General features: G+C 36.0%; 81 protein-coding genes and 1 riboswitch. Of the genes, 39 read left to right on the top strand and 42 right to left on the bottom strand.

The annotated features are described in order from the left end of the window. The first annotated feature begins 303 nt into the window (after nucleotides 1-303). Nucleotides 304-1,149 (top strand): DUF2911 domain-containing protein, encoded by an 846-nt coding sequence (locus ABD792_RS18005; RefSeq protein WP_345007762.1) that lies wholly within the window; start codon nucleotides 304-306, stop codon nucleotides 1,147-1,149. A gap of 386 nt (nucleotides 1,150-1,535) precedes the next feature. Here the strand turns inward: ABD792_RS18005 and ABD792_RS18000 are convergent, their stop codons facing one another. From ABD792_RS18000 to ABD792_RS17955, 10 genes are all read right to left on the bottom strand, one after another. Further along, the gene (locus tag ABD792_RS18000) at nucleotides 1,536-3,299 is read right to left on the bottom strand and encodes a sodium:solute symporter family protein (RefSeq protein WP_345007761.1); all 1,764 of its coding nucleotides are present in this window, start codon (nucleotides 3,297-3,299) and stop codon (nucleotides 1,536-1,538) included. A 116-nt stretch (nucleotides 3,300-3,415) separates the two neighbouring features. Beyond that, on the bottom strand, nucleotides 3,416-5,941 hold the full coding sequence (locus ABD792_RS17995; RefSeq protein ID WP_345007760.1) for a PIG-L family deacetylase: 2,526 nt from the start codon (nucleotides 5,939-5,941) through the stop codon (nucleotides 3,416-3,418). A 94-nt stretch (nucleotides 5,942-6,035) separates the two neighbouring features. Next, nucleotides 6,036-7,103, bottom strand: coding sequence for a magnesium/cobalt transporter CorA (gene corA / locus ABD792_RS17990; protein WP_345007759.1), 1,068 nt, complete (start codon nucleotides 7,101-7,103; stop codon nucleotides 6,036-6,038). 126 nt (nucleotides 7,104-7,229) lie between these two features. Continuing rightward, nucleotides 7,230-7,766, bottom strand: coding sequence for a mechanosensitive ion channel domain-containing protein (locus tag ABD792_RS17985; protein ID WP_345007758.1), 537 nt, complete (start codon nucleotides 7,764-7,766; stop codon nucleotides 7,230-7,232). A gap of 123 nt (nucleotides 7,767-7,889) precedes the next feature. Beyond that, the gene (locus ABD792_RS17980; RefSeq protein ID WP_345007757.1) at nucleotides 7,890-8,828 is read right to left on the bottom strand and encodes a septum formation inhibitor Maf; all 939 of its coding nucleotides are present in this window, start codon (nucleotides 8,826-8,828) and stop codon (nucleotides 7,890-7,892) included. 36 nt (nucleotides 8,829-8,864) lie between these two features. After that, nucleotides 8,865-9,470, bottom strand: coding sequence for a Maf-like protein (locus tag ABD792_RS17975; RefSeq protein ID WP_345007756.1), 606 nt, complete (start codon nucleotides 9,468-9,470; stop codon nucleotides 8,865-8,867). Then, on the bottom strand, nucleotides 9,470-10,387 hold the full coding sequence (locus tag ABD792_RS17970) for a geranylgeranylglycerol-phosphate geranylgeranyltransferase (protein ID WP_345007755.1): 918 nt from the start codon (nucleotides 10,385-10,387) through the stop codon (nucleotides 9,470-9,472). The genes ABD792_RS17975 and ABD792_RS17970 overlap by 1 nt, the downstream gene beginning before the upstream one ends. 53 nt (nucleotides 10,388-10,440) lie before the next feature. Beyond that, entirely contained in the window at nucleotides 10,441-10,971 is a 531-nt protein-coding gene (locus ABD792_RS17965; protein WP_345007754.1) for a KdsC family phosphatase, read from the bottom strand. Further along, nucleotides 10,952-11,719, bottom strand: coding sequence for a Rossmann-like and DUF2520 domain-containing protein (locus ABD792_RS17960; protein WP_345007753.1), 768 nt, complete (start codon nucleotides 11,717-11,719; stop codon nucleotides 10,952-10,954). The genes ABD792_RS17965 and ABD792_RS17960 overlap by 20 nt, the downstream gene beginning before the upstream one ends. Nucleotides 11,720-11,774: 55 nt before the next feature. Further along, nucleotides 11,775-12,155 (bottom strand): hypothetical protein, encoded by a 381-nt coding sequence (locus ABD792_RS17955; protein ID WP_345007752.1) that lies wholly within the window; start codon nucleotides 12,153-12,155, stop codon nucleotides 11,775-11,777. A 116-nt stretch (nucleotides 12,156-12,271) separates the two neighbouring features. Here ABD792_RS17955 and ABD792_RS17950 point away from each other — a divergent pair, with 116 nt between their 5' ends. Together ABD792_RS17950 and ABD792_RS17945 are read left to right on the top strand one after the other, a co-directional pair. Next, entirely contained in the window at nucleotides 12,272-12,667 is a 396-nt protein-coding gene (locus ABD792_RS17950; RefSeq protein ID WP_345007766.1) for a group III truncated hemoglobin, read from the top strand. A gap of 185 nt (nucleotides 12,668-12,852) precedes the next feature. Next, nucleotides 12,853-16,035: a cytochrome c biogenesis protein CcsA gene (locus tag ABD792_RS17945; protein ID WP_345007751.1), complete on the top strand. Its 3,183-nt coding sequence runs from the start codon at nucleotides 12,853-12,855 to the stop codon at nucleotides 16,033-16,035. Between the two features lie 138 nt (nucleotides 16,036-16,173). Here the strand turns inward: ABD792_RS17945 and ABD792_RS17940 are convergent, their stop codons facing one another. The 7 genes from ABD792_RS17940 to ABD792_RS17910 form a co-directional block, all read right to left on the bottom strand. Continuing rightward, the gene (locus ABD792_RS17940; protein ID WP_345007750.1) at nucleotides 16,174-16,716 is read right to left on the bottom strand and encodes a YceI family protein; all 543 of its coding nucleotides are present in this window, start codon (nucleotides 16,714-16,716) and stop codon (nucleotides 16,174-16,176) included. A 71-nt stretch (nucleotides 16,717-16,787) separates the two neighbouring features. Next, complete coding sequence (locus tag ABD792_RS17935) at nucleotides 16,788-17,156, bottom strand: hypothetical protein (protein ID WP_345007749.1); 369 nt, start codon at nucleotides 17,154-17,156, stop codon at nucleotides 16,788-16,790. A gap of 23 nt (nucleotides 17,157-17,179) precedes the next feature. After that, complete coding sequence (locus ABD792_RS17930; RefSeq protein WP_345007748.1) at nucleotides 17,180-17,542, bottom strand: hypothetical protein; 363 nt, start codon at nucleotides 17,540-17,542, stop codon at nucleotides 17,180-17,182. Nucleotides 17,543-17,568: 26 nt separating this feature from the next. After that, entirely contained in the window at nucleotides 17,569-18,417 is an 849-nt protein-coding gene (locus tag ABD792_RS17925) for a DUF5777 family beta-barrel protein (protein WP_345007747.1), read from the bottom strand. Nucleotides 18,418-18,446: 29 nt separating this feature from the next. After that, a complete protein-coding gene (locus tag ABD792_RS17920; protein WP_345007746.1) occupies nucleotides 18,447-19,364 on the bottom strand; it encodes a DNRLRE domain-containing protein in 918 nt (305 codons plus the stop codon). Nucleotides 19,365-19,379: 15 nt separating this feature from the next. Continuing rightward, the gene (locus ABD792_RS17915) at nucleotides 19,380-19,763 is read right to left on the bottom strand and encodes an OB-fold protein (RefSeq protein ID WP_345007745.1); all 384 of its coding nucleotides are present in this window, start codon (nucleotides 19,761-19,763) and stop codon (nucleotides 19,380-19,382) included. 138 nt (nucleotides 19,764-19,901) lie between these two features. Beyond that, complete coding sequence (locus tag ABD792_RS17910) at nucleotides 19,902-20,969, bottom strand: hypothetical protein (protein ID WP_345007744.1); 1,068 nt, start codon at nucleotides 20,967-20,969, stop codon at nucleotides 19,902-19,904. Nucleotides 20,970-21,053: 84 nt separating this feature from the next. Here ABD792_RS17910 and ABD792_RS17905 point away from each other — a divergent pair, with 84 nt between their 5' ends. The 3 genes from ABD792_RS17905 to ABD792_RS17895 are packed head-to-tail and all read left to right on the top strand — an operon-like array spanning nucleotide 21,054 to nucleotide 25,023. Next, nucleotides 21,054-21,578, top strand: coding sequence for an RNA polymerase sigma factor (locus ABD792_RS17905; RefSeq protein ID WP_345007743.1), 525 nt, complete (start codon nucleotides 21,054-21,056; stop codon nucleotides 21,576-21,578). A 45-nt stretch (nucleotides 21,579-21,623) separates the two neighbouring features. Then, nucleotides 21,624-22,535, top strand: coding sequence for a FecR family protein (locus ABD792_RS17900; RefSeq protein ID WP_345007742.1), 912 nt, complete (start codon nucleotides 21,624-21,626; stop codon nucleotides 22,533-22,535). Continuing rightward, nucleotides 22,519-25,023, top strand: coding sequence for a TonB-dependent receptor (locus ABD792_RS17895; protein WP_345007741.1), 2,505 nt, complete (start codon nucleotides 22,519-22,521; stop codon nucleotides 25,021-25,023). Before ABD792_RS17900 ends, ABD792_RS17895 begins: the two co-directional genes overlap by 17 nt. Nucleotides 25,024-25,028: 5 nt before the next feature. Here the strand turns inward: ABD792_RS17895 and ABD792_RS17890 are convergent, their stop codons facing one another. The 4 genes from ABD792_RS17890 to ABD792_RS17875 form a co-directional block, all read right to left on the bottom strand. Further along, on the bottom strand, nucleotides 25,029-25,565 hold the full coding sequence (locus tag ABD792_RS17890; protein WP_345007740.1) for an acyl-CoA thioesterase: 537 nt from the start codon (nucleotides 25,563-25,565) through the stop codon (nucleotides 25,029-25,031). Next, nucleotides 25,558-26,268 carry a DUF3307 domain-containing protein gene (locus ABD792_RS17885; RefSeq protein WP_345007739.1) on the bottom strand — a complete coding sequence of 237 codons (711 nt, stop codon included), beginning with the start codon at nucleotides 26,266-26,268 and terminating at the stop codon, nucleotides 25,558-25,560. Before ABD792_RS17885 ends, ABD792_RS17890 begins: the two co-directional genes overlap by 8 nt. Further along, nucleotides 26,265-26,879, bottom strand: a complete 615-nt coding sequence (locus ABD792_RS17880; RefSeq protein WP_345007738.1) for a transcriptional regulator — start codon at nucleotides 26,877-26,879, stop codon at nucleotides 26,265-26,267. The genes ABD792_RS17885 and ABD792_RS17880 overlap by 4 nt, the downstream gene beginning before the upstream one ends. Nucleotides 26,880-27,055: 176 nt before the next feature. Further along, on the bottom strand, nucleotides 27,056-28,375 hold the full coding sequence (locus ABD792_RS17875; RefSeq protein ID WP_345007737.1) for a DNA recombination protein RmuC: 1,320 nt from the start codon (nucleotides 28,373-28,375) through the stop codon (nucleotides 27,056-27,058). 278 nt (nucleotides 28,376-28,653) lie between these two features. On the opposite strand from ABD792_RS17875, the gene ABD792_RS17870 reads away from it, so the two are divergent. Next, on the top strand, nucleotides 28,654-31,035 hold the full coding sequence (locus ABD792_RS17870; protein WP_345007736.1) for a LamG-like jellyroll fold domain-containing protein: 2,382 nt from the start codon (nucleotides 28,654-28,656) through the stop codon (nucleotides 31,033-31,035). 118 nt (nucleotides 31,036-31,153) lie between these two features. Next, a complete protein-coding gene (locus ABD792_RS17865; RefSeq protein ID WP_345007735.1) occupies nucleotides 31,154-32,551 on the top strand; it encodes a Gfo/Idh/MocA family protein in 1,398 nt (465 codons plus the stop codon). An 84-nt stretch (nucleotides 32,552-32,635) separates the two neighbouring features. Here the strand turns inward: ABD792_RS17865 and ABD792_RS17860 are convergent, their stop codons facing one another. The 3 genes from ABD792_RS17860 to ABD792_RS17850 are packed head-to-tail and all read right to left on the bottom strand — an operon-like array spanning nucleotide 32,636 to nucleotide 35,624. Continuing rightward, nucleotides 32,636-33,430 carry an ABC transporter ATP-binding protein gene (locus ABD792_RS17860; protein ID WP_345007734.1) on the bottom strand — a complete coding sequence of 265 codons (795 nt, stop codon included), beginning with the start codon at nucleotides 33,428-33,430 and terminating at the stop codon, nucleotides 32,636-32,638. A 22-nt stretch (nucleotides 33,431-33,452) separates the two neighbouring features. Then, nucleotides 33,453-34,481, bottom strand: a complete 1,029-nt coding sequence (locus ABD792_RS17855) for a FecCD family ABC transporter permease (RefSeq protein WP_345007733.1) — start codon at nucleotides 34,479-34,481, stop codon at nucleotides 33,453-33,455. Further along, nucleotides 34,482-35,624 carry an ABC transporter substrate-binding protein gene (locus ABD792_RS17850; protein WP_345007732.1) on the bottom strand — a complete coding sequence of 381 codons (1,143 nt, stop codon included), beginning with the start codon at nucleotides 35,622-35,624 and terminating at the stop codon, nucleotides 34,482-34,484. Between the two features lie 84 nt (nucleotides 35,625-35,708). On the opposite strand from ABD792_RS17850, the gene ABD792_RS17845 reads away from it, so the two are divergent. After that, nucleotides 35,709-36,359 carry a Dph6-related ATP pyrophosphatase gene (locus ABD792_RS17845; protein WP_345007731.1) on the top strand — a complete coding sequence of 217 codons (651 nt, stop codon included), beginning with the start codon at nucleotides 35,709-35,711 and terminating at the stop codon, nucleotides 36,357-36,359. Here the strand turns inward: ABD792_RS17845 and cobC are convergent. From cobC to ABD792_RS17825, 4 genes are read right to left on the bottom strand one after another with little or no spacing between them, the layout of a single operon-like run. Further along, the gene (gene cobC, locus ABD792_RS17840; protein WP_345007730.1) at nucleotides 36,342-36,914 is read right to left on the bottom strand and encodes an alpha-ribazole phosphatase; all 573 of its coding nucleotides are present in this window, start codon (nucleotides 36,912-36,914) and stop codon (nucleotides 36,342-36,344) included. The genes ABD792_RS17845 and cobC overlap by 18 nt on opposite strands. After that, the gene (locus tag ABD792_RS17835; protein ID WP_345007729.1) at nucleotides 36,899-37,660 is read right to left on the bottom strand and encodes an adenosylcobinamide-GDP ribazoletransferase; all 762 of its coding nucleotides are present in this window, start codon (nucleotides 37,658-37,660) and stop codon (nucleotides 36,899-36,901) included. The genes cobC and ABD792_RS17835 overlap by 16 nt, the downstream gene beginning before the upstream one ends. Before the next feature lie 31 nt (nucleotides 37,661-37,691). Continuing rightward, complete coding sequence (gene cobT, locus ABD792_RS17830) at nucleotides 37,692-38,726, bottom strand: nicotinate-nucleotide--dimethylbenzimidazole phosphoribosyltransferase (protein WP_345007728.1); 1,035 nt, start codon at nucleotides 38,724-38,726, stop codon at nucleotides 37,692-37,694. 14 nt (nucleotides 38,727-38,740) lie between these two features. After that, a complete protein-coding gene (locus tag ABD792_RS17825) occupies nucleotides 38,741-39,244 on the bottom strand; it encodes a bifunctional adenosylcobinamide kinase/adenosylcobinamide-phosphate guanylyltransferase (protein WP_345007727.1) in 504 nt (167 codons plus the stop codon). Between the two features lie 92 nt (nucleotides 39,245-39,336). Then, nucleotides 39,337-39,636: riboswitch (cobalamin riboswitch) on the top strand. 66 nt (nucleotides 39,637-39,702) lie between these two features. Between ABD792_RS17825 and ABD792_RS17820 the strand changes: the two genes are divergently transcribed. Continuing rightward, on the top strand, nucleotides 39,703-41,583 hold the full coding sequence (locus ABD792_RS17820; protein WP_345007726.1) for a TonB-dependent receptor plug domain-containing protein: 1,881 nt from the start codon (nucleotides 39,703-39,705) through the stop codon (nucleotides 41,581-41,583). A gap of 61 nt (nucleotides 41,584-41,644) precedes the next feature. Here the strand turns inward: ABD792_RS17820 and ABD792_RS17815 are convergent, their stop codons facing one another. The 3 genes from ABD792_RS17815 to ABD792_RS17805 form a co-directional block, all read right to left on the bottom strand. Then, complete coding sequence (locus tag ABD792_RS17815) at nucleotides 41,645-42,364, bottom strand: Dph6-related ATP pyrophosphatase (protein ID WP_345007725.1); 720 nt, start codon at nucleotides 42,362-42,364, stop codon at nucleotides 41,645-41,647. Between the two features lie 108 nt (nucleotides 42,365-42,472). Further along, nucleotides 42,473-43,828, bottom strand: a complete 1,356-nt coding sequence (locus ABD792_RS17810; protein ID WP_345007724.1) for a hypothetical protein — start codon at nucleotides 43,826-43,828, stop codon at nucleotides 42,473-42,475. A 117-nt stretch (nucleotides 43,829-43,945) separates the two neighbouring features. Beyond that, nucleotides 43,946-45,412: a S41 family peptidase gene (locus ABD792_RS17805; protein WP_345007723.1), complete on the bottom strand. Its 1,467-nt coding sequence runs from the start codon at nucleotides 45,410-45,412 to the stop codon at nucleotides 43,946-43,948. 209 nt (nucleotides 45,413-45,621) lie between these two features. On the opposite strand from ABD792_RS17805, the gene ABD792_RS17800 reads away from it, so the two are divergent. The 4 genes from ABD792_RS17800 to ABD792_RS17785 are packed head-to-tail and all read left to right on the top strand — an operon-like array spanning nucleotide 45,622 to nucleotide 47,756. Next, nucleotides 45,622-46,131, top strand: a complete 510-nt coding sequence (locus ABD792_RS17800; RefSeq protein WP_345007722.1) for an RNA polymerase sigma factor — start codon at nucleotides 45,622-45,624, stop codon at nucleotides 46,129-46,131. After that, nucleotides 46,118-46,594 carry a hypothetical protein gene (locus tag ABD792_RS17795; protein WP_345007721.1) on the top strand — a complete coding sequence of 159 codons (477 nt, stop codon included), beginning with the start codon at nucleotides 46,118-46,120 and terminating at the stop codon, nucleotides 46,592-46,594. The genes ABD792_RS17800 and ABD792_RS17795 overlap by 14 nt, the downstream gene beginning before the upstream one ends. A gap of 11 nt (nucleotides 46,595-46,605) precedes the next feature. After that, the gene (locus tag ABD792_RS17790) at nucleotides 46,606-47,199 is read left to right on the top strand and encodes a DUF4252 domain-containing protein (RefSeq protein WP_345007720.1); all 594 of its coding nucleotides are present in this window, start codon (nucleotides 46,606-46,608) and stop codon (nucleotides 47,197-47,199) included. 14 nt (nucleotides 47,200-47,213) lie between these two features. Beyond that, nucleotides 47,214-47,756: a DUF4252 domain-containing protein gene (locus ABD792_RS17785; protein ID WP_345007719.1), complete on the top strand. Its 543-nt coding sequence runs from the start codon at nucleotides 47,214-47,216 to the stop codon at nucleotides 47,754-47,756. A 275-nt stretch (nucleotides 47,757-48,031) separates the two neighbouring features. On the opposite strand, the gene purB is transcribed toward ABD792_RS17785, so the two are convergent. Continuing rightward, a complete protein-coding gene (purB, locus tag ABD792_RS17780; RefSeq protein ID WP_345007718.1) occupies nucleotides 48,032-49,375 on the bottom strand; it encodes an adenylosuccinate lyase in 1,344 nt (447 codons plus the stop codon). Nucleotides 49,376-49,513: 138 nt separating this feature from the next. Then, nucleotides 49,514-50,080 (bottom strand): adenylosuccinate lyase, encoded by a 567-nt coding sequence (locus tag ABD792_RS17775; protein WP_345007717.1) that lies wholly within the window; start codon nucleotides 50,078-50,080, stop codon nucleotides 49,514-49,516. 70 nt (nucleotides 50,081-50,150) lie between these two features. Here ABD792_RS17775 and ABD792_RS17770 point away from each other — a divergent pair, with 70 nt between their 5' ends. From ABD792_RS17770 to hpf, 3 genes are all read left to right on the top strand, one after another. Continuing rightward, on the top strand, nucleotides 50,151-50,624 hold the full coding sequence (locus tag ABD792_RS17770) for a heme-binding domain-containing protein (RefSeq protein ID WP_345007716.1): 474 nt from the start codon (nucleotides 50,151-50,153) through the stop codon (nucleotides 50,622-50,624). Between the two features lie 38 nt (nucleotides 50,625-50,662). Next, a complete protein-coding gene (locus tag ABD792_RS17765) occupies nucleotides 50,663-51,922 on the top strand; it encodes a glycosyltransferase (protein WP_345007715.1) in 1,260 nt (419 codons plus the stop codon). 93 nt (nucleotides 51,923-52,015) lie between these two features. Next, a complete protein-coding gene (gene hpf, locus ABD792_RS17760) occupies nucleotides 52,016-52,315 on the top strand; it encodes a ribosome hibernation-promoting factor, HPF/YfiA family (protein ID WP_345007714.1) in 300 nt (99 codons plus the stop codon). A gap of 2 nt (nucleotides 52,316-52,317) precedes the next feature. Here hpf and rlmH read toward each other — a convergent pair whose 3' ends face one another. After that, nucleotides 52,318-52,791, bottom strand: coding sequence for a 23S rRNA (pseudouridine(1915)-N(3))-methyltransferase RlmH (gene rlmH, locus ABD792_RS17755; protein WP_345007713.1), 474 nt, complete (start codon nucleotides 52,789-52,791; stop codon nucleotides 52,318-52,320). A 128-nt stretch (nucleotides 52,792-52,919) separates the two neighbouring features. Between rlmH and nadC the strand changes: the two genes are divergently transcribed. Genes nadC through priA form a run of 3 tightly spaced genes read left to right on the top strand, consistent with a single transcriptional unit; the run spans nucleotide 52,920 to nucleotide 57,233 of the window. Beyond that, the gene (nadC, locus tag ABD792_RS17750) at nucleotides 52,920-53,780 is read left to right on the top strand and encodes a carboxylating nicotinate-nucleotide diphosphorylase (protein WP_345007712.1); all 861 of its coding nucleotides are present in this window, start codon (nucleotides 52,920-52,922) and stop codon (nucleotides 53,778-53,780) included. A 54-nt stretch (nucleotides 53,781-53,834) separates the two neighbouring features. After that, a complete protein-coding gene (locus tag ABD792_RS17745) occupies nucleotides 53,835-54,776 on the top strand; it encodes a YihY/virulence factor BrkB family protein (protein WP_345007711.1) in 942 nt (313 codons plus the stop codon). A gap of 3 nt (nucleotides 54,777-54,779) precedes the next feature. Then, on the top strand, nucleotides 54,780-57,233 hold the full coding sequence (gene priA, locus ABD792_RS17740) for a replication restart helicase PriA (RefSeq protein ID WP_345007710.1): 2,454 nt from the start codon (nucleotides 54,780-54,782) through the stop codon (nucleotides 57,231-57,233). Between the two features lie 5 nt (nucleotides 57,234-57,238). On the opposite strand, the gene ABD792_RS17735 is transcribed toward priA, so the two are convergent. Beyond that, nucleotides 57,239-57,934, bottom strand: coding sequence for a LytR/AlgR family response regulator transcription factor (locus ABD792_RS17735; RefSeq protein ID WP_199113332.1), 696 nt, complete (start codon nucleotides 57,932-57,934; stop codon nucleotides 57,239-57,241). Nucleotides 57,935-58,134: 200 nt separating this feature from the next. Here ABD792_RS17735 and rpsF point away from each other — a divergent pair, with 200 nt between their 5' ends. From rpsF to hisS, 5 genes are all read left to right on the top strand, one after another. Further along, nucleotides 58,135-58,473, top strand: coding sequence for a 30S ribosomal protein S6 (gene rpsF, locus ABD792_RS17730; protein WP_345007765.1), 339 nt, complete (start codon nucleotides 58,135-58,137; stop codon nucleotides 58,471-58,473). Between the two features lie 2 nt (nucleotides 58,474-58,475). Then, nucleotides 58,476-58,772: a 30S ribosomal protein S18 gene (gene rpsR / locus ABD792_RS17725; protein ID WP_188650437.1), complete on the top strand. Its 297-nt coding sequence runs from the start codon at nucleotides 58,476-58,478 to the stop codon at nucleotides 58,770-58,772. Between the two features lie 13 nt (nucleotides 58,773-58,785). Then, entirely contained in the window at nucleotides 58,786-59,238 is a 453-nt protein-coding gene (rplI, locus tag ABD792_RS17720; RefSeq protein WP_199113336.1) for a 50S ribosomal protein L9, read from the top strand. Nucleotides 59,239-59,343: 105 nt separating this feature from the next. Next, nucleotides 59,344-59,811: a DUF6495 family protein gene (locus ABD792_RS17715; RefSeq protein ID WP_345007709.1), complete on the top strand. Its 468-nt coding sequence runs from the start codon at nucleotides 59,344-59,346 to the stop codon at nucleotides 59,809-59,811. Nucleotides 59,812-59,975: 164 nt separating this feature from the next. Then, nucleotides 59,976-61,352 (top strand): histidine--tRNA ligase, encoded by a 1,377-nt coding sequence (gene hisS, locus ABD792_RS17710; RefSeq protein WP_345007764.1) that lies wholly within the window; start codon nucleotides 59,976-59,978, stop codon nucleotides 61,350-61,352. 121 nt (nucleotides 61,353-61,473) lie between these two features. On the opposite strand, the gene ABD792_RS17705 is transcribed toward hisS, so the two are convergent. The 3 genes from ABD792_RS17705 to ABD792_RS17695 form a co-directional block, all read right to left on the bottom strand. Next, entirely contained in the window at nucleotides 61,474-62,283 is an 810-nt protein-coding gene (locus ABD792_RS17705) for a T9SS type A sorting domain-containing protein (RefSeq protein ID WP_345007708.1), read from the bottom strand. Nucleotides 62,284-62,461: 178 nt separating this feature from the next. After that, the gene (locus ABD792_RS17700; RefSeq protein ID WP_345007707.1) at nucleotides 62,462-69,772 is read right to left on the bottom strand and encodes a LamG-like jellyroll fold domain-containing protein; all 7,311 of its coding nucleotides are present in this window, start codon (nucleotides 69,770-69,772) and stop codon (nucleotides 62,462-62,464) included. A gap of 621 nt (nucleotides 69,773-70,393) precedes the next feature. Continuing rightward, nucleotides 70,394-71,281 (bottom strand): AraC family transcriptional regulator, encoded by an 888-nt coding sequence (locus ABD792_RS17695; protein ID WP_345007706.1) that lies wholly within the window; start codon nucleotides 71,279-71,281, stop codon nucleotides 70,394-70,396. 371 nt (nucleotides 71,282-71,652) lie between these two features. Here ABD792_RS17695 and ABD792_RS17690 point away from each other — a divergent pair, with 371 nt between their 5' ends. The 6 genes from ABD792_RS17690 (at nucleotide 71,653) to ABD792_RS17665 (ending at nucleotide 84,737) form a co-directional block, all read left to right on the top strand. Then, the gene (locus ABD792_RS17690; protein ID WP_345007705.1) at nucleotides 71,653-73,113 is read left to right on the top strand and encodes a sugar porter family MFS transporter; all 1,461 of its coding nucleotides are present in this window, start codon (nucleotides 71,653-71,655) and stop codon (nucleotides 73,111-73,113) included. Between the two features lie 8 nt (nucleotides 73,114-73,121). Next, nucleotides 73,122-74,564 (top strand): sulfatase family protein, encoded by a 1,443-nt coding sequence (locus ABD792_RS17685; protein ID WP_345007704.1) that lies wholly within the window; start codon nucleotides 73,122-73,124, stop codon nucleotides 74,562-74,564. A 197-nt stretch (nucleotides 74,565-74,761) separates the two neighbouring features. After that, a complete protein-coding gene (locus tag ABD792_RS17680) occupies nucleotides 74,762-78,088 on the top strand; it encodes a DUF5107 domain-containing protein (protein WP_345007703.1) in 3,327 nt (1,108 codons plus the stop codon). Nucleotides 78,089-78,098: 10 nt separating this feature from the next. Continuing rightward, on the top strand, nucleotides 78,099-81,332 hold the full coding sequence (locus ABD792_RS17675) for a glycoside hydrolase family 2 TIM barrel-domain containing protein (protein ID WP_345007702.1): 3,234 nt from the start codon (nucleotides 78,099-78,101) through the stop codon (nucleotides 81,330-81,332). A 188-nt stretch (nucleotides 81,333-81,520) separates the two neighbouring features. Next, nucleotides 81,521-82,168, top strand: coding sequence for a carbohydrate-binding family 9-like protein (locus tag ABD792_RS17670; RefSeq protein ID WP_345007701.1), 648 nt, complete (start codon nucleotides 81,521-81,523; stop codon nucleotides 82,166-82,168). A 448-nt stretch (nucleotides 82,169-82,616) separates the two neighbouring features. Further along, the gene (locus ABD792_RS17665) at nucleotides 82,617-84,737 is read left to right on the top strand and encodes an amino acid permease (RefSeq protein WP_345007700.1); all 2,121 of its coding nucleotides are present in this window, start codon (nucleotides 82,617-82,619) and stop codon (nucleotides 84,735-84,737) included. Nucleotides 84,738-84,808: 71 nt separating this feature from the next. Here the strand turns inward: ABD792_RS17665 and ABD792_RS17660 are convergent, their stop codons facing one another. After that, nucleotides 84,809-85,879, bottom strand: a complete 1,071-nt coding sequence (locus ABD792_RS17660) for a LacI family DNA-binding transcriptional regulator (protein WP_345007699.1) — start codon at nucleotides 85,877-85,879, stop codon at nucleotides 84,809-84,811. 199 nt (nucleotides 85,880-86,078) lie between these two features. On the opposite strand from ABD792_RS17660, the gene ABD792_RS17655 reads away from it, so the two are divergent. From ABD792_RS17655 to acs, 6 genes are all read left to right on the top strand, one after another. Beyond that, nucleotides 86,079-86,987, top strand: a complete 909-nt coding sequence (locus ABD792_RS17655) for a nucleotidyltransferase family protein (protein WP_345007698.1) — start codon at nucleotides 86,079-86,081, stop codon at nucleotides 86,985-86,987. Between the two features lies 1 nt (nucleotide 86,988). Beyond that, the gene (locus ABD792_RS17650; RefSeq protein WP_345007697.1) at nucleotides 86,989-88,059 is read left to right on the top strand and encodes a phosphotransferase enzyme family protein; all 1,071 of its coding nucleotides are present in this window, start codon (nucleotides 86,989-86,991) and stop codon (nucleotides 88,057-88,059) included. Nucleotides 88,060-88,183: 124 nt separating this feature from the next. After that, the gene (locus ABD792_RS17645) at nucleotides 88,184-89,500 is read left to right on the top strand and encodes a sugar MFS transporter (protein WP_345007696.1); all 1,317 of its coding nucleotides are present in this window, start codon (nucleotides 88,184-88,186) and stop codon (nucleotides 89,498-89,500) included. An 82-nt stretch (nucleotides 89,501-89,582) separates the two neighbouring features. Next, nucleotides 89,583-91,511: a glucosamine-6-phosphate deaminase gene (gene nagB, locus ABD792_RS17640; RefSeq protein ID WP_345007695.1), complete on the top strand. Its 1,929-nt coding sequence runs from the start codon at nucleotides 89,583-89,585 to the stop codon at nucleotides 91,509-91,511. A gap of 25 nt (nucleotides 91,512-91,536) precedes the next feature. Next, entirely contained in the window at nucleotides 91,537-92,919 is a 1,383-nt protein-coding gene (gene glmM / locus ABD792_RS17635) for a phosphoglucosamine mutase (protein ID WP_345007694.1), read from the top strand. A gap of 57 nt (nucleotides 92,920-92,976) precedes the next feature. Next, on the top strand, nucleotides 92,977-94,887 hold the full coding sequence (acs, locus tag ABD792_RS17630) for an acetate--CoA ligase (RefSeq protein ID WP_345007693.1): 1,911 nt from the start codon (nucleotides 92,977-92,979) through the stop codon (nucleotides 94,885-94,887). Between the two features lie 39 nt (nucleotides 94,888-94,926). On the opposite strand, the gene ABD792_RS17625 is transcribed toward acs, so the two are convergent. Genes ABD792_RS17625 through ABD792_RS17615 form a run of 3 tightly spaced genes read right to left on the bottom strand, consistent with a single transcriptional unit; the run spans nucleotide 94,927 to nucleotide 98,419 of the window. Continuing rightward, nucleotides 94,927-95,589, bottom strand: a complete 663-nt coding sequence (locus tag ABD792_RS17625; protein WP_345007692.1) for a 3'-5' exonuclease — start codon at nucleotides 95,587-95,589, stop codon at nucleotides 94,927-94,929. Then, complete coding sequence (locus ABD792_RS17620; RefSeq protein WP_345007691.1) at nucleotides 95,590-97,509, bottom strand: DUF294 nucleotidyltransferase-like domain-containing protein; 1,920 nt, start codon at nucleotides 97,507-97,509, stop codon at nucleotides 95,590-95,592. A 31-nt stretch (nucleotides 97,510-97,540) separates the two neighbouring features. Further along, nucleotides 97,541-98,419, bottom strand: coding sequence for a PPK2 family polyphosphate kinase (locus ABD792_RS17615; RefSeq protein ID WP_345007690.1), 879 nt, complete (start codon nucleotides 98,417-98,419; stop codon nucleotides 97,541-97,543). Nucleotides 98,420-98,542: 123 nt separating this feature from the next. On the opposite strand from ABD792_RS17615, the gene ABD792_RS17610 reads away from it, so the two are divergent. Both ABD792_RS17610 and ABD792_RS17605 read left to right on the top strand, forming a co-directional pair. Further along, complete coding sequence (locus tag ABD792_RS17610; protein WP_345007689.1) at nucleotides 98,543-99,307, top strand: hypothetical protein; 765 nt, start codon at nucleotides 98,543-98,545, stop codon at nucleotides 99,305-99,307. A 119-nt stretch (nucleotides 99,308-99,426) separates the two neighbouring features. After that, complete coding sequence (locus ABD792_RS17605) at nucleotides 99,427-100,803, top strand: M20/M25/M40 family metallo-hydrolase (protein ID WP_345007763.1); 1,377 nt, start codon at nucleotides 99,427-99,429, stop codon at nucleotides 100,801-100,803. Nucleotides 100,804-100,878: the final 75 nt, after the last annotated feature.

Here is a 100,878-nt window from a genome sequence, read left to right as displayed (position 1 = left end):
AACAAATAGACGGGTTTTTTCTTTACTTATTCATACCCTTTTGTGACGGATTCCTTTAAAATTATTTTGCAGCGTAATGAGGGTTTCATTCGTTTAAAATTTGGCAGTAATTTGATATTAAATTAATTACGAGTTTTGAACGGATGTAAACGCTCGTTATACTCGTTCTCACATTTAAATTATTAAGGTTTTTATTCCTTTGACAAATATACAATCTCTTAATTTAAGCTTTTGTTAACAATTTAGAATTTAGGAATACGTATTTTTATATCAATCATTAACGTTAACTAATTCAAATCAAATATGAAGAAACTATTATTAAGTGTCATGGCATTTGCTTTAATGTATTCGGTAAATGCTCAAATAGACACGCCGGCACCAAGTCCATCTGCTAAAATAGAGCAAAAAGTAGGGCTTACGGATGTTGTTCTGGAATACTCAAGACCTTCTATGCGAGGACGTACTATTTTTGGAAATTTAGTACCCTATGATAAACTTTGGCGTACGGGAGCTAACAAAAATACAATGATTACATTTGGCGAAGATGTGAAAATTGCAGGGAAGACAGTTAAAGCAGGCTCTTACGCTATCTTTACAAAACCAAGAAAAACATCATGGGATGTTATCTTTTACAGCGATACAAATAACTGGGGAACACCTCAAAAATGGGATGAATCGAAAGTTGCGGCAAAGGCAACAGCCCAAATTTATGAGATGCCCATGAAAGTTGAGACGTTTACTATGACATTCGATGATTTAAGTAGTGGTTCTGCTGTTTTAGGGATGTTATGGGAAAATGTATATGTTGGTGTACCTTTTGAAGTACCAACAGACAAAACTGTAACGGCTTCAATAAACAAGGTAATGAATGGACCTTCTGCAAATGATTATTATGCTGCAGCAGTATATTATTCAAGAGAAGGTAAGGATATCAATCAGGCTAAAGAATGGATGGAAAAAGCCATATCCATGACTAAAAAGCCAGCCTTTTGGCAATTAAGGCAACAATCACTAATCTATGCAAAAGCAGGCGATAAGAAAGCAGCGATTGCTACAGCTAAAAAATCTTTAGCTGGTGCTGAGGAAGCAGGTAATGACGATTATGTAAAAATGAATAAAGATTCCCTTAAGGAATGGGGGGCTTTATAAAGATTCAATAAAAACATAGTTGCAACCCCCGTTAGGTCAAAGCTTAGCGGGGGTTATTTTTTAAGAATAAAGGATTATAAAAGTAATGAAGCTAATCTTTTTTCAGTTTAGTAATTAAGCCGATGCTGTTCTTACATGGTACCAAGGAGATTGATGAGTTCTTTACTAAAATTAAACGTCAATTCGTTATTTTACCTTGACAAAGAATGTGTTGATATGTTGTATTCATACCTAGGGACTTTGCAATTTCTTAAACTCAGGAAGCTATAGCTAAGGCGCATAATTTAATACAGGTGAACACTTAACAGATCTTGAGCAAATTTATTTGCAATTTTGCCTTATCTGATGACTCTGCAGTTTATAGTTTTGTTTTTAACGTTTTGTATTTAGTTATAAATGATATAACCAAAATAGGCTAGGATAAAAGTAATTAGTACCTGAATGATTTTATCCCTGTTGCCTAAAGTTTTAAATGAAGCCAATAAAGATAAAGCAATAACAATAGCACAGCCTACAAAGTTTAACCATAAGAAAGGCAGGTTTATATAGTCGTATTCGTTAAGGAAGAATAGAATAATAATGATAGACTGCGTTATTAGAGCACTAAAAAACACAGCGTTAGCTCGAACAGATTTAAAGAAAAAAGCAATTAAAAATATGCCTAAAACATTGCCATAAAAAATGGAACCTATAATGTTAACTAACTGAATTAGGTTTTCGGCTAAATTTGCAATGCAAGCAACGCCAATGGCAATGATTCCCCATCCAAATGTAAACCACTTAGAGGCACGAACCATTTCTGTCTCCGTTTTTTCACTGGTATTTCGTTTGTACAGATCTATGGTTGTGGTCGACCCTAAAGCGTTCAGTTCACTGGATGTGCTGGACATGGCTGCACTTAAAATAACAGCCAACAAAAGCCCAATGAGACCACGAGGCAGATTATTTAAAATAAAATGAATGAAGACATAATCTTTATCGTTACTTTCAACCTTTATTTGTTGGTTTTCGGAAGCCTTTTCGATTAGTAATTTGGCTTTGTCCCTAATCTTATTTTGGGTTTTGTTGGCTTCAGAAATTTGAGCTTGGGTACTATTATCTTTCGAAATAGCAAACGATTTTATAAGGTCTTGTTTGGTATTGAAAAGTTGTTCTTGTTCTTGTTGAAGAATTTTGTAGTCTTCGGCGAATTCTGAATTTAAAACCAGTTCAGATGCTGTTGGGTTAAAATTAACAGGTGCCTTGTTAAATTGATAGAATACAAAAACCATAACCCCGACCAATAAAATAAAGAATTGCATCGGGACTTTAAGAAGTCCGTTAAAAATTAAGCCCAATTGCATTTCTTTAACTGATTTTCCAGATAAGTAACGTTGTACCTGACTTTGATCGGTGCCGAAATATGAGAGCATTAAAAAGGTTCCACCAATAATACCGCTCCAGAATGTATAGCGGTTATTTAAATCGAACGAGAAATCCAGAATATTCATTTTGTCACTGGCTCCGGCAATGTGCAAGGCTTTACTAAATGTTATGTCTTGGGGTAGTTTACTAACAATAATAAAGAAAGCTACGAGCATGCCTATAAAGATAACGACCATTTGATGCTTTTGGGTTACGTTTACAGCTCTCGTACCGCCCGAAACGGTATATATAATTACCAAAACCCCTATTATGATATTAAGGGTTAGTAAGTCCCATCCTAATACAACCGATAAGATTATGGCCGGGGCAAATATGGTAATTCCGGCAGCCAATCCGCGTTGAATCAAAAAAAGAATAGCTGCGAGCGTACGTGTTTTTAAATCGAAGCGATTTTCCAAAAATTCATAGGCAGTATACACTTTAAGCCGATGGTAAAGCGGTATGAATACCATACAAATAATAACCATGGCAAAAGGGAGACCGAAGTAGAACTGAACAAAACCCATACCGTCATTAAAGGCCTGACCTGGTGTTGATAAAAATGTAATGGCACTGGCCTGTGTTGCCATAACAGATAAGCCAATGGTCCACCATTTAGAGGTGTTGCCTCCTTTTAAGTAGTCCTGTACATTTTTACTGCCTCGGGTTTGCCATGTGCCGTAAATAACAATAACTAAAAGGGTTACAATTAAGACAGTCCAATCTATCCAATTTAAATTTTGCATGGTCTAAAAAGATTTCATGATGAGGTAAAAGACAATAAAATAGATAGCATTGGCTATTAGTACAAGGGAATACAATTTAAGCCAAGGTTGTTTAGGAGATTGTTTTTCAGTCATTTTTAATCGTTTAATGTGGCCTTTAATTTCAAATCTTCTTTTCCAATGGAAAGCATATTGGCAAATAAGCGATACGCTCCAGAAACGCCTTCAGGAAATTCCCTAAAAAAGCTTAATCCTGTATATATGTAATAGCCATTGCCATATTTGGCAACAAGCAAACTACCTTTTTTTGAAGGTTCATTTTTATCATTCATAGATAGAATAGGAGTAAAGGCATCGTCCCATTCATCAGGAAAGTACAGTCCACGTTCTTGTGTCCAACCTTCAAAGTCTAGTTGCGTTATTTTGTTTGGGTGATTTAATAAAGGGTGCTCAGGGTGCAAAAAGTGTACTTTGGCATGCTCGTTCGTAACACGGTCTCTTGACAATTTTAAGTCGAATGGAGCCAGTTTGTCCACCTTAAGGCCTCGATTTGTATTATACTGTACGATCATATTGCCTCCTTGCGAGACATAGTTGAATAATATCTCCTGTTTAAATTTTAAGGCTTCAACTGTATTATAGGCACGAATACCAACAACAATAGCATCAAACTTGCGTAATGTTTCAGAGGTTATGCTTTCTGGTGCAATGGTTTCAACTTGGTACCCAATATGTTCTAAACTTTCGGGAACAACATCACCAGCGCCTTGAATATAGCCAATATATTCTCCTTTCTTTTTTATGTTTAAACGCACTACTTTACTTTCACTAGGTAAAAGGACGGTTTGAAATGGGATGTGTTCGTATGCAATCTCAATAAGCTCTTTAGTGTATGCTTTTCCATTAATGTCTACTAAAGGGCTTATATAACCTTCATCTTGATTTTTGGGAGGTGTTACTGTAAATTCGAAGGTTTGTTCTTCTCCTTTAAGGTTCATATCTACCGTTTGTGTCTTAGGGGATACATGCCAAGTACTAGGAGTACATAGTTCTACAGTTCCACGTATCCGATCTCGACCAGCTTTAACTGTTACTGAAATTTTTTTGGGAGTGTCGTTTTCAAAGATGATTACTTTTTCTTTGATTTTTGCAGATACTTCTGGAATGATTTCAAACGGTCTGTACAGTTCTCCCTTATCTGGTTTTGAATAGCGTTGTATAACAGCTTTAGTAAAGGTAATGGGAATATTGTTAATTTTTAAATTAAAGTTTACGGCTACATTTCTTGGTGTTTCAGGAAGGCCTATAAGTCCTTTGTTTTCCACTTTGTACATGCCCAAAGAACCTTTTTTACTTAGCCAATAGGGGGTGCTGTAATTTTCTTCAGTAGATAAGTAGTAATCTTGCTTGAATTTTTCTGAAGTATTGTTTTGTAAGTTTAAGTTTTTTGTGATGTGCTCTCCATTCCAAAGGTCTATGCTTTCAAGAACAATGGAAGTATTACTTCTGTTAAGGGCTTCAATATTTAAATCAACCGTTTCGTTTTGGGTAGCCCAATTGGTGTTTGCGGATGCTTCTAAATACAGCCCGGCACACATTTCTATAATAGACTTAAGCTCCTTGGTTTTTATAGTTTTCCAATGTTCGTCCTTAATATTTTGAAGTAGTTTGTATGCTTCTAGTAGTTGAGGGATGTGTTTAGAAGGATCTTTGAAATTAAATTCGTTTTCAATTTTATAAAGGATTGAACCAATGGCCTTGCCTCCTTTAATACGTTCCCAACTAGTATCAATTCCAGAGAAAACATCTTCATTGTTCTCTATGGGAATACCCTTTAAAAACTCAATGTATTCTTTTTGGGAACCACGCTGAGATAGGCGGCCAAATCCTTGGCATAAATGCTGGCTACTTGCTAGTGCCGCAATTTCGTTATTAGAAACTCCTTTTAGCGGGTAAAACACACCAATGTCGAAGCTCAACATATTTTCTTTATTGGCTTTTTCAAACTTTTCCTGGCTGCCATAAAACCACCAACTAGTATTAAAGAATAGGCGTTTGGGCTGCCAAGTACTGGTTTGATTAATTTGTTCTGGAAATTGTGTGTTGTCGTTAGCAATGTCGAAGGCTTCCATACTTAACATGGCAGATGCTGTATGATGCCCATGGGTACTACCTGGCGATCGGTGGTCGAAACGGTTAATGATAATGTCGGGTTTAAATTTACGTATTGCTAATACAACGTCGCTTAACACTTCATCTTTGTTCCAAATAGACAAGGTTTCGTCTGGATGTTTTGAGTATCCAAAATCGTTGGCTCGTGTAAAAAGCTGCTCACCTCCATCAACCCGTCTGGCAGCAAGAAGTTCTTGGGTTCTAATGACTCCAAGTAATTCCCTTATTTCTGGACCAATAAGATTTTGACCTCCATCACCACGGGTTAAGGATAAGTAACCTGTTCTTGCTTTTGCCTTATTGGACATGTAAGAAATTAGTCGTGTGTTTTCATCATCTGGATGTGCAGCAATATATAGTACGGAACCTAAAAAATTAAGTTTTTGTAAGGATTCATATATCTTAGAAGCAGTGGGTTGAGTAGGTTTTTGTGCTTGCAAAAAGGATACTGTTAATAGAAATATGAATGAAATGCGTATATATCTAGGCATAATAAGCAGTTTAGTAGCTAGACACCAAATATATAAAAGTAAACCTGTGTTGTTTGGGGTTTTAATGTTTCTTTAACGTTATAAAACATACGACTTAAAGCCATTTTTTTCGTTTGAAAAACCATAGTAAGGCTACAAAAATGACAATTAAGACGCCCCATAGAATAAAGTAAGCATATTTATAGCGTAATTCAGGAATATAATCGAAGTTCATCCCATAGATTCCAGCAATGAAAGTTAAAGGAATAAAGATGGAAGCCATAATGGTGAGTACTTTCATTACTTCATTCATTTTATTACTAATGGAGGTCATGTACATATCCATTAAACTCCATATCATTTCACGATATATATCGATGTTTTCTGCTACTTGAATCAAGTGGTCGTAAATGTCTCTATAATAGGCGATCGTTTTTTTGTTGATTAATGGACTTTCATGTTTTTCAATACGACTAATTACTTCTCGAATTGGAAAAATAGCCCGGCGTACCCTAAGAATTTCCCGTTTTAGATCTTGAATATCTTTGTTGAAATGCTCATGTACATTACCTGAAAAAATATCGGTTTCAAAATCTTCAATTTTGTCACTTAAAATTTCTATGATATTAAAATAATGATCTACAACAGCATCCATTAAGGCATATAGTAAGTAATCTGCCTGTTGTGTTCGTATTCTTCCTTGCGCATTTCTAATTCTATCACGTAGACTATCAAATACGTCACCTTCGGCTTCTTGAAAAGAAAGTACATAGTTTTCTCCCAAGACTAGGCTTACTTGTTCTGAAATTATTTTTTCATTCGTATCATAGTAGAGCATTTTAACTACGACAAAGAGATAATCATCATAAATGTCTATTTTGGGACGTTGTGAAATATTAACAATATCCTCTAAAACTAGTGGGTGTATGCTAAAGTGTTCTCCGATTTTTTCAATTTGGCTTACATGGTTCAAACCATTTAAGTTTATCCATGTAACCGTATTTGATTGCCTGAAATCAAAACATTCGTCAACGTTTGAAAAATTTTTCTCAATGTAATTGTCTTTATCGTAATTAAATACTTCAATGAAAAGGTCTCGCGTTGATTTTTCCCCAGTATAGATAACGGTTCCTGGGACTTGACCTATTTTTTTTTGAAACTTCTTGCTTCGTTTTTTTGCCATAAGCGAAATTTTTGCCAGATAATCAGGATTTTAATGCTCCATAGTATACCTCGAAATCAACATGGGTTTTCAATAAGCGTCTCGTGGTCTTGCCCCGAGGATGCTAACTATAAATATAGAGAATATTTAAATAGTATCAATACCATCGTCTATAGCATCTTTTTCAACAAGTGTAACAGCCTTTTGTAGCATTAGGTTGTTGGGATAAGTAACCAAATCGCCATTTTCAAGGCGTAAATGCAATTGAAAAGCTCTAATATCTTCAATAATAGCTTTTATAGGAAAGTCTTTATCGTGAATTTCTATCTTGTCACCAACCTTATAAGGAAAATTAAAAAACATAATAATACCAGATGTGACATTGCTTAAAATGGACCAAATTGCAAATAAGCCTATTCCTATAACGGCAAAAATGGAAGAAAATATTAAAGCAAGATCTTCTAGTTCGGTTCCAAATACAAAAGCTTCTATTAATAAAGTAATTAAAAATAGCGTTACAGTTACATAACGGCGCATCAACCTAATACGGGCTTCATTAATACCATTTTTTCTAGCTACCTTAGTAATGGTGAAATTAATTATATATCTTATAATAAGAAGTGAAAAAAGAACAACTCCAGATATAATAAGTTTGTCTTGGTTGATTGTAAAAAACGATGCCATACCTATAAAAGTTTACAGCAAATATACGTTCAAAAAGAAAATAATTTAAGCCATAGTTGAGATTTAAATGAGCCAGGTTTAGCCTTTAAACTAAAATCTTTTCTGTTAACACCTTGGATAAATTTACTTTAGATGTAGCATTTTTCTTAATGTACTGTCTTTATTACGGTTTTTGTTCCAGTAAGGTGATTTTATGGATTTTATTTTGGTAGCTTTTGTGGTAAGTTCTTTGCTATTGGAGCCAAAACCACTTTTAAAGGTTTCTTCCCATCCTGTAATGTCGTAAGGGAAAAGAGGATTGAATCGAATGACTAATTTTCTGTTTAATTCTGGGTACGATAAAGTGTAGCTGTCTTTTGCTAGAAGAGCCGTGGCACTATAGGCCTTAATTGGCGTGTGGGTTAACCTAGTGTACTCTAGGCTAGGAATGATAAGTAAATTGCCTGTTGGTAGTGATTTTGGGTTTATACGTAACTGTGTCCATAATTCATTTTCTATAATTGCTTTTTCAAGTTTAAAACTGTTATCGGCTTCACCTTCAAAATACGAATGGGATACAATATTGAATGATTCCCGATTATTTAGTTGAGTGTACACGTGGCCACACCATTCTTGTACAGAACAAGATACTTTAATGGCATGTTGGTTATTTGTTACGGGGTAGAAGGTACTTTGCATTATGGAATAGGGATATATTCCAGTGTTAAATTTTTTGGTAGCATTTAATTTGAGAACAGAAATGCTGTTGGAAGTTTTCTTTTCTGCTTTCACTTGAGAGCTTGGAAGGAAATCTTCGGTTACATAAATTAAAAAGGCATGCCCGTTTCTTAATTCACTATAACGCGCTTGTTCTAGTTTGTAGGCACTTACTTCGGCATTTCCAGAATACCAATAGTTTTTAAACTCTTGAGAAAGTTTTTGGGGTTTGGTGCTTTGGGAGTGGGGAGAGGTCGTTACGTTGTTATAAGCTATTGAGTCGGATCTTAATTCGTTTTTACAAGAGTAAATAGCAGAAACAATAATAACAAATATCCATATCTTTATTTTGATATTTTTTTGCATGATAATGAACGGTTTAGATACTATAAAGTTACGAATTTATAGGGCGTCTATCGTATCATCTGCTATTTTGTTTAATGTTTTGTATACAAGGTGGGTGGGTAGTCCCATAACATTAAAATAGGAGCCTTCTATTTTTGTCACTCCTATTTGTCCTATCCATTCTTGAATGCCATAAGCACCAGCTTTGTCAAATGGCTTGTAGGTCTTTATGTAATATAGAATCTCTTCATCGGTTAAGTCTTTAAAGGTTACTTTGGTATTGCCATAAAGTGTTTTTTGATAGGCTTTGGTAGTAAAACATACCGATGTTATCACTTCGTGTGTTGTATTGCTTATTAATTTTATAATGTTGAAGGCGTCGGTTTCATCGAGGGGCTTTCCCAAGGCTTTGTTATTGTGCCATACAATTGTATCACTGGTTATTAAAATATCATTTGGCTTTAATTCAGATTTAAAGGGTAATGCTTTGAGTTGAGCGAGGTAATTGCTAATCTCAAAATGTGTTAAACGGGGAGGGTACTCCTCTTTTACTGGTTTTAACCGAATCTCGAAATCCAACCCTAGGGTTTTAAAAAAATCCTGTCGCCTAGGAGAACCTGAGGCTAATATAATATGGTGTTGCTTTAGTTTTTCGCTTAACATTAGGCTAATAAAATATACTTGTATAAAAGTAAAGAAAGCATTCCAAATACCATAATCAACTTAAGTATGTTACTTATGTGGTGATAATCTTTATTATTTTTTGCATTGAATATTTTTATGGTTGTATATAGCAAGGGGGCTATGATACATATTAAAAAGTACAATACTGCATATTGATTTTTATATAATGTATTTATGGTGTAAAAAGTGGTTCCAAATAGAGGGACAAAGCTTAAAATAAATAGTACGATCCTGGCCCGTTCTCTGCCAATGGCTATTGGTAATGTGTACATCCCAGCTTTATGGTCACCGTTAATATCTTCGATGTCTTTTGTTAGTTCTCGAATGAAGTTAATTATAAAGGCAAAGATAGCATAGTCCCATATGATTTTGAAAAAGATCCACTGCGTATTACGATTCAGGGGGGTAATGTTTGGGAGTAAGTCGAAAACGCCAACTATAACAATACTCAGCGCTACAAGCAAAGCCACTATAATGTTACCGATAATGAGCTGTTGTTTTAAATAAGTAGCATATAGGTAAAGTAGTATAGAGATTATAACGAATAGGGAAAAGAACGCATGTTTCCCTATTAAATAGGATAAATAAAAACCCAATCCAACACCTACCAAGTTAAAGAAGAAAAACAGGTTATAGCCATGCTTTTCGGAAATGAACTTACCAATAATTAACTTATCGGGTTTATTGATACGATCTGTTTCTACGTCGTTAATATCGTTAACAATATTGCCGGCAGCTGCAATACAGACCGTTGCAATAATTAAAAGTGTAATACCAAAACCATCCAATGCCAAAGATGCCCCAAAAGGCTCTAGTAGAGCGTACTTAACCAGTAATTGTACCATGGCAAGCATTAGCAGGTTTTTCCAGCGTATGAGGTTTAAAATGCTAGGCATTTAGTATTGGTTTAACGTTTAAAAGTTAACATGTTAAAACAAAGTTTTTACAGCTAGTCATATTTGGCATCAAAATTACCAAGCCATTTACCCTGTACTTTCATAACTTGTTCGATGACATCGCGCACAGCACCTTTACCTCCTTTTTTATGTGAAATGTATTTAGAAATAGCCTTTATTTCGGGAACGGCATCTTGTGGACAGCAAGGCAGCCCAACACGTTTCATAACGGTGTAATCTGGAATATCATCTCCCATGAACAACACATTTTCAGATTTTATATTATTGGCCTTAAAGTAGTTTTCCAATTGTTCTACTTTATTGTGCACCCCTAGATAAACATCAGAAATCCCGAGACCATTTAAACGCAACCTTACACCTTCGTTAGATCCACCTGAAATAATACAGATATTAAAATTGTTGTCTATGGCTGTTTTAAGGGCGTAACCATCTTTAATATTCATGTTTCTAAGCATTTCGCCACTAGTAGTGATGGAAATAGTCCCATCGGTAAGCACACCGTCTACATCAAAAATAAATGTGGTTATGTGTTCTAAATATTCCTTATAACTTTTTTCTTCCATGGGTACGTTGAATAGCTTGTGTTAATAGATTATATATGTCTTTATGATGGTTGTTTTCTAAAAGGCTTAAATGATTTTTTATAGTTTTTTGGTCATTCCTTTTGGCAGGTCCGGTTTGTGCCATATATGGAGACATGGTCTGTACTTTTTTAGCAGTTTCTATAATGAGGGGTTTTAAAAGGTCGAATTCGGCGCCTTCCGATTCTGTAATTTCGTGACCAATTCGATAGAGCTGATTTGTAAAATTATTAACAAATACAGCAGCTAAGTGCAATACCTTTCGTTGATTGGTATTGATACGTTTTGTTGGGCTACCTATACTTACGGCCAGATGCTTTAAAAGGTGATAGTCCTTTTTGTCGAGGGTTTCAATGCAAATAGGAACATTTGAAAAATCGATGGTAGCCGCTTTGCTAAAGGTTTGTAATGGATAAAGTACACCGCGTCTGTTCTTTTTATCCATATCGTGAATATTTACACAGCCAGAAGTATGCACTATAAGCCTATTCTCAAATGGTAATTGAGAAGAAATACCTGCAATAGCATCGTCGCTAACAGCTAATATATAGACGTCGGCATCTTTTAATGCTTCTAATTTATCTGTGATAGAAACACTATTTTTGTACTGGTCTATAGGTTTTAAGTTTCTATTAAACCATTGCCTTACTGTGATGTTTTCTGTTTTGTTAAAAACTTTAAATAAATGTGTGGCAACATTACCAGCCCCTAAAATAACTACTGAAATCATACTGCGAAAATACACATATATTTTCTCAACAGTTCCAAATTAGCTTAAAACTTAATCAAGCACATCTAATGGTTACACTATGGGTATGTCCATCTCCACTGGTAGACGTAACGCTAACCTGCTGATTGTTTTTTAATGTTGTAAAGTTACCTGAGGTGACTGTAACGCTATGCGAGTGACCAGAGGATCCAGTAATATCATAGGTTTTTTCTACACCTGCACTTACATCTTCTTTAGAAACAGTTAGACTATGGCCGTGGTTGGATGTTATAGAACTAGAAGTCCCATTTTGTAAACAGTTTCCTTGACTGTCCCCTCCGTTACCTCCTCCATTTTCGGAATCATTAGAAGAACTCGAACAACTTATAGCAGCGTATGCAGGTAGTGCTACAAGTAAGGCTCCCAGGGCTTTTTGAATAAATGTTTTTCTGTTCATAGCTGAGTTTTTATGATTATAAAAAACTACTTTTGAAATAGTAGTTTTTTGTAATTAACCCTTACAGGAATAGCGTTTTATTTTAATTGCTATAAAATTGAATTTTGAAAAAGGAAATGCACTTAAAAAAAGATATTAAAACCAGGGAGGATGTGTTTTTACTGGTTTCATCATTTTATTCAAAAATTAGGGAAGATGAGGTTCTGGGGCCTTTTTTTAATGATATTATTGTTGATTGGGATGCCCATTTGGAGCGGTTAACCGACTTTTGGGAAGCCAGTTTGTTCTTAAAAACAAAATACCTTGGTAATCCTTTAGAAGCCCATATTCAAGTTGATAAAAAGAACAATAATTCAATCACGGAGAAGCATTTCGGACTGTGGCTTAATCTTTGGCTACAAACCATAGATGAATTATTTGCTGGCGATTATGCCGAGAATGCTAAGAGCCGTGCAAGGAAAATGGCAACATTTCTATATTTAAAGATTTTTGAAGCAAGACAAAGTAAGTGAATAGTGAACAGTGAATGGTTAAGAGTTTAAAGTTTAAAGTTAGAAGTGTTTGTGCATATTACTTACGTATTCAATATGCAATTACGTGTTTTATACGACTTCAGAATCTTATATTTTGAATACTTTAACATTTCAAAATGAACTAAAATACTTAAATTTGCACGACCTTAAAAAGGGTTCATGTTATGCAAAATAAACTCACCAGAATTCTATTCTCCACACGACTTACTGCTATTTTGTTTCTTGTTTTTGCCGCTGCTATGGCAACAGGTACTTTTTTAGATGCCGGACAAGAGACCTCGCCAACGCCTTATACCCGTAACTTGATATACAATGCTTGGTGGTTTGAGGCCATCATGCTGTTTTTTGTTATCAATTTTTCGGGTAACATATTTAGATTCAGATTGTATAAGAAAGAAAAATGGGCGACCTTTATATTGCATGGAGCCTTTATTTTTATTCTGCTAGGGGCATTTATTACCAGATATGTTAGTTTTGAAGGGATGATGGCCATTCGTGAAGGCGCCACAGAGAATACGTTCTTGTCACAAAAAACATATATTACTACTTATATAGATGGAGATTATGAAATTGATGGTGTAGCACAACGCTTGCCTGTTGAAAGGGAAGTTGATTTTTCTGGGCGATTGGATAATGATTTTAAGATTGATACAAAATACAATCAACAACCCGTATCAATAGAACTTGAAAAATTCATTGTAGGAGCAGAAGAGGATGTTATTCCCAGTGAAGAAGGCGAATCATACTTGAAAGTAGTGGAAGCAGCTGCTTCCGGGCCACATAATCACTTCTTAAAAGTAGGGCAGGTACAAAGTATTCATAACGTACTATTTGCGCTTAACAAGCCAACACCGGGAGCTATTAATATTACATATGAAGGTGATTCGTTGACTATTAATTCTCCTTTTGAAGGTGAGTATATGACCATGGCAACAATGGCACAAGGAAAATTAATAAAAGATAGTGTGCAACCTTTAATATTGCGGTCGCGATATGTAATTGGTAACATGCAAATGGTATTTCCTAAGCCCGTTGTTAAAGGGGAGTTTGATATCGTTCAAAAATCACAAATATTGAAGAATGATCAGGATGGTGTTGTACTCAAGGTAAGCTCCAATGGTGAAACTAAAAAAGTAGGTCTTCTTGGAGGAAAAGGATATAGCGGGAAGTTTAAGCAAGTAAGTGTAGGCGGTTTGGATTTTGCCTTTAAGTATGGCTCCAAAATTTTGGAATTACCGTTTTCAATTAAGCTAAATGATTTTGAGGCCGAACGTTATCCTGGAACGGAAAAAGGCTATTCCGCTTATTCCAGTCAGGTGACTATTTTAGATGAGCAAGAAGGCGATTTTGATTATAAAATCTATATGAACAATATTCTAGATCATAGGGGGTATCGCTTTTTTCAATCTGGGTTTGATCCCGACGAAGGAGGTACGCATCTGTCTGTGAACCATGATTATTGGGGGACATTGCTAACCTATATTGGCTATTTCTTGCTATATTTTGGATTGTTGGCCATTCTATTCTCTAAATATTCACGTTTTGGTCATTTAAAAGAACAACTTAAAGACGTTAAAATAAAAAAGGCCAAACTAGTATCTATCGTATTATTGTTTGTCGGACTTAACGGATTTGCACAGGAGCATGGCCAAGAAGGGCATGCTTACGTGAAACCAACAAAGGTACAAATAGACTCTGTGCTGAGAGCCAACATAACGCCAAAGGAACACGCCGATATTTTTGGGCATTTGGTAATACAGGATCTTAACGGCCGTATGATGCCGGTTAATACCTATGCGTCTGAGATGCTTCGTAAGATAAGTAAAAGTGACACTTATGAGGAATTTGATGCCAATCAAGTGTTCTTGTCAATTCAGGAGAGTCCTATGTTGTGGTATAATGTACCAGTAATGTTTTTAAAGCTGAAAAAGGATGATTCCATTCGTAAAATCATTGGGATTAAAAAAGAAGAAAAATATGCAACACTGGCTGATTTTTTTACGGAGCGCGGAGAATATAAGCTGGAACCCTATTTAGAAGAGGCATATTCAACATTAACGCCTAATGCATTTCAAAAGGAATTTAGAGAAGTACATCAACATGTAGATTTGTTTTATAATACTATAGAAGGAGCATCTCTTAAAATATTTCCGATTCCCAATGATGAAAATAACAAGTGGATTTCGGCTTATGATTATAAGCATGGGAATTATAAAATCCAGGATTCGCTCTATAGTAATTTTGTAAATAATGGATTTAGAGCTTATCTGTATACGCTTAACAATGCCAAACAAACGGGGGATTTTTCGGAGGCCTCGAAGCTGTTGGCTGCCTTTAAAAAAACACAGCATCAGTATGGTGCAGATGTGATGATTTCGGACAGTAAGGTAAAAACCGAAATTCTATATAATAAATATGATATTTTTAAGAAGTTGTTTAGCTGGTATATGTATGCTGGTGCACTATTGTTTGTTGTACTTATTGTTCAAATTTTTAAGGACAGGAGTAAGGCTATCAACATTTCGGTAAATGTCTTTAAAGCTATTATCCTTGGATTGTTTGTATTGCATACCTCGGGACTTATAGCCAGGTGGTATGTTTCTGGCCATGCACCTTGGAGCGATGCTTACGAGTCGATGATATATGTAGCTTGGGCAACCATGTTGTTTGGTTTGGTTTTTGGAAGAAAAAGTGACTTGACTATTGCGGCAACCGCCTTTGTAACGTCCATGATATTAATGATAGCGCATTGGAACTGGATGGATCCTGCCATTGCAAATTTGCAGCCAGTGCTTAACAGTTATTGGCTAATGATTCATGTATCTATTATCGTAGGAAGTTATGGGCCTTTTACTTTAGGTATGATATTAGGGGTAGTAGCTTTATTACTAATGATCTTTACAACTAAGGGCAACAAGGAAAAAATGGCGCTTAATATTAAGGAGTTAACCATAATAAACGAAATGTCACTTACTGTTGGATTGGTAATGTTAACAATAGGAAACTTTTTAGGAGGTATGTGGGCCAATGAGAGTTGGGGACGCTATTGGGGTTGGGATCCAAAAGAAACATGGGCTCTCATAAGTATTATGATATATGCATTTGTGATCCATATGCGATTTGTGCCAAAACTTCGTAGTCGTTGGTTTTTTAATTTAATGTCTATTGTGGCCTTTTCTAGTATTATGATGACCTATTTTGGTGTTAATTTTTATTTGGCCGGCTTGCATTCTTATGCCAGCGGCGATCAAATAGTCAGTCTTAAATTTATAGGGATAGCCTGCGGTATAGTTGCTCTGTTGGGAGCTTTTGCTTATAGGGGTTATATAAAGTATTATAAAAAGTAGATAGTTAAACTAGTAAAGAGTGTTTTTACACTAAAAACTATTGTAATAAAAAAACAAGTCCGGTGTTTCTAATGAAATTCCGGACTTGTTTTTTAGTCACCAAGCGAGATCTAAATTGTTTTAAGGGAACTAGTCAGTTTACTTTTTTTGTAATTCGAAATGGAATGTTACATCTACGGTTTCAGCAATTTTGTTACTTACTATTTTGGGTATTTTTATATCAAAATATGAGGGGGAAGTAACAAAATTACCTGTTATGGTAATGGTATTGTTGTTTGTTGTTATCGTTAGAGGAATATCTTCCAGCTTTTGGGATTTACCATGAAACGTAAGTTCACCATCAATTTTAAAAGCAGTTGAGGTTTTTAATTGTCCTGCTTCATAATCTTTCAGTTTGCCTTTAAAAGTAACTTTAGGGTATGTGTCAGACTCGGCGTAGTTTTCATTAAAGTGCTCTTCCATAAGAGCATTTTTAAAGCGAAACCCCTTAACCAAGATCAAAGCAGCAAATTCACCATTTTCGGTGTTAAGAATTGCTGTGGCGGCATTGGTTTTGGCAGCTACTTCTTCAAAAGAAGGCACAGACGCTTCAAAGCTAACGGTGCCGGATTTTGTTAAAAACTTTGACTGAGATAAACAGTTAAGACTTATGAAAGCAAAGATATATAGTAGTTTTTTCATTTTTACTTATTTTATTTGGCAGTAATATTTTGGTTATAACTAAATGTAACCAAAAATACTGCCAAAACTATTTAATTTTCCAAAAGCCCATCAGCCTTCCATTGATCTATCAAATCTTTTTCAGATGCAGACAGTGCGTTACTGGATGATGGTGGCATAGGGTTTGATGTACTGTTTACTCTAGTAATTATCTTATCTACGTTAGCCTTAACCTGCGCATAGGTTACTAAAGACATGGGAGCATTTTGTGTTGGTGTACTGCCATGACACGAGGTACAATTACCTGTCATAATGCTTTTTATGTCTGCATCGTAGGTTACTTTTTCTGAGGGATCGGGATCAGGATCAGGGGTCGGTTCTGTGGTATCGTCTCCACTGCTGGAACAGTTTAACAATAATGGTAAGAACAAAAAAGCGGAAATAAAATTTTTAAAATTCATAGCATATAAAATTTAAAGGGTTATTAATTTTCTAAAAAGCCATCGTCTTCCCATTTTTCAATGATATCGATCGATGTTTGCGGTAGTTTTTGGCCATTCAAGGGCATTTGAGCTCCCGGTCCATTACCGTTAATTTTACTTATTAAGTTATTGTTTTGAACTGCATTTTTTACATCGTTATAAGTCAGTAATGATACATTGGCTCCATTTACTGCAGGGCTTTTATGACAACCAATGCAGTTATTGTCTATAATAACCTTAACATGATCGTTGTAGGTAATGGTTGTAGCAATTGGGGTTGAATCTGTTAAATCATCTTCGCTGGCATTGGTACATGCATATAATGTGATTAGAAGTAAACAAGTTGTTAATAGTATGTTTTTCATTTTTATAAAGTATTTGTTGGGGTTATTTAAAATACGCGGCTTAGGTTAAAACCAAAATAGAAATTGCCATCACTCCAATCGCCAGCGCCTTGACCTAAAAAGCCATTGGTGTTCATGGATTGGGCGTTTGTAAAATGCATTTGGAAAACATGGCCTCCAGTTTCCAGATCGAAACCAATCGATAATGGATTTTTGAAAGGAGAGTTATCAGCCCTATTTAAGTGCCAGCCATAATCGGCGTTTATAGACCATCGTTTACTTAGTTTATAACGTCCGCCAATACCCAAAGCATATTGTGAGTTGTCTTGCTCGTTGACGACTACATAATTATCATGGAAAAAAGTAGGGGCTAACTCCAGAGATAAATTAGTGTTTACTTTTCTGGATATTAATAGTTGCGCGGTATAGCCCAATCGATGCTTAAATTCCAAAAGCGGTAAATTATCTTTGTCTAGAGCAGTATTTATTAAAAAGGCATTAAAACCAACAATGGTAAAAGGAAAACCATTTTCTTCTTGCCTTAAAAGCCTGTATTTAATCGAGGTTTCATAGATTTTTTGAAAGGAGCTTCTGGAAACACCAATATTAAAGCCGTCGGAAACCCCAAAAACAAAGTTTAAGCGCGTTACGGCATCATCAAGTCCGAAAAAGTTATCAAAGCCATCTTTAACGCTCCCAAAGCGGTGGGATACAATAAATGTAAACTCGTTTTTTGCCACCAATTTGGTAGATTCAAAATTAACTATTTTAAGTCCTTTAAAGGTCGCTGTGGTCGGTGTGTCCCAGATAGAGTCTGTATCTATTTCGTCTAACAGATCATTTTGGGAATAGTTTAAAATGGGTATAAACACTAAAAGCAATAGTAGGTTCTTCATATTTTAAAAGGTTTTATTTAGTTTTTAATTTAAAGTTTTACGAAACGTTTGGTTTTTGTTTTTCCTAACGATGTTACCCGAACAAGATAGATGCCGCTACTCCAATCGGAAACATTTATTGGTTTACTATAGGTTCCAGTTTTATATATTTCTTTTCCTAAGCTATCGAATATTTTAACGGAAGCTTTTGAAATTGCCGATGGGAAGTGTAGTTTAATTTCATATTTATTGGGATTGGGATACATACTAAAATTGTTTAATACAAATTCATCATTACTTAATGCTGGTTCCCAGGTAACAGAAAGTTTAGGAGCTACACCAGAGTCTTTACTTCCTAAACGTCTAGCTGTACCAGATTTTGATTCGTCTCCAATTAGAATTATTCCATGATTAGAGCTTGGTGCATCCAACCAGCTTTGAACCAGGGTTACCAGATTTGAAGTAGATGAAAATGTAAAATTCCCAGTTCCAGAAAAGTCTAAAGAAGCTAATGAAGTACCTGAATAATCCCCACCTGGACTATTCCAGCTAGAGGTGACAAGCATGGCATCGTTCCATGTTGCATCTGGTGCAATAGCAGGAGCTCCAGTGCCACCACCTGAAGAAGAACCTTCTCCCCAATCTTTAGTAAGACCGTATAAATTGTAGGTTTCACTCCCAGCAGCAGGCGCATCCTTATTAACATTTAGTGTTAACGTTACTTCTGTTATCATTGAACTACTAGGTATGGACGATATATCAAATTGAATTAAAGCCCTTCTGTTGTTGTTGCCATTATTGGAGTCGGTTTTTCCCGAAAACAGCATGCCCAGTCCATTAGAATTATTGCTTTCACTATAGATAGTGTTATCTTTAGTAGGACTGAAATCATTTGTTGTTTGACCTAATGCAACAATAGATAAGCTCAAAATTATTGCAAATAGGCATTTTCGTAATACACTTTTCATCGTTCTAAATTAAAATTAGTTAGTAAGTATACTGCACTGGTCTAATTTGATTTGCTCAAGCAGATCATCATAGCCTATAACACGTCCTTTAATTTTAATTTGGGAGCCTATTTGTATGGTTGCTTTGTCAACTGGCGTATTGAATAAGCAAAAGATACCGTCACTTATGGTTAGATCATTAGAATTTATTTCACTAACATTTCCTGAAACTTCTACAGTTTTATTAAGATATTTCTTTTCAGAATCTATTGAGTTGTCAACAAATTCGTTTATCAGTGTTGCAGAGGATATTACATAGGCTGGTACTTCGGCCTTTATGTCCCGATGGTCTTGATAAACATAGTTATAGCCTATAACAGCAACAATAATGATTATGAAAAGAATAATCCATTTTCGCATAGTTTTTCATTTTTTATTTAAAACTGCTCCAACATTTAGTTGAAGCAGTTTTGTTAAACATTAAAAGATGTAAATAAAAGCATCAGTGTATTGATGCGAAGGAATTTTTCTTTTTCATTTAATGTTTAAATCAATATTTTAATTACAGTTGTTATTATATCGCATTCTATCGCCATCCCCAACCCTAAAATCAATTCGGGTTTCTGTATATTCAGATATTTCATGCAAAATCCAATCGTTATTGCAATATGGTAATTCGGGGATGTCGATTATTACAGTCAGGTTGTTTCCGGTACCACTAGCTGTCCATGTGCCTTCTTCGGTATTATTAGCGTAATACACGGTGATGGTACCATCCGTATGAAAGTTAAAAGTGTAATCGTTGTACGCATCATCGTAATTGTAATTATATCTTTTTAGTTTGTCTACTGTCCAACCATTGCAGTTGGTAAGAACGGCCGTTAAGTCTTTAATATTACAGTCATCACAATCATCATCATTATAATCGAAATCGTCATCTTCGTCACAATCGTTCTTATGGGTGTTAATTGCATCTTCAAGTTCATTTAAGTTGTTAACGCTTAAAAGGGCATCGTCTGTGAGTACCACATTTACAGGAAAGTTGATGCTAACCAGATCATCTTTGTTTAAAAGCGTTATAAAATGATTTAGCTCCTTATCTGTGTTTAACGTAACGGTTTGGATTATTTCATTATTCTTATTGAATACAGATGCGGAAATAGGGTATAAAAAGTCAAGGCATTCAATGTCGTCATCTGTTTCGTTTTCGCCTTTGCAGGTATTCGAATGACTGTAAAATTTGGAAGAAGAATTAACCTCTATTTCAGTAAAGTCTTCCAAAACAATGGTAATGGGGTACGTAATGTTTAAAATGTCTATATCATCATCAGAATCATCAAAAATGTATTCAATTATATCATAATCATTTTGCGTATTTACAGTTAGATCTATGTTGTTTGCGGTGACATCTATAGGAAGTTTAATGTTAAAACAGTTAGATTTATCAATAATATTGTCGTTAGACCCATCGTTTGTAGACATTTTTTGCATTAACTTAGCAATAGAAGAGTTGGCAATTAATGTTTGGTCGGTAGGAGCCTGAATGAATTCCATTTCTTCTTTTCTGCAGGAAGCGACTATTAATAAGGCTGTTAAGCAGATGAAAAAGGTTGTTTTGAATTTCATTTTAGATTCATTTATATAACTATAACAACTTAAAGTTAGAATCTCCTGAGAATTTTTAAATAAATTTAAAAGTGCATATAAAAATTGAGAAAAGAATTGCATACTAAAATTTGTGAAGAGAAGGTTTTTGAAAGTATTTACAATACCTATTCCAAGGATTTGACAGATTATTTATATTATCGGTATGGTGAGGCACTCAATCCAAAGGATAAAGCTCAGGAGGCCTTTGTGAAATTGTGGAATAATTGTAAAAAGGTAAGTGTTGACAAGGCCAAATCCTACTTATTCACTGTAGCTAATAACATGATGTTAAATGCGATTAAGCACCAAAAAGTTGTTTTGAAATACCAAACGGATAAGCCCAATATTTACCATAGTGAATCGCCTGAATTTATTCTGGAAAAAAAACAGTATTTTGAGAAGTATAAAGCTGTTTTAGCCAGTTTAAATGATGAACAACGCGTAGCTTTTTTACTGAATAAGGTAGAAGGTAAAAAGCATGGTGAGATAGCTGAGATATTAGGAGTAACGCAAAAGGTGGTTGAATACAGGATTTACAGTGCTTTTAATATTTTGAAGAAAGAATTGGAAGGATTTAAAATAAAATAATCAGGAGTTTTTGAGCTTTAATTGTTATATATAAAAGTAAAGTGTATGAATTCGAAGTCATTAATAGAAAAATGGTTGAACAATGATCTTACGGCTGAAGAAGAACAGCAGTTTGATGCATTGGATGACGCACAATTCAATAAAGAGATTATTGAAAACGCTCAATATTTCAAAGCATCACATTTTGTTAAAGCATCACATTTTGATACTTTTAAAGCGCAATCTTTTAAGAACGAAGCTCCAGTTAAAAAGTTATATAATTTTAGATCGTATCTAAAGGTTGCATGTGTTTTTATTGTGGCTCTTGGTATTTACTACACACTCTTTTATAATCATTACACACAAGTGAAGACCCTAGCCAGTGAAACGCAAATGATAGAGTTGCCAGATCATTCGGTTGTGACCTTAAACGCATTGAGCGACATAGCATACCATAAAAGAAATTGGCAAGATAATCGCGAGTTAACACTCCATGGAGAGGCTTATTTTAAAGTTGAGAAAGGAAATACTTTTAAGGTTGTAACCAATCAAGGTACAGTAACTGTTATAGGAACTCAGTTCAATATTAAGGACAGGGATCATCTTTATGAAGTTAAGTGTTTTGAGGGAGTGGTTGAGGTTTATGCTGATACAATAAAGCGAACATTACATGCAGGAGATACCTATCGGATACTTAACGGTAAATTCACTCAGGGAAAAACCATCACGAATGTCCCCAGATGGACAGAAAATATGAGTATTTTTGAAGCAGTCACGGTTAAAGAGGTTTTTGCTGAATTAGAACGGCAATACGGTGTTGAGGTAGTCTTTAAAGATTTTAATCCCCAGAGGTTGTTTACTGGAGGGTTTGTTCATGATAGTTTAGAAGATGCATTGAGAGCAATTACGCAACCTATGAATTTAACCTATGAGATGAAAGCTTCAAACCTGGTAGTTATTCATGAGAAAAAGAATTAAGCAATTTTTATTAATACTATTTTTCACGTGTTCAATCAGTGATTTGTATTCACAAAATGAGGAAAAACCGCTTGCCGAGGTTATTTCTTTTTTAGAAGTTAAATACAAAGTTCAATTTAATTATGCAGAGGACACAGTTAAAGGCCTTACAGTTAAGTGGAATACAGATTTAAAGTCACTTGATGACTCTCTTGCGTATCTTCAAAATGCTACCAGCCTTTTATTTACAAGAATTGGAGCTCATGTTATTTCCATAAAACATAATCCTGTTAAAATTTTGTGTGGAACCATAAGGGATATGGAAACACGAGCGCTTTTATCTGTCGCTACCATTCAAATGGGGGACGAGGCCACTACAAGTGATGAAAAAGGTGTGTTTGAGTTGCAGGTAAAAGATACTTCTAAACCAATTGTAATCCGTTATTTGGGGTATAAAACAACATATGTAACTTACAATGCCCTAAAAGATAGAGACTGCCCAGACATTTTTTTAATGCCAAATTTTCAAAGGCTTACAGAAGTGTTAATTTCTAACTATATCGTTAATGGAATTAACAAAATAAATAATGGTTCTTTTGATATCGATTTTTCAAAATTCGATATTTTACCAGGACTTATAGAAGCCGATGTTTTGCAATCTGTACAAAACTTTCCTGGTGTGCAAAGTAGTAACGAAACGGTTTCTAATATTAATATAAGAGGCGGTACGCACGATCAAAACTTAATACTTTGGGATGGTATAAAAATGTACCAATCGGGCCATTTTTTTGGTTTGATTTCCATGTATAACCCATTAATAACACAATATGTTTCTTTGCGTAAAAATGGTAGTAGTGCTGTTTTTTCCGATGGTGTTTCGGGTACTATAGATATGCAAAGTAGCAAGCGGGTTAATTCAAAGTTTAAAGGAATGCTTGGTGCCAATTTAACCAATGTTAATGGATATATTGACACACCCGTTGGTAAAACCTCTTCCATTCAAATAGCAGCTAGAAAGTCAATTGGCGACTTTGTTGAGACGCCTACATATAAGGCATTTTTCGACAGAATTTCTCAAAACACCGAAGTGGCCAATAATCAAATGAACATAACCAATTCCGATAAGTCGTTCGATTTTCACGATATGTCTTTGCGTTGGCTATATCGGATAACTGAAAAGGATAAGCTAAGGCTTAATTTTATTAATGTGCACAACCGGCTTATTTTTAACGAAAATGCCAACCTTAATAATAATGAAGAATCCCGTAAAAGTAGTTTGTCCCAACAAAGTATAGCCGGGGCTATTAATTATGAACGTGATTGGACACGACGTTTGCAAACCGTTTTGGAAATCTACGAGACAGATTATAAGCTGCAATCGATTAATGCGAATATTTTGGATGCCCAACGGTTTCTTCAGGAGAATATAGTGTCTGAAACCAGCACTAAGTTAAAAATGAATTATGCCATTAATGAGCGTTTTCAGTTTTTAAATGGTTATCATTTTATAGAAACTAAGGTGACCAATTTAGACGATGTTGATAGTCCGTTGTTCAGGTCGTTGGTTTCAGAAGTTTTAAGGGCACATGCGGTCTTTTCAGAGATAGGGTATAGGTCGTTAAGTGGAAAAACCAATTTAAATTTAGGGATCAGATACAATTATTTATCAAAGTTCCATAAGCAGTTATTGGAACCCCGATTTAGTTTTAGCCATAAGTTTTTAAACTATTTTACCTGGGAGGTTCTGGGAGAGTTCAAACACCAGAATACCTCACAGGTGATTAACTTTCAGAGTGATTTTTTGGGAATTGAAAAACGAAGATGGCAATTATCGAACAACAATGACGTACCCGTTATTCAGGGTAAACAAGTTTCTACCGGAATCAGTTACAACAAAAAAGGATGGTTGCTAAATGTAGATGCATACTATAAAAAGGTTACCGGAATAACATCACAGAGTCAGGGATTTCAAAATCAATTCGAATTTGTTAAGTCTACTGGGAGTTACGAAGTAAAAGGAGGGGAGCTATTGTTAAGGAAAGCGATACATAGTTTTAATTCATGGCTGAGTTATTCTTATATGGACAACTCTTATTTTTTTAAAGACCTTTCGGTTACAAGGTTTCCAAGTAATTATGATATTACACATATGGTAACGTTCGGAACAGCATATTCCCTAAATAAACTAAAAGTTTCTGCAGGATTTAATTGGTATACAGGAAAGCCGACAACAAGACCGCTCATTGATAATAGCTTTCAGGATAATGTTATTAATTATGGTGCACCTAATTCCGATCGCTTAAGGGATTATATGAGATTGGATTTTTCGGCAATGTACGATTTTAAAATATGGAATAATGGAGCAGTTTTAGGTGTGTCTGTTTGGAATGTACTTGACCAGGAAAATGAGATCAACAATTTTTACAGGCTAAGAAATAATACTGTTAATAAAGTTGAGCAGTATTCACTGGGAATAACCCCTAATATGGTTTTTAGGCTAGCATTTTAATTGCACTAAATCGCTATTTGTGCATTGTGGTTTTTAAGTAGTTCCAGATGGTCATCCATTTTAAATTCTGTCGATTTAAAGGTTGTGGACCTGTTTTTAGCCTGTTCCTGTCTGGCAATGCTCCTTGAAAACCTACGAATACTCTGTTCAGAATCCAATATAAGCCCTGGTACCTTTACATTTTTACCTTGGTCGTCTTTGGCGACCATAGTGAAATAGGACGAATTACAGTGCTTTTTTTCACCCGTTTGTATGTTTTCGGCTTCAACACGTACACCAATGACCATAGAGGTGCGTCCCGTATAGTTTACAGATGCTTTTAGGGTAACAAGTTCTCCAACTTCTATAGGATTTAAGAAATCTACCCGGTTTACTGATGCCGTTACACAGTAATGCCTTGAGTGTTTAGAGGCGCAGGCAAAGGCAATTTGATCCATTAAATTTAAAATATAGCCCCCGTGAATTTTACCACTAAAATTGGAGTGTGCAGGAAGCATTAATTCTGTGATAGTTACTTGTGAATCCGTAATATTTTTAAACATGGTTAATTACAACATTATAAATGATACCTGTTATTATGGCTATGCTAAAACTAATGAGTGTGCCTATTAAAATGTACTCTGTAAGCTGCCTGTGTTTAGATTTTTTTAAATCGCCAAACCGAAAAACCGATTTAGCAGTTATGAGAAATCCAACGGCTTCCCAATGGTTAAAGATGATAAAAATAAAAACTAAACAGCGTTCTAATATACCGATATATTTTCCAGCATCTTCAAGGGACTTATTATTTTTAGTAAGTTCTGAAATATTCCACTTTATAAAAATAGTTTTCATAATTATTGAGGCCGGTGTTGTTAAAAATATAAAGCAGAGTATTAACAACAGACTGTTTTCAGTTATTACCTTTTTAATATGCAAGATATTATCGGTAAAGAAAAAATAACAAAGAACGATAATGGCAATGTGAAATAACTGATCTAAGAAGAAGAGTTGGCGTTTTGTTTTTTTCTTTTGGATTAAAAGTTTTGTTGCATCAATAATAAAATGGGAAATGCCTATAGCTATTACAATGGGTATTAGTGTTAGGTCCCATAATATTAGTGCAGTAAGGGCAACATGGATCAGTACATGAAAATATAGTTCGCGTGATCTTAGTTTTTTCTTTTCTTTACTCTTAACCCAGCTTTTGGGCTGTAAAAAGAAATCACCAATAAGGTGGGCTATTAAAAGTTTAATTAAAATCATGATAGGATCGTTATTTTATGTCTGTACATGCGGTTTAATTCAAGAATTTCACTAAGATAGGCTCGCCGTTGTCTTTTGCTTATGGCGTTTTGGTTAATGCCTATCATTTTGCCCAATTCGCTTTGGAGCGTGTTGGGGTTTTCAAGACTGAGCTTTACAATTTCTGCGGAATTTGCGGTCCAGTTATCCATAGCAATCGAGGACAGTTTAAAATAAAGATTTAGCTCATTATCCAGTTTTGTATTATTCGTTTTGATAAGTAAGTTCTGTTTTTCTCTCTTTAGGGTCTCTAGAGTTTCGCCTGAATACACAAAAGCTTCACCGTTTGATTCGCTTACTTTTTTACCCTGGTAGGTTTTATTTCCAATACCTATGGCCAATCGAACATCCAAACCTTTTATAGATTTAATACATGCTTTTATATAAACGGCTTTTTCAAAACTCGAAAGGTAGTCCGGTATTTCTATTTGAAAACTATCACCTCGATATATTTCCCAATGGCTTTTGTTTGAGCTTAGTGTAGACATTGCCAATTCAAGTTCTTTTAGCCATATTTCGGGATTACTGTGGTTTCTGGATTTTATAATATCACCAGTAATTACGCTAGTCATAATAAGCTAATTTTTTACATTCCTTGATTACAGAATAATAAATTAAATTCCTTAAATAAGGAATAATTAAATATATTCCTTTATTGAGGAATATTCAAATATATCACGTTTTTGGTTGATAAACAAATATTTACTCGATAATCGAGATTTATGCTCCAAGGCTTGCTTTGAGGAGCTTACTCTTCTTCTTGAGCACGTTTAATAATAGCTTCTGGTAATGCTTTCTTGGCTTTTGCTCCCATCTTTTTAAGTTTTTCAACACTAGTAATAAGATTGCCTCTGCCCTCTACCAGTTTGTTCATTGCGGCTGAGTAATCCATTTTTGCTGCGTCAATTTTTTTGCCCACACCAGTTAAATCTTTTACAAGGCCTTCAAATTTATCGTATAGAGCACCCGCTTGTCTGGCAATTTCAATGGCGTTTTGCTGTTGTTTTTCGTTATTCCACATACTGTCAATAGTTCGCAGAGTTGCCAATAGGGTAGATGGTGTTACAATAACAATGTTTTTTTCAAAAGCTTTATTATAAATGCTATTGTCTTCATGTACTACAACAGCAAAAGCAGGTTCAATTGGAATGAACATTAATACAAAATCGGGAGACTCTATGTCATATAGGTCCTGATAGTTTTTTGCAGATAGTTGATCGACATGCTTTCTAATGGAGTTTACATGTGCCTTTAAAAAAGGTGGCTTATCGTCTTCATCAGCATTAGCATAACGTTCGTAGTCGGTAAGAGACACTTTAGAATCAATAATCATTTTTTTATTGTCTGGCAGGTGTAGTACCACATCAGGCATAACTCTGGAGCCGTCTTCACGCGCAAAACTTTGTTGTACAAAATACTCCCTGTCTTTTTCCAATCCAGATTTTTCCAATACGCGCTCCAGCACCAATTCACCCCAGTTTCCTTGCATTTTACTGTCCCCTTTTAAAGCGCGGGTTAAATTGGTGGCCTCTTTGGTCATTTGTTGGTTTAAGTCTTTTAAGCCTAGTAATTGCTCCTTTAAGGCCGAATGCATACTGATGCTTTCTTTTTGGGAGGAGTCGACCTTTTCTTCAAAATGTTTTATTTTTTCTTGAAGTGGATTTAAAATGCTTTTTATGTTTTCTTGGTTTTGGAGTGTAAATTTTTTTGATTTTTCGTCTAATATTCTGTTTGCTAACAATTCGAAGTCTTTGCGCAGCTGTTCTTGGCGCTCTTCAAGTTCCTTGTCTCGTTTTAAAGTTTGTTGCTGCAAATTTTCGTACTCGGTATTTTTTCGGATTAATTCAGCATTTAAAAATTCTTTTTCTCTTCTTATTTCCTCACGCTCACCTTCAATTTTGTCTAAGTTTTGCTTTAAGCTCTCTATGTGAAGTTGTAATTGGTTTTGGCGTTCTTCAAGCGTACTTTTTTCACTTTTACTTTTAAGTTTTGTAAAAAGTAACCCTATATAATAACCGATGGCAGCAGAAATAAGTATGGAAAGAATAAGAATAATATTGTCGTTCATGGTACTTTATTGGATTAAGGTAAATTGCCTCGGGGCAAGCCTCGGAACATTTAAAACTCGATTATCAAGTAAAAGTAATAAATTCTATTATTTGAGATTTTCTTTTAAGCGCCTTTCTTTTTCACTTTTACTATTTTTATATAATTTTGGTTGTAAGTCGGTAATTAAGGTCAATTTTGCTTATAAATTTTGAGATTAATTGTATTTTGGGCTACCTAAAACAAAAACTTCATTCATTAAAAAAAAAGAGCAGGTTAATGCTAATAGATAGGTTTCTTATGCTAACAAAAAATTATCTATTGTTATTGATGCTTTTTCCCTTTTTATACCTGCCGAAAGGCTATTCGCAGAATGATTTAACGGTAGACGACTATGTTTTTGTAAGTGGGGCTTCGGCCGATTCCATTACATTTAAACTTCATCAAGGTGTTCGTGCTTTTATTTTTGATGTTGAAAAGAATGGAGCAAAGTATGTCGTTAAGAGTGCGATAAATGAGGTTCCTTTAAAAACAATTTTGTTGGAAGTAGACCAATTTTTAACTGAAGATACAGAGGCCGTAATTTCGTTTGTTTTTAGAGGGGTATATAACAAGGAAGATCTAAGTAATTTTCTGGAATTGTATTTTCCTGAAAAAATCTTTTTTAAAACGGAAGACGATTGGCCCAAAGTTGATGTATTGAAAGAGCAAGGGGTGAGGGTTCTTTCTGTTTTTCAACAGGATTTGGCCGAAACTTCCATAGGACGTGTTAGAAATGAAAGTAAATATGTAAATAGGTTTACTGCAGATCCCTTAAACAAACTTGTGCTTTTTAGTACGCATACAAAAACAGATACAACCCTTTTTAAACATGTTTTTGAGTTTTGGAAAACAACGGGTAAGGCACCTAATTTTATTGATGCTCCATACTTGGATGCTTTGACTGTCACGCATGTAGCTGATTCTTTAAATCGTACCAGGCGTTTTCGAGGCGTATTAGAATATAATGGAGCATTATTAAGTGAAATATCTTGGATTAATTCACCCAAAGTGATTACACCTGCTAAATTTTCCTTTCCCTTAACCGAAAAGGAACAAGTGCTGTCCCCTTATAAAAATGGGTACCGTATAACTCCTGCCGAAGTGATTCATCACGTAGCTCAAACGGATGCTCCACGTTTATTTACAGCGTACGATGTAGTTTTAGAAGATGCTTTAGAATATGATTTTACTTTTGATAAAACTGTTGTAAACCGAGCAGATAATGAGTGGGACAGGGTTATAACAAAGGATATTACTTTTGCTGATGACTTAGAGCGAGGCACGGTATTGTATTTAAATGCACAGGACGCTTTTATTGATTACTCCAAGGAAAATACGCTTAATTTCGAAACGCCTATAAGTGTTTCTGTTTGGTTAAAACCAGAAGCGCTTCCTGAATTTATGGGGATTGTAGGTTTTGGTCTGGCGTTTTCCGTTAAATTAAATAAAGGAAGTCCCGACTTTACAGCGGCTACCATAAAAGACCATGTTGTAGAACGTCCTTTTAAAATAGGGACGTGGCAGCACTTAGTGGTAGTGTATAACCCTAGGACAACGGTAGATTTTTATCTAGATGGCGAAAAAATAGGCGATATTGATACGTCCGAAATTATTCCGTCCGATCAGTCATTGGTTATAGGGAACAATATCTGGGGGGAGCAATTTTATGGCGCTATAGATGACTTGAAAATTTGGGATAGGGGACTTTCACAAAGGGAGGTTACCATGTTGTTTGAGGGAGCAGATAAGCGCTCAGAAAGTAATAGAAACTATGTGCTTTTGGCTTTGGTTGTCATTTTTGTTTGTATTGTAGGGATAGTGATGATAACATATAAAAGAAAAAAGGCTAAAAAAGCAAAACCTAAGACCTCTATTCCTTATGTAATACGCCAAAACAAGGCTGAGGTTGAAAAAGACATGTTAAGCCTTTTTGGGAGTTTTCAGTTGTATAAGACGAAGGGGCAGAGTCCTTCATTTTCTCCACTTCACAAACAATTAGTGTCCTATTTAATTTTATCGGCTATAGATGAGAAGGATGGTGTTACAACCAATAAACTTACAGAAACGTTTTGGCCAGGTGTGTCCAAAGTAAAGGCAAAAGAAAATCGAAGTGGGAACATTCGGAAGTTGCGTATGGTATTATCGCAAGTCGAGGGGTTGCAGGTTGTTTTTGAAGACAAGAAATGGCGTATTGTTAATGCCGATACTTTGGAGGTAGATGTCTACGAATACATGCGTCTAAAAGAGCAGATAGAATCAGATATGGCTAATGAAACTATTGCTTTGAGTGATTTGGAGACCCTTCTTGAGTTACTAAAGAAAGGGAATGTTTTACAAAGCACTCAAACCGAGTGGGCCGATTATTTTAAGGCTAAATTATCAAATGAGGTAGAGCATCTGTTGTCTGGTATATACAATTATCATCATCATAATTTACCCGGACAGGTATGTGTTAAAATGGCTAAAACAATTCTTTTGTTCGACAGTTTGAATGAAAATGCCCTTCAAATTTTAATTATCGAATTGGTTGCTTTAGGAAAACATGGACTTGCTCAGAACGCTTATGTTACGTTTTCAAAGAATTACCAAGCTCTTTATGCCGAGCCTTATGGAGTTAATTATCAGGACTTGCTAAAGTGAAAGAAACGTTAAAAAAATGTTTTTTTCTTAAAAAAATAATGCGTTCACCCATTTGTTCACCTAGTTATACGACTTCTGGATGTATATTTAGACCACAAAATTTAAAACAGTTGTATTTATGAATTCTAATAGAAGGGATTTTTTAAGAAAATCATCAATGGCAGGTGTAGGTTTAGCTTTCTTGCCAAATTTTTTGAATGCCGATAGCTATGAGGCATCAAATGCATACAAGGAAAATTATATGGGGGATTTTGCAGCTCCTAAACTGGATACAGTACGATGTGCTTTTATTGGTGTTGGTGCAAGAGGTTCGGGTCATGCAAGACAGATCGCTACTATTGAAGGAACAGAGGTAGTTGCTATAAGTGATTTGTATGAAGATTTAGCCAAAAAGTCGGCCGATAAGTGTAAAGAGATTGGTGCTGGACAACGTCATAAAGATATTAAGACTTACTACGGAGGGCCAGATGAGTGGAAAAAGATGTTGAATACTGTTAAGCCAGACATGGTTGTTATAGCAACACCTTGGAGTTTGCATGCGCCAATGGCTATCACAGCAATGGAGGCCGGAGCACATGCCTTTGTAGAAGTGCCTATTGCAGTGACCATAAAAGAAATGTGGGACATAGTGAAGACATCAGAGAAAACACAGAAGCACTGTATGATGATGGAGAACGTTAATTATGGACGTGAGGAGTTGTTGTATCTTAATATGTGTAGACAAGGTGTAATAGGGGAATTACTTCATGGTGAAGCTGCTTATATTCATGAACTACGTGGACAAATGCATCAGGTAGAACGTGGAACAGGATCGTGGAGAAGTTATGAGTATGCCAATAGAGACGGTAATCTATATCCTACACATGGATTAGGTCCAGTAGCACAATACATGAATTTAGCAAGAGGAGAAGATAACTTTGAACGCATCAATTCATTTTCTTCACCTGGACGTGGACGTAATATATATGCCAAAAAGAATTTTGATAAAGACCATAAGTGGAATCAAATGGACTTTAAGGGAGGTGATATAAATACATCTATAATAAAAACAACTTTAGGTCGTACGGTTATGGTTCAATGGGACGAAACAAGTCCAAGACCATATTCCAGACATAATCTAATTCAGGGAACTAACGGAACTTTAACAGGTTTCCCTACGCGTATTGCCTTAGAAGGAGGTGTTGAAGGGGCAACTAAAAACCATCATAGTTGGGCACAAGGAGAGGCATTAGAAGCTATTTACGAAAAGTACGAACACCCATTGTATAAACGTTTAGGGGAAGTTTCCAAGAAAATGGGAGGCCATGGCGGTATGGATTTCATGATGCTTTACCGTATTGTTGAATGTTTGCGTAAGGGACAACCTTTAGATCAAAATGTTTATGAAGGTTGTTTCTGGAGTGCTGTAGGACCATTAAGCGAGGCTTCGGTTAAAGCACACGGTGATTCTCAAAAATTCCCTGATTTTACAAGGGGAGCTTGGAGAACTACAAAGCCTTTGGATATCATTAAGTAATAATTTTTGAGTTAGTTAATAAGATTTTAGTATTAAAATCACTTTTTGAATTCTGTAGCCGTATCCCTAAAGGATGCGGCTACATTATTTTTTAACTCTAAAGCTTCCTGTATTCGAATCGAAATCGATGAGATCTTTGGGGAACAAAGATTGAAAAACGCCTTTAGTAATTAAATTGCAAGGTTGATCGGCTTCTACGTTGTCTTTAACCATAACAACCATTTTGTCACATAATTGAATGGCCAAATCGATTTCATGAGAAGAAAACAAAATGGTCTTGTTGGTTTCTTTAACAAGCTTTTGGAGTAACTTTAAAATATACGCTTTATGATACATGTCTAGGTGCGTGGTGGGCTCGTCCAGAATAATTAAATCCGTGTCTTGAGCTAGGGCTCTTGCTATCATTACTTTTTGTAATTGACCATCACTTAGTTCAAAACACTTTTTATACCTAATGTCGTAAATGTTGGCTAATTTCAAGGCTTGATTAACCATAGAAATGTCTTCGGCCTGCATATTACCAATCCAGTTGGTGTAGGGCTGTCTCCCTAAAGCTATCAACTCAAAAACAGATAAATTTTTTGAAACAATTTGTTCTGTTAGGACTAAACTCATGGTTTTAGCCAGTTCAATAGCACTGTAATTTGAAAGTGTTTTATTGTTTAGTTTTATGCTCCCGCCCAACGGGTTTTGAAGGGTTGTTAGTGTTCTTAAAAGTGTTGACTTTCCAATGCCATTTGCGCCAACCAACCCAACCAATTCACCACGGTGGAGCTCTATGTTAATATTAGAAGCAACAATACTTTTAGACTTTTTTGAAGTATAACCTATTGCTAAATCTGTAGTATTTAAAATAATATGTTTGGGTTTAGTTGTCACCAATTTCTGTGTTTTAACTATTTTAAAAAACCATTTTTCGTTTTCTAACCAACAACCATATAACTACGGGGGCTCCAATTAACGATGTAATAACGTTAATAGGAAGTGTATAATCACTTGTAGGGAGCTGAGCTATACTATCACATATAAGCATAATGATGGCACCAAAAATAAATACGGCAGGTAGTAATAATTTATGGTTAGATGTGTTAAAAATCTGTCTGGTCATATGTGGAATGGCTAACCCAATAAATGCTATTGGTCCTGTAAAAGCTGTTATGGTGCCAGCTAACAAACTGGTAGCTACTATAATTACTAATCTACTGCGCTTAATGTGCAGCCCTAGACTCCTGGCATAGTTTTCTCCCAGTAATAATGTATTTAAGGCTTTTATTGAGCTTAAGCTTAAAAGAATTCCAAAAAAGTAAATGATAAATAAAATAAACACTTCTTCCCATGATAGGTTTCCTAAGCTACCAAATCCCCAAAAAATGTATTGTTGTAGTTCTTCGGCAGAACTAAAAAAGGAAAGTACACTAACAATAGCGGTTGTAATACTTCCAAACATAAGGCCAATAATGAGAATGGCCATAGTATCCCTAACACGGGACGATACAACCAAAACAGACAGTAAAACTAAAAAGCTTCCTAAACTGGCAGCTATAACAATGCCCCATTTGGTAACCAAACTCCCTACCAATATACCCCCAAAAGCAGCAGATCCCATGATTATTAAGGCAACTCCAAGACTGGCACCAGAAGTTATACCTAGCACAAAGGGGCCTGCTAGTGGATTCCTAAATAAGGTTTGCATCATAAGACCCGATACTCCCAAACCAGAACCTACAATAATGGCAGTGAACGCTTTTGGTAGCCGATAATTAAATACGATTTGATGTAAGGAATTGTTTTTGGAAGTCCCCAGGAGTATGTTTAATAATTCAGAATTAGAAATAGATACCGAGCCTAAACTAATATTAGCGAAAAAACAGAATAATAAAAGTATGATTAGTACTGTAAAGGCAAGTTTATATGTGCTTTTGTTAGGCAATTATTCTAAGCGTTTAAAAAAGTAAAGTTCGTGATTTTTGAGTAAATCTGGATGTGCAATGGCAATAATATCCTTTAATATGATATCTGGACGTAGGGAACCCAATTCGTAATATAATAAGCCCCCTTTAGTGCCAACCTTATTTGTATAGGTATAAATAGTGTTGTTTTTAAATGCATCAAAAAAGGAATAGCCTTTACTACTAGATATCATTTGTGCTTTATTGTTGAAATTTCCAGCACCTATCCATAATTCGGCCTGTTGTGCTTTTTGAAGTACATTTTCAAAATTTAATTGGAGGCTTCCTGTATTATTGTTGTCATGCCATAAATAGTTAGTGTTAGCATCTCTAAAATATTTGGCTATAAAGCTATTGCCGCCAGGGATGTTCCAAACGTCCTTGAACATAGATCCCGAAAGTACCGTTGGTTTTTTCTCAACATTTAAAGCCATTTTTTTTGCATTTAAATAAGATGTTTCAATTTCACCAAAGATAGAATCTGCTTTTTCTTCTTTATTAAAAAAAGCGGCTATAAATTTTATCCATTCAGCTCTTCCAAGCGGATGTTCTTCTGTCCATGCGCCATCAAATACAACAGGAATGTTGAATTTTTCTATTTGATTAAGAGTTTTGTCATTACCGTTAACAGAAAACCCAATAACCAATTCGGGTGCCAAATCCAGAAGAAGCTCCATGTTAATATCCAGATCGTTATTAAGATCTTTAACTTCACCGGAATCTATTCTTTTTCTAGTACTCTTTGATGAAATATATTCGGTGTTGGGAAAGCCAACCAAACACTTGTCAACATCTAAATATTCCAATGTAGGAATGTTGGTAGTAGACATTACGACCACTTTAGATACAGGAGTTTTTATAACCACCGCTTTGTTGTCATGGAAAGGTATTTCGTGATCTTTTTCTACCAGTAGGTACTTAAAAGTTTGTTTGCTTTTTGGCCAGGCAGATGTAACGGTAATTTCTTTATGCGTGTCAAAATATTTTATTGAAAAGCCTTTTGCGTACTTGATGCTTTTTGTAACAAATTTAATTTGCTGATCTGGAGTAGTTATAGTTTTTTCATTTTTTTTACAGCCAGTTACTATAATTAAAATGCTTATTAAAAGAGTTATAAAACGCATTGCTCTAAATTAGAGATCAAAGGTCTTTAATTTTTTTGTAATTACCTTGCCTATGGCTACTTTTGAAGCATTAAATTTTGACGTGTGAATTTTTTATGCTCATGGAGTGGTGGTAAGGATAGCTGCTATGCCTTTTATAAAGCGATACAGCTAAATTATAGACCAACTGTACTTTTAAACGTTATGAACGAGTATGGTGATCGATCACGATCACATGGTATTCCAAAAGAGGTTTTAGAGGCACAGGCCAAGGCATTGGAACTGCCTATTCATTTTTTTAATAGTACATGGGAAGCTTATGAAGCCAATTATATTAAAAATTTAAAACAGTTATCCCAGACTTTCAGTTTGTCGCATGCAGTTTTTGGTGATATTGATATCGATTCCCATAGGATTTGGGAAGAGAAAGTGTCTCATGCTGCTAACTTGGAAGCTGTATTGCCTCTATGGCAGGGAAACAGACGTCAGTTGGTTTTGGACATGATTGAGGTGGGGCTAGAGGCAGTCATTGTTTCTTGCAACCAACAAATGGGACCAGCATTTTTGGGTAAAACTATAAATGGAGCACTCATTGAAACCTTAGAAGCCATGGGAGTTGATGCTTGTGGTGAAAATGGAGAGTTCCATACTTTGGTTGTGAATGCTCCTTTTTTTAAAAATAGAATTGATATAGCCATTGAAGGAGCTTCTGTTTCTAGCAATTATAACTTTGCCAATTTAACTCTTAAGGTTTAAAGGTGTTATTAGGTTTAATACACCGTTTTCTTTTTTAAGCTGAAAAACAGCTCCATAATCCATTTTTATTTTAAACGATTGTTCTAATTCAATCGCCAAAAGCTTAGCTAGGAAAGCTCTAATGGCACCAGCATGTGTTACAATTATAATATTCTTTGTTGCTTGGACTTGCTTTAATTCTTCAAAAAAAGTATTTACTCGGGAGGCTAATTCTAAATAGGATTCACCATTGGGTGGAGAAATATTAACAAAATCTTGCATCCAGGGATTGAGTTCTTCTTCTGCAATATCATGCCAAGCTTTTAATTCCCAATCACCAAAATGAAGTTCTTTTAGTCTATCATCGAATATGGGAGAGTTGCTTAAATGGTAGGCTAATAAGGCGCAACGTTTTAAAGGGCTAGAAAAAACTTGATAATCTTTGTTTTGTGGAATCTGTTGGATAATGTTTTTGAATTCTTTGTAATGGTCATTGTCTAGATCTAAGTCGCTCTGTCCATAACAGATGCCTTTTCCTATAAGGGGTGTGGTATGTCTAACTAGATAAATTTCCAAAGCGCTATAATACTTAAATAAAAAACAACTTCCGATAATTGCTGAACGGCACCTGCACAATCACCCGTATGGCCTCCAAGCCATTTTTTGAATTTAATACCTAGGTATATTTTTGAAAAATAAGCAGGGATTAATGCTATAAAAATAATAGGGGATTTAAACAGAAATAATGGCGCTATGCCAAAAATTGCACTTACCATTAGTATTTGGGGAGTAATGTTTTTAGCTGCAGGTTTGGCTTTACTATCTCCTGTATCTCTAACATATGGATGGGTATAGATAAGTGTGGTTGCTATAAATCGACTTATGCTATGGCCTGCAATAATAACTAGCGGAATGTAGTTGGAAGGAACTTCCCTTAATGCAGCAAATTTAATGGCAAGTATAAGGACGATACCAATAGCTCCATAAGTGCCCAATCGGGAATCTTTCATGATTAAGAGTATTTTTTCTTTGGTCCATCCGCCCCCTAAGCCATCACATACATCGGCTAAACCGTCTTCATGAAATGCACCGGTAATATAAATTGTAGTGACCATACTAAGTATTAAAGCTACTTCAGTTGAAAAAATAAAAGATGCCAGATAAAAAATCAAAGCACCCAAGCTTCCAACAATGACGCCAACCAGTGAAAAGTATCTGGCACTTTTCTCTAAATATGTCTTATCATGGTTCACCCATTTGGGACACGGAATTCTGGTAAAGAACATGATGGCAGTTAAAAATATTTGAAGCTCTTTTTTCATCGTATGATGGTATTTTAAAGATAGAATGTGTTTAGGATTTATCAATTTCGGTACTCACGCCTGCATCTTCAAAGCTAGCCATATCATTTAAAAAATTAACGGCAGCTTGTACCAGAGGAATGGCAAGTGCTGAACCAGTACCTTCACCTAACCTTAAATTTAAGGATAGTAGGGGGGTAACGTTTAAGAAATCCAACATCTTGGTGTGCCCTTGTTCACTGGAACTATGCGCAAAGATACAATGGTCTAAAATGTTTGGATTAATCGCTTGGGCCGATAATAAAGCTGCAGTTACAATAAACCCATCAATAAGGATTGTCATCCGCAGTTCGGCCGCTTTTAAAATAGCTCCACAAAGCATTGCAATTTCAAAGCCTCCATAAGTTGCCAAGGCTTCTAATGGCGTTTTTGGGTTATATTTATTATAAACTTCCGAAAGTATTTGTTTTTTTCTTGCTATGCCTTCAGTATTTAGTCCTGTTCCAGAACCAATGCAATTGCTAATAGGAATATGGGTAAAATAACTCATAAGTAATGCTGCTGAAGAGGTGTTACCAATACCCATTTCTCCAAAACCTATGGTGTTACATGTGTTGCCGTGTATTTCAGAAACAATATCGCCAGCCTTATCAATGGCCTTTTGGCATTGCTCTAATGTCATTGCTGGTTGGTCTTGGTAGTTTTTGGTACCTGAAGCTATTTTGGCATTTATAATATTTAGGGTTTTTGGAAAGGCATGATTTACCCCTGCATCTACAATTTTTAGGTCAATAGCATTGGTGTTGCTAAATACATTAATGGCAGCACCTCCATTTACAAAATTGTATACCATTTGTGCGGTTACTTCTTGCGGGAATGGGTTAACCTCTCCCTTTACGGCTATACCATGATCTCCAGCAAAAACGACTATAGTGGGCTTGGAAATTTTAGGTGTTTCCGTATTTTGTATCAGTCCTATTTTTAAAGCAAGTGCTTCTAATGTTCCAAGCGCTCCTATAGGTTTTGTTTTAAGGTCAATCTTTTTTTGGATACTGTTTTTTAGTGTTAGGTTAGAGGTTGTATTCATGGTTTTGGGACTTGTTATTTTAAAGAAAGGGGAATGCCAGATACCATCAAGGTAGCTTTATTGGCATGCTTGGCAATGTGTTGATTCATCCAACCTTGTAATTCTGTAAATTTTCTGCCTATTTCTGTTTGTGCGTGCACACCCATACCGATCTCGTTTGAAATAATGATGATGGTAGCATCGATATCCAATAATTTATTGAATTCGGTTTTTGCCAATTCCAGGCATTTTTCAATATTATTCTTGGTGTCTACAAAGTAGTTTGTTAACCATAAGGTTACACAATCTATAACAACAGTGTCTTTGGGTTTTATTACTGAAGAAATCGCTTTTTCCTCTTCTATAGATGTCCATCGTTTGTCACGGTCTGCAATATGTCTGTCAATTCTTTTTCTATGGTTTTCGTCCCATATGCGGGAGGTTGCTATGTATTTTGGAGACTTGGAAAATGATAAAGCTAAGTTTTGGGCATAACTGCTTTTTCCAGAACGTTCGCCACCAGTTATATAATAGATCATTGCATTTGTTAATAGAAATTGTAAGCTACAAAGATTACTTTTTTTTGATAAATAACATCATAAAATTGTTTTTGATATTAAAAATAGATGGTACATTTGCAGCGAATTTTGGTTCTGTTCAAAATTAATTGAACGGATTAAAAGGGAATCTGGTGCAACGATTTACGATTTCAAAATTCAGAAATACTATTTGGCTGTTTTTATCAAATAGGCATAATTTTTATTTCGTAATTCGTTAATTCCAGAACTGTTCCCGCAACTGTAAGTTTATGCTGGGTTTATTTCAGCACTTCGTAAAGAAGATGTTATTAACTTCAAAACCACTGGCTAATGCTGGGAAGGTATAATAACATAAAATAAGTCAGGAGACCTGCCAAATTCAAACAATGAAGTCAAACTTTCGGGATAAAAGTTTACGTATGATAGTCCATGCGATTCTCGAACAATTAGTTAATTAAATGAACAAAAAAACAAATGTTTTTGGTGTACTGTGTTTTGGTATATCATTATTTGGGTTTGCGCAACAGCAAGCTAATTCAACTAGTGTAGAGCAACTCGATGAAGTTGTTATCACAGATTCACGATTTGAGTTAAAGCGTGAAAATTCAGGAAAAACAATCATTAAAATTTCTAAACAGGAAATTGAAAGAAACCAAGGTCGAACCATTTCAGAGTTAATCAGTACTATGTCAGGTATTGAAATTAACGGTAGCCGGAGCAACGCTGGGCAAAATTTAGGGGTATATGTTCGTGGAGGAAACAATAGACAGGTGTTAGTGCTTATTGACGGCGTACAAGTAGGTGATCCGTCACAAATTTATGCCGATTACGATTTTAGGCTATTAAATTTAAATCAAATTGAATCTATTGAAATCATTAAAGGTGCTGCTAGTACTTTATATGGTAGTGGAGCGGCAACGGCGGTAATTAATATTACCACAAAAAAAGCAGCAAACGAAAAAATTAAGGGCGTATTTGCTTCTAGTTTTGGAACCAATCAGTCTAAGGCCGACCAAAACTATAATATTGCTGATTTTAATAATAGCGTGGCAATTGGTGGAACGTTGAACAAATTTACGTATCGTACGTCATTTAACCAGCAATATACAGATGGGTTGTCGGCAGCAATCACTGATCAAGATGAGAAAGATCCATATTCGAAATATGGAGTAGATATAAATTTGGGTTATCGTTTTAGTAAAGCATTTTCATTGAATGTTTTTGGAAATTATACGGATATTAATTCTAATTACGATAACGGTGCTTTTACTGAAGGTAATAATGTGTTTAAAAGCGAGCAAGCACGTGTAGGGTTAACCTCTGTATTAAAACATGCTAACGGGAGTGTGCACTTGAACGCCGCTTTTAGTGAATATGACAGGGCTTTTATTTCTGCTTTTGGTGAATTCAATTCAGAAGCTAAGAATTACACCTTAGATGTTTACAATAAATATGTTATCAATAAAGTGTTTTATACAATAGTAGGTTTAAACGTTATTGATAATAGGGCACTATATTTTGAAGAAGAAAAATTCACCAATACCGATCCGTATGTAAATGCTGTTTATGTATCCGATTTTGGTTTGAACTTAAATGTTGGAGCCAGACTTAACAATCATAGTGAATATGGGACACATCTGGTTTATAGTGCTAATCCATCATTTGTATTTAAGTTGGATGAGGGAAACTATGTTAAGTTATTGGGAGCCTACGCAACATCGTTTATAACGCCAACATTATATCAATTATTTGGCGGAGGAATAGCAGCTAACCCAGATTTAAAACCAGAGGAAAATAGAACTATTGAAGGAGGGGTTGAATTTAAATTACTTAACAAAACTACCATTTCTGGTCTTTATTTTAACAGGAAAGAGAAAAATACGATAACTTATTTTGATGCCGATGGTGATTTTAATACTTGGGATGATGCTCAATACATTAATGGAAGTTTAAAAAGAAAAGTTCAAGGTGTAGAAGTTGAATTAAAGACCGAGTTAATAGATGGGGTACTGTTTAATTCCAACTATACGTTTACTGAAGATAAAGATGGTTTGTTAAACAGAGTAGCTAAACATAAGGCGAATGCGGGCATAGCATGTACTATAACTAACTCTACCGATGCATCACTTACGTATCAATACAGCTCTAAGCGGTATAATTTTGGAATTCCAATGGATGCTTTTTCTGTATTTAATCTATATGTGGGGCATAAAGCTTTAAAGAATAAAGTGAAATTCTTTGGAGGGATAGACAATATTTTAAACGAAGATTACGAAGATGTACCTGGTTACGTTACCAAAGGACGTAATGTTAGATTAGGATTTCAACTGACTTTATAGAAAGTCGGTTTTCTGCCACTTAAACTACTTTATTAAATGCCACTATTTTTAGTGGCATTTTTTATGGGGTTAAATCGCAATACCACACGCCATACTTGTCACTTTTACATATCGAATTATCGGTTTTTGGGTTGTTGTATTCGCGGTATACTTTTTCTCCGATACTAAAAGGGATTGGATTCTTAAAAATTGGCCCATCAAAGCAAAAGGTGTGAAATTCACCATTTTCGCCACAGGGGTCTACACCTTTCGGGAGCTTGTTAATAAAGTCTTTATCTATAACAGTACCTACAAAATCTTCGTTGAAGTATTTTGAATTGGCACATACAATAATGGTTTTAAATCCTAAATCTAAAAACTCGTGGATCAGTTCTTTGGTGTCTCGTTTCCAAATGGGAAAAACGGCTTTAAAACCTTGTTGAGCCAATTGTTTTTCGCGATAGATTCTTAGGTCTTCAAGGAAAATATCACCAAAGGCACTATGGGTAAAATCCTCGCTTTTTAGTCGAGCTACCATTTCTCCCATTTTTTGTTCATATACTTCCATACTGGGTTGTTCTGGTAGTTCGATAAAACTAGATTTTATATTTAAGGCCTCGGTTTGGGCAACTAGTAACTGCCTTCTAAGTCCATGCATGGAAACACGATCGTAATGACTGTTAACCGTGGTGATTAATTCCTCAACAGCGTAATTAGGATTCTGTAATAGGTGGTATAATGCTAAAGCAGAGTCCTTGCCAGTACTCCAGTTAAAGTAGGTTTTGTTTTTAGATATAAGCATATGAGAATTTAAATAACTACAAATATATGAGTTGTAGTCAAAAAGTAAGCCAATATTATGAGTTTATAATAATATTGGCCTATGTAATATCCAAAGGAAGTTCTTTTTTTATGGTTCGTCAGGGTAACGTATAATATTTGGATCTGAATCTTTTGTGATACCAATCTTTTTTATGTATTTATCGTTAACATATATGGCATATAATCCAGAAGGGTAAGAAGAAATGTTTACTTCGGTAGAGGGGCCATAAATGTTTGAATTATGTCTTAAATTATAGTTTGAATCACGTATTTTTAGATTATTGGTGTGGTTGGAGTACTCATAGTTAACATCAATTTTGCTTCCACTTGTATTTATTTTTAAAGCGATTTTTCCTGTAATAGATTTTTTATATTTAAATTGTATTACACTAACGTTATCATTTATATTCTCATTCGATTCATCAACATTGTCATTTGGGTCAATATCAATAAACATATAATAGGTTTTATCGTTTTCTAAATTTAAAGATGAAATATTGGAATAGATGAATTCTGAAAAAGAATCCGATTCCTCAGAATTTCCATCAATGCCACCAACATTTCTAGATTGATATTCATACACTGGTTTTGAACCAATAGCTGGATATTTATTTTCTTCAGAAACCAATATCTTATAGTTTGAAGATGACGCATTGCCATTATCGTCATTTTTTATGGTAATATTAAAAGTGTGATTTTCGCCATATTTAAATATTGGAATGTTATTTGTTGAGGCTGTTGTGTCATAAGTGGTTGACCCTATCTTAACGGTAAATTTAGACAGTGTGAGGTTGGGTTGTGAATTTGGGTCAGTATCATTACTTCCACTATTATCATCAACACTATCATTTCCGCCTAAACAGTCGGGAATTGTAAGCCCACCAACAAAATTAGTTGCACAAGCTACTCCTCCACAAATAGGCTGAGGATATATGTCTTTTTGTTCCCAATGAGCCTCTGGATAAAAAATAAGATAGCCGGGATCATTATTTGTTATTATCTTTGTAATTTTTATTTTTGTATAATATGAGATATATGGTAAGTCACCAACAAAAAATGGGGTTTCCGCACCTTTATTTAAAAAATAAGTATAACCATACTCAGATGTATTAGGGTATCCATTATAATCATTTCGATACCTAGTTTTTGTTTTTACTAAGGTTTCATTGCCTACACTATCTATTCCATAGATATAGAAAGTTAGTTCATATTTATAATATCCAAATGAAGAAGTCGGGCCTGGATGATTCTCAGGTAAAGGAGAAACAAAAGAAACTTCTGCATTGATATAATTATAACAATCTCCACTACCTTGTTTAGATGTATAAATATATTTTAAAGTTGATTCGAAATTGGTAGCATCGTGAACAGGTGCGTTAGAACCTAATTGGGCAATTGATAATTGAGAAGCAATTAATATAATAGCAAGTAGCAGTTTTTTCATAATAAGTATGATTTTAAGTTAAAAACAAAATTAAAAAAACACCTACATTCAAAAAAAAATATTCCTACTTTTTTGTAGTGTAAAACATGTTTATTACGTGAGACGAATAGTTTTTAGTTATCGATTTATGACATTCATAACTTCTTTAGGGACTGTATCAATATACATGTTATCCCGAATTAAAGTATGCAGTTTGGATGAAGTAATCGGTTTAAAGCGCATTTCTTCTTGCTTTAGGTCTGTCATTTTTCCATTACCTGAAATATGTTGCAAAGCTTTAGATAATAGGGGTTCATCAGTTTCTCCTAAAACCCCTAAATTAAGTATGTTCTCTTCAAGTACAAGATTTTGTTCTGGGGAGAGACCATTGGTGTATTGGTAAAATCCATCAGCATTTGCATTTCTACCTATTAAGGGTTGAATCCCCCAAGTATGATTCGGATTAGGCTCCTCGTCACAACCATTGCCTAATAAATAACCACAAGAAGGAACGTCTAATATTGTTCTTGAAAATTCATTTTTACCTCTTGTTGTGTCTCCAATATGTATAACATCAATATAAGGGTTAAGACAGTTTATAACCAGCTCACTTGCCGATGCAGAAGAGCCTTGGGCCAATATGTAAACCTTGTTAAGATTAAGGCTGTTTATTGGAGTATTTCCAGAAATTGTAGTAGGAAAATAAACACTTACGTCTTCTTCAGATACTACAGATTGTATTTTGTCATTATATACTTGTGTTAAGAAAAGGTCTCCTGCAAATTGTCCAGTAATCATAGTTGATAAATGTATAGCTGATGAAACGTGACCTCCTGGGTTGTATCTTAAGTCAACAACCAATTCATCAATACTTTCTGATTTAAAGTTCCCAATAGCATTATTTAATTGTTCGTCAAAATTGTTAATGAATTGAGTATACATTAGGTAACCAATTTTTTTGCCAGAATAGTCGAAAGTTTTAGCTATTAAAATTGGGTTTTCCGTATAAGCCTGTTTATTGAGAGTGATATCTATGCCGTTGGATTCTAATGTGTTGCCATTATATTCTGCCATGTTCAAAGTGTAACTGTCAACATCACTAAATAGTAAATCTACATAATTGTCGATAGTTATAGTTGTACCATTAACTCCAGTGAACAAATCTCCTCTTTTCAAACTTTTTGCTTTTGCATCTGTTCCTGGTAAAATATATTCGACAAAGCCTACAAGATTATTGCTTCCTGAGATTTGAGCTAACCCGAATTCCATACCATTGGCTTTAGATATGCCATTTAATGAATTTATAAGTTCAAAATAATCATCAACAATCCAACTAAAGCGATCTTCACTAAACTTTAGATGATTAAACAAGTCTCTTGGGTTAGAAAAAGAATTCAAAAAAGACGCATATTCTTCATTTGAAGTAAACCTATCATCAGCTAAATCATGAACATCTTGTTGCCAAAAATACCATAAGTTCATACCTTTCCAAACAAAATCGTTTATTTGACTTACCGATACGGTATTGTCATCGTTATCTTCAAAACAGCTTATTGTTAGTAGAGCTACTATAAATAAAATTATTGAGGCTTTTAAAAGTTTCATTTGTTTATGCTTTGTTTTTTCTTGCCAAGAATTGCAATGGCTTATTTTATATAAAATTATTTTTCAAAATATTTTTATAAACATAGTCTATAAAACCCTAAAAGTACTTACATTATTTCATTTTTAAAATAATTTGTAACAAAAAGGAAGATGGTTCGTCGTAATACCAAATAACGAAAAGAAGTTGTTTTAACTAAACCAAGCCAAGCATGACTCAACAAGAGTTTTTAAATATTGTAATGCCCTTTAAAGATAAGGTGTACCGATTAGCAAAACGGTTACTTGTATCGACTGAGGAGGCCGAAGATGCAACACAGGAGGTTTTGTTGAAGCTGTGGAACAATAAGAAGAAGATTCAAGAGTATAAAAATGTGGAAGCTTTTTCTATGACGATGACCAAGAATTTTTGTTTTGACAAACTTAAATCGAAGCAGGCTCAAAATTTAAAAATTGTACATAGTAATTATGAAGAAAAGAGTTTGCCTTTGCAAAAGCAGGTTGAATTGCACGACAGTGTATCTTGGGTATCTAAGATTATTGAAGATTTACCAGAGCAACAACGTATGGTAATTCAATTACGGGATATAGAAGGTTATGATTTTGAAGAGATAGCAGACATGTTGAATATGAACAATACGGCAGTACGTGTGAGTTTGTCAAGAGCAAGAAAAGCAATACGGGAGAAATTAACTAATACACATAATTATGGTATTAAATAATATAGAAAAATTACTTGAAAAATACGAGAACGGGGAAACTACCCTAAAGGAAGAACAAGTGCTTAAAAACTACTTCTTACAGGATACAGTAGCACCACACCTGGAAGTGTACAAGCCTCTGTTTACGTATTTTATGGTAAATCAGCAAGAACAATTTACCAAAGACGTTCCATTAAAAACTACACGTAAATTCAATTACAAATGGATTTCTGTTGCAGCTGTAGCTGTTCTTATGCTGGGAGTTTATTTTAAAATGGCCTCGACCAATAATCTTGGAACCATAAAAGATCCAGAAATGGCTTTTAAAGAAGTATCAAAATCTTTAGAGATGATTTCTAAAAATTTCAACAAAGGCGCTTCAACTGTAGGGTATCTTGATGAGGTAAATAAAGGTACAGCTACATTAAGCTATCTCAACGAAATTGAGAACATTACAAGTATAATTTTTAAAGCAAACCATTAAAAACCGAACACATGAAAACAATAAAATTAAATAAACGGATAATGAATAAACGATTAATAGTATTAGTAATGGCAATTATGCTACTGCCATTAACTGCTTTGGCACAAAAAGATATTTTTGATAAATATAGTGAAAGTTCAGAAGTAACTTATGTAAACATTCAACCTAAGATGTTCCAAATGATTGCAAAAGCAGGAATAGATGTTAGTGACCCTGAAGCTAAAGCTTATATGGATATGGTTAATAGTATTACTAGCTTTAAAACCATTGTAAGTGATAAAAGTAGTATTTCTGCAGATATTTCCAAATGGGTCAAGTCGTATTCTCGTTCTTTGGAAGAACTAATGGAGGTTAAAGATGGTGGTACCGAAGTGAAGTTTTATGTTAAAGAAGGCAAGGATGCCGATCATATTAAGGAACTTTTGATTTTTGTAAGCGGTATCGATAAGGCTATGAAAGGTAATGGGGTTGAGATTAATGGGGAGCAACGAAATGTTGAAACTGTTGTTGTATCACTAACTGGTAACATCAATTTAAACGAGATTTCAAAACTCACCGATAAAATGAATATTCCTGGCGGGAAACAATTAGAAAAAAAGAAATAAATATTCTATCGATCATGCAACTAACAATCAAAAATATAGCCTTTGTTTTAATTATTACACTTGTTGTTATTAGTTGTAATGAAGGAACTAGTCTACAACGGTATTTTGTAGACCATCAGGAAACAAGCAATTTTATATCGGTAGACCTTCCTTTGTCAATGGTAGACATAGACAAGTCGCAATTTACCGAAGATCAAAAAGTAGCCTACAATTCAGTAAAACGTTTAAACTTTTTGGGGTATAAAGTGAAAGAAACGGACATGGAAACATATAATACAGAATTGAATAAGGTTAAAACCATATTAAAGCATAAAAAGTATAACGATCTTATAGAATTTAGTGATAAAGGAACCAAAGTAGTTGTTAAGTATATAGGAACTGATGAACGGGCAGATGAGGTAGTGTTGTTTGGAAGCTCTAAAACAATTGGTTTTGGGATTATTCGTATACTGGGTGACGATATTGACCCTCAAAAAATGGCAACTTTAGTGGGCACTATGAAAAATGCTGATTTTGACGAAGCCCAATTGCAAGGTGTCATGGATTTCTTTAAATGATGATCATAAAATAGAGTTCATAAAAAAGGCTGTCTTCATTTTTTAAGACAGCCTTTTATTATTTTATGTCGTGTTTGTTTTTGTGTTCACCATCATCTTCAGTTTCCGATTTAGAGTGCACAAATAACATATTAGCGATAATGGACAAGAAGACTATACTAAGGAATGTTAGAACAATAAAATTGTCCAGAATTTCCAATATCCCAAACAAAAAAATGCTTAAGGCTGTAATGCCACATAGTATGAGAGATTGTTTGTCGCTTAACATGCTGTATTTAAATCCCGGTGTAATTGCCAGGTGTAATTTGTTTTAATTCGGCTTTAATACTATCGGAAACCTCTAAAGTGTCTATAAAGCTAGCGATAGAGTTCTGGTTTATTTTTTCGTTAGTTCTCGTAAGTCCCTTTAAAGCTTCATAAGGGTTGGGATATGCTTCGCGACGCAATATAGTTTGAATAGCCTCGGCAACAACAGCCCAATTGTTTTCTAAATCCTCTGCAAATTTCGCTTCATTCAAAAGTAGTTTGTCCAAACCTTTTAAAGTTGATTTAAAACCAATTAGTGTATGACCAAAAGGAACACCTATATTTCTTAATACGGTGCTATCAGTTAAATCACGTTGTAATCTGGATATAGGAAGTTTAGCCGATAAATGCTCAAAAACCGCATTTGCAATTCCTAAATTACCTTCACTATTTTCAAAATCTATTGGATTTACTTTATGAGGCATGGCTGAACTACCCACCTCACCAGCTTTAATTTTTTGTTTAAAATAATCCATGGATACATAAGTCCATATATCCCTATCTAAATCTATAATAATAGTGTTTATGCGCTTTAAGGTATCAAATAAACCAGCCATATGGTCGTAATGCTCTATTTGTGTTGTAGGGAACGAATGGTGCAAACCTAGTGTATCTTGCACAAATTGTGTCCCAAATGCTTTCCAGTTAATATTGGGGTAAGCAACATGGTGCGCATTATAGTTGCCCGTAGCACCTCCAAACTTGGCGGCATTGGGAGTGGTTTTTAATATGTTAAATTGTGCTTCCAGACGTGTTATGAAAACATCAATTTCTTTACCCAATCGGGTAGGGGAAGCTGGTTGACCATGCGTTCTTGCCAACATGGAAATAGCTTTCCAGTCTTGTGCAAGCCCTTTTAGTTTGTTTAAAAGAAGGGTGTATTCTGGAATGTAAACCTGTTCAACTGCTTCTTTTATGCTTAACGGAATAGCGGTATTGTTAATATCTTGGGATGTTAATCCAAAGTGGATAAATTCTTTGTATTGGGATAGACCTAGCGTGTCAAATTTTTCTTTGATAAAATATTCAACTGCTTTTACATCGTGATTCGTTACCCGTTCAATATCTTTTATGGCTTGAGCATCCTCGGCAGAAAATGTTTTGTAAATAGCTCTTAAATCTTCAAAACACCCGTTGTCAATCGATTCTAGTTGGGGTAATGGTATATTACATAGCGCTATAAAATATTCTATTTCTACTAAAACACGGTATTTTATTAAGGCTTCTTCCGAAAAGTAAGGTGCTAATTCGTTAACTTTATTTCTGTATCTCCCATCAATTGGAGAAATGGCGTTAAGTGATGATAAAGACATATATGATGTGATTTTTAAAGGTGCAAAGATAGGAAAGAAAGTTAGAAGTGCGAAGTTAAAAGTGCGAAGTTAAAGGCATGATTTATTTGAAAATTTGGTTTGCTTAATAATATAGTAGTTATAGCTGTATATAACTCTTTATTGTTTTTTGATTTTTTTTAAGATGTGTTTGCCTCGGGCTTTAAAACCTGCGCTCTGAGTATGGTAATCGCGTTCTATAATTTGGGTTAATTCGGGGTAAATCCATGCATTGTCTTTTCCGAAGAGAAATAATGTTTCCATGGCGTATGCCTTAGGAGCTACTTTACAATCATTTATTAACCAGTCAAAGCAAGCAGCAATAATATGTTCTTTGTGTTTGGGGGTAAGTAAGTGCGTAATGGTATTTTGATTTTTGGAATAGTATTCCTTAGCAATATATTCGCAAACTTTTGCAACTGGTCGTATGGCGGATTCTTGATGGATTTTGTGAAGATTTTCCGTAAAAGAGTCTAAGTGTGGAACAATAGCATAGATGTACTTAGCACAAACAAACTCAAAAACCCATGCTGCTCGGCAAGATACCTTGTCCTCAGTCATAAAAAGTATAGATAATAGTTTTGGAAAGAGGCTTATATCTTTTAAAACTATATTGGCATATTTTAAGCGATGCTCACGAGATGCGTTGATAAAACTTAAAGCTTTATAAAGTTCTTCTAAAGTCATAGCATAATTTTATTATTTTTAGAACCCTGAAATATCTAAAAAGAACCTAACATAATAAAAATTTAAACTTGTGAATAGAAAAAAAAGAATATTGTTGATTGTATTGGGAGTAATAATCATCGCCCAGTTTTTTAGGCCTCAAAAAAATGAAGGCGATTTGGCTTCGGTAGCTCCTTTTTTATTGGATACCAATCCGTCGGATGATGTGAAGGGGATATTGGAGGAAAGTTGTTACGATTGTCATAGTGATGTAACACGTTATCCATGGTATAATAATATTACGCCTATAAATTATTGGATGGCGGGACATGTTAATGATGGTAAAAAGCATTTTAACGTATCCAAATGGCAGGGAAATTCTATTAAACGAAAAGATCATAAATTTGATGAACTTATAGAGATGGTCGAAGAAAAGCACATGCCTTTAAAATCATATACCTGGACCCATAAGGAAGCTCGTTTAACTAATGAGCAAATTAAATTGGTTGTTGATTGGGCAAAAAAAGTACGCCTTAAGTATAGTTTGGAAAAGAAGCCAGAGTAGGTAAAGGCTTTGTCTTGCAAAATGATTGGCAATATTAAATGGGAAAACTTTTATTAATAATAGGCTTTGTTTGGCCAGAGCCCAAAAGTTCTGCTGCAGGAAGCCGAATGATGCAGCTTATATATGCATTTAAAAAAAGAGGATATGTAGTTACTTTTGCAAGCCCTTGTGCTAAGAGTGATAATGCATTTGATCTTGGAAGGATTGGAGTTTCTCAAGAAATGATACTGCTAAATGATGCTAGTTTTGATGTTTTTGTTAAAGACCTGAATCCAAACATTGTACTATTCGATAGATTTATGATGGAAGAGCAGTTTGGATGGCGAGTGGCAGAACAGTGCCCAGAAGCATTACGGGTTTTAGATACAGAAGATTTACATTGTTTGCGAAAAGGGAGACAACAAGCTTTTAAAGAAGGGAAGCCATTTGATTTGTCTTATTTGTTTAATGATGTGGCGAAGCGGGAAATAGCAAGTATTTACAGAAGTGATTTGAGTTTAATTATTTCGGAAGCTGAAATGTATATGCTTAAAACACATTTCAAAGTTGATGGTTCGTTACTGTGGTATTTACCTTTTTTATTGGATAGAGTAGAGGCTCCGACAGAAAAAAACCTTCTGAAATTTGAACAGCGGCAACATTTTATTACGATAGGTAATTTTATGCATCAACCCAATTATAATGCAGTGCTGTATTTAAAAGAAACTATTTGGCCGCTTATTAGGCAGCAGTTGCCTAATGCCGAATTACATGTTTATGGTGCTTATGCGTCACAAAAGATAACGCAACTTAATGCTCCTGAAGACGGTTTTTTTGTAAAAGGGTACGTTGATGACGTGAATTTGGTCATGCAACAATCTAGAGTTTGTTTAGCTCCAATTCGTTTTGGAGCTGGATTAAAAGGGAAATTGGTTGATGCCATGCTAAATGGGACACCTTGTGTTACGACGACCAATGGAGCCGAAGGACTTTATGGTGATTTAGAACCTAATGGTTTTATTGAAGATCTTCCAGAAGATTTTGTACAAAAGGTGGTATCTTTATATTGTGATGAAACCCTTTGGGTTAGTAAACAGCAAAATGGATTTAATGTTATAGATAAACGGTTCAATAAAGAACATTTTGAAGATATATTTTTCAAGCAGATAGAAGATGCTATAATAAATTTGCAAAAAAATAGACATCACAATTTTACGGGACAAATGTTACAGCACCATACTTTGCAGAGTACCAAATTTATGAGTAAGTGGATTGCGTTAAAAAATAAAAAGGAAGTGGAAAGTAATAAGAGTAAATAGGTATATTCGTATGATTTATGTCAGCTCTTTTTGCGTGTCTTCCATTTAAATTTGAAAATAGAAATAAGTATAACCCATTAAAAATTCAATATTATGACAGTTAACATTCAATATGTGCACGTGGATATAAGCGAAACGCTTTCAGCCTACACCGAAGACAAATTACAAAAACTATTTAACAAGTATGAATTTTTAATAAGTGCAGACGTTCATTTTAAACAAGATCGTAAGCAACACGATTCTGGAAAAATATGTAGTATGGAATTAAGTTTGCCAGGTCCGCGTATTTTTGCGACTTCTAATGAACGCAATTTCGAATTGGCCGTAAAGAAGACCATAAGCGAATTAGACCACCAGCTTCAAAAGCGAAAGGAAGTCTTTAAAGTATATTAAAATTAGCGGTGGTGGTAGGGTTCGTTCCTTAAAATGGTAAACCCTCTGTAAAGCTGCTCAATAATAAATAATCTTACCATTTGATGGGAGAATGTCATTTTAGACAATGATATTTTCCCATTTGCTTTATCATAAATATCTTGTGAAAACCCATAAGGCCCACCTATAACAAAAACCAGTTGCTTGATTCCTGAGTTCATGTGTTTTTGTAAATATCCCGAAAAGCCAACCGAATCAAACTGTTTGCCATTTTCGTCAAGTAGAATTAAAATATCAGTGGGAGACAGTTTGTTAAGGATAAGTTCACCTTCTTTTTGCTTCTGCTGTGTTTCACTTAAGTTTTTACTGTTCTTTATGTCTGGTATGATTTCCAGTGAAAACTTAATATAAAAGCCCAAACGCTTTTTGTAGTCATCAATAAGTAACTGCAAAGCTTTACTATCTGTTTTCCCTATAGCGAGTAGTTTTATAGTCATATTACGAAATTAGTATTTCCTATTCAATGAATTAAAAATTTGTCTAACAAAAGTGCAAAATTCATGATTCTAAAAATTTAATATAGCAAATCAATTTCTTATTTTAGCAGCAAACTATAATCAAGCGTATGATAACACAAGAACAATTTGATAATGAGGTACGACATATAATATCTAATGCTATTCGGGAAGATGTTGGTGACGGAGATCACAGTTCGTTGGCTTGTATTCCGGAAAACGCTCGAGGTAGGGCAAAGCTTTTAGTTAAGGACAAAGGGATAATTGGAGGCGTTAATTTTGCAAAAAAGGTATTTGCTTATGTTGATAAAGGTTTAAAGGTAGAAACATTAATAGAGGACGGTTCCGAAGTTACTTATGGAGATGTTGTGATGTACGTTGAAGGTCCATCACAATCAATTTTAAAGGCTGAGCGTACAGTATTAAATGCCATGCAGCGTATGAGTGCTATTGCTACAAAAACCAGAACTTTTGTAGACCTCCTTAAGGGAACGAAAACACGCGTGCTCGATACGCGTAAAACAACACCTGGTATAAGAGTGTTGGAAAAATGGGCCGTAAAGCTAGGGGGAGGAGAGAATCACCGTTTTGCTCTTTATGATATGATTATGCTTAAAGATAATCATATTGATTTTGCTGGAGGTATCACCAAAGCTATTGAACTAACTAAACAGTACCTTAGGGAGACAGGAAAAGATCTGGAGATCATGGTCGAAGCACGTGATTTACATGAGGTTGAAGAAATTTTGAGAAGTGAAGGGGTGTATCGTATTTTATTGGATAATTTCGATTATGAAGATACCCGCAAAGCTGTTAAAATGATAGGGAATAAGTGCTTAACCGAGTCCTCGGGAAATATCAATGAAACGACCATTAGACATTATGCTGAATGTGGGGTAAATTATATTTCGTGTGGTGCCTTGACCCATTCGGTTCATAACATGGATTTAAGTTTGAAAGCCATAAAATAGTTTTATAAACACCGAATAGGTGCTTTTAGTTCAATTAATTTTTAATTTTTGTCAATGACTAAGCCCGTTGAAGACAAGCTTAATAAGATACCAATACTCAATATCTTAGTGCGCTTGTTTAAGCAATTAAAATTGCCGGGATTGGAAGGCTTGTCGTTTTATGATTTGTTGGAGCTTTACATCATTGGTATAGTAAAAGGTGCTTTAACAACCAGAGCAAGTGCAATAGCTTTTAGCTTTTTTATGGCCTTGTTTCCGTTTTTGTTGTTTCTTTTAATTATTATTCCGTTGATTCCCATTGAGAATTTTCAAAAGGAATTTATGGATTTTTTGGAATCTTTTTTACCGCCAAGCACTTCTGATTTTTTCTTTCAAAATATTTTTAAAAATATTGAAGACTCACAACGGGGAGGTTTATTGTCCTCTGTATTTGTATTGTCCATAGCCTTAATGGCCAATGGTGTTAATGCCGTTTTTTCAGGTTTTGAGAATTCTTATCACGAACAATTAACACGTAATGTTTTTAGACAGTATTTGTACGCTATGGGAGTTGCCTTAATTTTGGCATTTTTGCTTATTGTAACCATAGCTGTATTGGGGTATTTCCAAATTTACGTGGTTCAGGAATTTTTGGAAGCATTGCAAGACAGGGGATATCAAGTTGGGACCAATAGTGTTTTTTGGTTCGATATAGCCAAATATGTGTTTTTTGTTATTATGGTCTATTTGGCTACGGCCACCTTGTATTATTTTGGGACTAAAGAAGGAAAACATTCTAATTTTTTCTCAATTGGGGCTCTCTTTACCACATTATTGATTATTGTTACATCCTATTTGTTCGGAATCTACATTGAGAATTTTGGTCAGTACAACAAATTGTATGGTTCCATAGGAGCTTTATTGATTTTGTTGTTTTATTTATGGCTCAATGCGAATATTTTATTGTTGGGGTACGAGTTAAATGCAGCATTATACAAACTGCGTAAAAGGTGTTAGTCTATGCAGTATTTTATTGATGTTATTATTCCTGTCCCTCTTAAAAAGTTATTTACCTATAGTATAACTATTTCAGAGGCTGATTTTTTAAAAGTAGGTATGCGTGTAGCTGTTCCCTTCGGTAAGTCAAAAATATACACGGGTATAGTGGCAAAAATTCATACCGTTCCGCCGCTGGCTTATGAGGCTAAAGAAATTCATCAGATATTGGATGATGTCCCTATAGTAACAGAAAGCCAATTAAAGCTTTGGCAGTGGATTTCTAGCTATTATATGTGCACTCTTGGAGATATTATGAGAGCCGCTTTACCAAGTGCTTTTATTTTAGAAAGTGAGACGATACTTTCCAGGAATAAAACAAAGACCATTGATGAATCCATTTTGAAAGACGACGAATTTTTGGTGTTTGAAGCGTTGCAGTACCAGACATCATTAAAGATTCACGACATAATGAATATTCTCGATAAAAAAAATGTATTACCGGTAATTAAGCGGTTAATCGAGAAAGAGGCTATTTTCTTAGAAGAGGAAGTATATGAAAAGTATAAGCCTAAACTGGTGCGCTATGTAAAGTTACATTCCGACTTTACTTCAGAAAAAGCACTTCAAGATCTATTAGAAAGCTTGAACAGGGCTCCTAAGCAACATTTGGTGGTTATGACCTTGTTTATGTTGTCGTCCAAAACAAAAAGACCAATTAAAGTCTCAGAGCTTACTGAAGAAAGTAAGGCTTCGTCAGCAATTGTTAAATCGCTAATAGATAAAGGTGTTCTTGAAGAATATTACATTCAAACAGATCGTATTCAATATGACGGTGCTGAAAATGAATCAAGCAAACAGTTAAATGCATATCAAGAAAAGGCTTTAGGGGAGATTAAGGAATCGTTTGCTTCCCATCATGTTACGTTGTTGCATGGTGTTACATCGTCTGGTAAAACAGAAGTATATGTTAAGTTAATTGAAGAAGCTGTTAAAAAAGGAAAGCAAGTGCTTTATTTGTTGCCAGAAATAGCTTTGACTACCCAGCTAATTACGAGGTTACAAAATTATTTTGGAGAGCAGGTTTCGGTGTTCCATTCTAAATATTCTTCTAATGAGCGTGTTGAGGTTTGGAACAATGTGTTAGAGAGTAAAGCCAAAGCGAAGATTATATTGGGGGCGCGTTCCTCAATTTTTTTACCTTTTACCAACTTAGGGCTAATTATAGTAGATGAGGAACACGAGCAATCTTTTAAACAGTTTGATCCCGCACCAAGATACCATGCACGCGATACGGCGATAGTTTTGGCAAACATATGGCAAGCACAGGTGCTATTAGGATCTGCAACACCAAGTTTAGAGAGTTATTTTAATGCCAAACAAAACAAATACGGATTCGTTGAAATAAATAAGCGTTATAATAATGTTTTAATGCCCGATATTGAATTGGTCGATATTAAGGAAGCCAGGAAAAAGAAACGAATGAAAGGTCATTTTAGTGAACGGCTTGTTTTAGAGATGACCGAAACCTTACAAGAGGGGCACCAAATTATTCTGTTTCAAAATAGGCGCGGTTTCTCTCCTGTTGTAGAATGCGTAACATGTGGAAATTCACCACAATGCCCTAATTGTGATGTAAGTTTAACGTATCATCAATACCGTAATCAATTACGGTGTCATTACTGTGGCTATGTTATGGCCATGTTGCGTGAATGCATGGCGTGTGGAAGTCATGAGCTGGACCGTAAAGGGTTGGGAACCGAACAGATAGAAGCTGAGGTTAAGATGCTATTTCCTGACAAGAAAGTTGCAAGAATGGACTTGGATACAACAAGGGGAAAGTATGGTTATGAAAAAATAATCACGGCCTTTGAGCAACAAGAGGTGGATATTTTAGTGGGAACCCAAATGCTAACTAAAGGGCTAGACTTTAGAAATGTAAAATTGGTAGGTGTTATGAATGCGGATAACATGCTTAACTTTCCCGATTTTAGAGCTCATGAGCGTAGTTTCCAATTATTGCTACAGGTGGCAGGAAGGGCAGGGCGTACAGACATTAGGGGGAAAGTATTGATTCAAACTTATAACCCATACCACAATATTTTACAGCAAGTATCTACCAACAATTATATTGAGATGTTTAATGAGCAAATAAACGATCGTTATAATTTTAAATATCCACCAGTATATAAGCAGATTAAAATAACACTAAAGCATAAAGACTATATTAAGGTGGATACGGCTTCTAACTGGTTAGCGAAATCATTACGAAATGTGTTCGATTCTTATGTGTTAGGACCAGAGTCGCCACCAATTTCCAGAATTAGGAACCAGTTTCATAAAAACATTCTAATTAAGATCCCTAAAAACCAATCGCTGTCTAAAACAAAAGAAGCTATCATTAAAATTAATAATAGCTTCTCTAGTATAAAAGATTTTCGTTCAGTTAGGGTAATTTTAAATGTCGATAACTTTTAACTGGTTTAAATGTTATTTAAAGCATCTACAAGTTGGGTTTTCTTGTTCCGGCTTAAAGGAATCTCATAAGCGCCAACTTCAACATTTTTACTGTTAAACCTATCTATTTTGTCTAGGTTAACTATATACGATTTGTGAATTCTCAAAAATTTATTTTCTGGTAATTCTTTTTCAAACGCTTTCATTGTAGATAATACTACAAGGCTTGTTTCTTCGGTAACGAGTTTTACGTAATCACCTAAAGCTTCAATCCATTTAATATCTTTAATGTAAACCTTTCTCTTTTTTAGGTTACTTTTTACAAAAATATGTTCGCCTTCTTCTTCGTTGAAATCCAAAGTTAGTCGGTGCTGTTCTAAAGCTTTTTCAACGGATGTGTTAAAACGTTCTTTTGTAATTGGTTTGTGCAAATAATCGGTAGCATCGTAATTAAATGCTTTAAAGGCATACTCGGTTTTTCCGGTTACAAAGATAATTTGAGGCTTGTTGTTTAATACGTCCAGAAGTTCAAATCCATTTAACACTGGCATTTCAATGTCTAAAAAGATTAAATCTACTTTGTGCGTATTCAACCCGTTTTTGGTTTCTAATGCACTACTGTACTCGGCGATTAAATTAAGTGAAGGGTGGTTTTCTACCAACTTAACTATCGAGAGACGTTGTATTGCGGAGTCGTCTACTACTACACAGTTTAAAGTCATAACATTTTAATATTTCGGTTAAGATATCGACAATAGTACAAAAAATTCGGCTAAAAACCAAAAATCATCGATAAAGTGTTTGTTTTAACATATTTTTAACATATAAAACTTTACACTATAATTGTTTGGAATATGCTTGCAATATAGGAAATATATGGTTATTTTTGCACCCAATTTTTAATAATAAATTAGATTTAATTATGAATCATTATGAAACTGTTTTCATCTTAAATCCCGTTTTATCTGAAGATCAGATAAAGGAAACAGTAAAGAAATATGAAGATTTTCTTGTTTCTAAGGGAGCTAAGATGGTAGCTAAGGAAGATTGGGGCTTAAAAAAATTAGCTTACCCAATTCAAAACAAGAAAAGTGGTTTCTATCACTTATTTGAGTACACTGTGTCTGGTGAAGCAATTGATGCACTAGAAGTAGAGTTTAGACGTGACGAGCGTTTTATGCGTTATTTAACAGTTAAGTTAGATAAGCATGCAGTAGCTTGGGCTGAGAGAAGAAGAGAAAAACTTAAACAAAAAGCTTAATTATGTCGTCGATAGAACAACAATCTAAAGGAAAAAAAGACGGAGAAATTAGATATTTAACTCCGTTAAACATCGAAACTAACAAAACTAAAAAGTATTGTCGTTTCAAAAAGTCTGGTATTAAATATATCGATTACAAAGATCCAGATTTCTTATTGAAATTTGTAAACGAGCAAGGTAAAATCTTACCAAGACGTTTAACAGGGACTTCATTAAAATATCAAAGAAAAGTATCTGTTGCTGTTAAGAGAGCACGTCATTTGGCATTAATGCCTTATGTGGCAGATTTGTTGAAATAAAATAAGCATAACTATGGAACTTATATTAAAACAAGACGTTGAAAATTTAGGATTTAAAGACGATGTTGTAACGGTTAAGAACGGTTATGGTAGAAACTTTTTAATTCCTCAAGGAAAAGCTATTTTAGCAACAATTTCGGCTAAAAAAGTATTGGCTGAGAACTTAAAGCAAAGAGCTTTTAAAGAAAAGAAGATTATTGATGATGCTAATAAAATTGCTGAAGCATTAAAGGCTTTAGAGATTAAAATAGCTTCTAAAGTAGGATCTGGAGATAAACTATTCGGATCTGTAAACAATATTGATGTTGCTGCCGCTTTAGAAAAAGAAGGACAGAATATTGATAAAAAGTTTATCAATGTGATCGGTGGAAACATTAAACGTACAGGGAAATACAATGCTATTGTACGTTTACACAGAGAAGTATCTGTCGATCTAGAATTTGAAGTTGTTGCACAGGCAAACTAATTTTAAATGTATATAAAAGATAAACCGTTTAGATGAACTCTAAACGGTTTTTTTATTTGCTTGAGAATTTCTTGCTACAATAGAAAACATTAAAGTTAAAATGTAATGAAGTACAGTAGGCTTACAAAAGAACAGTTTGAAGAATTGCACCAGGAGTTTATTAATTTTTTGGCAACCCAATCTATTACAGCAGACGAATGGAAAAACCTTAAAGCTAATAAGCCGGAAATGGCAGAAATGGAATTAGACGTATTTAGCGATTTAATATGGGAGGGCGCTTTAAATGCAGCTAAGTATTTGGAGCATATATCACCTAACCAAATACACTTGTTTAGCTTGAATGATGATAAAATGCATGTTATCGCCGTTAAGCTTAATGTGGAAAAAGATTTAACGACTACCGAAGGATATAATTGGCTGCGTGAAAATTTAATGGATGACCGTGTGGAGTTTTTACAAGCCAAAAAAGATTATACCGATGATAGAAATTTAGATAAATTTAAACTCATCCAGCAAGGGGCAGTAATAACAAAAGGAGATTTGTTTAACTTTTTTGATAGGTTAATAAATTAGCGTGATTACCTTTTGTGAAAAAATGCTTAAAATTTATTAATGTTCGTTTCATTCTTTATTTTTGCTTCAAGCAAAAGGATAAGGTATTCCACGCTAAGTGCGAATTCACTTTTTAACAATATTATTAATTATAAAAAGGGTTCCTGCCATTGCAGGAAGTTATTATGGCTCAAAAACCAAGTATTCCTAAAGGTACAAGAGATTTTAATCCAGAACAAGTAGCTAAACGGCATTATATTTTTAATACGATAAGAAGGGCGTTTGAAACATTTGGTTTCCAACCTATTGAAACACCAAGTTTCGAGAATTCCGATACCCTTATGGGGAAGTATGGAGAGGAGGGAGATCGCCTGATTTTTAAGATTTTGAATTCCGGGGATTTTTTGGGCAAAATTGATGAGGCTCTTTATTCAGAAAAAAGTTCGGCTAAGCTAACATCTAAAATTTCGGAGAAAGCTCTGCGTTACGATTTAACAGTTCCCTTTGCTCGCTATGTAGTGCAGCACCAAAACGAGATCGAGTTTCCGTTTAAACGGTATCAAATACAGCCCGTATGGAGAGCCGATAGGCCTCAAAAAGGGCGCTTTAGAGAGTTTTACCAGTGCGATGCCGATGTGGTTGGATCGGATTCTTTATGGCAAGAGGTAGAATTCATACAGTTATACGATACGGTATTTTCAGCATTAAAGCTTGATGGTGTTACCATAAAAATAAATAACAGAAAAATACTCTCTGGAATTGCAGAGGTAATTGGTGCTGGTGATAAGTTAATTGATTTTACTGTTGCACTTGATAAATTGGATAAGATTGGTGAAGAAAAAGTAAAGGAGGAGATGTTGGGCAAGGGTATCCCGCAAAGTGGCATTGCTAAATTAGAACCTTTATTTTCACTTTCGGGGACTTTTAAGGAGCAAGTAGCGATTTTAAAAGGCATCTTGGCATCTTCAGAAGAAGGTATTACGGGGATTGAGGAATTGGAATTTATTGATACAGCAATCAATGCGCTTGGCTTGGAAACAACAACTTTAGAATTGGACGTTACGTTAGCCAGAGGGTTAAATTATTATACAGGAGCTATATTTGAGGTAGCTGCCCCTAAAACAGTAGCGATGGGTTCTATTGGTGGTGGTGGTCGCTACGATGACCTAACTGGTATTTTCGGACTAAAAAATGTAAGCGGTGTGGGGATTAGTTTTGGGCTGGATAGGATTTATCTGGTTTTAGAGTCTTTAGGGTTGTTCCCAAAAACAGTTGCTAAATCTGTTGATGCGTTGTTTATAAATTTTGGTGATTCTGAAGCCTTGTTTAGTTTAAAAGCAATTAAACAATTGAGAGCTCATGGCATCCATGCAGAGCTGTATCCAGATAGCGCTAAAATGAAAAAGCAAATGAACCACGCCAATAAACGTCAAATCCCATTTGTTATTTTGGTTGGAGCAGAGGAAATGCAATCCAATAAGTTTGCCTTAAAAAATATGGTTTCTGGTGAGCAATCTACATTAGACCTGGATGCTTTAATAGATCAAATAAAAAAGTCCTAAATTAAGCTTTAGGACTTTTAAGTCAAACACGTTTTAGTATTGTATTAGTTTTTTTGGTGACTAACTAAAATAATTACTAAGTACATGAAAGGTTGATGGTTATTTCCATTATTGATTGGGATTATTGAATGATAATTTGTTTGGCTATAGAACCGTGATCCGTTTCTATGTTTACTATTCCGTGCCCCATTCTAACGTTATTTAGCGGGATTCTAATGGTCGACTTGTTTACTTTTGGAGATACTAAAAGTTTTTGTCCATGAATATTGAATACGGTAATTGTTTCAATATTAAAATTATTGTTAGTTTTTATGTATAGCTCTTTAGTACTGTTAATAAAGCTAATTTGTGTATTCTTAAAAGAAACTTCCTCTATGTCCAGTGTTTTTGCAAAGATGTCATGACTGCTTTCTTCTTTAAAAGCAAGGTAAAATCTATTTAGGTATTCGCCACTGGCCATGGTTTTTGAATAGCTATCTTCATTTAGCTTAGTATACGTGTTTAATTGAGAATCGTAAATGAAAACGTCGATGGGTGTTTCAAAATTTTCCAGCCTATCCAGTTCGATTTTGATATTTCCCGAATTTGTTAAGAATAGTCCTAAAGGATATTTTTTAGTGTCATCAAAAGCTCCTACTCCTTGAATTACATAACGTTCATCCTCTATCATCCAGTTTAAGTCATCGACAAAGGTGTCTATGTTTAAAGCATCATAGCCGTAATCAACACCATCTGTAGCTGCATTATTGGGAGTAAACCCTATCATAAGATGTCTTATGTAGCCATTAGGCATTGTAAAATCTATACGGACACGTTGGATATTGTCGAAAGCATAGGCCAAAGATGTTTTTTGAGGTGAGTTGTTGGTACTAAAATTATTTAGGGTTGTAAATAATATCAGTAACATACATAGATTGGTAATTGTTTTCATCAGATTTAGGGTTATTGATAGCTTTGGTTTCTGAGTCAAACATATAAAAAAAAACACAAATAATCTATGAAATGCTTAAAAAATCGATAAAATACATTTAATTGTAAGTTTAAACTTTCTTGTTAATGTAGAAAAGGTGGCCTGAGCCACCTTTTTTGTTCGTCTATTTTGTAAAATGTTATTGATTGATAATAACTTTTTTGTTCATCGTTCCAGTAGAAGTAGTAACTTTTATTATATAGCTGCCATCAGGGATACTACCGTTAACTGGGATCTTTATTTCACCAGAGTACGAAGAGGTGTTTGATGGATGCCATGTTTTAACAGTTTGGCCAAGCATATTAATTAATAGAACCTGGTTTACATCTACACCATTAGGCGGATTAATGTAAATTTCCTTGCTGTTTCTTAAATAATTCACAACAATTTGGTTTAATTGCTCGTCTGCAACAGATAGTGCGTTGTCTTTGGCAAAGGTTAGGAAGTACCTGTTTAGGTAATTACCTGGATCCAATGTTGTTTCAAAAGGTGCATTATTTATTTTGGTATATGTTCCCAATAGCGAATCATAAATATATGCTTTGGCATTGGGAGCAAAGCCTTCCAAAGTGTTTAAGCTAATCTCTACTTCGCCACCTGTGGTTAACGTAAGTCTTAAAGGGTATTGCTTTGTTTCATCAAAAGCACCTACGCCTTGTATCTCATAGGGGCTGTTTTCAATATCCCAATTTAAGTCATTAGGGAATACATTAAATTTAGGTGCATCGTATCCATAATCAATTCCATCTGTTGCCCGATTATCAGGAGTAAAGGCTAAGAGTAAGTGTTTTACAGCACCTTCAGGTGTTTTAAAATCAAGTCTCAGGCGACTAATATCATTATAAATATTATTAGGCTTTTTGGGTTTTGGCTTGTCGTTTTTACCTTTAGAGCCTCCGGGTTTTAAGAAGACAGAGCCGTCATTAGTGCCTGTTACTTGTTCTCTTTCAAAAACACGTTGACTGTTTTTAAATATAACCTGTCCGCCAGGTGTCGATGATGTAGAACTTTTTATGGTAGAAACAAAAAATCCCTGACCCACCGGTATATATCGCTCAGGAGCTTTGGAGCCATCTCCTCCTGCTACATAATAACCATCTACTGTTGGTGGTGGTGTCGTTGCTTCATTACCTCCTGATAAATTTAAAATAGCATAACCTCCCTCATAATCTCTTAAAATATGGGTATTGTTGCTTACATAGGTGTCCCAAAAATACAATGATCCGGAAATACTATTTGTCCCTCCTGGTCCATTATCAAGAATAAATTCATTAGCGTCTATAGCAGAAGGGTATGGGTTACCTACCAAGGCATCATTCCCAGCAGTAATAGTGGTGCTTATTGTACTGTTGTTAGGCTTGCCTACAAACACATAGTTTTGTGTTCCTTCTACATTTTTAACATATCCCTTACCACTTCCTTTCATAATATGTCCAAGGCCGGCAGCAAATGTATTGCTATTTCCTACAGCTCTCCAGGCGGCATAGGTATTTGATACGTAATTTTCGTAGGCGTAAAGCCATCGGGTACTTACGGATATAGGATCGGAATCGGGAGCCGTATAGGTCGCTGTCCAATTTATTGGTTTGGGAACATCGGTATTTGTTCCATCTCGCATTATGCCCCCTATGGTTCTAGGGTTGTTATTCGATCCAACAGTTTGCGGTCCAACTGGTGATCCCCAATAATTGTAGTTATAAGGATTGTTACTACCTTGTTGGTCGCGTTCTAAGTATCCACCACTGTTTACATCCAGAGTACTTTCGTTGTATTGGGTAGTTGTACCACTAACGTAGTAGCGTTTTTGTACTAATTGTGACTCGCCAATTAAATCTAAGATGCCATCTAATTTCAGGTAATGTGTTACCCACAAACCATGTCCAGTATTGGTTTCGTCTTGAGTTCCTGCACCTGTTACGGTTAATTCACCAGAGTTAACAAGAAGTCCTAATAATGTCAAGTCTTTAGAATTAGCTATTACATTATGAGAAATACTTACAATATTCCAATCGATGGGGTCTCCATTGATTCCGTTACTGTTTGGAGTGTCCCAAACAGTAAAATGGGTCCAAGTATTGTCGGTACTCCAGGTTTGGTTTCCTACTCTTGTTGTATAGGGTAGTGGAGCGGTTTGTTGCTGACTAGTAGTTATGTTCCTTAGTCTACCACTTACGCCAACGTATGGCGCCAAATCGCCACAAGCAACATTCATACGGTAGTAACCCACAAGATTGCTCCATAGTAGTAGGTCGTCTTCTGAGTTGTTATTATCGTAATCTGGGCCGTAAATCTTGTCAGGGATAACAACACCAGCTACATCGGTTCCAGATGCTTCTATTTCTTGGTTCATCATCTGTCTGATATGTTCTACGGTTATGGCTTTGTTCCATATCTTTAGTTCATCTACCCAACCGTGGTAATAATTTGTAGGAACATTTTGGGGAGCTTGATCCATAGCGCCTAAAAGTGCTTCTATATTAGCGGCTGTAGCAGCAGGAGCACTACCGGCACTTGTGCCTAATGCAATACCATCTACATACAATGTATATGTTGTTCCGTCAAAAGTAAGGGCTAATTGATACCATCTGTCGGTGCCGATCGTATCGCCTCCAGTGGTGACTGATCCAGAACCAGAACCGTTATACCAATTAAATTGTACTTGTCCGTTAACAATGCTTAAATCATATCCGTTGGTGTTGTCACCGGCATCTTTTCTTGAGAAAACCGTTCTTGTGCCGTTTACAGCATTAGGCTTCACCCATGCTTCAATGCTAAAGCCGTTAGGGGAGTTAGCGTTATCTAGGTTATAGTTATTTTTAAAGGTTACATAGTCGTCTGTACCATCGAAATCAATGGTTGGACAATCTACTATTGTTACCGTGATATCATCATAACAACCGCTACCGTCTTGAAGCATCCAGCGTAAAGTATATGTGCCAGGGTCGGCAGTAAAAATAGCGTCAGGACTACTAGGGTCAGAAAATGTAGCAGAGCTACCACAAGAGGTATTTGTGCTTCCGGGTAATACAGACCAAAGTCCTGTTACACCTGTACCAACATAACGTTGTGGGGTGTTATTGGCGTCTATTGGGTCAAGTCCGGCGGGAACCACGTACAGATTGGTTTCCCAAGCGCCTTTATTAAAGTTATAGGCAGCGTTTCTTGTGTTGTCGTAGGCATTTAACTGTAAAGCGTTTTCCCCACACTCGCTGTTTAGGGGTGTGTAGTCTTGACCAGCGTAGGCTAAACTTGTATTTATGTTTACGTAATTGGTTCCAGCGTCATTATCGGTTCTACAACCATTAACTAAGGTGGTTACACCATATTCTCTTTGTCCAGGAGTTTGAGGGGTAACGGTTAGGGTTGTACCACTTTGAATAACAGTACCATCTTCATCGGTCCATTCCAGTTCATCGTCTACTTGCGCGTAAGCAAAGCCTACATTGTCTATTAACCAACCACTTGCTAGAATATTTGGGTTGCTATTACTTTTACAATTACCGTCATTAGGAATATTATCAGGAAAAGTTGTATCATCAACTATTCCGCAGTCTGTTGTACTACCATTAAACACAAACATTATACGCAATCCGGATAATCCTGCATAAGCCCCTAAATCTACAGTAGCAGTTTTCAGTCTTGGGGCGTTAGGATCTGTTTTAGTTGTGCCTAAACATTTGTTCCCTGGACCTGTTGATAATTCTACGCCTGTTGTGGTAGTACCTCCAACTGTTGAATCTAAATCATATCCTTCAACTGTATCTAGTTTAACAGTATAAGTGCCAGGGTTCCCTGAGTTAAAGGATAGCCAAATTTCACCATAACCCCCATTGCAAAAATAAAAGCTTGTATCAAAAGTTAAGATGGCTTCGCTAGACGTCATGCCCACAGTACTAAATACGGGAGTTTCTAATGTAGTATAGTTTCCTACGCCATTTGCCATAGCAAACTTTGAATTATCATCAGTATCATAATTTATACCGCTAAAGTCTCTATTGGTGCTATTTGAGTTAGATTCTTTCCATGTAGGTTCGTCGGTGTTATTTCCACTAGCTGGAAATTCTCCATCTTGACCATCAACACGCCAGCCATCGGGTTGTGCATAGTTAAACTCACCGCCTTCTCCAAATTGGCCATTGGGCTGGTCAAAGAAACTTTCAGCTACAATTGTCACGCTTTCTCCCAAACAAATACTTTGGGCAGACTGGCTCACTACAATTGGAGGTTCATCTGGAGGAAGGAAACGTACATAGGCCTCTGCTGAGGTCTTCACCGTAGGCGGAGTAGTTGAATTGTCGGTAATGTTTAAACGTACAAATCTATCGGAAGTAATGTTGTACATGGTATAGGTTAATTGGCCAGCACCATTAGGACTAGCTGTAGTCCATGTTTCTCCATAATCATCTGAATATTCCCAATAATTAACATCGGAAGCATTTAAAACATAAGGTGCAATAGCCTGTAAATTAAATTGCACGTCTTTAGGTTCGTTAAGACCGCCTGGACAAGCTGTAGCTTCAATTAATGCACTAGGAGGTTGTGGATTGTCGGGAATGGGGTCTACAATTTCCCCAACCAAATAGGTTTCCTGGTGTTTAGGTGGCTCAACAGTAACAGTAGCTGTACACGTATCAAAATTACCATTTACATCGGTAGCTGTTAGTGTTACTGTGGTTGTGTATACATTACCATTGGGATCTTCGGTAAACACATTTGGAGAAACTGTTAATGAGGTTATACCACAGGCATCATTAGAACCATTATCGATATCTGAAGCGTCAATAGTAGCTTCTCTTGTAATGGCGTCAATAACGACTACGTAGTTGTTACATTGCATAGTGGGTTTGGTATTGTCTACCACAGTTACAGTAGCGATACAACTATCACTAAGTCCGGTATCGTCAAAAACGGTGAATGTTACGGTATTATCACCTACATCGTCACAGTTAAAAGAATTGGGGGAAACGGTCATATTAGCAATACCACAATTGTCTGTAGATCCGTTATCTAAGTCTAAGGCAGCAATATTTACAGTGCCGTTTGCACTTAATGTTGCTGTAATGCTTTTACAATTGGCTACGGGTGCAATATTATCTGATGGAACGACATTGAATGTACAGAAGTTTGTTCTGCCGGAATCATCAGTTGCTGTTAAGGTTATTTGTGTAGATGCAGATAATAGACTACCTGGGGCTGGGCTTTGTGTAACGGAGACATCACTATCGCAATTGTCGGAAGTTGTAGCCATACTTGTATAATCGGCTAGGGTGAACTGGCAATTGGTATCGAAATTAACATTTTGATCCCCCGGACAGCTTATAGATGGATTTTCATCGTCTACAACAGTTATTTCTTGAGAACATGTGGCTGTTAAACTAGCACCATCGGTTACGGTATAGTTTATAGTCGTTTCACCAATTGGAAAGGTGTAGCTTCCAACAGGACCTGTTCCACTGTCTGTTACTACTCCTGTCATCGTCCAAGATAAAGTAGCACCACTACAATTATCACCATAGGTAGGTGTAACAACTGCGTAGTTAACCGTACAATTACCGGTACCGTCATCGGAAGTGTTAATTGAGATGTTGCTGGGGCAAGATATGGTCGGGTTCTCGTCATCGGTCACTGTTACCGTTTGGTTGCAAGGAGCAGATGTATTGCCGTTTTGATCGGTTGCTGTCCATACAACGGTTGTGTTTCCAATAGGAAATAAATAAGTTGTAGTATTAATAGTTGTACCTCCAACTTTAGCAGTAAATATTATGTTTCCAGAAGCAGTACAATTGTCGGTAGCCGTAGGTGTTCCTAAGTAAACGGTTGTGGTGCAATTTCCGGTACTGTCATCAGAGGTGTTTCCTGTTGCTGTAGGTGGACATGAAATAGAAGGAACTTCATTGTCAACAACAGTTATTTCTTGAGAGCAAGTGGCTGTTAAAGTAGCACCATCGGTTACGGTATAGTTTATGGTAGTTTCACCAATTGGAAAGGTGTAACTTCCAACAGGGCCTGTTCCACTATCTGTTACTACTCCTGTCATCGTCCATGATAGAGTAACACTACAGTTGTCACTGTAGGTGGGTGTAACAACTGAATAGTTAACTGTGCAATTACCAGTGCTGTCATCGGAAGTGTTAATTGAGGTGTTGCCAGGGCAAGAAATGGTCGGTGGCGTCACGTCTTTAGGTGTAAGGGTGACCGTTTGGCTGGCAGCGGCGTTGTTCCCGGCGTCGTCAACGGCCGTTACGGTCACGTCTATAGTTGTGTTATGTGTGGCGGCGACCATTGTCCCGGCTGCTGGTGACTGGGTTACGGTCACTCCCGAGCAGTCTGAATCCGATCCTGTAACGTCTGGTATCGTAATCTGGCAGGATGCGTCCATGTTTACGTCCTGGTCAGCAGCGACAGTAAAGGTCGGGGGGGTGGTGTCACTAACATTAAAAGTTCTTGTTTCAATATTTGTGAATGTGCCATCAGTCACTTCTAATGAAATAATATACTCTCCGACGATAGTAGGGGTAAACGAAGTGGACGTTGAGTTAGTCGGGAGTGAGCCTGACAGTGTGCCGCTAGCTATTGTTGATAAATCTCCATTGGGGTCTCTTTGTACCCAGGCAAAATTAACACTGGCTCCTCCTGTTCCACTATAACCTCCTTCGAGAGCTACTACATCACAGGCTTCTTCCGATAAAGTTAACGAAATAGGATTGGTGATTTCTGCATTGATAGTACCACCGGCTGCTGCTATATCTCCAAAAGTATAGGTGTTGGGGCCGGGATTTCTACATGCTGCATATTTATCTGGACCAATAAAAATTTCATTGTTTGGGGTACAAGAACCGCTGAAATCTCCTCCGTTTTGTAAAATAAGTGCTGCCGTACTGGGTAAATTTAGTTGTGCTTGAGCACCTGAGAAATTAAGATAGGCTCCAGCTCCATTAATACTAAGAGAAGTCGTATTTAAAGTTACTTCCCAAGGACTACTTCCTGGGTCTAATGTTAAAGTCCCATTAACAATAATGTCTCCAGTGGTAATATTTATGTTCGAGTTAATTGTTATTGTATCCCCAGCTTCAATTGTAACATTATTCGTTCCTGTGTTCTCGCCGGGATAACCTATTACTGCTGTTGGTGTAGCCCAAGAGGAGCCATCATAGTAGAGCCATGAATTTAAGTTAGTCCAGTCTCCTCCTCCGGTTCCATTAGATTTGTAATCACCAGCAGTATCAGCCAGAGGAGCAGTAGCTACAAGGGACAGATTGTTAGTTGTTTTTAAGTCTGCTTCACTATTTGTAAAGTTGGCATAGTCGGAAATGGCACCATAGTAGGGCGTATAAGGGTTTGCTGTGAATTGTGCTTTATTGGGGAAAATGCCGTTAGCAAATACATAGCTACCAAACAGCAATATACATATTGTATAAATAATTTTGGTAAACGTAATTTTCTTTTTCATAATCAGTTAATATTTAGGGCGTTGCACAAAATATTAGGTCGTCTGTATTTTTTATAAAGACAACAAAAATCTTTAGTTTAATGTGCTATTAACCAGTTCTATGAGGGAATGTGTAAAATTAAGACTACCGTCTACGTGTAGCAAAAATACTCGTTGAAATACCTTTTTATTCTTTTGTAGGGGCATAAAAATTTTACTTTAGAATTAATTAACATCTGTATATGGATAAAGGCTTATTGGTTCATGGTGTTTGTTTTGATTAAATTACCAGCAAGTTTATCTATATACGGGACGAATATAATACAAAAAAATTAAAAATCATCCACGAAGTGTATAAAAAATACGATGAAATACATTTTGTTAAGTACTTATGTAGGTAATCCGTTGAATAATAGTGCGTTTTTTGTTGGAATGGATTTGTAGCTTTTTAAGGGTGAGGCGGCTTGCTCTTGGGTAACTGGGTTGTTAAGGTAATTTTTGTTTTGGGAGATGCTATGGTGCCCTTACTATGCCTTTAATATGAAGTAAAGGTGAAGGAGATATGAAGGAAAGGTGAAGGAGTAGCTTTTTTGACCTGTCCTAAAATAGCTATACAGGTTACTTTGCGAAATCTTGGGTTAATTATTTGTGGTTTTGGTTGTTTTTGTATGTTTTTGGTGAAATACCCATGTGTTTTTTAAATAATCTTGAAAAGTATAAGGGGTCTTGGAGGCCTATTTTGAAGCTCACTTCTTTAATGCTTAAATCAGTGAAATTAAGGTATTCGCAGGCTTTTTGGATTTTTTTGAGATTAAAGAAATGGATTGGGGAGTAGCCAGTCCGTTTTTTAAATATGGTATGTAGGTATGAAACGGAAAGATTAAACTCTTTTGCTATGTCTTTAGATTTATAGGACTTGTTAATGTTGTTGTTTAGGAAGTTAATAATGGCTCCGACGAGGTTGTCTTTATTGTGGTGAGTGAAGGGGATGTCTATTTTGCTAAAGATAAATGAGCTTACAAAATTTAAGCTCAATATGTTAGCGTATTCTAATTGATAGTTGGTGTAATTGCTTTTTAACAGATCGAAGATTTGATGAAACAATTGTAAGCGGTCGCTAACGAAGGGAGTCGTTTCATTTTTTTTATGGGTCGTTTTGTGTCTTAGGTATAGGTCATTAGCAATAGAGCCATTGAAATGCATCCAGTAAATGCTCCAAGGGTCTTCTGTAGATGCGTTGTAGCTGTGTGGCAATTGTTTGGGTATTAAGATGTATTGGTTTGGGGTGATTTCTGTTTTTTCGTTATCGATTATAATTTGCCCCCTGCCTTCTGTGCAATAGATAAAAATATAGTCTCCATGATTTTTTTTGCGTTTTCTAAAGTGATGGTGTGCTTTAGGAAAATATCCAAGGTCAGTAACATAGAATTTACCAGATATAGGATTGTTTTTAACTCTGTTTTTTATGGCACTGGGAAGAACAATCATTTTTTGTCCTAGGAAGCCTTCTTTTAAAGTGTATTCGTCCATGTTTGTTGCTTACGGGTACTTTTTCTTTTTACTGAGGTTTTAAAATGACTTTTTTTGTGTTATTAGTTTGATTGGTTAGTTGTTGGTTGTGTATTTAGAATTTATTGGTTGTTTGTTTTTGTCAAAAATAGGGTATTTATACTTTAAATTAAAACATTGTACAAATACAGAGGGGGTGTTTTTGTGGTATTTGTAAATCTTACTATTTATAGTATCCTTGTTTTTTTATGGTGTTACGGGGTTTTGTTTGCTTTTTTTAGTATGAATGGATGTATATGTGATGCATTTGTGTTTATTGTTTTAAAGATAGTAATATTGTCCATATATATGTTTGCTTCTGTCTATGTTTTTAATGAAAAAATAGGATTAATTTGGCTGAACCTTATTGTAATGGAAATATTGATGACTTTATTAACTATAATATAATTGTACGTATGAATACAGCAAAGTTTAATTTCAAGTATATATTGTCTATAGCTTTTGTATCGGCTATGGGAGGTTTGCTATTTGGGTACGATTGGGTCGTTATTGGAGGGGCTAAGCCTTTTTATGAACTTTATTTTGATATTGCTCATGAACCTGCTCTACAGGGATGGGCAATGAGCAGCGCGCTTATAGGTTGTGTTTTTGGGGCTGTATTATCTGGGTTTGTTGCCGATAGGTTGGGGCGAAAAAAATCGTTAATGCTAGCTGCGCTGTTATTTGTTGTATCTGCTTTTGGAACGGGCTATGCGAATGCGTTTGCACCTTTTATTTGGTATCGTTTAATAGGTGGTTTGGGTATTGGGTTGGCATCTACCTTGTCTCCTATGTATATAGCGGAAATAGCTCCGGCAAAGTTTCGAGGGCGTTTTGTGGCTATAAATCAGCTGACCATTGTTGTAGGAATCTTGGCGGCACAAATTATTAATTGGTTGATAGCTGAACCGATAGCGGATTCGTTAAACGCTTCGCAAATATTAGCTTCGTGGAATGGACAAACAGGGTGGCGTATCATGTTTTGGGCTGAATTGGTGCCAGCTGGACTGTTCTTTGTGTTTATGTTTTTAGTGCCGGAAAGTCCACGTTTTTTGGTTAAAATAAATAAGGTGGATAGGGCAGGTTTTATTTTGAATAGAATTGGAGGTGCGGCCTATGCTAAAAATGAAATGTTGAATATTCAACAGTCGTTTCAAAATGTAGCTGAAAAGCATATTTCTATTACTGAGCTAAGAAGTTCTAAAGTGCTGCCTATTTTGGTTATTGGTATTGTGTTGGCTGTATTTCAGCAATGGTGCGGAATCAATGTCATTTTTAATTACGCTCAGGAAATTTTTACCGCAGCAGGTTATAGTGTTGGGGACATGTTGTTTAATATTGTTATTACTGGAAGTGTTAATTTAATATTCACTTTTGTTGCGATGCGGACAGTTGATAGTTGGGGGCGTCGTAAGTTAATGTTGTTTGGAGCCTTAGGGTTGGCTGTTGTATATGCTGTTTTGGGTGCTGCTTATTATTTTGAATTTAAGGGCTGGCCGGTATTGGTTTTGGTTATTACGTCTATAGCTATATATTCTATGTCGCTGGCACCGATTACCTGGGTGGTGCTTTCGGAAATATTCCCGAATAGATTGCGTGGAGCTGCCATGGCAATAGCAACTTTTTCTCTTTGGGTGGCTTCTTTTATTCTCACGTTTTCTTTTCCTATTTTGAATGAGCTCTTGGGGGCTTATGGGACTTTTTGGGTTTATAGTATAATATGTGTTCTTGGGTTTTTATTTATAAAACAACGATTACCGGAAACTAAAGGAAAGAGTTTGGAGGATATTGAAATCGAGTTAACAGAAAAATAGTGTTGGTTATGTTATATAGAATGGTTTTTATTGTATTTGGGTTCAGTATGTTGTCTTGTCAAGAAGTAGTGCATAAGGTATCGCCCCCTAATATTCTTCTTATTATTACTGATGATCAGGGTTATGCCGATTACAGTGCTTATGGAGGTGCTCCGGATGCTATAACACCTAATATGGATAAAATTGCAGAAAACGGTGTGCGTTTTACTAATGGGTATGCTACGGCACCTGTATGTAACGCTTCGCGTCAAGGGATTATAACGGGAAGTTACCAGGAACGCTGGGGGACTTTTTATTATGGTGGGCGTATTTTTCCAGAGTCGCAATATACACTTCCAGAATTATTGTCTAAGGAGGGGTATCGGTGTGTTAAAATAGGTAAAACGCATTATGCTGAAGTATTGGATAACAATGTAAAGATTGAAGAGCCGTTAACATTGCGTGAGTTTCCATTAAATCACGGTTATGAGGAGTTTTTGGGATTTTGCGCGCACCGCCATGATTATTTTAAATTAAAAGCATCTGATGATTGGGTGGAAGATCCTGATGATGACCGAATGTCCCAGTTTGGCCCTTTATGGCGGAACAGAGCTAAAGAAGATTTTGAGGGCTATACTACGGATATTTTTGGAGATGAAGCGGTAAGGCAAATAGAGAAGAGGGATGATAGACCATTTTTTATGGAATTGTCCTTTAATGCCGTTCATCACCCTATATATCAAGCGCCTGATAAATATTTGAAACGTTTTGGGGTCGAAAGGTTTCCTGAGTGGGATCCTAAGCAAGAATCGTTTTTAGATTACCATGCCCGCACTTGTTGGAGACAGGAGGAAGATCCGGACGGACGTAAGCGGTACTTGGCTAACCTGGCTTGTTTGGATGATAATATAGGCAAGGTGTTGGAGGCATTGAAAAGATCGGGAAAATGGGAAAATACCCTTGTCTTTTTTATATCTGATAATGGGGGTTCTCAAAATACTTATGCTAATAATGGTGTGCTGAATGGTCATAAATACATTTTACGCGAAGGAGGGATTCGTACGCCATTTACCATGTCTTGGCCGGGGAAGATAAAAAAGACCAAGGTTATTGATGTGCCTGTTTCGCATATGGACATATTGCCAACTTGCTTAGAGGCAATAGCTTCTAGGGCAAAGGATAGCTTAAAGCTGGATGGAAAGCATCTTTTGAGCTTAATAGATAATCCTAAAGAGGCGCATCATAAAGTATTGGTTTGGGATACAGGAAAAGAATGGGCCGTGAGAAAAGGTGAATGGAAATTGCATGTTGTAAAGCAAGACAACCATTTTAGAACGATTCATTTAGATGCGGGAACTTACTTGCATAATTTGGAGACAGATCCGGGAGAGCAAAATAACCTAAGTGGTAAACATCCGGAAATAGTTGAAGAGTTGACCGCTGTATATGGGGCGTGGAAAAAGCGTTTGTAAAAGTAATTTGCTACAATAACTTAAAAGATACTATTGTGAGAATTTTGAGGCAAACCGCTATGGTTATGTTCGGTATATGCTTGTTTTCGTGTGTAAATGGTGATGTTGAGTCATTGGATATGTCTGGGGACAGGTGTTTCTGAAAAAAAATGAACTTTATAAATATAAAATCAAGAATAAATTAACGTAATTAGAAAATGAGCGAAGTAAAGGCTTGGAAAGATAGGGTTGTGATACCAACCTATGAAGTTGGTAAACCTGAAAAGTATCCCGTATTTCTCGATAAGCGTGTATATCAGGCTAGTAGTGGTGTGGTATACCCGCACCCTGTAATCGAATCGATAAGTGATGAAAAGACAGATAAGGAATGGGACGTTGTTTTTATTGAAAATGAGTATGTGAAAATTATGGTGATCCCTGGGTTGGGTGGGCGCATCCAAATGGCTTACGATAAAATAAGGGAACGTCATTTTGTGTACTACAATCAAGTTATTAAACCAGCACTGGTTGGTTTAACTGGGCCTTGGATTTCGGGAGGTATTGAGTTTAACTGGCCGCAGCACCACAGACCGAGTACTTACGATCCAACCGATTTTTATATTGAAGACAATGCGGATGGTAGTAAAACGATATGGGTTAGTGAAGTGGAGCGTATGTTTAGAACAAAGGGTATGGCTGGCTTTACCTTGTATCCGGATAAGGCTTATCTGGAAATAAAGGCGCAGTTATACAATCGCACGCCACATCCGCAAACTTTTTTATGGTGGGCTAATCCTGCGGTTGCGGTAAACGACCATTATCAGTCGGTATTTCCGCCCGATGTGAATGCTGTATTTGATCATGGTAAACGGGACGTTTCGGAATTCCCTATAGCGAAAGGCGAATATTATAAGGTGGATTATAGTCCGGGGACCGATATTTCGCGCTATAAAAACATACCAGTGCCAACATCTTATATGGCGATTACTTCGGATTATGATTTTGTTGGTGGCTACGAAAATGACACTAAAGGTGGATTGTTGCATGTGGCAGATCACCATATATCGCCTGGTAAAAAACAATGGACCTGGGGTAATGGGGATTTTGGCAAAGCGTGGGATAGAAATTTAACGGATGAGGATGGGCCATACATTGAGTTAATGTGCGGGGTTTATACTGATAACCAACCTGATTTTTCATGGATGCATCCTTATGAAGAAAAGTCCTTTAAGCAATATTTTATGCCTTATTATAATGTAGGTGTTGTAAAGAATGCAACTAAAGAGGCCTTGTTAAATTTGGAGGTGGTAAATGGTGAGGCTATAGTGAAAGTGCATGTTACATCTGTTTATAATAATTGTAAGGTGGTACTCAAAACTTCTGAAGCGCTACTTTTTGAGGAACAAAGGAATCTAAGTCCCGCACAGGGGTTTGAGCAGAAGGTGGCTATAGGCACTGTTAAATATGAGGATTTAACAGCCATAGTAACAGATGTAAAGGGAAAGGTTTTGGTCTCATGGTCGCCCGAAGCTATCAAAGATAATGAGATTCCAGAACCGGCTAAAGCGGCAAAACAACCAAACGAGATAAAAAGTATTGAGCAGTTGTATTTAAGGGGCTTACATCTGGAGCAGTACCGACATGCTACTTACGATCCTACGGCTTACTATTTGGAAGCTTTATCTCGAGAGCCTGGTGATGTACGTTGTAACAATGCTATGGGGCTTTGGTATTTAAAACGAGCTAAGTTTGAAGAAGCGTTACCTTATTTTGACAAGGCGATTGCAACTTTAACGGAACGAAACCCCAATCCGTATGATGGTGAACCGTATTTTAATCGCGGACTGGTTCTTAATTTTTTAGGTAGAAAGGATGAAGCTTATGCGGCTTTTTTTAAAGCTTGTTGGAATGCTGCCTGGCAGGATGCGGGTTACTTTAATTTAGCTCAAATTGATTGTTATAAAGGAAATGAAGGCAAGGCTTTGGAATTAGTTGACAGGGCATTGATTAAAAATTGGCATAACCATAAAGCGCGTCATTTAAAAGTGCTTTTGCTAAGGAAAGCCGGAAGGGTTCAGGAGGCTAATAGTTTGGTGGCAGATTCTTTGGCAATTGATAATTTTAATTTTGGGGTACTTTATGAAAAGTATTTGTTGTGTCGTAGTCAAGATGATTTATTGCATTTAAAAAGCTTATTACGTGATAATTCGCACAATTATATTGAGTTTTCCCTGGATTATGCGCAGGCGGGACAGTTTGATGAAGCTATTAGCTTGTTGCAACTGCATATAGAGGGTAAAGAAGAAGCTTATCCTATGGTATGGTACTTTTTGGCTTGGTATTATGAGCAAAAAGGGGATTTTGAAATTGCTAAAATGCACTATGAAAAAGCTTCAAAAATGCCTAAGGATTATTGTTTTCCAAATCGTTTGGAAGAGGTTATTGTGTTGCAGGCAGCGATGCGCCAAAATCCTGAGGATGCTATGGCGCCGTATTATTTGGGTAATTTTTGGTATGCCTTTAAGCAATATAGTGAAGCACAACAATGTTGGGAACAATCAACAACCTTGGATGCTACAAATGCTATATGTCATCGTAACCTAGCTTTGTTGTATTTTAACAAAACCAATGAAAGGGCAAGGGCACGAACGCATTTGGAAAAGGCTTTTCTGCTGGACAGCCAAGATGCTCGTTTGTTAATGGAGTTGGATCAATTATATAAAAAATTGAATGTGTCTGTGGAAATGCGTTTGGAATTGTTAGAAAGCAATTTGCATTTAACAAAATCGCGCGATGACTTGTATTTGGAATGGGTAACGTTAAACAACTTTAAGGGCAATTATGAGACTGCTTTAAGTGGTATACAACAACGGCAGTTCCATCCCTGGGAAGGTGGGGAAGGGAAGGTTCCTTTTCAATATATCGCTGTGCACATAGAGTTGGCTAAAAAGTGCTTTGGTAAAGGGAAATACACCGAAGCGATTAGGCATTTAGAGGCTGCTCAAGTCTATCCGCACAATTTAGGTGAGGGTAAGTTGTTTGGAGCTCAAGAGAATAGCATTTATTATTGGTTGGGTTGTGCTTATGAGAAATTAGGGGTAATGGACAAGGCCAAAGCGTGTTGGGAAACTGCATCGGAAGGCTTAAGTGATCCGAGTCCGGCTATGTTCTATAACGATCAACAACCGGATACCATTTTTTATCAGGGATTGGCCTTGCTTAAGTTAGGTGACAGTGAAGCGGCAAATCATCGATTCAATAATTTGATAAACTACGGGAAATCGCATATGGATGATGATGTGAAGTTGGATTATTTTGCCATTTCCTTACCGGATTTGTTAATATGGGAAGAAGACTTAAAGGTGCGAAACAAAATACATTGTAATTACTTGATTGGATTAGGAAAGTTGGGGTTAGGTGAGGCAGAAGTAGCTGAAAGCGCGTTGAAAAATGCACTGCATCTAGATCGCTACCATATGGCAGCTCATATTCATTTGGCTCTTATAGGAAAGGAAAGTATTCTAAAATTTACATCTAACGAATAAAATAACAATTATGTTTAAGAACTTGGTATTATTAATTGCTTTAATTTTAAGTAGCACCTGTTTATGGGCTCAGGAAGCTGTTCTTGATTTGTCGGGTGCATGGAAAGTGACCCTTAGTAAGGAACGGCCAGATATTAAAAACACAACGGATTATAAGCGGGAAGGTAGCATTAGCCTACCATCTTCGTTAGCACAGCAAGGTTATGGGCTTAAAACAGTTGGGTCTGATTTTGGGGTGTTAACACCAGAGTATAAGTATTTGGGGATCGCTACGTTTGAAAGGGAAATAGAAATACCTAAAGGATGGAAAAACAAACGGTTACAGGTTTTTTTAGAACGTGTATTATGGGAATCAAAAGTATTTATTGATGAAAAGGCGATAAGTTCGCAAGATGCTTTGGGAACACCGCATATTCATGAGCTGGGTGTGCTGGAACCTGGAAAACACCACTTGATAGTTCAGGTAAATAATGATATGATCCATAATATTGGGGATAAGGGGCATGCCTATGGCGCGTATACGCAGAGTATATGGAATGGTATAGTAGGTAGGATGGAGTTGATAGCTAAAGATCCTACTTTTATTGCCAATGTTCGCACCTTTTCACTTACAGATAGTGACCAGTTACGTGTTGAAGTGGCTATTGAAAGTGCTAAGAAAGAAAAGGCAAGTCTTCATTTAGAGATTCGTGAGCTTGGAAAACAAGGCGTTGTGAAGGCATTTGATGTCTCTTATAGTCTAGAAGAAGGAGTGCACCAAAAAACGGTTGTTTTAGATTTAAATGGTAAACTTAAAAAATGGAATGAGTTTGATCCAACGGTTTATAGTTTAACTACGACTCTAAAAACTAGAAGGTTTAGGGATTCTAAGGAAACGGAGTTTGGTTATATGAAAATTGGGCATGACGGCACACACATCCTTATTAATGATGCACCTGTGTTTTTAAGGGGGAACCTGGATTGTGTACATTTTCCGTTGACGGGTTATCCGTCTGCTAATGTGGAGGATTGGGAAAAGATATTTAAAGTATATAAGGACTATGGATTAAACCATGCGCGTTTTCATTCGTGGTGTCCGCCGGAAGCAGCCTTTAAAGCGGCTAACAGGGTTGGAATCTATTTACAAGCAGAGGCCTCAATATGGATCGATTGGTGGATGAGTGAAGACATGAAGGTAAGGGGAAGGCCAGAGATGGATACTAAAGGTTATCCTCAAGGGCTAGGTAAAGATCCTGAGCGAGATGCTTTTGTAATTGAAGAAATGAATCGTGTGGTGGATTATTATGGTAACCATCCGTCGTTTACCATGTTTTGCATTGGTAATGAATTGGGTAACTCCGATTTTGATGTGATGCAGCAATGGGTAAAAGCTTTAAAGGAAAAGGATAACCGCAGGTTGTATGCTGTTTCCACGGCGCGAAAAGTCACAGCGGTTGATGATTATATGGCGACGCACTACATACAAGGCGTTGGGCGTACCAGAGGGTTAAATGGTGCGCATACCGATTGGGACTTTGAAAACGTGTACAGTCAAATGGATATTCCAATTATAGCACACGAAATAGGTCAGTGGCCAGTGTACCCTTCCTGGAGCGAGATAGATAAGTATACGGGTGTGTTGAAGGCTCGAAATTTTGAAGCATTTAAGGCTGTTGCGGAAAAGAATGGTATCGCAGATCAAGCTGATGCATTTAAAATGGCTTCTGGTGCTTTGAATCAAATTATGTATAAGTATGAAACGGAGTCTTTTTTGAGGACAAAAAGCTGTGCTGGCGTGCAGCTGTTGAGCATACAAGACTATCAGGGGCAAGGTGAGGCACTTATTGGATGGCTGGATGCGCATTGGGAAAGTAAAGGGATAACGACCCCTGAAAAATTCAAGCAGCATTACAATGAGACGGTACCCTTGCTGCGTGTAAAAAAGTTTGTTTGGACTGCTGATGAAACTTTTGAAGGCGATATTCAATTATCACACTTTGGTCAGTTTCCAATTAAGGAAGGAAAGTTGGTTGCGAAGGTCTCAACAGCATCTGGTGAGGTGTTAAAGACTGAAAATTGGAACTTAAGTAATTTAAGTGTAGGAAGCTTAACGGATGTAGGGAAGCTTGTATTGCCTTTAAGTATTGTGGGTAAAGCGGAGCAATTAACCATATCGGTGGCTTTGGAAAATACGGCATTTAAGAATGCATGGCAAGTTTGGGTGTATCCGACGCAATTACCAGAAAATAATGTTAAGGAGGTTGTTGTTTCGGAAATGTTGGATGACAACACATTAGCTGCGTTAGAATCTGGAAAGGATGTTTTGTTGCTGGCAAGTAACTTAGGGACGGAGGAGACTAGTGTAGACCTTAATTTTTACCCTTTGTATTGGTCGCTTACTTTTTTTCCGGGACAGGGGAAAACCAATATAGGGTTATTGCTTAAAGATAAACACCCAGCTTTTAATGCGTTTGTAACTTCTTATCATAGTGATTGGCAATGGGAAACTATAATGAAGGGATCTAAAGGGTTTGTTTTAAATGAAATGCCAAAGGAATACAAACCCATAGCTCAGGTCGTGGACGATTTTCACAGAAACAATAAGGAGGGAGCGATCTTCGAATTTAAAGTGGGTAAGGGAAATTTATTGGTTTGTGGTTTTAACATTGCAGATAAGGATTCGCCAGTGGCAAAACAACTGTTGTATAGTCTTGAGGCTTATGTGGGATCTGATGCTTTTTCTCCAACAACTTCAATAGGTGTAGCTGCTTTAAAAAGGATGTTTCCTTTAATTCCAAAGGCTGAAAGTCTAGCTATTGAAGGGGATTTTAAAAAGGCTATTTTGCAAGTGAAGGCAGCGGAGAAATTGCATGCTATGAATGAAAATATTCCATGGAAAAAGGAAAATGATAAAATATTAATTCAAGATGCTGTGCAGTACACGGTAAAAGCAGATGGTTCCTGGAAAGATACTAAGGGGGCTGCTTGGCACGGAAAAGAAATGACCTTAACTTTAAAGTGTCCAGAGGGTATGTTGGGAACTTTTTATGTGTTGTTTGATGACTGGAATAACCAAGGGCGTGAAGGTTTTGTGGAATTTGAAGGACGGAAAGTACAATTGGGAAGCCATAGCGCTAATGGCGGGACATGGGTAAAATTTCATGTGATGCGTGAGGATAGTAATGATGGCAAGCTGATTTTAAAGGCTAATGCATCCAAGGGCAACAATCTGATGATTCGTCAAATTGTATTGGAAAAAGAATAAGCCCAGGGAAATTAGAAGCGCATAAGTTTTTTGATCGAAAAGAATTCCCCGAGACAAAGTCTCGGGGTTAGTTCGTTAAAGGAAATATTTTGTTTAAAAATCTTTGGTTATTTGTGATTTTAAGTAAAAGTGATAGTTTACTTTTGTTGCCACAATTTTCAATTAGCAATTAAGAATTTTAAGATATTATGGAGCTGAAAACATACGATGTAAAGTATTGTGGAAACACAGGGTTAAAGGTTACAGGAAACGGTACGGATGCTGCTTGGGATAGGGCTGTAGTTTTAAGTGATTTTATTTCGGCATGGGATCCGGAACCGGTAAAGAAAATTGAGTTTAAAGCCCTGTGGGATGCAGATAATCTGTATTTTATGTTTAAGGTGCATGATAATGAAGTTCATGTTGATAAAACGGATAATACGAATGCCAGCATTAATGAATCGGATCGGGTAGAGCTGTTTTTCCGATCGGATGCTGATCTGAATCCGTATTATTGTTTAGAAATCGATCCATCACCGCGATTGATGGATTTTAAGGCGTATCCAAACAAGAAATTTGATTTTGACTGGAACTGGCCCCATGGGGATATTATCATTAAATCGCAAATAGAGGATACGTTTTTTGTAGTTGAAGGGGCAATCAGTTTGAAATCGTTAAGGGATTTAAAATTGTTAAAGGACAATAAGATAGAAACAGGTGTTTATAGAGCCAAATATAACAAGCTGCCTGATTCTAGCTATGAGCCTACCTGGATATCTTGGGTAAATCCGCAAACATCGACTCCGAATTTTCATATTGCTTCTTCTTTTGGGGTTTTTAAACTTTGCAACGATTAGTAAGCAAAGTATTTTAACGTGAATAATATTTAAGAGTCCTAATCTATATTCTCTTAGTGAAATCCTGGAAGAATTTAGTCCTTCGGCTTCAGTAGCGCTATCGAGAAGTACTTTTAGTGTGGAATTTATTTGTTTTCGATACACCAAATCACAGATTTGGCACTCAACAGACATAAATTCTTTTATTCTTTATTTATGTTCTTTTATCATAAGAAACTCAGGTTTTTTGATTCTATAATATAGATTCAAATGCCCCGAGGTAATTTATGTTAATTAGTGTCATTTGTGATTAGTCCAATAGCATTGGGAGAGATGTGTTGGGTCTATTTTAAGAGACAATATTGGTTTAAATCTGTATAAATTATTGTTCTGTCAAACGTAAGTAAATTACTTTTTCTTATCTTAAGAACGGATTAACGATATTTATTGTTGTTTCAAATGTTCGACCATGAGAAATAGATTAAAAAAAGAATTAGGGCTATTTGATGTTTTTGCAATTAGCACAGGAGCTATGTTCAGCTCTGGATTTTTTTTACTGCCGGGCATTGCATCACATTATACGGGGGCATCGGTGTTTTTGGCTTATATGCTTGCTGGTGTATTAATATTGCCATCTATGTTTAGTATTGCTGAAATCTCAACGGCTTTACCACGCTCTGGGGGTGCCTATTTTTTTCTGGACAGAAGCTTAGGGCCTTTAATGGGGACTATTGGTGGTCTTGGGACTTATTTTGCCTTAATGTTGAAAACGGCTTTTGCAATTATAGGTATTGGAGCTTATGCAGCTATATTTTGGGAGGTTCCAACAAAAACGGTGGCGATTGTTGCTACATTCTTTTTTATGGCTTTAAATTTAGTAGGGGCAAAAAAAACGTCGGCATTCCAAAAGGTATTTGTAACGTTCCTATTGGTTATTTTAGTGGCTTTTATTGTTGATGGTATTTATTCAATATACTTTGGGGATTCAATAAGTAAGGAAGCTCTGGACATGCAATTTACGCCATTCTTGTCTGATGGTTTAGAAGGTTTATTCACGTCGGCTGGTTTTGTTTTTGTTTCGTATTTGGGACTAACCCAGATTGTAAGTGTTGCTGAGGAAATTAAAAATCCAGAAAAGAACATTCCGTTGGGAATGGTGTTGTCTTTAATTGTAACAGGCCTCATATATGGTTTGGGGGTTTATATTATGGTTGCTGTTATTGAACCGGAAGTATTTGCCAAAGAAATGGCTCCTGCTGCTGTTGCTGCATCACAAATGTTTAATTGGCTACCTGATAATGCTGGGGTATTGTTGATGTCTGTAGCAGCGCTTGCAGCATTTGCTTCTACGGGTAATGCCGGTCTATTATCTGCTTCCCGATATCCTTTCGCAATGGGACGGGATAAGTTATTACCTGCAATTTTATCGAGAATAGGAGGTAAGGGTACGCCATTGGTAGCTATATTTTTTACGACGGCATTTATTATTTTGTTTATTCTGTTGTTATCGGAAGAGGGTATTGTTAAATTGGCTAGTACGTTTCAATTGCTAATCTTCATGTTTATTAATTTTTCGGTCATTGTTTTTAGGAAAAGCAAAATAGAATCGTACGACCCTGGTTATCTTTCTCCTCTTTATCCGTTTATGCAAATTGTAGGTATAGTTGTTTCATTTATATTGATTATTTATTTGGGATGGATGCCTATTCTTTTTACTGCTGGGATTGTTGTTATGGGGTTGCTTTGGTATTATTTTCATGCTCGAGGAAAAGTAAAGAGGGAAGGCGCTATATTTCATTGGTTTGCACTTTTGGGGAAATATCAGTATGATGAGTTGGAAAATGAATTAATGACCATATTAAAGGAAAAGGGACTGCGACAAGGGGATCCTTTTGATGAGACGGTAATTAAGTCCAAAATAAGTATGTTAAAGGCCCCTGCAGATATAGATAAGGTTTTGGATAAAGTATCGGATTATTTTCGAACGGAATTACAGAGAAGTAAGAAGGTAATCAAAGACAAGTTTATGCAGTCTTTGCTTGATGATTCGGTGATAATCTTGCCGGGAGTTTTGATTTTTCATGCGAAATACAAAAATGTTTTAAAACCTTCTATGCAAATCATTGTTTCAAAAAGTGCCATTTCTGGAGAAATTCCTTTTAAAAACAAAGAAGAAATATCGCCCATACATATTTGTTGTTTCCTGATTAATACAGATGAAAAGCCAAAACAGCAGTTGCGCATGTTGTCTAGGCTAGTTGATATTTTGGAAAGAGAGGATGTTGTTAAAAAGCTATTGACTATGAATAGTCATAGGGAAATTAAGGAGTATTTGTTGCAAAATGAAAACTTTGTAAGTGTAAAACTATTAAAAGGCACATCACAGGGGGCTATGATAGGGCAACAGTTAATGGAGGTGCAGCTACCTAAAGATGTTTTGGTGGCTTTGATTGAAAGGCATAATAAAACCTTTACTCCCAATGGTTCTACCGTTTTACAGGAAGATGATATTCTTACCATACTGGGAGAGACTAAGTCCATTTCAAAATTGTTTAAAGGTTATATTGGTTCGGAAACGGAAAAATGGTAAGGGAGTATGGGGTGTCGACTTATTGTAAATAAAGGGTTTAAAAGCATGCTGGTTTCGAGAAATTCAAGTCGTTATTGGGGGTCAAGTTCGTCTTCATCTTTTAAATATGATTTTACATTTTCTGAATTAACAATATCAATAGGCAATAAATTTTGTTTTGGGGTGTCTTTAGAGTAAAGTAGGTAATCTGCCAGACCGGAAAAACTGAGTTGTGCTTGTTCTTTTGGATTTTGATTAATTAAAAAGTCAATACTTCCCGAATTTAAGTATTGAATGTTTTCGGTTATTAAATCATAACCAATAACATGTCTTTTTTGTGATTGCGTGTTTAAAAGTGCTGCCAGCAAATGAACCTTGGAGTTGGTGACAAAAATGCCGGATATGTCTGGATGCATATCTATAAAGTATTTTACAGATTTTTTTAAATTGTTGGTGTTCCGGTGTTTTAATTTAAATGTTTCAATTTCAAAACTGTTATTGTTTAAATCTTCAAAATACGACCTAAACCCTTTTTCTTTGTCTTGCATGTGTCTGGCGTTTTTAAAGACTTCGTCAATATGCACAATAGCAATTTTGCTGTTGTTTCTTAATATAGTGTGCATGAGTTTGGCGGCAACCCTACCGCTTAAGTAAAGGTCTTGCCCAATAAAGCGTTGGGGTTTTGTGTCTCTAATATCATTGTTGAACAGGAAATACTCTATGTTTTGTTGTTCGCAAGTCTTTAGGAAGGCAAGGGATTCCTTCTGGAATAAAGGCGCTAATACAATGCCGTCGCAGTTTTTTTGTAATACAGCATCTGCCTGGTTTTCGAAACTGGTTTTATCAAAAGGATTGAAGAAAAGCATATCCAATGTAATGCCAAAGGGTGCGTATTCTTCAAAAGCTTCTTCGATGCCTTCTAGACAAGGGGCCCAATATGGATCAATACTTGGATCGGGCATGAGGACACATATGTTATATGTTTTATTGTTCTTTAAATTTCTTGCGAGTAGGTTGGGTTTGTAGTCAATTTGCTGTAGGATTGCGTTGATTTTTGCCAAGGCAGTTGGAGAAACCTTGCCTCTATTGTGGATTACACGGTCTACTGTGCCTTTCGATACGCCTGCCATTATAGCAATGTCCTTTATTGTATATTTTTTCATAAGGGCTCAAATATACAAAAGTTAATTTGGATGTGTGTTATTGTGTGTTCGAGCACATTTTTTTAAATTTTTCCATTGTCAATAAAAAAAAATGTGTAGATTTGTGTAATTCTTTGGAAATATCGTAAGTTTTTTTGTAGGAAATACAAAGGTTTATGGTGTTTGTAGAAAGGGTGTTTAATTATAAAAAACTAGATTAATGAGCAAAACAAAGCCAACGCTGGTTATACTGGCAGCAGGAATGGGAAGTCGTTACGGAGGCTTAAAACAGATTGATTCTTTTACGCCGGAAGGCGATACAATTATTGATTTTTCATTGTACGATGCGCTTCGTGCAGGATTTGGAAAGTTTGTATTTATTATTAGAAAGAGCTTTGAGAAGGAGTTTAAAGAGATTTTTAATAAAAAGTTGGAAGGCAAGGCCGAAGTAGATTATGTGTATCAGGAGTTAGACAGTGTACCTGAGGCTTATATTAACCCCGAGCGTACAAAACCGTGGGGTACGGGACATGCATTGCTGATGGCTAAAGATGCGGTTAAGGAGAATTTTGCCATTATCAATGCGGACGATTTTTATGGTAGGGAGGCTTTTGAGGTTATGGCAAAGTCGCTTTCGGAGAAAGATTCGAATTCGTATCAATTTAACACAATGGCTTATTTGCTGAAGAATACGGTATCGGATTATGGTTTTGTGTCACGAGGAGAGTGCCAGGTAGATGAAAATGGTTTTTTAACCGATGTTACAGAGCGCACACATATTGAAAGAATTGATGGGGAATTAAAGCGTAAGGATGATAATGGAGACTTTATTCCGATTGATGAAAATACCGTTGTTTCAATGAACTTCTGGGGATTTACACCGAAATGTTTTGAATTTGGCACGGAGTTGTTTGGGAAGTTTTTAGAGGATAATAAAGAGAATTTAAAAGCGGAATTTTATATTCCTTCTGTTGTAAACGAGATCTTAAAGTCTGGAATAGCAACGGTTGAAGTGCTTAAGTCTGATGCCAAGTGGTTTGGAGTAACTTATAAAGAAGATAAGGAAAGGGTTGAGAAGGCAATTGGCGCGTTAAAGGAGAATAATGTTTATCCAACAAATCTTTGGTAATATGACAAGTGATCAATTACAGTTTATTTTCAATCAATTTCAACATGGTGCTCAGTTTGAGACCTATCAAGAATTAGCCTCTGGTCATATTAACGATACCTATTTGATTAAAACAGCTAAAAAGCCATTTTATGTTTTGCAGCGTATTAACCATGAGGTGTTTAAGGATGTTCCTGGGCTTGTGGCTAATAAAGTATATGTTAGTAATCATATTAAAGCTAAGTTGTCCAATCTTCCAAAAGAACAGTTGGAGCGTAGTGTACTTACATTTATAGAGGCTCAAAACGGCGTGTATTACTATAAAGATGAAGATGGTAATTACTGGAACGTTATGCAGTTTATTGAAGATAGTATTACGTATGAAACAGTTACCAATCCAGAAATAGCTTATGAAGGCGGGAAATTAACGGGAGAGTTTTTAAATTTAACAAGTGATTTTGATGCTTCTAAGTTAATAGATGTTATTCCTAAGTTTCATGATATGTCATTTCGTTTTTGGCAGTTTGATGAAGCTTTAAAGGTGGCTTCGGAAGAAAGAAAAGAAAAAGCCAAGGTTTATTTGGACAAGGTTGCAGAGTTGAAAGAGGAGATGCACGTTATCCAAAACCTAAAAGAATCGGGTAAAATAAAATTGAGGGTAACGCACAATGATACAAAAATATCCAATGTGCTATTTGATGAGGACAATAAAGGACTTTGTATTATCGATACCGATACAGTTATGCCTGGGGTTGTGCATTATGATTTTGGTGATGCCATTAGAACCATTTGTAATACTGCGGCCGAAGATGAGACGAACTTGGATTTGGTAAACTTTAATGTTGCGTTTTTTGATGCTTATAAAGAAGGGTTTTTAGAAAAAGTTGAGTCTGCCTTATCACCTTTAGAAATAGAAACATTGCCATTGGCAGCAAAGACCATGATCTTTATTATGGCTTTACGTTTTTTAACGGATTACTTAAATAATGATGTGTACTATAAGACTAAGTACCCGGAGCATAATTTAGATCGCGCTAAGAACCAATTTAAGCTTATAGATAGTATGGTAGCTCAAATGGAAATAAAGTATTAAAATTAAATAGTTGAAAGTTTATACGTTTAAGACAAATATTTGAACCTGATAAACCTACGACTTTTATAACATTGCTAAGTTTTTAGCAGTAATACACTAATTAATAATTTAAAACCTTGAAATTATGACACAAACACCCAAAAGTAGTAACACGGTAGCCATCGCTATCATAGCAGGTTTATTTGCTATATTCGGTTTCGTTACCTGGATAAATGGAACCTTAATTCCTTTTATGAAAACCATGAACGAATTAACCGAAGCCCAGTCATATTTGGTGGCATCAGCATCTTATATTTCGTTTGTGGTCATGGCATTGCCTGCATCTTATCTTTTAAATAAAATAGGTTATCGTAAGGGTATGTCTGTTGGTTTAGTTATTATGGCAATTGGAGCCTTGGTATTTATACCAGCAGCAGAGGCTAGAACGTATTGGGTTTTCTTGTCCGGGATTTTTATTCAAGGTATTGGAATGACGATATTACAAACAGCAGCTAATCCGTACATTACCATTTTGGGACCTATTGAAAGTGGGGCTAAACGTATCGCTATTATGGGAATTTCGAATAAAGGAGCGGGGATAATAGCTAATATAGTTTTTGGTTCTTTGTTGTTGAGTGGGATAGATGATGTTAAGGAAAAATTGTCAACTGTTTCTGTTGAAGGAAAGGAGGCTTTGTTAAGTGCTATGGCCGATAAAGTGGTGGTTCCTTACATTGTTATGGCCATTGTTTTATTTGTGTTTGGTATTTTAATTAGAAAAGCACCATTGCCTCATGTAGAAGCAGAACCAGTTGCAGAATCTGAAGAAGGAAAAACGACAAAGACAAGTATTTTTCAGTTTCCACATTTGTGGTTGGGTGTTTTAACCTTGTTTGTGTATGTTGGAGCAGAAGTAATAGCGGGCGATTCTATTATTGCTTATGGCTTATCTCTTGGTTTTCCTGCTGAAGAAGCTAAGTTTTTTACACCATTTACCTTGGGAGCAATGATTACAATGTATGCATTAGGTGTATTCTTAATTCCTAAATACTTAAAGCAAGATACTGCATTAAAAATAAGTGCAGCTTTAGGAATTGTATTTAGTATTTGTATACTATCTACAACAGGGTTTACATCGGTATTATTTGTTGCTGCTTTAGGTATAGCCAACGCATTGGTATGGCCAGCTGTATGGCCGTTAACTTTGGAAGGCTTAGGTAAATTTACAAAAACAGCATCGGCCTTATTGATTATGGCAATTGCAGGTGGTGCAATTATACCGCCATTGTACGGAAGATTGGTAGATGCAGGTAAACATAAATTAATAACTAGTGGTGTTGAAGAGGTGGAAGCACTAGCAACAGCTTCAACAAGCAGCTACTGGATATTAATTCCATGTTATGCGATCATATTATTCTTTGCTCTATGGGGTCATAATATGAAAAGCTGGACAAAAAATTAATCATAGAACTAATTAAGTTTTTACACTTAAACAATCATAATTTAATCTAAGTAAGTAAAAGGGAATTACAAAAACAGAACCCATGTTAAAAAGTAGTGTAGATAAATCCACAGGATTTGAAAGAAGATTTGAGAATATAGGTACCGTTATCTTTGAAGATTCATCGGTAGCCTCTAAAGCTGTTGCAAGAGAAATTGCCGACTTGATAATCGAGAAGCAACGTAGCAACCAATCGTGCGTTTTGGGATTGGCTACAGGGTCAACGCCTAAAGGATTGTATGCAGAATTAGTGCGTTTGCACAAAGAAGAAGGATTAAGCTTTAAAAATGTTGTGTCTTTCAATTTGGATGAATACTATCCAATGGAACCGGACTCAGTTAATAGCTATGTGCGCTTTATGCACGAACTGTTGTTCAACCAGGTTGATATATTGCCGGAAAACGTTCATATTCCGGATGGTACTCTGTCTAAAGAGGAAATATCTGCTTATTGTAATGAGTACGAAGCTAAGATAGAAGCTTTAGGGGGTATAGACTTGCAAATACTGGGAATTGGAGGAAATGGTCATATCGGTTTTAACGAATCGGGATCGCTTCAAAACTCCAAAACCCGTTTGGTTGCTTTAGATCATATTACAAGGGTTGCCGCCAGTGGTGATTTTTCGGGTTTGAGTAATACACCAAGAACGGCTATTACATTAGGAGTAAAAAAGATCATGGAAGCCAAGCGTGTTATATTAATGGCTTGGGGTGAACGCAAATCCAATATCATTAAAGCATCTGTAGAAGGTACGGTTACAACCCAGGTTCCAGCTTCTTTCTTACAAGAGCACGATAATGCTACGTTTGTTATAGACAAAGAAGCATCATCTAAGTTAACGCGTATCAAGACACCTTGGTTAGTTGAAAAGGTAACGTGGACAGATAAGCTAATAAGAAAAGCTGTTTTAGGTTTAGCACTTGATTTAAAGAAACCTATTTTAATGCTTACTGATGCCGATTATATCGAGAACGGTATGAGTGATCTGTTAGCAGATTCAGGGCCGGCTTACGATATTAATATTAAGATATTTAATGACTTGCAGCATACCATTACAGGATGGCCTGGAGGAAAACCCAATGCGGATGATACGTATCGTCCAGAGCGTGCAGAACCAGCTAGGAAGCGTGTGTTGATTTTTAGTCCGCATCCCGATGATGATATTATTAGTATGGGAGGGACCTTTAAGCGTTTACAAGACCAGGGTCATGACGTACACGTAGCGTATCAGACTTCAGGAAATATTGCTGTAGCGGATGATGAAGCCTTACGTTTTGCAAATTTTGTATGCGATTACAACGAGAAATTCGGAATTGTAAGCCCAGAGGCTGACGCTATCTACCAAAAAGCTTTAACTTTTTTAAGAGAGAAAAAGAACAGTGAGATCGATATTCCTGAGGTTAGATATATTAAAGGTTTAATAAGAAAAGGAGAGGCACGCGCAACGAGTCATTTTGTTGGGTTACCAGATGAAAATATCCACTTTATGGAGTTGCCTTTCTACGAAACAGGAACTATTGAGAAAAACCCTGTAGGGGAAGACGATATTAAGATTACAATGGATCTTATTGAAAAAGTTAAGCCACACCAAATCTATGCTGCAGGCGATTTGGCCGATCCACATGGTACACACAAAGTGTGTCTTGATGCTATCTTTGAATCGGTTAGACGCTTAAAGGATAAAGATTTTATGAAAGATTGCTGGGTTTGGTTATATAGAGGGGCTTGGCAAGAATGGGGTATAGAAGAGATTGAAATGGCGGTTCCAATGAGTCCTGACCAGGTCTTAGAGAAGCGCCACGGAATTTTTAAACACCAGTCCCAAAAAGACGGTGTGGTATTCCAGGGAACTGATAGTAGAGAGTTCTGGCAACGTGCTGAAGATAGAAATAAGGAAACAGCCGATCTATACGATTTGTTAGGAATGTCACGATATGCGGCGATGGAGGCTTTTGTTAGATGGGTATTTTAATTTAGGTAGTATAGTTATTTATTAGATGGCGTTAATTAAATCAATCTCGGGAATCCGAGGTACAATTGGAGGAAAAGTAGATACCAATTTAACACCCATAGATGCAGTTAAATTTGCAGCGGCCTATGGTATGTGGCTAAAAGAGCAATCCGATAAAGAAAACCTAACGGTTGTAGTTGGAAGGGATGCCAGAATTTCTGGTAAAATGGTAAGTAGTTTGGTTTGTAACACTTTGGTTGGTTTGGGGATAAATGTAACCGATATAGGGTTGTCTACAACGCCCACTGTTGAAGTTGCAGTGCCTTTAGAAAATGCCGATGGTGGTATTATCATTACGGCAAGCCACAATCCGAAGCAATGGAATGCCCTTAAGCTACTTAATGCAAAAGGCGAATTTTTAAATGCTGAAAATGGCGCTGCTGTTTTGGAAATAGCAGAAAATGATGCTTATACTTTTGCTGAAGTAGATGCTTTGGGCGTATATATTAAGAAAAAAGGGTACATCAATAAACACATCGACGAGGTTTTAAAATTAGACCTCGTTGATGTTGAAGCGATACGAAATGCCAACTTTAAAGTGGTTGTTGATGCTGTAAATTCTACAGGAGGCATTGCTATTCCAGCTTTATTGAACACTTTGGGTGTTACGTGTGTAGAATTGTACTGTGAGCCTAATGGACATTTTCCTCATAATCCTGAGCCTTTAAAGGAACATTTAACCGATATTTCGGAGTTGGTGGTAAAAGAACAAGCAGATTTTGGAATTGTTGTTGATCCCGATGTGGATCGTTTAGCGCTTATTTGCGAAGATGGTTCTATGTTTGGTGAAGAGTATACTTTGGTAGCATGTGCCGATTATGTTCTTGGAAAAACAAAAGGTGATACCGTGTCTAATTTATCTTCATCAAGGGCATTGCGCGATATCTCAGAAAAACACGGACAAAAACACCAGGCAAGTGCTGTTGGTGAGGTAAATGTTGTTACCCTGATGAAGGCTACCAATGCTGTAATAGGAGGTGAAGGTAATGGCGGTATTATTTACCCAGCTTCTCATTATGGAAGGGATTCTTTGGTAGGTGTAGCGTTATTTTTATCGCATTTGGCAACATCTAAAAAATCGTGTAAGGACTTAAGGGAAAGCTACCCTAATTATTTTATGAGTAAGAATAAAATAGAATTAACACCCGAAATTAATGTAGATGCTGTTTTAGAAGCTATTGCTGATAAGTATAAGGATATGGACATTAGTACTATTGATGGTGTTAAAATTGATTTTGATTCGGAATGGGTGCATTTACGAAAATCAAACACAGAGCCAATTATTCGTATTTATACCGAAAGTACTTCACAAAACAGTGCCGATAGTTTGGCTGAACGATTTATAGAAGAAATTAAGGCGGTTTTATAAAATCGTTATATTAGCGTTTTCATTAACTTTAAACTAAAACAAAATAAGACATAAACCATGAGTAATTATCACATAAAACATTTAGAGGAATACTATCAAGTATACAGAAAGTCGGTGCGGGAACCCGAGAATTTTTGGGAAGAAGTAGCAGAAGAGCATTTTATGTGGCAAAAAAAATGGGATAATGTTTTAAGTTGGGATTTTAGTAAGCCAGAAGTTAAATGGTTTGAAGGTGCGCAACTAAATATAACAGAGAATTGTATTGACAGGCATTTGTCAACACGTGGAGATAAAACAGCCATTATTTTCGAACCGAATGATCCAAACGAACCCGCCGAGCATATTAGTTATAAGCAGTTGCATGGGCGGGTAAATCAATTTGCTAATGTACTGAAAAGTCAAGGGGTAAAGCGTGGTGATCGCGTTTGTATTTACCTACCTATGATTCCTGAATTAGCAATTGCATTATTGGCATGTGCGCGTATAGGAGCAATTCATTCGGTAGTATTTGCTGGTTTTTCTTCTACAGCATTGGCAACTCGAATTAACGATTGTGATTGTAAGATGGTTATTACCAGCGACGGATCGTATCGTGGAGCGAAAACTATTGATTTAAAAGGCATCGTGGATGAAGCTTTAGAGAGCTGCCCAGGTGTTACAAATGTGTTGGTGGCCAAACGTATCCATTCAGATATTAATATGAAAGAAGGAAGGGATCAATGGCTACAGCCGCTTTTAGATGAAGCTTCTACGAGTTGTAAGGCAGAAGTTATGGATGCTGAAGATCCTTTGTTTATTTTGTATACTTCGGGTTCTACAGGACAGCCAAAAGGTATGGTACATTCTACCGCAGGCTATATGGTATATACGGCTTATACATTTAAGAATGTATTCCAATATAGAGAGAATGATGTATATTGGTGTACGGCAGATATCGGATGGATAACTGGGCATAGTTATATAGTTTATGGGCCTTTGGCAAATGGCGCTACAACCGTTATGTTTGAAGGTGTACCAAGTTATCCAAACTTTGGTCGTTTCTGGGAAATAGTTCAAAAACATAAAGTAAATCAGTTCTATACTGCTCCAACAGCTATTCGCGCCTTGGCAAAACAAGGAATGGAATTGGTTGAGCAGTATGATCTAAGTTCTATAAAGGTGCTTGGATCGGTAGGGGAGCCTATCAATGAGGAAGCTTGGCACTGGTATAACGATAATATTGGTAAGAAGAAAAGTCCGATTGTAGATACTTGGTGGCAAACGGAAACTGGGGGTATCATGATTACACCTATCCCATTTGTAACACCAACCAAGCCTACCTATGCTACGTTGCCGTTTATAGGTATACAACCGGCTATCATGGATGAACATGGAAAGGAATTAAAAGGAAATCAGGTAGAAGGTCGTTTATGTGTTAAGTTCCCTTGGCCTAGTATGGCACGGACCATTTGGGGAAATCATCAGCGTTATAAAGATACTTATTTTTCGGCATTTGAGAACAAATACTTTACTGGTGACGGTGCTTTGAGAGATGAGGTTGGATACTACCGTATTACTGGCCGTGTGGATGATGTTATTATTGTTTCTGGTCACAACCTTGGTACGGCACCAATAGAGGATGCCATTAATGAGCACCCTGCAGTGGCAGAGTCTGCCATAGTAGGCTTCCCACATGATGTGAAGGGAAATGCTTTATATGGTTATGTGATATTGAAGGATACAGGCGAGTACCGCGATCATAATAATGTTAGGAAAGAAATTAATCAGATTATTACCGAACACATTGGGCCTATTGCCAAACTGGACAAGATCCAGTTTACTAAAGGGCTCCCTAAGACAAGATCAGGAAAGATTATGAGGCGTATATTGAGAAAAATAGCGCAACGTGATACATCTAACTTAGGGGATACCAGTACTTTACTTAATCCAGAAGTGGTACAAGACATTATGGATAATGTTATAGAATAGATATTATATAATTAGTGTATTTAATAGAAATGGGATTATTTACGATTTGAGTAAATAGTCCCATTTTAATTCCTTTTTCTTGTCCAGTCTGGCCAGTATTTTTAAGAATGCAAAAGCTGTAATAAGAGCGTCTCCTGTGGCAGTATGACGATCTACTTTAGGAACGTTTAGCTCTCTGCATAAATCGTCTAGTGTATAATGGTTTAAATGGTTTTGGTAAATAATATGTTTCGACTTTTTATACAAGAAACCTGTATCGATAAATGTATTTTTTAGTTTGCCTAAGTTATGTCTTAAAAGCATTTCGTTTAGCATATTTTTATCAAAATTGGCGTGGTGGGCAATAAGTACGGCATCTTTAATATAATCTAGAAATATTTTTATTGCTTCAAGTTCTGTAATTTTTTCCAGATCGCTATGTTTCATTAGGCCGTGTATTTTTACTGTTTCTGGTTTAAAAACATCTTGCTTTAGATAAAGTTCTAAACAGTTGTTTACTTGAATAACTTTATTGCTAAAGGCTACAGCTCCAATGGAAAGTATCCTGTCTTCCTTTATGTTAAATCCGGTAGTTTCGGTATCAAGTGCAACGAATCGCGTATTTTGAATCGTTTCCCTTGGTTGTTTCTCAAATTTATTGGAGTAGATGTGCCAGAAGTCAGGATATTCTTTTCTTTTTTTATTAAACCAGGAAAGTTTCATCTACATAAAATTGGTTAAGTTAAAGCGGAGCTTAATAGACTCTTGTACTTCATTAATAGGTTTAAAACAGCGGCGAAGTTTTAACTTTTCCTCTTTAGATAGTGACTCTAGTTTTATAAACTTACCAGAATCGTTATGCATTAAGCCCTGTTTGGTTTTAAACTTAAGTAAAGCCTTAAAGGCATAGGCGCAAGATTGGAATAACTCTTTGTTGTTAGGTTCTAATTCTGCTAATTTTTCATAGCGTTCAGCTGTATTGTTTACGCCTTTAATTTGCTTGCTTAAAGTTAGTAAGCGTGCGGCATCGATAAGAGGCATGAGGGCTCTCTTTTTTATGTTGAAAAGGTTTTTTTGTTCACCATTTTGTTCTACTAAAAACTGTTTAAAAAAGCCTAGTGGTGAAGGACTTTTTAAGGCATCTTTACCTAGGAAGCTGTAAAACAATGAGGTATTACCTAATGTTTTGTAAATGGTCTCTGTTAATTCATTTTCCAGATTTTTGTCGCCATAAACCCTACTGTAATCAAAGAAGATTGAGGATAGTAATATTGCTTTTTCATTAGGATTAAGTATCCAATCTGTAAATTGTTTTTTCCATCTGGATAATGATTTGCACCATTCTGGGTTGCTAGCCATCATTTCGGCTTCACAGTATTCAAATCCAATTTTGTTCAATGATTTGGTTATAAGTCTTGAAAGCTCTAAAAAATAACTTTGGGTTTCTTCATAGTTGTCTTCTGTTACGTCCTCGAATACGAGGGCATTATCCTGATCGGTAAACAACAGCTGTTCGTTTCTTCCCTGACTTCCAATAGCCAACCAAGAAAATTTAACAGGTGGGGGTGCAGGCATTTTATCAATAGATAGTTCTATAGCACGTACAGTAACCGCATCATTAATTTTTGAAACCAATTTTAGAATATGCGATAAGGGTATATTTTGGTCGAGATAACTTTTTAATAGGCTATTGGTTTTTTGCCTAGCGCTTCTTAAAGTTCTGGTGCGTTTGGCACGTTTTATTTCTTTTAATATAAAGGAAGGGTTGTTCCCTAGGTCAACCAAAATGTCATGGTGTGTTAAAACGCCAATTAGTTTAGAGTTGACAGTACCATCTTTAGTAATACATAAATGTCCTATGCTGTGTTTAATCATTTGTAACTGACCCTGTGCAACAGTTATATCTTTTTGGTCTGTTATAACCGGACTTGTCATAATATTGGCAACAGGTGTGTTTATAGGAAATAAACCTGTTGCAATTTTATTTTTAAGATCGCTATTGGTAATAATACCTACTGGATGTTTTTGGTTATTAACAACTATTATGCAACCAATTTTATGTTTACTCATTTTAATAGCGGCTTCTTTAGAAGTAGCATTTGTAGAACAGGTGACAGGTTTTTTTGTATAATTGGCGGTTTGAAAGAAAGCAATGTCATTTGATTGATTGGGGAGGTAGTCTACAAATATTTTTTCATTTTCTTCTGTTGTATAGGGATCGTATGCGTTGGAAGCAAATGAGGTTATAAGGTATTTGTATACTTTAACATTGTTATTGGTAACCGATTTAAAAATTTCGATGGGAATACCATAAACAATGGATTCTTCATTAGCGATTGCGGTAAGCTTATAGTTTTCTTCTATAATCAGGGGTCTAACACCAAAGATATCGCCAGCATCATTGATGCTTACCATGTTCATGCTGTTGTCATTGGTGTGGTGATATAGGCTTACAGCTCCGTTTCGGACAATATAAAAATAGTTATGGTATGCATCCTCTTTATTAAAAACAACATCTCCCTTTTCTAGATACAATATATTAACCTCTTTGGCGATTTTCAATAAATCATTTTGTTCGAGTTTGTCGAAAGGTGGATAGCTTATTAAAAAATCGCTCACGCGCTCGGCAATGGAGTTCTTCATGTGATGCTGGAATTGATTTTATGGACGGTATTTATTCGCTTTCTAACTGACTTTTATAAAGCTTTAAATTGGCCTTAATATCATCATCTAACTCAGGCTCCTGGATGTCGGTATATTTACTGAGTGTTTCATACATTATTTTGGCAACGATATACCTGGCAGTGGCTTTGTCGTCTGCCGGGATGTTATACCATGGAGCGTGAGGCATAGATGTTCTGTTTATTGCATCTTCATAGCATTCTTGATAGCGATCCCATAGTTTACGCTCCTTAAGGTCGGCTGGTGAGAATTTCCAATTTTTTTCTTGTTTGTTTAGGCGTCTTAACAGGCGTTTTCTTTGTTCTTCCTTTGATAGGTTTAAATAGAACTTGAAAATAATGGTGCCATTCTCCGAAATATGCTTTTCAAAATTATTTATCTGTTCAAAACGTTTGTCCCAGAAAGCATCATTAATATCGTCTACCGATTTAACACTAGGAATATTTTCATTTAAAATATATTCAGGGTGTACTCGTGTTACCAAAACATTTTCATAATGCGTCCTGTTAAATACGCCAAATTTACCGCGTTCGGGCAGTACTATATAATGCCTCCATAAAAAGTCATGCTTTAATTCTATTTCGGTGGGAACCTTGAAGCTATGAACAACGACTCCTTGTGCATTTAGATTTTTAAAAACTTCTCTTATTAAACTATCTTTTCCAGATGTGTCCATGCCCTGTAAGCAAACCAAAACGGCATATTTACTATGCGCGTACATGGTGTTTTGAAGCTTTCCCAGCTTTTTTGTCATAAATTTTAAAGCGTCTTCAATGTTCTTTTTGGAGGCGTCTAAGTCGTAGAGCGAAGGTTGGTCTTTTAGTTTTATTTGAGAATCTATTATAAAGTCTTGAGGTGTTATTTTAATCATATAAAGAGATGTTGGTTATGAATTAGTAAATATAATAAAACAATAATTTCGATGAACTGCAAGCTAAGTTATTATGTTTTTGATATTTTTGGAACACCTACTTATTAATTTAACCCCAATACCATGAAAAAACATTACCTATTTTTCGTAATCGTCATTATTTATTCAAAGTTTCAAGCACAAGAACAGTTTAACGATGTTGATTCCGATCTTGTTTATGCCTATTCCCATGTAAAGTCTGCTTACAAATCCAATAATATTACGCATTTAAAATACTATGCAAACAGATCGTTAGAGGCTTTTAAACGAGCCAAGCCAAAGTTGAAAGCCTGCAATTGTGAAACAGCTTATGATAATGCTTACGATGGTATTGAGCTGTTGGCTCATGTTGATAATGCCGAAACTTTTGAGGATGGTCGGTTTTATGTGAAACGGGCTCGTGATTTGGCCAAGCAGAGTATTATTGAACTGGATAAATGTACTGTTGGAAATACGGCAAAGAAAACAGAAGAAGCGGCTCCTGAAACATTGAATAATGATATTGCAACATTACAGCACGAACAAAATAAGCTAAAGGAAATGCAGGAAGAGTTGCGATTAAAAGGACAACAGATAAAAGCTAAGATCGAAGAACAAAAGCAAAAGGAACTTGATTTAAAAAAAGAACAACTTATAAATTCCTATAATGAAGTAATAGCGACCAATATTAAGACTTATAATGAACTTTTAGAAACTTGTAATTGTAAGTACGAAGTATTTAAGCCAATCGATAAGACGGAAACCATAAAAACTAAAAGTGTAGAAGAAATAAAAACATACTTTGTTAATGGCCTAAAGGATTTAACCTCTAATTATTTGTCTCAGTTGGAACTATGTGATGTTGACTAATTTACTAAGTTGATAGTACTGAATTTTATGATTTCTTTTTGATTTCAAGCCTGTAATAAATGCTATCTTTAGCCAAAAAAAATATGCGCTTATTAAAAACAGTTACTTTTTCGTTCTGTATGTTTTGTTTTGTCCTTGTTGGAGCTCAAACAGACAAAGAGGTAATAAAAACAATATATTCAACTTCTTTAACTAATGGACAGAGCTACGAGTGGTTACGTTATTTGTCAAATCAAATAGGAGGGCGCTTGTCAGGTTCTTTAAATGCTCAAAAGGCAGTGGAGTGGACAAAGGAAGAACTTGATAAATTAGGTTTGGATAGGGTTTGGTTACAACCTGTTATGGTGCCTAAATGGGTTCGCGGTATTAAAGAGCATGCATATATAGAGTCTGCAGCAGGAAAATCTACAACAGTAAATATTTGTGCTTTGGGAGGTTCTGTAGCAACACCGGCATTAGGAATTAAAGCTAATGTTGTAGAAGTGCAGAGCTTTGAAGAATTGGAAGCTTTGGGTAGGGGCAATGTAGAAGGTAAGATCGTTTTTTTTAACCGACCCATGCAGGCCGATTTAATAATAACCTATGAAGCTTATGGTGGCTGTGTTAACCAGCGTTATAGTGGTGCTGTTGAGGCAGCGAAATATGGCGCTGTAGGTGTTATTGTGCGCTCTATGAACTTGAGGTTGGATGATTTCCCCCATACAGGAAGTATGAAGTATAATGACTTGCCAGTAGAAAAGCGTATTCCTTCGGCAGCAATTAGCACTAATGATGCGGAGTTGTTGAGTACCATGTTAAAGCTGGATGGCCAAACACAACTGTATTTTAAGCAAAACTGCAAACAGTTAAAGGATGTACAATCGTATAATGTTATTGGTGAAATTACAGGAAGTGAGTACCCTAATGAGTATATACTTGTTGGTGGTCATTTGGACTCTTGGGACTTGGGAGATGGCTCTCATGATGATGGAGCGGGTGTTGTGCAATCCATGGATGTTTTAAGATTACTTAAAGAATCTGGGGTAAAGCCTAAAAGAAGTATTCGCGTAGTGCTATTTATGAATGAGGAGAATGGCTTAAGGGGTGCCACCAAATATGCTCAGGAAGCTAAACAAAAAGGAGAAAATCACATATTTGCATTGGAAAGTGATGCTGGGGGATTTACGCCTCGCGGGTTTGCATTCGATTGTAGCGATGTAAGTTTTAATCAGGTATTGGCTTGGAAGCACTTGTTTAAACCTTATTTGATACACTACTTTGAAAAGGCTGGTAGTGGAGCAGACGTAGGACCTTTAAAAACAAGTACTAACGTGTTGGCAGGCTTACGACCTGATTCGCAACGTTATTTTGATCACCATCATGCAAGTAATGATACGTTTGACGCCGTTAATAAACGGGAATTGGAGTTGGGAGCTGCAACGATGACAGCTTTAGTATATTTGTTTGATACCTATGGTGTTAATCCTATTCCGAATGAAAGTGAATTAAAGAAATAATTTTATTGAATATCCGTAATACATCATAATTCAAAAAATAGGGTTATTTTTGAAAAAACAGTGTCTCTATGAATA

Source organism: Snuella lapsa (genome assembly GCF_039539345.1).
GTDB classification, from domain to species: Bacteria; Bacteroidota; Bacteroidia; order Flavobacteriales; family Flavobacteriaceae; genus Snuella; species Snuella lapsa.
Note: the sequence above shows the minus strand (reverse complement) of the source record. Positions and strands in the feature narration are given on the sequence as shown.

What these genes read in the sequence shown, in the direction of transcription:
- ABD792_RS18005 (WP_345007762.1), top strand. Translation starts at nt 304, where the DNA reads ATGAAGAAACTATTATTAAGTGTCATGGCATTTGCTTTAATGTATTCG.
- ABD792_RS18000 (WP_345007761.1), bottom strand. Translation starts at nt 3,299, where the DNA reads ATGCAAAATTTAAATTGGATAGATTGGACTGTCTTAATTGTAACCCTT.
- ABD792_RS17995 (WP_345007760.1), bottom strand. Translation starts at nt 5,941, where the DNA reads ATGCCTAGATATATACGCATTTCATTCATATTTCTATTAACAGTATCC.
- corA (WP_345007759.1), bottom strand. Translation starts at nt 7,103, where the DNA reads ATGGCAAAAAAACGAAGCAAGAAGTTTCAAAAAAAAATAGGTCAAGTC.
- ABD792_RS17985 (WP_345007758.1), bottom strand. Translation starts at nt 7,766, where the DNA reads ATGGCATCGTTTTTTACAATCAACCAAGACAAACTTATTATATCTGGA.
- ABD792_RS17980 (WP_345007757.1), bottom strand. Translation starts at nt 8,828, where the DNA reads ATGCAAAAAAATATCAAAATAAAGATATGGATATTTGTTATTATTGTT.
- ABD792_RS17975 (WP_345007756.1), bottom strand. Translation starts at nt 9,470, where the DNA reads ATGTTAAGCGAAAAACTAAAGCAACACCATATTATATTAGCCTCAGGT.
- ABD792_RS17970 (WP_345007755.1), bottom strand. Translation starts at nt 10,387, where the DNA reads ATGCCTAGCATTTTAAACCTCATACGCTGGAAAAACCTGCTAATGCTT.
- ABD792_RS17965 (WP_345007754.1), bottom strand. Translation starts at nt 10,971, where the DNA reads ATGGAAGAAAAAAGTTATAAGGAATATTTAGAACACATAACCACATTT.
- ABD792_RS17960 (WP_345007753.1), bottom strand. Translation starts at nt 11,719, where the DNA reads ATGATTTCAGTAGTTATTTTAGGGGCTGGTAATGTTGCCACACATTTA.
- ABD792_RS17955 (WP_345007752.1), bottom strand. Translation starts at nt 12,155, where the DNA reads ATGAACAGAAAAACATTTATTCAAAAAGCCCTGGGAGCCTTACTTGTA.
- ABD792_RS17950 (WP_345007766.1), top strand. Translation starts at nt 12,272, where the DNA reads ATGCACTTAAAAAAAGATATTAAAACCAGGGAGGATGTGTTTTTACTG.
- ABD792_RS17945 (WP_345007751.1), top strand. Translation starts at nt 12,853, where the DNA reads ATGCAAAATAAACTCACCAGAATTCTATTCTCCACACGACTTACTGCT.
- ABD792_RS17940 (WP_345007750.1), bottom strand. Translation starts at nt 16,716, where the DNA reads ATGAAAAAACTACTATATATCTTTGCTTTCATAAGTCTTAACTGTTTA.
- ABD792_RS17935 (WP_345007749.1), bottom strand. Translation starts at nt 17,156, where the DNA reads ATGAATTTTAAAAATTTTATTTCCGCTTTTTTGTTCTTACCATTATTG.
- ABD792_RS17930 (WP_345007748.1), bottom strand. Translation starts at nt 17,542, where the DNA reads ATGAAAAACATACTATTAACAACTTGTTTACTTCTAATCACATTATAT.
- ABD792_RS17925 (WP_345007747.1), bottom strand. Translation starts at nt 18,417, where the DNA reads ATGAAGAACCTACTATTGCTTTTAGTGTTTATACCCATTTTAAACTAT.
- ABD792_RS17920 (WP_345007746.1), bottom strand. Translation starts at nt 19,364, where the DNA reads ATGAAAAGTGTATTACGAAAATGCCTATTTGCAATAATTTTGAGCTTA.
- ABD792_RS17915 (WP_345007745.1), bottom strand. Translation starts at nt 19,763, where the DNA reads ATGCGAAAATGGATTATTCTTTTCATAATCATTATTGTTGCTGTTATA.
- ABD792_RS17910 (WP_345007744.1), bottom strand. Translation starts at nt 20,969, where the DNA reads ATGAAATTCAAAACAACCTTTTTCATCTGCTTAACAGCCTTATTAATA.
- ABD792_RS17900 (WP_345007742.1), top strand. Translation starts at nt 21,624, where the DNA reads ATGAATTCGAAGTCATTAATAGAAAAATGGTTGAACAATGATCTTACG.
- ABD792_RS17895 (WP_345007741.1), top strand. Translation starts at nt 22,519, where the DNA reads ATGAGAAAAAGAATTAAGCAATTTTTATTAATACTATTTTTCACGTGT.
- ABD792_RS17890 (WP_345007740.1), bottom strand. Translation starts at nt 25,565, where the DNA reads ATGTTTAAAAATATTACGGATTCACAAGTAACTATCACAGAATTAATG.
- ABD792_RS17885 (WP_345007739.1), bottom strand. Translation starts at nt 26,268, where the DNA reads ATGATTTTAATTAAACTTTTAATAGCCCACCTTATTGGTGATTTCTTT.
- ABD792_RS17880 (WP_345007738.1), bottom strand. Translation starts at nt 26,879, where the DNA reads ATGACTAGCGTAATTACTGGTGATATTATAAAATCCAGAAACCACAGT.
- ABD792_RS17875 (WP_345007737.1), bottom strand. Translation starts at nt 28,375, where the DNA reads ATGAACGACAATATTATTCTTATTCTTTCCATACTTATTTCTGCTGCC.
- ABD792_RS17870 (WP_345007736.1), top strand. Translation starts at nt 28,654, where the DNA reads ATGCTAACAAAAAATTATCTATTGTTATTGATGCTTTTTCCCTTTTTA.
- ABD792_RS17865 (WP_345007735.1), top strand. Translation starts at nt 31,154, where the DNA reads ATGAATTCTAATAGAAGGGATTTTTTAAGAAAATCATCAATGGCAGGT.
- ABD792_RS17850 (WP_345007732.1), bottom strand. Translation starts at nt 35,624, where the DNA reads ATGCGTTTTATAACTCTTTTAATAAGCATTTTAATTATAGTAACTGGC.
- ABD792_RS17835 (WP_345007729.1), bottom strand. Translation starts at nt 37,660, where the DNA reads ATGAAAAAAGAGCTTCAAATATTTTTAACTGCCATCATGTTCTTTACC.
- cobT (WP_345007728.1), bottom strand. Translation starts at nt 38,726, where the DNA reads ATGAATACAACCTCTAACCTAACACTAAAAAACAGTATCCAAAAAAAG.
- ABD792_RS17825 (WP_345007727.1), bottom strand. Translation starts at nt 39,244, where the DNA reads ATGATCTATTATATAACTGGTGGCGAACGTTCTGGAAAAAGCAGTTAT.
- ABD792_RS17820 (WP_345007726.1), top strand. Translation starts at nt 39,703, where the DNA reads ATGAACAAAAAAACAAATGTTTTTGGTGTACTGTGTTTTGGTATATCA.
- ABD792_RS17815 (WP_345007725.1), bottom strand. Translation starts at nt 42,364, where the DNA reads ATGCTTATATCTAAAAACAAAACCTACTTTAACTGGAGTACTGGCAAG.
- ABD792_RS17810 (WP_345007724.1), bottom strand. Translation starts at nt 43,828, where the DNA reads ATGAAAAAACTGCTACTTGCTATTATATTAATTGCTTCTCAATTATCA.
- ABD792_RS17805 (WP_345007723.1), bottom strand. Translation starts at nt 45,412, where the DNA reads ATGAAACTTTTAAAAGCCTCAATAATTTTATTTATAGTAGCTCTACTA.
- ABD792_RS17800 (WP_345007722.1), top strand. Translation starts at nt 45,622, where the DNA reads ATGACTCAACAAGAGTTTTTAAATATTGTAATGCCCTTTAAAGATAAG.
- ABD792_RS17795 (WP_345007721.1), top strand. Translation starts at nt 46,118, where the DNA reads ATGGTATTAAATAATATAGAAAAATTACTTGAAAAATACGAGAACGGG.
- ABD792_RS17790 (WP_345007720.1), top strand. Translation starts at nt 46,606, where the DNA reads ATGAAAACAATAAAATTAAATAAACGGATAATGAATAAACGATTAATA.
- ABD792_RS17785 (WP_345007719.1), top strand. Translation starts at nt 47,214, where the DNA reads ATGCAACTAACAATCAAAAATATAGCCTTTGTTTTAATTATTACACTT.
- purB (WP_345007718.1), bottom strand. Translation starts at nt 49,375, where the DNA reads ATGTCTTTATCATCACTTAACGCCATTTCTCCAATTGATGGGAGATAC.
- ABD792_RS17775 (WP_345007717.1), bottom strand. Translation starts at nt 50,080, where the DNA reads ATGACTTTAGAAGAACTTTATAAAGCTTTAAGTTTTATCAACGCATCT.
- ABD792_RS17765 (WP_345007715.1), top strand. Translation starts at nt 50,663, where the DNA reads ATGGGAAAACTTTTATTAATAATAGGCTTTGTTTGGCCAGAGCCCAAA.
- hpf (WP_345007714.1), top strand. Translation starts at nt 52,016, where the DNA reads ATGACAGTTAACATTCAATATGTGCACGTGGATATAAGCGAAACGCTT.
- rlmH (WP_345007713.1), bottom strand. Translation starts at nt 52,791, where the DNA reads ATGACTATAAAACTACTCGCTATAGGGAAAACAGATAGTAAAGCTTTG.
- nadC (WP_345007712.1), top strand. Translation starts at nt 52,920, where the DNA reads ATGATAACACAAGAACAATTTGATAATGAGGTACGACATATAATATCT.
- ABD792_RS17745 (WP_345007711.1), top strand. Translation starts at nt 53,835, where the DNA reads ATGACTAAGCCCGTTGAAGACAAGCTTAATAAGATACCAATACTCAAT.
- priA (WP_345007710.1), top strand. Translation starts at nt 54,780, where the DNA reads ATGCAGTATTTTATTGATGTTATTATTCCTGTCCCTCTTAAAAAGTTA.
- ABD792_RS17735 (WP_199113332.1), bottom strand. Translation starts at nt 57,934, where the DNA reads ATGACTTTAAACTGTGTAGTAGTAGACGACTCCGCAATACAACGTCTC.
- rpsF (WP_345007765.1), top strand. Translation starts at nt 58,135, where the DNA reads ATGAATCATTATGAAACTGTTTTCATCTTAAATCCCGTTTTATCTGAA.
- rpsR (WP_188650437.1), top strand. Translation starts at nt 58,476, where the DNA reads ATGTCGTCGATAGAACAACAATCTAAAGGAAAAAAAGACGGAGAAATT.
- rplI (WP_199113336.1), top strand. Translation starts at nt 58,786, where the DNA reads ATGGAACTTATATTAAAACAAGACGTTGAAAATTTAGGATTTAAAGAC.
- ABD792_RS17715 (WP_345007709.1), top strand. Translation starts at nt 59,344, where the DNA reads ATGAAGTACAGTAGGCTTACAAAAGAACAGTTTGAAGAATTGCACCAG.
- hisS (WP_345007764.1), top strand. Translation starts at nt 59,976, where the DNA reads ATGGCTCAAAAACCAAGTATTCCTAAAGGTACAAGAGATTTTAATCCA.
- ABD792_RS17705 (WP_345007708.1), bottom strand. Translation starts at nt 62,283, where the DNA reads ATGAAAACAATTACCAATCTATGTATGTTACTGATATTATTTACAACC.
- ABD792_RS17700 (WP_345007707.1), bottom strand. Translation starts at nt 69,772, where the DNA reads ATGAAAAAGAAAATTACGTTTACCAAAATTATTTATACAATATGTATA.
- ABD792_RS17695 (WP_345007706.1), bottom strand. Translation starts at nt 71,281, where the DNA reads ATGGACGAATACACTTTAAAAGAAGGCTTCCTAGGACAAAAAATGATT.
- ABD792_RS17685 (WP_345007704.1), top strand. Translation starts at nt 73,122, where the DNA reads ATGTTATATAGAATGGTTTTTATTGTATTTGGGTTCAGTATGTTGTCT.
- ABD792_RS17680 (WP_345007703.1), top strand. Translation starts at nt 74,762, where the DNA reads ATGAGCGAAGTAAAGGCTTGGAAAGATAGGGTTGTGATACCAACCTAT.
- ABD792_RS17675 (WP_345007702.1), top strand. Translation starts at nt 78,099, where the DNA reads ATGTTTAAGAACTTGGTATTATTAATTGCTTTAATTTTAAGTAGCACC.
- ABD792_RS17670 (WP_345007701.1), top strand. Translation starts at nt 81,521, where the DNA reads ATGGAGCTGAAAACATACGATGTAAAGTATTGTGGAAACACAGGGTTA.
- ABD792_RS17665 (WP_345007700.1), top strand. Translation starts at nt 82,617, where the DNA reads ATGAGAAATAGATTAAAAAAAGAATTAGGGCTATTTGATGTTTTTGCA.
- ABD792_RS17660 (WP_345007699.1), bottom strand. Translation starts at nt 85,879, where the DNA reads ATGAAAAAATATACAATAAAGGACATTGCTATAATGGCAGGCGTATCG.
- ABD792_RS17655 (WP_345007698.1), top strand. Translation starts at nt 86,079, where the DNA reads ATGAGCAAAACAAAGCCAACGCTGGTTATACTGGCAGCAGGAATGGGA.
- ABD792_RS17650 (WP_345007697.1), top strand. Translation starts at nt 86,989, where the DNA reads ATGACAAGTGATCAATTACAGTTTATTTTCAATCAATTTCAACATGGT.
- ABD792_RS17645 (WP_345007696.1), top strand. Translation starts at nt 88,184, where the DNA reads ATGACACAAACACCCAAAAGTAGTAACACGGTAGCCATCGCTATCATA.
- nagB (WP_345007695.1), top strand. Translation starts at nt 89,583, where the DNA reads ATGTTAAAAAGTAGTGTAGATAAATCCACAGGATTTGAAAGAAGATTT.
- glmM (WP_345007694.1), top strand. Translation starts at nt 91,537, where the DNA reads ATGGCGTTAATTAAATCAATCTCGGGAATCCGAGGTACAATTGGAGGA.
- acs (WP_345007693.1), top strand. Translation starts at nt 92,977, where the DNA reads ATGAGTAATTATCACATAAAACATTTAGAGGAATACTATCAAGTATAC.
- ABD792_RS17625 (WP_345007692.1), bottom strand. Translation starts at nt 95,589, where the DNA reads ATGAAACTTTCCTGGTTTAATAAAAAAAGAAAAGAATATCCTGACTTC.
- ABD792_RS17620 (WP_345007691.1), bottom strand. Translation starts at nt 97,509, where the DNA reads ATGAAGAACTCCATTGCCGAGCGCGTGAGCGATTTTTTAATAAGCTAT.
- ABD792_RS17615 (WP_345007690.1), bottom strand. Translation starts at nt 98,419, where the DNA reads ATGATTAAAATAACACCTCAAGACTTTATAATAGATTCTCAAATAAAA.
- ABD792_RS17610 (WP_345007689.1), top strand. Translation starts at nt 98,543, where the DNA reads ATGAAAAAACATTACCTATTTTTCGTAATCGTCATTATTTATTCAAAG.
- ABD792_RS17605 (WP_345007763.1), top strand. Translation starts at nt 99,427, where the DNA reads ATGTTTTGTTTTGTCCTTGTTGGAGCTCAAACAGACAAAGAGGTAATA.